Source organism: Escherichia sp. WS1118 (assembly GCF_046487695.1).
Lineage (GTDB): Bacteria > Pseudomonadota > Gammaproteobacteria > Enterobacterales > Enterobacteriaceae > Escherichia > Escherichia coli.
Map to the genome: position 1 here is coordinate 1 of NZ_JBJQIZ010000001.1, position 111950 is coordinate 111950.

Consider the following 111950-nt stretch of genomic DNA (forward strand, 5'->3'; position numbering starts at 1 on the left):
GCTAATCCCATCTGGGCACATCCGATGGCAAGAGGCCCGAAGGTCCCCCTCTTTGGTCTTGCGACGTTATGCGGTATTAGCTACCGTTTCCAGTAGTTATCCCCCTCCATCAGGCAGTTTCCCAGACATTACTCACCCGTCCGCCACTCGTCAGCAAAGCAGCAAGCTGCTTCCTGTTACCGTTCGACTTGCATGTGTTAGGCCTGCCGCCAGCGTTCAATCTGAGCCATGATCAAACTCTTCAATTTAAAAGTTTGATGCTCAAAGAATTAAACTTCGTAATGAATTACGTGTTCACTCCTGAGACTTGGTATTCATTTTTCGTCTTGCGACGTTAAGAATCCGTATCTTCGAGTGCCCACACAGATTGTCTGATAAATTGTTAAAGAGCAGTGCCGCTTCGCTTTTTCTCAACGGCGCGGGGTGTGCATAATACGCTTTCCCGCTACAGAGTCAAGCATTTATTTTGCTTTCCCTGCCGAAGTTCTCAGGAGAACCCCGCTGACCCGGCGGCGTGTTTGCCGTTGTTCCGTGTCAGTGGTGGCGCATTATAGGGAGTTATTCCGGCCTGACAAGCAAAAAATATAAAAACTTTATTGTTCGCTCATTTTCCAGGCAAAACATCTTTAATATAGTCTTTTCCGTCTAACTTATAGACAAAAACGAGCCCCGAAGGCTCGTTTTATCATTACTGGACGGCGACGATCCGGTCTTCATTAACTTCCAGGCGAATAACTTTACCCGGAACCAATTCACCAGACAGTATTTGCTGTGCCAGCGGGTTTTCGATCTGCTGCTGGATAGCACGCTTCAGAGGACGTGCACCATAGACCGGATCGTAACCGTTCTCGCTCAGCAGTTTCAGCGCCTCGTCAGAAATGTGGATTTCATAACCACGTTCTTCCAGACGTTTGTACAGACGTTTCAACTGAATCTGCGCAATCGACGCAATGTGTTGTTCACCCAGCGGATGGAAGACGACGACTTCATCGATACGGTTAATGAATTCCGGACGGAAGTTATGGCTTACCACACCGAGCACCAGCTCTTTCATGTGCGCATAATCCAGTTCACCAAAACGTTCCTGAATCAGATCGGAACCGAGGTTAGAGGTCATAATGACGACCGTATTACGGAAGTCGACCGTTCTCCCCTGCCCGTCAGTCAGACGCCCATCATCCAGTACCTGCAACAGAATGTTGAAGACATCCGGATGCGCTTTTTCCACTTCATCCAGCAGGATGACGGAATACGGACGACGACGCACCGCTTCGGTCAGATAGCCACCTTCTTCATAACCAACATATCCCGGAGGCGCACCAACCAGACGAGACACCGAGTGTTTCTCCATAAACTCGGACATATCGATACGGACCATCGCCTCGTCGCTATCAAACATAAAGTTCGCCAGCGCCTTACAAAGCTCTGTTTTCCCCACACCCGTTGGGCCGAGGAACAGGAATGAACCAATCGGGCGATTTGGATCCGCCAGCCCCGCACGGCTACGACGAATAGCGTTAGATACCGCATCAACCGCTTCGTTCTGACCAATAACGCGATGGTGCAGTTCTTGCTCCATACGCAGCAGTTTTTCGCGCTCGCTTTCCATCATGCGAGAAACCGGAATTCCCGTCCAACGCGCCAGCACTTCAGCAATTTCGGCATCGGTCACTTTATTACGCAACAGACGCATAGTTTTGCCTTCGAGCTGCGTTGCGGCTTCCAGTTGCTTTTCCAGTTCCGGGATTTTGCCGTATTGCAGTTCAGACATCCGCGCCAGGTCACCCACACGGCGAGCCTGTTCAATAGCGATTTTCGCCTGTTCCAGTTCCGCTTTAATGGTCTGCGTACCAGAAAGCGAGGCTTTCTCTGCTTTCCACTCTTCTTCTAACTCGGAGTACTGACGTTCTTTGTCGCTCAGTTCTTCGTTGAGCATATCCAGGCGTTTTTTACTGGCTTCATCAGACTCTTTCATTAACGCCTGTTGTTCCAGTTTGAGCTGGATGATACGACGATCGAGTCGGTCGAGTTCTTCTGGTTTTGAGTCAATCTGCATACGAATGCTGGATGCTGCTTCATCGATCAGGTCGATGGCTTTATCCGGCAGCTGACGGTCAGCAATGTAGCGATGAGACAACGTCGCTGCTGCAACAATTGCCGGGTCAGTAATTTGCACATGGTGGTGCAGCTCGTAACGTTCTTTCAGGCCACGCAGAATAGCAATGGTATCTTCAACAGAAGGCTCGGCAACAAACACTTTCTGGAAACGACGTTCCAGCGCAGCATCTTTTTCGATGTACTGGCGATATTCGTCAAGCGTCGTGGCACCTACGCAGTGCAATTCACCACGCGCCAGTGCAGGTTTCAGCATGTTTCCGGCGTCCATTGCGCCATCGGCTTTACCCGCGCCGACCATGGTATGTAATTCGTCGATAAACAGGATGACGTTGCCTTCCTGTTTAGCAAGATCGTTAAGTACGCCTTTTAAACGTTCTTCAAACTCACCGCGATATTTCGCCCCAGCCACCAGCGCGCCCATATCCAGCGCCAGTACGCGGCGACCTTTCAACCCTTCGGGCACTTCGCCGTTGATAATACGCTGCGCCAGACCTTCAACGATGGCAGTTTTACCGACGCCGGGTTCACCAATCAATACCGGGTTATTTTTAGTACGACGTTGCAGCACCTGAATGGTACGGCGAATTTCTTCATCACGACCAATCACCGGATCGAGTTTGCCTTGTTCGGCTCGTTCGGTAAGGTCGATGGTATATTTTTTCAAAGCCTGACGTTGGTCTTCAGCACCTTGATCGTTCACGCTTTCACCTCCACGCATTTGTTCAATCGCTTGAGTAATGTTGGCGGTGGTCGCCCCTGCTGCTTTCAGGATGTCGGCCAGCGTGCCGCGAGACTCAAGTGCCGCCAGAACGAACAGTTCTGACGAGATAAAGTTATCACCACGTTTTTGCGCCAGCTTGTCGCAAAGATTAAGAACGCGCACCAGATCCTGTGATGGCTGGACATCACCACCAGTACCTTCAACCTGCGGTAAACGATTTAATGCCTGATTGATATCTGTGCGCAACTGGCCAGCATTTATGCCAGCGGATGTTAATAAAGGACTAACCGAACCCCCTTCCTGATTCAGCAGGGCGCTCATTAAATGAAGTGGTTCGATGAATTGGTTGTCGTGCCCGAGTGCAAGTGATTGGGCATCGGCAAGAGCAAGCTGGAATTTATTAGTAAGACGATCCAGACGCATAACTCCTCCCATAACGGATCAAAGTTGCTACTGGAGATTAAATGAGGTCATCCCTCAATTATTCAAGGTTATTGACCAGATTAATGTGAAAAGAAAATCACGCGTACCGGATCGTCTTGATTCTTTAGGTTATATCAGCCAAATGAAACTTGCCATACGACCGGTGGTCTTGTCGCGACGATAAGAGAAGAAAGTCTCATTTTCCGTATATGTACAACGGCCGCCGCCGAAAATTTGTTCAACGCCAACGCTCGCCAGACGCTGTCGGGCAAGGAGATAAATATCCGCCAGATACTTATCACCATGCTGAATGAAAGCTGTACTCGCTTTGGCGTCTACTGCCATAAACGCCTCGCGAACCTCCGCCCCCACTTCAAACGCGCGTGGACCAATTGCCGGCCCTAACCAGGCGAGAATATTTTCCGGATTATCAGCAAAACAAGAAACCGTCTCTTCCAGCACGCCAGAACACAGCCCGCGCCAGCCTGCATGAGCGGCGGCAACTTCCGTTCCCGTACGATTGCAAAACAGCACAGGGAGGCAGTCAGCCGTCATCACTGCGCAAACCGTGCCGGGCGTATTGCTATAAGAGGCATCAGCTCGTTTTGAGGCATAAGGTTCGCCAGTAAGCTTAAGCACATCTTTGCCGTGTACCTGCTCAAGCCAGACCGGTTTTGAAGGCAAATTGCCCGCAGCAAAAAGTCGCTTGCGATTCTCTTCAACGTGATCCGGGTTATCACCACAATGAGCGCCAAGGTTGAGAGAGTCGTAAGGCGGCAAGCTCACGCCGCCGATACGGGTAGAGCTACAGGCCGCAACACCTTTTGGCAGCGGCCACTGCGGGACAATCAGCTTACTCATAACCAGTCCCCTTCATCCTTATGCTCTTCGAAATCGGCGCGCATCTCCTCAATCAGCTCCACCATATCTTGTGGAATAGGCGCATGCCATTCCATTTCGATACCGGAGATCGGGTGATAAAGACGCAGCATGGTTGCATGAAGCGCCTGGCGGTCAAACTTACGCAGCGTGGAGATAAACGCTTCCGAAGCACCTTTTGGCGGACGCGGACGGCCACCATAAACCGGATCGCCCACCAGCGGATGAGTGATATGGGCCATATGCACGCGGATCTGGTGCGTACGTCCAGTTTCCAGACGCAACCGCAGACGCGTGTGCACACGGAAGTGTTCCATGATGCGATAGTGAGTGACCGCCGGTTTACCCATCGGATGCACCGCCATGTGAGTACGTTTGGTCGGGTGGCGGCTGATTGGTTCATCTACTGTACCGCCAGCGGTCATATGACCAATTGCCACCGCTTCATACTCACGAGTAATTTCACGCCGTTGCAAAGATTCGACTAAACGCGTCTGAGCCGGAACGGTTTTTGCCACAACCATCAGGCCGGTGGTGTCTTTATCCAGACGATGGACGATGCCCGCACGCGGTACATCGGCAATGGGCGGATAGTAATGAAGCAACGCATTCAGTACCGTACCATCCGGGTTACCCGCGCCAGGATGTACCACCAGGTCGCGTGGTTTATTAATGACGATGATATCTTCATCTTCATAGACGATATCCAGCGGGATATCCTGCGGTTCAAAACGCGCTTCTTCTTCAATCTCAGCGTTGATGGCCACCTGCTCGCCACCCAATACTTTTTCTTTCGGCTTATCACACACTTTGCCGTTAACCAGCACGCGCTGGTCGAGGATCCATTCTTTTATTCGCGAACGTGAATAATCCGGGAACATTTCGGCCAAAGCCTGATCTAAGCGTTGACCGAGTTGGTTTTCGGACACCGTTGCAGTGAGCTGTACTCGTTGTGCCATATATACTGCTTCTTCGTTTATCGTTGGGGTTTTACGGCTTTGCCGTTTAATATAGTGTGCTATTGTAGCTGGTCTTAACCGGGAGCAGGAACAGAGAATCTCCCGTATTACATTTTGAGGAAAGTCAAAACGTCATGACGCGCATGAAATATCTGGTGGCAGCCGCCACACTAAGCCTGTTTTTGGCGGGTTGCTCGGGGTCAAAGGAAGAAGTACCTGATAATCCGCCAAATGAAATTTACGCGACTGCACAACAAAAGCTGCAGGACGGTAACTGGAGACAGGCAATAACGCAACTGGAAGCGTTAGATAATCGCTATCCGTTTGGTCCGTATTCGCAGCAGGTGCAGCTGGATCTCATCTACGCCTACTATAAAAACGCCGATTTGCCGTTAGCACAGGCTGCCATCGATCGTTTTATTCGCCTTAACCCGACCCATCCGAATATCGATTATGTCATGTACATGCGTGGCCTGACCAATATGGCGCTGGATGACAGTGCGCTGCAAGGGTTCTTTGGCGTTGACCGTAGCGATCGCGATCCTCAACATGCACGAGCTGCGTTTAGTGACTTTTCCAAACTGGTGCGCGGCTATCCGAACAGTCAGTACACCACCGATGCCACCAAACGTCTGGTATTCCTGAAAGATCGTCTGGCGAAATATGAATACTCCGTGGCCGAGTATTATACAGAACGTGGTGCATGGGTTGCTGTCGTTAACCGCGTAGAAGGCATGTTGCGCGACTATCCGGATACCCAGGCTACGCGTGATGCGCTGCCGCTGATGGAAAATGCATACCGTCAGATGCAGATGAATGCGCAAGCTGAAAAAGTAGCGAAAATCATCGCCGCAAACAGCAGCAATACATAACAGAAACCTGAAACACAAAACGGCGGCCTTGAGCTGCCGTTTTTTTATTCTGTTAGTTGTGAAACTGAAGCGATTTAGTCACTATCGATCTCATCAAATATGGCTCGCTTTGAGATATTCCTCAAGTAAAAAAACACCTCTTCCTGCGATTTCTCACAAAAAAGATTCGTTGACAAAAAGTGACAAAATTATGAGATTTCCATCACACATTTTGACATCAGGAACGTTATGCTGAATTCACCAAGACGGGAAGACAAGAGGTAAAATTTATGACAATGAACATTACCAGCAAACAAATGGAAATTACTCCGGCCATCCGCCAACATGTCGCAGACCGTCTCGCCAAACTGGAAAAATGGCAAACACATCTGATTAATCCACATATCATTCTGTCCAAAGAGCCACAAGGGTTTGTTGCTGACGCCACAATCAATACACCTAACGGCGTTCTGGTTGCCAGTGGTAAACATGAAGATATGTACACCGCAATTAACGAATTGATCAACAAGCTGGAACGGCAGCTCAATAAACTGCAGCACAAAGGCGAAGCACGTCGTGCCGCAACATCGGTGAAAGACGCCAACTTCGTCGAAGAAGTTGAAGAAGAGTAGTCCTTTATATTGAGTGTATCGCCAACGCGCCTTCGGGCGCGTTTTTTGTTGACAGCGTGAAAACAGTACGGGTACTGTACTAAAGTCACTTAAGGAAACAAACATGAAACACACACCGTTTTTCTTCGCATTCTTTTTTACCTTCCCCTGAATGGGAGGCGTTTCGTCGTGTGAAACAGAATGCGAAGACGAACAATAAGGCCTCCCAAATCGGGGGGCCTTTTTTATTGATAACAAAAAGGCAACACTATGACATCGGAAAACCCGTTACTGGCGCTGCGAGAGAAAATCAGCGCGCTGGATGAAAAATTATTAGCATTACTGGCAGAGCGACGCGAACTGGCCGTCGAGGTGGGAAAAGCCAAACTGCTCTCGCATCGCCCGGTACGTGATATTGATCGTGAACGCGATTTGCTGGAAAGATTAATTACGCTCGGTAAAGCGCACCATCTGGACGCCCATTACATTACTCGCCTGTTCCAGCTCATCATTGAAGATTCCGTATTAACTCAGCAGGCTTTGCTCCAGCAACATCTCAATAAAATTAATCCGCACTCAGCACGCATCGCTTTTCTCGGCCCCAAAGGTTCTTATTCCCATCTTGCGGCGCGCCAGTATGCTGCTCGTCACTTTGAGCAATTCATTGAAAGTGGCTGCGCCAAATTTGCCGATATTTTTAATCAGGTGGAAACCGGCCAGGCCGACTATGCCGTCGTACCGATTGAAAATACCAGCTCCGGTGCCATAAACGACGTTTACGATCTGCTGCAACATACCAGTTTGTCGATTGTTGGCGAGATGACGTTAACTATCGATCATTGTTTGTTGGTCTCCGGCACTACTGATTTATCCGCCATCAATACGGTCTACAGCCATCCGCAGCCATTCCAGCAATGCAGCAAATTCCTTAATCGTTATCCGCACTGGAAGATTGAATATACCGAAAGTACGTCTGCGGCAATGGAAAAGGTTGCACAGGCAAAATCACCGCATGTTGCTGCGTTGGGAAGCGAAGCTGGCGGCACTTTGTACGGTTTGCAGGTACTGGAGCGTATTGAAGCGAATCAGCGACAAAACTTCACCCGATTTGTGGTGTTGGCACGTAAAGCCATTAACGTTTCTGACCAGGTTCCGGCGAAAACGACGTTGTTAATGGCGACCGGACAACAAGCTGGTGCACTGGTTGAAGCGTTGCTGGTACTGCGCAACCACAGTCTGATTATGACCCGTCTGGAATCACGTCCGATTCACGGTAATCCGTGGGAAGAGATGTTTTATCTGGATATTCAGGCCAATCTTAAATCAGCGGAAATGCAAAAAGCATTGAAAGAGTTAGGGGAAATCACCCGTTCGATGAAGGTATTGGGCTGTTACCCAAGTGAGAACGTAGTGCCTGTTGATCCAACCTGATGAAAAAGTGCCGGATGATGTGAATCATCCGGCACTGGATTATTACTGGCGATTGTCATTCGCCTGACGCAATAACACGCGGCTTTCACTCTGAAAACGCTGTGCGTAATCGCCGAACCAGTGCTCCACCTTGCGGAAACTGTCAATAAACGCCTGCTTATCGCCCTGCTCCAGCAACTCAATCGCCTCGCCGAAACGCTTATAGTAACGTTTGATTAACGCCAGATTACGCTCTGACGACATAATAATGTCGGCATAAAGCTGCGGATCCTGAGCAAACAGTCGCCCAACCATCGCCAGTTCAAGGCGGTAAATCGGCGAAGAGAGCGCCAGAAGTTGCTCAAGCTGAACATTTTCTTCTGCCAGGTGCAGCCCATAAGCAAAAGTAGCAAAGTGGCGCAGAGCCTGAATAAACGCCATATTCTGATCGTGCTCGACAGCGCTAATACGATGCAGCCGAGCGCCCCAGACCTGAATTTGCTCCAGAAACCATTGGTATGCTTCCGGCTTACGTCCATCACACCAGACCACAACTTGCTTTGCCAGGCTACCGCTGTCCGGACCGAACATCGGGTGTAGCCCCAGCACCGGACCATCATGCGCCGCCAGCATGGCCTGTAATGGCCCATTTTTCACTGATGCCAGATCGACCAGAATACAATCTTTCGGTAAAGGCGGTAATTTGCCGATAACTTGCTCAGTAACGTGGATGGGCACACTAACAATCACCATTCCGGCATCGGAAACAATATCAGCCGCTCGATCCCAGTCATGTTGCTCCAGAATCCGCACCTGATAACCCGAGAGTGTCAGCATCTTCTCGAACAGACGTCCCATCTGACCGCCACCACCGACGATAACCACCGGGCGCAGTGACGGACAAAGCGTTTTAAATCCTTTGTCGTTTTCACTGGAGTAAGATTCACGCATCACCCGACGCAAAACATCCTCAATCAGATCTGGCGGTACACCCAGAGCTTCCGCCTCTGCACGACGCGAGGCCAACATAGATGCCTCGCGCTCCGGAACATAAATAGGCAGTCCAAAGCGGCTTTTCACCTCGCCCACTTCAGCAACCAGTTCCAGACGCTTCGCTAATAAATTCAGCAGCGCTTTATCGACTTCATCAATTTGATCGCGTAATGCGGTCAATTCAGCAACCATAATAAACCTCTTAAGCCACGCGAGCCGTCAGCTGCCCGTTCAGATCCTGATGAATTTCACGCAGCAAGGCATCGGTCATTTCCCAGCTAATGCAGGCATCGGTTACGGATACACCGTATTTCATTTCACTGCGCGGTTGCTCGGAAGACTGATTGCCCTCGTGGATATTACTTTCGATCATCAGACCAATAATTGAGCGATTGCCATCTTTGATTTGAGCAACCACGGATTCTGCCACCGCAGGCTGACGGCGATAATCTTTATTGGAATTACCGTGGCTGCAATCTACCATCAGAGACGGGCGCAGTCCCGCCTGTTCCATCTCTTTTTCACATTGCGCAACATCCGCAGGGCTATAGTTTGGCGCTTTACCACCGCGCAGGATCACATGCCCGTCCGGATTCCCCTGAGTTTGTAGCAACGCAACCTGCCCTGCCTGGTTAATGCCAACAAAACGGTGCGGCTGGGCGGCGGCACGCATAGCGTTAATTGCCGTTGCCAGACTGCCATCGGTGCCGTTTTTAAAACCAACCGGCATGGAAAGCCCGGAGGCCATTTCACGGTGAGTTTGCGATTCCGTTGTACGAGCACCAATTGCTGACCAGCTAAACAGATCGCCCAGGTATTGCGGGCTATTCGGATCTAACGCTTCCGTCGCCAGTGGCAGTCCCATATTCACCAGCTCAAGCAGCAATTTACGCGCGATCTGCAGCCCGGCTTCTACATCAAAAGAGCCATCCATATGGGGATCGTTAATTAACCCTTTCCAGCCGACAGTGGTACGGGGTTTTTCAAAATAGACGCGCATTACCAGATAGAGGCTATCGCTGACCTCTGCGGCAAGGGCTTTAAATCGACGAGCATATTCCAGAGCAGTTTCCGGATCATGAATGGAACAAGGACCACATACTACCAGCAGACGAGGATCGCGCCCGGCGATAATATCTGAAATGGTTTTACGCGAGTCAGCAATCTGGGCTTCTTGTTGCAGGCTTAATGGAAAAGCGGCCTTCAGTTGTTCCGGAGTCATTAAAACCTGTTCGTCGGTAATATGTACGTTATTCAGCGCGTCTTTCTGCATGATGGCGATCCTGTTTATGCTCGTTTGCGATAGTTGATCCTCAGCGAGGATGACGTAACGATAACACATAAAGTAAAGTTTTCAATCCATATTTCGTACATATTTCTTTACATAAGCAATTTATTCGCGCTTTTTTACCCTTGTCTCTGTATATATACATTTACACCACCTTTAAAAACAATCCGCTATGCTTTGAAAAAGGAGAAAGAAATGATGAAAAAATTTATCGCCCCCTTGTTGGCTTTACTGGTTAGCGGATGTCAGATTGATCCTTATACTCACGCGCCAACCTTGACCAGCACCGACTGGTATGATGTTGGTATGGAAGATGCGATATCGGGCAGCGCCATTAAAGATGACGATACATTTAGCGATTCACAGGCGGATCGCGGTCTATACCTTAAAGGATATGCCGAAGGACAAAAGAAAACTTGCCAGACCGATTTTACTTATGCCCGGGGACTTTCTGGTAAAAGCTTTCCTGCCAGCTGCAATAATGTTGAAAATGCCAGCCAACTGCATGAAGTATGGCGAAAAGGGGCTGATGAAAACGCCAGCACAATACGATTAAATTAATTACCCCCCAAATCAATTAAGCATGAGATTTTACTCATTATGTTTTATTTCTCACATTGATGACGACCGCATGAAAGGATGATATTTTAATGAGCATTCTGAAAAAATATCGATGCATTTCGAGCGAAGATGGTGAGGATCCCTGAATGCGTTTTTCTCACCGACTGTTCTTACTGCTGATTCTCCTGCTGACGGGAGCACCAATACTCGCTCAGGAACCTTCTGACGTTGCGAAAAACGTGCGTATGATGGTTTCCGGTATTGTCAGTTACACCCGCTGGCCTGGGCTATCAGGGCCACCAAAGTTATGTATCTTTTCATCTTCACGTTTTAGTACCGCCTTACAAGAAAATGCTGCTACATCTTTACCTTATCTGCCTGTCATCATTCATACTCAACAAGAGGCGATAATTTCAGGCTGCAATGGTTTTTATTTTGGCAACGAGTCACCGACATTCCAGATGGAATTAACCGAACAATATCCGTCAAAGGCGTTATTATTAATTGCCGAACAAAATACCGAGTGCATTATTGGTAGCGCCTTTTGTCTGATCATCCACAATAATGACGTCAGATTTGCCGTAAACCTGGATGCCTTATCGCGTAGCGGTGTAAAGGTCAACCCGGATGTCTTAATGCTCGCACGGAAGAAAAATGATGGATAACGATAATTCTCTTCATAAGCGCCCCACGTTTAAAAGAGCATTACGCAACATCAGCATGACCAGCATATTTATCACTATGACGCTGATCTGGCTGCTGCTTTCCGTGACGTCAGTGCTAACCCTGAAACAATACGCGCAAAAAAACCTGGCACTGACAGCAGCAACAATGACTTACAGTCTGGAAGCAGCTGTCGTTTTTGCCGATGGCCCTGCAGCAACTGAAACACTGGCAGCACTGGGCCAGCAAGGCCAATTTTCAACTGCAGAAGTGCGTGATAAGCAGCAAAATATTCTGGCATCCTGGCATTACACCCATAAGGAACCAGGCGATACTTTCAGCAATTTCATAAGCCACTGGCTCTTCCCTGCCCCCATCATTCAGCCGATTCGCCACAATGGTGAAACCATTGGCGAAGTACGCTTAACTGCTCGCGACAGTTCAATCAGCCATTTTATCTGGTTTTCGCTCGCTGTCCTGACCGGTTGTATTCTGCTGGCATCAAGCATCGCAATTACCCTCACCCGCCATTTGCACAATGGCCTGGTGGAAGCGCTGAAAAATATCACCGATGTCGTACATGATGTGCGTTCTAACCGCAATTTTTCCCGACGAGTTTCGGAAGAACGTATCGCTGAGTTTCACCGCTTCGCTCTCGACTTCAACAGTCTGCTGGATGAAATGGAAGAGTGGCAGCTTCGTTTACAGGCCAAAAATGCGCAGCTTCTACGTACCGCGCTACATGACCCATTAACCGGGCTGGCTAACCGCGCAGCGTTTCGTAGCGGCATCAACACGTTGATGAACAATTCCGATGCCCGAAAAACGTCGGCGTTACTATTTCTTGATGGCGATAATTTCAAATATATCAATGATACCTGGGGTCATGCGACGGGCGATAGAGTCTTGATTGAAATAGCAAAACGGTTAGCTGAATTTGGCGGGCTACGACATAAAGCATACCGCCTGGGCGGCGATGAATTCGCTATGGTGCTCTATGATGTACAGTCGGAATCTGAAGTGCAGCAGATATGCTCAGCACTGACACAAATTTTTAATCTCCCGTTTGATCTTCATAATGGCCATCAGACTACCATGACATTAAGCATTGGTTACGCGATGACTATTGAGCACGCCTCTGCGGAAAATTTACAAGAGCTTGCCGATCACAATATGTATCAGGCCAAACACCAGCGTGCCGAAAAGCTGGTGAGATAACAAGGATATATCGATATGATAAAGCACCTGCTAGCACCCCTGATTTTCACCTCGCTAATACTTACTGGCTGCCAGTCCCCTCAGGGAAAGTTTACTCCTGAGCAAGTCGCCGCTATGCAATCTTATGGATTTACTGAATCCGCCGGCGACTGGTCGCTGGGCTTATCAGATGCCATTCTGTTCGCAAAAAATGACTACAAATTGCTCCCGGAAAGCCAGCAACAAATCCAAACCATGGCAGCCAAATTGGCCTCGACAGGGCTAACACATGCCCGTATGGATGGACACACCGACAACTATGGTGAAGACAGTTACAACGAAGTCTTATCATTAAAACGGGCGAATGTCGTGGCCGATGCATGGGCTATGGGTGGACAAATTCCGCGCAGCAATCTCACCACACAGGGTTTAGGAAAAAAATATCCCATAGCCAGTAACAAGACCGCCCAGGGCCGCGCCGAGAACCGCCGCGTCGCAGTGGTGATTACTGCCCCTTAAAACACGAGCAAACAGACAAAAAAAGGGCCAGCCAATTGGCCAGCCCTTCTTAACAGGATGTCGCTTAAGCGAAATCTTAGTTAAGGCGCTCTTTGATACGAGCAGCCTTACCAGTACGCTCACGCAGGTAGTACAGTTTAGCTTTACGAACAGCACCACGACGTTTGACAGAAATGCTGTCAACTACCGGAGAGTGAGTCTGGAAGACACGCTCAACGCCTTCGCCGTTGGAAATTTTACGAACAGTGAATGCAGAGTGCAGACCGCGGTTACGAATAGCGATAACCACGCCCTCGAATGCCTGCAGACGTTTTTTGGAACCTTCAACAACCCATACTTTCACTTCCACGGTATCACCCGGACGGAAGGAAGGTACGTCCTGCTTCATCTGCTCTTGTTCAAGTTGCTTAATAATGTTGCTCATAATTTAATCTCTTATCCTGGGTAAACTGATATCTCGGGGGCTTACGCCATCCCATCATGTTTATGTTGCTGTTGTGCGTGTTCCGTTTTGAACTCCGCCAGCAACCTTGCTTGCTCTTCAGTCAGAGCCAGGTTTTCCAGAAGTTCAGGTCTTCTAAGCCAGGTACGGCCCAGCGACTGTTTCAAACGCCAGCGACGTATCTCGGCATGGTTACCCGACAGTAACACTGGCGGAACTTCCATCCCTTCTAACACCTCAGGCCGCGTATAGTGCGGGCAATCCAGCAATCCTTCAGCAAAGGAATCTTCCGTTGCCGAGGCTTCATGTCCCAGTACTCCCGGAATAAACCGGGAAACGGAGTCAATCAGCGTCATTGCTGGTAACTCACCACCACTGAGAACGTAATCGCCGATTGACCATTCTTCGTCAATTTCGGTTTGGATCACGCGCTCATCTATACCTTCGTAGCGACCACACACCAGAATCAATTTTTGATTCGTTGCCAGTTCGCTGACGCCCGCTTGATCAAGCTTGCGTCCCTGTGGTGACAGATAAATCACCTTTGCGCCTTCACCCGCCGCGGCTTTTGCTGCATGAATGGCGTCCCGCAAGGGTTGCACCATCATTAACATCCCCGGTCCGCCGCCGTAAGGACGATCGTCCACGGTACGGTGCCGGTCATGCGTGAAGTCGCGAGGACTCCAGCTCTGGATGCTCAGCAGGCCATTTTTAACTGCCCGGCCAGTTACCCCGTAATCGGTAATTGCGCGGAACATTTCAGGAAACAGGCTAATTATGCCAATCCACATAGCGCCGTCTTTTACCGTTTATCCGGTGGTTTAAAAACCAGGATCCCAATCTACTTCGATTGAACGTGTAGTGAGATCGACTTTCTTGATAACCTGCCCATCGAGGAACGGTACGAGACGTTCCTTGATACCAAACGCATCTTTCAGGTTTGCCTTAATGACGAGAACGTCATTAGATCCGGTTTCCATCATATCTACGACTTTACCGAGATCGTAGCCTTCAGTGGTTACTACCTGGCAGCCCATCAGGTCTTTCCAGTAGTAGTCCCCCTCTTCAAGCTGAGGCAACTGCGATGAATCCACGACAATTTCACAATTCGTCAGCAGGTTCGCCGCATCACGATCGTCAACGCCTTTCAGCTTGATGATCATGTCCTGATTGTGGTGCTTCCAGCTTTCCAGCTGGACTTGCTGCCACTGACCCGCCTTCTGGATAAACCAGGGCTGATAGTCAAAAATGCTTTCGGCGTCTTCGGTGGAAGAAAACACTCTGAGCCACCCACGAATACCGTAAGACGACCCCATTTTTCCCAAAACGATGGGATCAACAGGTGCTTGCGCGGTGAGTTGTTTGCTCATCATGACCACCGTGACAGATTAAGCTGCTTTGTTTACTTCTTTGATCAGCGCAGCAACGCGATCAGAAATAGTTGCGCCCTGGCCAACCCAGTGAGCGATGCGATCCAGATCCAGGCGAGTGCCTTCTTCTTTTTCGCTAGCGATTGGGTTGAAGAAACCAACGCGCTCGATGAAGCGACCGTTGCGTGCATTACGGCTGTCAGCGACAACAACCTGGTAGAACGGACGCTTTTTAGCGCCGTGACGTGCTAAACGAATAGTTACCATAACATCCTCTTGTGTGAATAAAACAACCGGACCCCATCGAGGAACGGAGTCCGGTGTCATATTAAAAGCCCGAAAATTTTACTGATTTCTGGAGAAAATGCAATCAGCAGTTAATAACTCTATCGCATAAGGTCATTTAGCGACCAGGAAATCCCGGCGGCATCATCCCTTTCATGCTTCTCATCATCTTCGCCATCCCGCCCTTTTTCATTTTCTTCATCATGCGCTGCATGTCGTCGAACTGTTTCAGAAGACGGTTAACGTCCTGCACCTGCATACCGCAACCGGCAGCGATACGACGCTTACGCGAACCTTTGATGATTTCTGGCTTAGCGCGCTCTTTCATCGTCATCGAGTTGATGATGGCTTCCATACGCACCAGCACTTTATCGTCCATCTGTGACTTGACGTTATCCGGGATCTGCCCCATGCCCGGCAACTTGCCCATCAGGCTAGCCATGCCGCCCATATTTTTCATCTGGCGCAGCTGCTCAAGAAAGTCGTTGAGATCGAAGCCGTCGCCTTTTTTCAGCTTGCTGGCTAATTTCTCTGCCTGCGCGCGGTCAACCTTGCTTTCGATATCTTCGATCAGTGACAGTACGTCGCCCATGCCGAGAATACGGGAGGCAATACGGTCCGGATGGAATGGCTCCAGCGCCTCGGTTTTCTCGCCAACACCGAGGAACTTGATCGGTTTGCCAGTGATGTGACGAATAGAGAGCGCCGCACCGCCGCGGGCATCGCCGTCCACTTTGGTCAACACTACACCGGTAAGCGGTAACGCTTCATTGAATGCTTTTGCCGTATTGGCCGCATCCTGACCGGTCATGGCATCGACCACAAACAGGGTTTCAACCGGATTAATCGACGCATGGACTTGTTTGATCTCGTCCATCATCGCTTCGTCAACGTGCAGACGACCGGCAGTATCCACCAGCAGCACGTCGTAGAATTTCAGTTTGGCTTCTTTCAGCGCCGCGTTAACGATATCTACCGGCTTCTGACCAACATCAGAAGGGAAGAAATCAACGCCCACCTGCTCTGCCAGCGTCTCAAGCTGTTTGATTGCCGCCGGGCGATAGACGTCGGCAGAAACCACCAGCACTTTCTTCTTGTGCTTCTCGCGCAGGAACTTACCGAGTTTACCAACGCTGGTTGTTTTACCGGCACCTTGCAGGCCCGCCATCAGCACGACCGCAGGCGGTTGCGCAGCCAGGTTCAGGGTCTGGTTCTCTTCGCCCATCGCCGCAACCAGTTCGTTACGGACAATTTTGACGAACTCCTGCCCCGGCGTCAGGCTCTTATTAACTTCATGACCAACCGCTTTCTCTTTTACGCGATTGATAAACTCACGCACTACCGGCAGAGCGACGTCCGCCTCCAGCAGCGCCATGCGCACTTCGCGCAGCGTATCTTTTACGTTGTCTTCAGTGAGGCGTCCACGGCCACTGATATTGCGCAGCGTGCGCGACAAACGATCGGTTAAATTATCAAACATTGTCTCTCGCCTGGGGTGGAAACGGTTGGCCGCAATCGCGACACATCATCAGTATTTTGCCGCAGTATAACATGAAGGCGTCTTTGTTGTTATGCAACGGTTGGAGCAGCGTTCACCTGACGCTATACTGCTTCTCTTTCTTATTGCTCAAACTGTCGACATTACTATGCCCGTTTTTGCTCTGCTCGCGCTTGTCGCCTACTCCGTCAGTCTTGCGCTGATTGTTCCCGGTCTGCTGCAAAAAAACGGCGGCTGGCGGCGCATGGCTATTATTTCTGCGGTCATCGCGCTGGTCTGCCACGCAATCGCTCTGGAAGCCCGCATCCTGCCCGACGGTGATAGCGGACAAAACCTCAGCCTGCTGAACGTTGGTTCATTGGTCAGTTTGATGATCTGTACGGTAATGACCATTGTGGCTTCTCGCAATCGTGGCTGGTTGTTGCTACCCATTGTCTATGCCTTTGCGCTTATCAACCTGGCGCTGGCGACCTTTATGCCCAATGAATACATCACCCATCTGGAAGCAACGCCGGGGATGCTGGTGCACATTGGCTTATCGCTTTTTTCCTATGCCACGCTAATTATCGCTGCCCTGTACGCGCTGCAACTGGCGTGGATTGATTACCAACTGAAGAACAAGAAGCTGGCGTTTAACCAGGAAATGCCTCCATTGATGAGTATCGAGCGTAAAATGTTCCATATCACGCAGATTGGCGTGGTGCTGCTAACGCTCACTCTTTGCACTGGCCTGTTCTACATGCACAACTTATTTAGCATGGAAAATATCGACAAGGCCGTGCTCTCTATCGTGGCGTGGTTTGTCTATATTGTGCTGCTGTGGGGACATTATCATGAAGGATGGCGCGGACGCCGCGTCGTCTGGTTTAACGTTGCGGGTGCAGTCATTCTGACACTGGCCTACTTCGGCAGCCGAATTTTTCAGCAGTTAATCAGCTAACCCCAGAAAAGGAGTTTCCCCTGGAACACATTTCTACTACTACGTTGATCATTATTCTGATCATCATGGTGGTCATTTCAGCCTATTTTTCCGGGTCCGAAACCGGAATGATGACTCTCAACCGCTATCGTCTTCGACATATGGCGAAACAGGGTAATCGCTCGGCCAAACGCGTCGAAAAATTGCTGCGTAAGCCAGACCGCCTGATAAGCCTGGTGTTAATCGGCAATAACCTGGTCAATATTCTTGCCTCCGCGCTCGGCACTATTGTTGGGATGCGTTTGTACGGCGATGCGGGCGTGGCAATTGCAACTGGTGTGCTGACTTTTGTCGTACTGGTTTTTGCTGAGGTATTGCCGAAAACCATTGCCGCGCTGTACCCGGAAAAAGTCGCTTATCCGAGTAGTTTTCTACTGGCTCCGCTGCAAATTTTGATGATGCCGCTGGTCTGGTTGCTGAATGCTATTACCCGCATGTTAATGCGCATGATGGGCATCAAAACCGATATCGTGGTTAGCGGCTCTTTAAGCAAAGAAGAGTTGCGTACCATCGTGCACGAATCACGCTCACAAATTTCCCGTCGCAATCAGGATATGCTGCTGTCGGTGCTCGATCTGGAAAAGATGACCGTCGATGACATCATGGTGCCGCGCAGTGAAATTATCGGTATTGATATCAACGATGACTGGAAATCGATTCTGCGCCAACTCTCCCACTCACCTCACGGGCGCATCGTGCTCTACCGTGATTCGCTGGACGACGCCATCAGTATGCTGCGTGTGCGTGAAGCCTGGCGACTCATGTCGGAGAAAAAAGAGTTCACCAAAGAAACCATGCTACGCGCCGCGGACGAGATCTATTTTGTCCCGGAGGGTACGCCGCTCAGCACACAGTTGGTGAAGTTTCAGCGCAACAAAAAGAAAGTCGGCCTGGTCGTCAACGAGTATGGAGACATTCAGGGACTGGTGACGGTCGAAGATATTCTCGAAGAGATTGTCGGCGATTTCACCACGTCGATGTCGCCAACACTTGCCGAAGAGGTCACGCCGCAAAACGACGGGTCGGTGATTATCGATGGCACCGCCAACGTGCGAGAAATTAACAAAGCCTTTAACTGGCATCTACCGGAAGATGATGCTCGTACTGTTAACGGCGTCATTCTGGAAGCGCTGGAGGAGATCCCGGTAGCAGGCACCCGCGTGCGTATAGGCGAGTACGATATCGATATTCTCGACGTACAGGACAATATGATTAAGCAGGTAAAAGTTTTTCCTGTAAAACCGCTGCGCGAGAGTGTGGCGGAGTAACGAAAACGGCCCGGCATTCGCATGCTGGGCCGTGATTTATTACGAAAGCAGAAATTAAGCTTTTGCTTTCGCTACAGTCACCATCGCCGCACGAATCGTACGACCGTTCAGCGTATAACCTTTCTGCATAATGCCCAGTACGTTACCTGGCGCAACGTCATCAGATTCCACCATTGCGATGGCCTGATGCACATTTGGGTCCAGTGGGACGTTGGTTTCGGCGATCACTTCAACGCCAAACTTACGCACAACATCCAGCATCGACTTCAGCGTCAGCTCAATACCTTCAACCATCGCGGACATATCCGGGTTAGCTTTATCAGCCACTTCCAGCGCACGATCCAGGCTATCAATCACCGGCAGCAATTCGTTGATGAATTTCTCCAGCGCGAATTTGTGGGCTTTTTCGATATCCAGTTCAGTACGACGACGCAGGTTTTCCATTTCGGCTTTTACGCGCAAAATGCCGTCACGTTCACGGGTCTGGGCTTCAGCCAGCTGAGCTTCGAGATTCGCAATTTTTTCATCGCGCGGATCCACCTGCTCAGCAGAAGCTTCTGGCTCAACTGCCTCAATCTCTTCGTGCTGATCCATGATAATTTCTTCCGGGGCTTGCCCCTCAGGCGTTTTCTGTTCTTTACTACTCATGAATTTCTCCGCGTTTTTTTCGCATTCATCTCGCTAACTTCGCTTATTATGGGGATCAGTTTCAGGGTTTCAAGGGAAGCACTCACATTGTCATCAATCTTCGCAACAAGGACCTCGGAAAAATGAATAATCATTTCAAGTGTATTGGCATTGTGGGACACCCACGGCACCCCACTGCACTGACAACACATGAAATGCTCTACCGCTGGCTGTGCACAAAAGGTTACGAGGTCATCGTTGAGCAACAAATCGCTCACGAACTGCAACTGAAGAATGTGAAAACTGGCACGCTCGCGGAGATTGGGCAACAGGCTGATCTCGCGGTTGTCGTTGGCGGCGACGGTAATATGCTGGGCGCGGCGCGCACGCTCGCCCGCTACGATATTAAAGTTATTGGAATCAACCGTGGCAACCTGGGTTTCCTGACTGACCTTGATCCCGATAACGCCCAGCAACAATTAGCCGATGTGCTGGAAGGCCACTACATCAGCGAGAAACGTTTTTTGCTGGAAGCGCAAGTCTGTCAGCAAGATTGCCAGAAACGCATCAGCACGGCGATTAACGAAGTGGTACTTCATCCTGGCAAAGTAGCGCATATGATTGAGTTCGAAGTGTATATCGACGAGATCTTTGCGTTTTCGCAGCGTTCCGATGGACTGATTATTTCGACGCCAACAGGCTCCACCGCATATTCCCTCTCTGCGGGCGGTCCTATTCTGACACCCTCTCTGGATGCGATTACCCTGGTGCCCATGTTCCCGCATACGTTGTCAGCACGACCACTGGTCATAAACAGCAGCAGCACGATCCGTCTGCGTTTTTCGCATCGCCGTAACGACCTGGAAATCAGTTGCGACAGCCAGATAGCACTTCCGATTCAGGAAGGTGAAGATGTCCTGATTCGTCGCTGTGATTACCATCTGAATCTGATTCATCCGAAAGATTACAGTTATTTCAATACATTAAGCACCAAGCTCGGCTGGTCAAAAAAATTATTCTAATTTTACGCCAGCCTCTTTACTGTATATAAAACCAGTTTATACTGTACACAATAACAGTAATGGTTTTTCATACAGGAAAACAACTATGTTGGCACAACTGACCATCAGCAACTTTGCTATCGTTCGTGAGCTTGAGATTGATTTTCATAGCGGCATGACCGTAATAACTGGCGAGACCGGCGCGGGTAAATCTATTGCAATAGATGCCCTCGGCCTTTGTCTCGGTGGTCGCGCTGAAGCCGACATGGTGCGTACCGGCGCTGCTCGTGCCGACCTGTGCGCCCGTTTTTCTCTGAAAGATACGCCAGCGGCCCTGCGTTGGCTGGAAGAAAACCAGCTTGAAGACGGGCATGAATGTTTGCTTCGTCGCGTAATCAGCAGCGATGGTCGCTCCCGTGGTTTCATCAACGGTACAGCTGTTCCTCTGTCACAACTGCGCGAACTGGGTCAGTTGCTGATTCAGATCCATGGTCAGCACGCTCATCAGTTACTCACCAAACCCGAGCACCAAAAATTCCTGCTTGATGGCTATGCCAATGAAACCTCTCAGGTCCAGGAAATGACCGCACGTTATCAGTTGTGGCATCAAAGCTGCCGTGACCTCGCGCATCATCAGCAGTTAAGTCAGGAACGCGCCGCCCGTGCGGAGCTGCTGCAATACCAATTAAAAGAACTTAACGAATTTAATCCGCAGCCTGGAGAGTTTGAGCAAATCGACGAAGAGTACAAACGTCTGGCGAACAGCGGTCAATTGCTGACCACCAGCCAGAATGCATTGGCATTAATGGCTGACGGTGAAGACGCAAATCTGCAAAGTCAACTTTACACGGCTAAACAACTGGTGAGCGAATTGATTGGCATGGACAGCAAACTGTCCGGCGTACTTGATATGCTGGAAGAGGCTACCATCCAGATTGCTGAAGCCAGTGATGAACTACGCCACTACTGCGATCGTCTGGATCTCGATCCCAACCGACTGTTTGAACTTGAACAGCGCATCTCAAAACAGATTTCGCTGGCACGTAAACATCACGTCAGCCCTGAGGCATTGCCACAGTATTACCAGTCGCTACTGGAAGAACAGCAGCAACTGGACGATCAGGCCGACTCACAAGAAACGCTCGCGCTGGCGGTAACGAAACATCATCAGCAGGCACTGGAAACGGCGCGCGCGTTACACCAGCAACGCCAGCATTATGCAAATGAGTTGGCACAGCTGATCACCGATAGTATGCATGCACTCTCTATGCCACATGGGCAGTTTACGATCGATGTTAAATTTGACGAGCATCACCTGGGCGCTGACGGCGCTGATCGTATTGAGTTTCGGGTAACCACCAACCCAGGTCAGCCAATGCAGCCTATTGCCAAAGTCGCATCCGGTGGTGAGTTGTCCCGCATCGCATTGGCAATCCAGGTCATTACCGCGCGTAAAATGGAAACCCCGGCACTGATTTTTGATGAAGTGGATGTAGGGATTAGCGGCCCAACAGCGGCAGTTGTCGGCAAACTGCTACGTCAACTTGGCGAATCAACTCAGGTGATGTGTGTTACCCACCTGCCACAAGTCGCGGGATGTGGTCATCAACACTATTTTGTCAGCAAAGAAACCGATGGTGCGATGACAGAAACGCATATGCAATCCCTGGATAAAAAAGCGCGGTTACAAGAGTTGGCGCGCCTGCTTGGTGGCAGTGAAGTCACACGTAACACACTGGCGAATGCGAAAGAACTGCTTGCGGCGTAAACTTTTTTCCTGCTTCACGGTCAGAGTAAACAGAAAAACGCCGTAAGACCGGAAAGCAAAAGGTTTTAAAGTGATGAAAGGTCTATTATCATCGGCATATTACAGATGAGCCACGTACTGCTCGGGCCCGAAAAGGAATCAAATCACTATGCGCTGTAAAACGCTGACTGCTGTAGCAGCAGTACTATTGATGTTGACCGCAGGCTGTTCCACTCTGGAGCGAGTGGTTTACCGTCCTGACATCAACCAGGGGAACTATCTGACCGCTAACGACGTATCCAAAATACGTGTTGGCATGACGCAACAACAAGTTGCGTACGCATTGGGTACACCGCTGATGTCCGATCCATTTGGTACAAATACCTGGTTCTATGTCTTCCGCCAGCAACCTGGTCATGAAGGTGTAACGCAGCAAACGCTGACGCTGACCTTTAACAGTAGCGGTGTGTTGACCAACATTGATAACAAACCTGCGCTGAGTGGTAACTAATAATAAAGTTGCTCTCAAAGACGTTAAAAAAGGTGCTCAATGAGCACCTTTTTTCTGTCTGTTATTTATTCGCTGATTTTTCTGCTCGTTGCCTGCGAAGCTCTTTCGGATCGGCAATGAGAGGACGATAAATCTCCACCCGATCGCCATCATGCACAATATCGCTGAGTTTTGCCGGACGGCTGTAAATGCCGACTTTGTTTTTAGTTAAATCGATATCGGTACGCAATTCCAGCAAACCACTGGCGCGAATAGCTTCTTCAACCGTCGCGCCCTCCTGCAACGTCACGCGCTGCAGGTACTGCTTCTCAGGTAGCGCATAAGCCACCTCAACGGCAATTTTACCTGGCACTGTAGACCTCTTTTGCACGAACAGTAAAAGCCTGCACCATATTAGCTGCCAGCTCTTTAAACACACGACCAAAGGCGAGTTCAATCAACTTATTGGTAAACTCAAAGTCGAGATGAAACTCAATACGGCACGCGTCCTGGCTCAACGGCGTAAACTTCCAACCGCCGATCAATTTCTTAAACGGTCCATCAACCAGACTCATGAGAATACTTTGATTACTGGTCAACTGGTTGCGGGTTGTAAACGTTTTGCTGATCCCAGCCTTAGACACATCTACCGCAGCAGTCATCTGCCCAGGAGTGGACTCCAGAATCCGACTTCCGGTACAACCCGGCAAAAACTGAGGATAAGACTGAACGTCATTCACTAACTGATACATTTGCTCCGCGCTGTAGGGCACCAGTGCGGTCCGACTAATCTGAGGCATAACAATTTCCATCAACAAAAATCCAACAAATAATATCATTTATCCTGCTGTAAAAAAAACGCTATCCCGGCGCTGGGTAACATCGGGTTCATGCTAAGATAGAGCCTTGTCCCCCGCAGGATTGATATGGGGTGTTTTCGATTTCAGATTACCGATGATTCACGACGCTTATGACGAAGAAAAAAGCACATAAACCTGGTTCAGCGACCATCGCGCTTAACAAGCGCGCCCGTCACGAATACTTTATCGAAGAAGAGTTCGAAGCGGGACTTGCCCTGCAAGGCTGGGAGGTTAAATCCCTGCGCGCAGGAAAAGCCAATATCAGCGACAGCTATGTCCTTCTGCGCGACGGAGAGGCATTTCTGTTTGGCGCTAACATCACGCCAATGGCTGTGGCCTCCACGCATGTGGTGTGCGATCCTACCCGTACCCGCAAGTTACTTCTCAACCAGCGCGAACTGGACTCATTGTACGGTCGCGTCAATCGAGAAGGCTATACCGTAGTGGCGCTCTCCCTGTACTGGAAAAATGCCTGGTGCAAAGTGAAAATCGGCGTCGCCAAAGGTAAGAAACAGCACGATAAACGTTCAGATATCAAAGAACGCGAATGGCAGGTGGATAAAGCGCGTATCATGAAAAATGCCCACCGTTAAACCTATATAAGCGATACTAATCAAATCCTCACCGCGCCTCCCTATCCGGTGGCGCGAATGAACATCTTATCGACTGTCAAATCTGACACAGATGTAGCCATCCCATTGCTTAATCGAAAAAAAATCATACTATGCAGGCGCTAATTCCAGGATGATAACGCCTTTTGGGCTAGTCATGCTGCTCATAAATCTGGTATACTTACCGTTACACATTGGGGCTGATTCTGGATTCGACGGGATTTGCGAAACCCAAGGTGCATGCCGAGGGGCGGTTGGCCTCGTAAAAAGCCGCAAAAAATAGTCGCAAACGACGAAAACTACGCTTTAGCAGCTTAATAACCTGCTTAGAGCCCTCTCTCCCTAGCCTCCGCTCTTAGGACGGGGATCAAGAGAGGTCAAACCCAAAAGAGATCGCGTGGAAGCCCTGCCTGGGGTTGAAGCGTTAAAACTTAATCAGGCTAGTTTGTTAGTGGCGTGTCCGTCCGCAGCTGGCAAGCGAATGTAAAGACTGACTAAGCATGTAGTACCGAGGATGTAGGAATTTCGGACGCGGGTTCAACTCCCGCCAGCTCCACCAATCATGATTGGACGGTGTAAGGACTACACCAACAAAAACAGGAAGTTATAAGTCTCAGCAGGACACCGACCAGACGGTGAGGAGACAAAAAAGGATACGCAACGGAGTCGCGACTCCCTATGACATTAAAGCCCGCTGATGCGGGCTTTTTTATTGGTCCTGACCCGCCCTGAATAGAATTCATCCAATTACAGTCCAGACATATACAGTATCCCTCAGCTCAGTATCAGCTTCTCGACAAATGGTCACTGTTATTTACCCGTTGCCAGAAAGAGAATAATTTGCCCCCATAGCCAGCCTTCCCGGAATCTGTATATTCATTAATATTGTTATCGATTCCATCAAGTAACATAGGTTGGATGCGATTGATCTTACTCACATTAGTCGACACGGAACTCAGTAAGTTGAACTCTGAAAAAGCAGTTTAAATAGCATTTAAACAAATGCCACCAGTTCGAAAAAGAGTATAAGCACACTTAATATATTGTTTTAATTATTCATTTCCTTTCAACCCAATTCTTATCCCTCACATTATTTGTTATTAATTTGTTGTTTTTGATCACAATAAGAAAACAATATGTAACTTTTATGCGCATTTTTCAGAAATGTAGATATTTTTAGATTATGGCTACGAAATGAGCATCGCCATGTCACCCTACATCTCATAAGAGGATCGCTTCTGATGAATGCACTGACCGCCGTACAAAATAACGCTGTCGATTCAGGCCAGGACTATAGCGGATTCACTCTCATCCCGTCGGCGCAATCCCCGCGTCTGCTGGAACTCACCTTCACCGAACAGACGACCAAACAGTTTCTCGAACAGGTTGCCGAATGGCCCGTACAGGCGCTGGAGTACAAATCTTTTCTGCGTTTTCGGGTAGGCAAAATTCTCGACGATCTGTGTGCGAATCAGCTGCAACCGCTGCTGTTGAAGACCCTGTTAAACCGCGCTGAAGGTGCGCTGTTGATCAATGCGGTGGGTATCGATGATGTCGCGCAGGCGGATGAGATGGTGAAGCTGGCGACGGCGGTGGCGCATCTGATTGGCCGTTCCAATTTTGACGCCATGAGCGGTCAGTATTACGCGCGTTTCGTGGTGAAAAATGTTGATAACTCAGACAGCTATCTTCGTCAGCCGCACCGCGTAATGGAGCTGCACAACGACGGCACTTACGTCGAAGAGATCACTGATTACGTGCTGATGATGAAAATCGACGAGCAAAACATGCAGGGCGGTAACTCGCTGCTGCTGCATCTCGATGACTGGGAACATCTGGACCTCTTTTTCCGCCATCCGCTGGCGCGCCGTCCGATGCGCTTTGCCGCGCCGCCGAGCAAAAACGTCAGCAAAGATGTCTTCCATCCGGTGTTCGATGTCGATCAGCAGGGCCGCCCGGTGATGCGCTATATCGACCAGTTTGTCCAGCCGAAAGACTTCGAAGAAGGCGTGTGGTTGAGCGAGCTTTCCGATGCCATTGAAACCAGTAAAGGCATTCTTTCTGTACCCGTTCCCGTTGGCAAATTCCTGTTGATTAACAACCTGTTCTGGCTGCACGGTCGCGACCGCTTTACTCCGCACCCGGATCTGCGCCGTGAACTGATGCGTCAGCGTGGCTATTTCGCTTACGCCACTCACCACTACCAGACGCATCAGTAAGCGCAAAGGAATTGAGCGGATGTATGATTTTGTGATTATTGGCGGCGGCATCATCGGCATGTCGACCGCCATGCAACTGATTGATGTTTATCCGGATGCCCGCATTGCGTTGCTGGAAAAAGAGTCCGGCCCGGCCTGTCACCAGACGGGCCACAACAGCGGCGTGATCCATGCCGGAGTCTATTACACGCCCGGCAGCCTGAAGGCGCAGTTTTGCCTGGCGGGGAACCGCGCCACTAAAGTCTTTTGCGATCAAAACGGCATTCGCTACGACAACTGCGGCAAGATGCTGGTCGCCACGTCTGAACTCGAAATGGAACGGATGCATGCGTTATGGAAACGCACGGCGGCGAACGGGATCGAGCGCGAGTGGTTAAACGCCGAGGAGCTGCGCGAGCGTGAACCGAATATCACCGGGCTTGGCGGCATTTTTGTGCCGTCCAGCGGCATTGTCAGCTACCGCGAAGTGACGGCGGCGATGGCGAAAATTTTCCAGGCCAGAGGTGGTGAGATTATTTATAACGCCGAAGTCAGCACCCTCAGTGAGCATAAAAACGGCGTGGTGATACGTACCCGTCAGGGCGGTGAATATGAAGCATCGACGCTGATTAGCTGTTCCGGGCTGATGGCTGACCGGCTGGTGAAAATGCTCGGCCTCGAACCGGGCTTTATTATCTGCCCGTTCCGTGGCGAGTATTTCCGCCTTGCGCCGGAGCATAACCAGATTGTTAACCACCTGATTTACCCCATTCCCGACCCGGCAATGCCGTTTTTGGGCGTGCATCTCACCCGCATGATCGACGGCAGTGTGACCGTCGGGCCAAACGCGGTGCTGGCTTTCAAACGCGAAGGCTATCGTAAGCGCGACTTCTCATTTAGCGACACGCTGGAAATTTTGGGCTCGTCGGGGATTCGCCGAGTGCTGCAAAACCATCTACGCTCAGGACTGGGCGAGATGAAAAACTCGCTGTGCAAAAGCGGCTATCTGCGGCTGGTGCAAAAGTATTGTCCCCGGCTTTCGTTAAGCGATCTCCAGCCCTGGCCCGCCGGTGTGCGGGCACAGGCGGTATCGCCGGACGGCAAACTGATTGACGATTTTCTGTTTGTCACCACCCCGCGCACGATCCACACCTGCAATGCGCCCTCCCCGGCAGCGACATCAGCAATTCCTATTGGTGCGCATATTGTCAGCAAGGTACAAACGCTGTTGGCAAGCCAGAGTAACCCCGGACGCACGCTGCGAGCGGCACGTAGTGTGGATGCCTTACACGCCGCATTTAATCAATAACCTTTGAAAACAGGATGTAGCGATGAAACTTAACGACAGTAACTTATTCCGCCAGCAGGCGTTGATTAACGGGGAATGGCTGGACGCCAACAATGGCGAGGTCATCGACGTCACCAATCCGGCGAACGGCGACAAGCTGGGTAGCGTGCCGAAAATGGGCGCTGATGAAACCCGCGCCGCTATCGACGCCGCCAACCGCGCCCTGCCCGCCTGGCGTGCGCTCACTGCCAAAGAACGCGCCAACATTCTGCGCAACTGGTTCAATTTAATGATGGAGCATCAGGACGATTTAGCGCGCCTGATGACCCTCGAACAGGGCAAACCATTGACTGAAGCGAAAGGCGAAATCAGCTACGCCGCTTCCTTTATTGAGTGGTTTGCTGAAGAAGGCAAACGTATTTATGGCGACACCATTCCCGGTCATCAGGCCGATAAACGCCTGATTGTTATCAAGCAGCCGATTGGCGTCACCGCGGCTATCACGCCGTGGAACTTCCCGGCGGCGATGATTACCCGTAAAGCAGGTCCGGCGCTGGCGGCAGGCTGCACGATGGTGCTGAAGCCCGCCAGTCAGACGCCGTTCTCTGCGCTGGCGCTGGCAGAACTGGCGATTCGCGCGGGCGTTCCGACTGGCGTGTTTAACGTGGTCACCGGTTCGGCGGGCGCGGTCGGTAACGAACTGACCAGCAACCCGCTGGTGCGCAAGCTGTCGTTTACCGGCTCGACCGAAATTGGCCGTCAGTTAATGGAACAGTGCGCGAAAGACATCAAAAAAGTGTCGCTGGAGCTGGGCGGCAACGCACCGTTTATTGTCTTTGACGATGCCGATCTCGATAAAGCCGTGGAAGGCGCGCTGGCCTCGAAATTCCGTAACGCCGGGCAAACCTGCGTCTGCGCCAACCGCCTGTATGTGCAGGACAGCGTGTATGACCGCTTTGCCGAAAAATTGCAGCAGGCGGTGAGCAAACTGCACATCGGCAACGGGCTGGAGAAAGGCGTCACCATCGGGCCGCTGATCGATGAAAAAGCGGTAGCAAAAGTGGAAGAGCATATTGCCGATGCGCTGGAGAAAGGCGCGCGCGTGGTTTGCGGCGGTAAAGCACATGAACGCGGCGGTAACTTCTTCCAGCCGACCATTCTGGTGGACGTTCCGGCTAACGCCAAAGTGTCGAAAGAAGAGACGTTTGGCCCCCTCGCCCCGCTGTTCCGTTTTAAAGATGAAGACGATGTGATTGCGCAAGCCAATGACACCGAATTTGGACTTGCATCCTATTTCTACGCCCGTGATTTAAGCCGCGTCTTCCGCGTGGGCGAAGCACTGGAGTACGGCATCATCGGCATCAACACCGGCATTATTTCCAATGAAGTGGCCCCGTTCGGCGGCATTAAAGCCTCGGGTCTGGGTCGTGAAGGTTCGAAGTATGGCATCGAAGATTACTTAGAAATCAAATATATGTGCATCGGTCTTTAACTGGAGAATGCGAATGAGCAGCAATAAAGAGTTAATGCAGCGCCGCAGTCAGGCGATTCCCCGTGGCATTGGGCAAATTCACCCGATTTTCGCTGACCGCGCGGAAAACTGCCGGGTGTGGGACGTTGAAGGCCGTGAGTATCTTGATTTCGCGGGCGGGATTGCGGTGCTCAATACCGGGCACCTGCATCCGAAAGTGGTTGCGGCGGTGGAAGCGCAGTTGAAAAAACTGTCGCACACCTGCTTCCAGGTGCTGGCTTACGAGCCGTATCTTGAACTGTGCGAGATTATGAATCAGAAGGTGCCGGGCGATTTTGCCAAGAAAACTCTGCTGGTTACGACCGGTTCCGAAGCGGTGGAAAATGCGGTGAAAATCGCCCGCGCCGCCACCAAACGTAGCGGGACCATCGCCTTTAGCGGTGCGTATCACGGGCGCACGCATTACACGCTGGCGCTGACCGGCAAGGTGAATCCGTACTCTGCGGGCATGGGGCTGATGCCGGGTCATGTTTATCGCGCGCTTTATCCTTGCCCGCTGCACGGCATAAGCGAGGATGACGCTATCGCCAGCATCCACCGGATCTTCAAAAATGACGCCGCGCCGGAAGATATCGCCGCCATCGTGATTGAGCCCGTTCAGGGCGAAGGCGGTTTCTACGCCGCGACGCCAGCCTTTATGCAGCGTTTACGCGCGCTGTGTGACGAGCATGGGATCATGCTGATTGCCGATGAAGTGCAGAGCGGCGCAGGGCGTACCGGCACGCTGTTTGCGATGGAGCAAATGGGCGTGGCGCCGGATCTCACCACCTTTGCGAAATCGATCGCAGGCGGTTTCCCGCTGGCGGGCGTCACCGGGCGCGCGGAAGTGATGGACGCCGTCGCACCGGGCGGACTGGGTGGCACCTATGCCGGTAACCCGATTGCCTGCGTAGCGGCGCTGGAAGTGTTGAAGGTGTTCGAGCAGGAAAATCTGCTGCAAAAAGCCAACGTTCTGGGGCAGAAGCTGAAAGACGGATTGCTGGCGATCGCCGAAAAACACCCGGAGATCGTCGACGTACGCGGGCTGGGGGCGATGATCGCCATCGAGCTGTTTGAAGATGGCGAACACAGCAAACCGGACGCAAAACTCACCGCCGAAATCGTGGCACGCGCCCGCGATAAGGGTCTGATTCTTCTATCCTGCGGCCCGTATTACAACGTGCTGCGCATCCTTGTACCGCTCACCATTGAAGACGCTCAGATCCGTCAGGGTCTGGAGATCATCAGCCAGTGTTTTGCTGAGGCGAAGCAGTAGCACCGCACCATGCCGGAGGCGACGCTGCGCGTCTTGTCCGGCCTACGAGAATCCAGGTCGGATAAGGCGTTTACGCCGCATCCGACAATCTGTACGTGAACAGGAATAAATCTATGTCGGCCGGATAAGGCGGAGCCGCTCTCCGGCAAAAAGAACCAATAACAATTAAATGCGTGACCCGACGCGGGAAATGTCGGGGCGCTCTCCCAAGTGACACACTTTCGAGAGGATTCAGGATGGGGCAATCATCGCAACCACATGAGTTAGGCGGCGGGCTGAAGTCACGCCACGTCACCATGTTGTCTATTGCCGGTGTTATCGGCGCAAGTCTGTTTGTCGGTTCCAGCGTCGCCATCGCCGAAGCGGGCCCGGCGGTATTACTGGCCTATCTGTTCGCCGGATTACTGGTGGTTATGATTATGCGGATGTTGGCGGAAATGGCGGTTGCCACGCCCGATACCGGTTCGTTTTCCACCTATGCCGATAAAGCCATTGGCCGCTGGGCGGGCTATACCATCGGCTGGTTGTACTGGTGGTTTTGGGTACTGGTTATCCCACTTGAAGCCAACATCGCCGCCATGATCCTGCACTCGTGGGTTCCAGGCATTCCCATCTGGTTATTTTCCCTCGTCATTACCCTCGCCTTAACCGGCAGTAATTTATTAAGCGTTAAAAACTACGGCGAATTTGAGTTCTGGCTGGCGCTGTGTAAAGTCATCGCTATCCTGGCCTTTATTTTCCTTGGTGCAGTCGCAATTAGCGGTTTTTACCCGTATGCCGACGTGAGCGGTATTTCAAGATTGTGGGATAGCGGCGGCTTTATGCCCAACGGCTTCGGTGCGGTATTAAGCGCGATGTTGATCACCATGTTCTCGTTTATGGGCGCAGAAATTGTCACCATTGCCGCCGCGGAATCCGACACGCCGGAAAAACATATTGTCCGCGCCACCAACTCGGTTATCTGGCGTATCTCTATTTTCTATTTGTGTTCTATTTTTGTCGTTGTGGCATTAATCCCGTGGAATATGCCAGGGCTGAAAGCCGTTGGTTCTTATCGCTCGGTTCTGGAATTGCTCAATATTCCTCATGCGAAATTAATCATGGACTGCGTGATATTACTTTCCGTAACCAGCTGCCTGAACTCGGCGCTGTATACCGCTTCCAGGATGCTCTACTCCTTAAGCCGTCGCGGTGATGCTCCCGCGGTAATGGGTAAAATCAACCGCAGTAAAACCCCGTACGTGGCGGTGTTACTCTCCACCGGCGCGGCATTCTTAACGGTGGTGGTGAACTATTACGCGCCTGCGAAGGTGTTTAAATTTCTGATCGACAGCTCCGGCGCTATCGCCCTGCTGGTTTATTTAGTCATCGCCGTTTCACAATTGCGGATGCGCAAAATTCTGCGAGCAGAAGGAAGCGAAATTCGCCTGCGGATGTGGCTTTATCCGTGGCTCACCTGGCTGGTAATCGGTTTTATTACCTTTGTGTTGGTAGTGATGCTATTCCGCCCGGCGCAACAGTTAGAAGTGCTCTCCACCGGCTTATTAGCGATTGGGATTATCTGTACCGTGCCAATTATGGCTCGCTGGAAAAAGCTGATAATGTGGCAAAAAACACCCATTCATAATACGCGCTGATAATGATCAGGAGTCACACCATGACCATTACCTCTCTGGATGGCTATCGCTGGCTGAAGAACGATATTATTCGCGGCAATTTTCAGCCGGATGAAAAATTACGGATGAGTTTGCTGACATCGCGTTATGCACTTGGCGTTGGGCCGTTGCGGGAAGCGCTTTCGCAACTGGTGGCAGAACGACTGGTCACGGTGGTGAATCAAAAAGGGTATCGGGTGGCGTCTATGTCAGAGCAGGAGCTGCTCGATATTTTCGATGCCCGTGCCAATATGGAAGCGATGCTGGTAAGCCTGGCGATTGCCCGCGGTAGTGATGAGTGGGAGGCAGACGTTCTTGCGAAGGCGCATCTGCTCAGTAAGCTTGAGGCCTGTGACGCCAGTGAGAAAATGCTTGATGAGTGGGATCTGCGTCATCAGGCGTTTCATACTGCAATTGTGACAGGCTGTGGTTCTCACTATTTGCTGCAAATGCGTGAACGGTTGTTTGATCTGGCGGCGCGCTATCGCTTCATCTGGCTGCGGCGAACGGTACTTTCCGTGGAAATGCTGGAAGATAAACACAACCAACATCAAATTTTAACCGAAGCTGTGCTGGCGCGGGATGCCGCGCGCGCCAGTGAGTTAATGCGCCAGCATTTGCTGACGCCGATTCCCATTATCCAGCAGGCGATGGCTGGCAATTAACTACTCTTCAGGAATACGCAACACTTGCCCCGGGTAAATTTTATCCAGGCTTTTTAGCATCGGTTTATTCGCTTCGAAGATTTTATTGTACAGATTAGCGTTACCGTAGACCTGTTTGGAAATGGCACTCAGAGTGTCGCCAGACTTAACGGTATAAAACTGGCTGGCAGTGGCTGGTATCGCCGTTTTCACCTGATCATCGACACTGGCAATACCGGAAATATTCCCCACCGCAACAAGGATTTTCTCCTTCGCCTCCTGACTTAAGCCGTCACCAGTGACCGTCGCTTTGCCGTCGGCAATTTGAATGTTCACTTTATCGGCATCAGGTATACCGGTTTTGTTCAGATGCTCCTGCACCTTCTTCGCCTGATCGTCTTTATCGTGCTGACCTGTAACCGCGTCCCAGAGTTTTTCTCCGGCATCTTTCACAAAATTGAACAGACCCATAGCTACCTCATTCGTTAACGGAAACACTCAGAAAGTGTAGCAGAGGAACGCGGCGCGTTAACGCCGCGGGGGTGAGCACAGGTTTAATCGCGGGTTTGCACCCAGAACGCGTGAATCAAACCGGGGATATAGCCAAGCAGTGTCAGCAGAATATTAATAATGAACGCCCAACCGAACCCTTTACCGAGCAGCACGCCGAGCGGCGGCAGAATAATGGTGATGACGATTCTCCAGAAACCCATATGTACTCCCTATAAGAAAATTACTCATTGTTTAAAAAGAGATTTTATCTCTTAAGCGTAGTAATTTTAGCGGAGCCTGCCAGTTTCAGCTTACGCATTTACTCTCATTTACGCGGCTGAGGCTGGTATATGTTGCATTTTTAGTTTAGAGTTTACTTAATTTAGAAAATACTTAAATATCTATGACTGAACTCGCACAATTACAGGCCAGTGCCGAACAGGCAGCGGCCTTATTGAAAGCAATGAGCCACCCTAAACGGTTGCTGATTCTGTGCATGCTTAGCGGTTCCCCCGGCACCAGTGCGGGAGAGCTGACGCGCATTACCGGACTAAGTGCCTCTGCAACATCACAGCATCTCGCTCGTATGCGGGACGAGGGGCTTATCGACAGCCAACGGGATGCCCAACGCATTCTATATTCCATTAAAAATGAGGCGGTAAATGCCATTATCGCCACCCTGAAAAATGTCTATTGTCCGTAAGGAGTCACTATGGCTTTGACAACCATTTCGCCGCATGATGCACAAGAATTAATCGCACGCGGCGCAAAGTTAATCGATATTCGTGATGCTGATGAATATCTTCGTGAACATATTCCTGAAGCAGATCTAGCTCCATTATCCGTACTGGAACAGTCAGGTCTTCCGCCTAAATTACGTCGCGAGCAAATTATATTCCACTGCCAGGCAGGTAAACGCACCAGTAATAACGCCGATAAATTAGCAGCGATTGCCGCCCCCGCAGAAATCTTTTTACTCGAAGATGGGATTGATGGCTGGAAAAAAGCAGGATTGCCAGTAGCGGTAAATAAATCCCAACCCTTGCCGTTAATGCGCCAGGTGCAGATCGCCGCGGGTGGTTTAATATTAATCGGCGTTGTACTGGGTTATACCGTAAATAGCGTTTTCTTCTTATTAAGCGGCTTTGTTGGTGCTGGGTTACTGTTTGCAGGAATTAGTGGTTTTTGTGGAATGGCAAGGTTGTTAGATAAGATGCCGTGGAACCAACGAGCTTGAGAAGCGACGCCGGACGCGCCATAGCAGCGACATCCGGCCTCAGTAATTAGATCAGGAAATCGTCGAGAGATTTACCTTCTGCCAGCGCCTGAGCGATTGGCTTCGGTGTACGGCCCTGACCGGTCCAGGTTTTAGTTTCACCGTTAACATCGATGAATTTATATTTCGCCGGACGCGGCTGGCGTTTTTTACCAGCGCGTGGTGCCGCAGCAGAGCTATTACCCAATAACTCTTCCGGGTTAATTCCGTCAGCTTTCATCAGCTCCAGCCAGGTGCTAATTTTTTCCTGGCGCTCTGCCAGTTCACGCTGCTGTTGTTCTTCTTCTTCACGTCTTTCTTTAGTGACAACCCTGAATTTTTCGAGCATTTCTTCAAGAACGTCAATGGAGAATTCGCGAGCCATCGCACGGAGGGTGCGAATGTTATTTAAACTTTGTAACATTACGGACATAATAAAGAAAACCTTTTAACCCAAAACAAAAAAGTATTTCGTCGCGTAGTGTAAGCGATCACTTATTATATTTCCACAAAATTTAATCTATTTACAGTCCTGCACGAGATTATTTCAGCTGTTATTTTCTGAAACTCTCAGAATAATTTCAAGATTATATATTAGCCATTTTGATGAGTAATTTCGGTTATTGGTGAACAGAGCGGCTCTCTCTGCTCGATAATTCCGCAAGCCTGACAAAACCAAAGTGAATAAAAATGCAATTTAACCGAATAAAAGAAAACATCTATCACTGGTGCTTTCTGCTGTCAATGTACATTATCTGGCATAAAAAATGCTGAAAATGACCCGGTCACTACATACACCGAATTCTCTACGCTTATAGCGTTACCTCACACCCAAACCTTCATGAGTGAAAACAAAGGTAAACACATATCCAATTGATTTAATTAAAAATAAATCATACCGGCATGTAAAAATCCACAATGTACAAAAAACGCGCCGTTACGGAATATTTTATCTACAAAAACAGATTAAATAAAAATTTTTCACTAATTGATTAGTCATAGCCAGCGATATACGCTATGCGAAAATGCAGATGGCAATGAGATCCGCTGCTTTCATCTCCATTAACATCCCATTACGCTTTTATTAAGGAGCATTAGCATGTTCTCACCGCAGTCACGCTTGCGTCATGCAGTTGCAGATACGTTCGCGATGGTTGTTTACTGTTCTGTCGTGAACATGTGTATTGAAGTTTTCCTCTCCGGAATGAGCTTCGAACAGTCTTTTTATTCCAGATTGGTAGCGATTCCGGTGAACATCTTAATTGCATGGCCATACGGTATGTACCGCGATCTGTTTATGCGCGCGGCACGCAAAGTTAGCCCGTCGGGCTGGATAAAAAATCTGGCGGATATCCTGGCTTATGTGACGTTCCAGTCACCGGTGTATGTGGCGATCTTGTTAGTGGTGGGCGCAGACTGGCATCAGATTATGGCGGCAGTCAGTTCAAACATCGTTGTTTCGATGTTGATGGGGGCGGTTTATGGCTACTTCCTCGATTATTGCCGCCGACTGTTTAAAGTCAGCCGTTACCAGCAGGTAAAAGCCTGACCCTTCTTTTCGCGACTGGCATCGCCAGTCGCGTCTTTAACTGGCTTCGCCAAATAAACCATTCAAATAACGTTCAAGCGCAACACGCGAACTAAAGCCATGCGGGATACCGTAATGCTCATGACGTTCACCCGCTAAATAGAGCGGAAATTGCTGGTAATGATCGCAAGTTTTAATATCGGAAGCGGGTTCAGCCAGTGTTGAACTACGTTCTTTTAATGTTGGATGAATCACCAGGGCGGTACGTCCCATTCGCGCTTCGCGATTAACATAGACATAATTTTCCCCACGGCGGTAACCATACGCTTTCTGGGTTACCACATCGACAGTAAAACCGACTTTTTCAAGTACGCGCGCCACCTCGTCTGGTCGTAAATACATATTTGATCCTCGTTATTATCAACCGCGGGCCTACCTTACCTGATTGCGCATTCACAACGCTTTCAGAAAAGTCCATAAAGCCGCGATGAACCTCAGTTAAGAAAATTATGGTCTACACTGAAAATTACATCGAATTCTAATGGGGGATCATATGTTTAACCGACCGAACCGCAACGACGTTGATGATGGCGTGCAGGATATCCAGAATGATGTCAATCAATTAGCTGACAGTCTCGAATCTGTATTGAAGTCCTGGGGCAGCGACGCCAAAGGGGAAGCCGAAGCCGCTCGTAGTAAAGCGCAGGCTCTACTGAAAGAAACCAGGGCGCGAATGCATGGTCGTACTCGCGTCCAGCAAGCCGCGCGCGATGCCGTTGGCTGCGCGGATTCTTTTGTTCGTGAAAGACCCTGGTGTAGTGTGGGTACAGCGGCAGCGGTGGGTATTTTTATCGGCGCACTGTTAAGCATGCGCAAATCGTAGTGCACAAATGATAATAAATACGCGTCTTTGACCCCGAAGCCTGGCTTCGGGGTTTTTTAGCTTAAGGCTTTACGTAATTGTTGTGCTACCTGTCGCGCCATACCTTCGTTAACGATATTAGTAAACGAAAGCAGTAATCCACCTTCCCCACTTGAACGGATACGCCAGTCGCTAAGTGCCTGCACCGCAAGGCCTGCAGCATTGGCTTTACGCGCATGGGCAATATCATCGCCTATCATTCTGATCACCATCTGGATACCACCTTTCTGCGGCACAACCTGAAATCCTTGCTGCGTCAACGCTTGCTCAATCCATTGCCGACGTTGAGCATAATGCTGACGCATTTTCTTCAGATGCCGCCAGAAATGCCCCTCGCGAAGAAAGTCTGCCAGTGTGTTCTGCCATAGAACAGGTACCGCACATGGAGCCAGTGACGCCTGGTGGCGGAATTGTGCAATTTGCTTCACCGGCACCACCAGCCACGCACAGCGCAATGCAGGAAATAGCGCTTTGCTGAATGTTCCGGCATAAATTACCCGCTGCGGTGCGTCGAGACTTTTTAACGCCGGTAACGGCTTACCGTGATAGCGAAACTCACTGTCATAATCATCTTCAATAATCCATGCCTGACTACGATCTGCCCATTCCAGTATCTGATGCCTGCGCGCTAAAGAGAGCGCCACACCCAGCGGACTTTGGTGTGCTGGTGTTATCAGGGCAAAACGCGCATCAGGATAATTTTGTATTCCGCTTGTGATATCCAGTCCATTGTCATCAACCGGCACAGGCAAAATTTCCACATCATGGCGAGTGACAATCGGGCGAATCAGTGGAAAGCCGGGATCTTCTATCCACATCCCGTTTCCCGGTTTCGCCAGCGCGTGCAGAATTAAAGCTATTGAGGCCGCATAACCGTGAGTGATAAAGACCTGCTCTGGCTGACAATCAATCCCACGTGAAACGCGTAAGTAATCAACTATTGCCTCGCGCAACGCCGCCTCACCGCAGACATCGCCTAACGCCAAATCAAAGCGCGTCTGGGTACGAAGGCGACGCCCCATCACCCGCGCCCACAGCTCTCGCGGAAAGAGATCGAGTGCGGGTAATCCCATTTGAAATGGCAACGGTTGCTGACTTTCACCGGCAAAAGCTACAACTTGTACAGTAGATTGTTGCGGATATATCCGCTCACTGACAAATGTGCCAGCCTGTCCCCGCCTGATCAGCCATCCTTGCGCCACCAGCTCAGCATACGCATTTTCGACAGTGGATCGAGACACCCCCAGCTCCTGCGACCAGGTACGACTTGAAGGCAGCCTTGCGCCGGGTTTCAGTTCCCCTTGCTCAATAGCCGTTTTTAACTGACGGGCGATATCCTGATAGCGCGGCATATGGTCTTCTTTTTTAGGTAATTTATGGCTCTCTTTAGCAGTCCATTATAGTGCTACATTGCGGGCGTTAATAAGAGGAGAAACTGTATGACTACATTACGTCAGCCTTACTACGAACTTAGCCCGGCAGTGTATAACGCACTAGTGCAGGCCAAAACGGCACTGGAAAATAGCACGCTGGATACCACGTTGATGGAGTTAGTTTATTTGCGCGTCTCGCAAATCAACGGCTGCGCATTTTGTCTGGAGATGCACAGCAAAGCATTGCGCAAATCCGGCGTGCCACAGCACAAACTGGACGCCCTGGCAGGTTGGCGCGTAAGCCATCATTTTGATGAACGCGAGCGGGCGGCGCTGGCATGGGCGGAATCGGTAACCGAAATTGCCAGAACCCATGCGGAAGACGAGGTTTATCAGCCTTTGCTTGAGCATTTCAGCGCAGCAGAGATCAGCGACTTAACGTTTGCCATCGGGCTGATGAATTGTTTTAACCGTCTGGCCGTTTCCATGCGGATGTAACTTCTTGATGCCGGGTATTTGCCCGGCAAAAAAACACAAAATCCCCTACCCCGTTGAGCCATTCATCGGTGGCGTAATCAATCTAAAATTCCCATATCTTGTGTGGTTGAATCTTTTTTCAACTACATCTAGTATCTCTGTATCAACAGAGAGACAACCCGACGCGTATCATCGCGCCGTATCTTCATTTTAAACGGAAATACGAATCATGCGCATTACTATTTACACTCGTAACGATTGCGTTCAGTGCCACGCCACCAAACGGGCGATGGAAAACCGGGGCTTTGATTTTGAAATGATTAATGTCGATCGCGTTCCTGAAGCGGCAGAAGCGCTGCGTGCTCAGGGCTTTCGTCAGTTGCCGGTTGTGATTGCAGGCGATCTTAGCTGGTCTGGTTTCCGCCCGGACATGATCAATCGTCTGCATCCAGCGCCACACGCGGCCAGTGCATGAGCCAGCTCGTCTACTTTTCCAGCAGCTCCGAAAATACGCAGCGTTTTATCGAACGTTTAGGGCTGCCCGCGGTGCGCATCCCGCTCAATGAGCGGGAACGGATTCAGGTAGACGAGCCTTACATCCTGATCGTGCCCTCTTACGGCGGCGGCGGTACGGCTGGCGCGGTGCCACGACAGGTCATTCGCTTTTTAAACGACGAGCATAACCGGGCGTTGCTGCGCGGCGTTATTGCTTCGGGTAATCGCAACTTTGGTGAGGCATATGGCCGCGCCGGAGATGTGATTGCCCGGAAATGCGGCGTGCCGTGGCTGTACCGCTTTGAACTCATGGGTACGCAAAGCGATATCGAAAACGTTCGTAAAGGAGTAACCGAATTTTGGCAACGACAACCGCAGAACGCCTGACGCAGGAAACGATGGATTATCACGCTCTGAATGCGATGCTTAACCTTTACGATAGCGCAGGTCGCATTCAGTTCGATAAAGATCGCCAGGCAGTAGACGCCTTTATGACGACGCATGTGCGTCCGAACAGTGTGGCCTTCAGTAGCCAGCAGCAGCGCCTGAACTGGCTGGTTAACGAAGGTTACTATGATGAAAGTGTCCTTAATCGCTACTCTCGCGATTTTGTCATTACGCTGTTTGCCCACGCGCACGCCAGCGGTTTTCGTTTCCAGACATTCCTAGGAGCATGGAAGTTTTACACCAGCTATACGTTGAAGACATTCGACGGTAAGCGTTATCTGGAAGATTTTGCCGATCGCGTCACGATGGTGGCGCTGACGCTGGCACAAGGCGATGAAACACTGGCGACGCAGCTCACTGATGAGATGCTGTCAGGACGCTTTCAGCCAGCCACGCCAACATTCCTCAACTGCGGTAAGCAGCAGCGCGGCGAACTGGTTTCCTGTTTTCTGCTGCGTATTGAAGACAATATGGAGTCGATTGGCCGGGCAGTAAATTCCGCACTACAACTGTCGAAACGCGGCGGCGGCGTAGCATTTTTGCTGTCTAATCTGCGGGAAGCGGGCGCGCCAATTAAACGTATTGAAAATCAATCTTCTGGCGTGATTCCGGTGATGAAAATGCTGGAAGACGCATTTTCCTATGCCAACCAACTCGGCGCGCGTCAGGGGGCTGGGGCAGTCTATTTACATGCTCATCATCCCGATATTCTGCGTTTTCTCGATACAAAACGGGAAAATGCCGACGAAAAAATCCGCATTAAAACACTGTCGCTGGGCGTGGTGATCCCGGATATCACTTTCCATCTGGCAAAAGAGAATGCGCAGATGGCGCTGTTTTCGCCCTATGACGTAGAGCGAGTTTATGGCAAGCCATTTGCCGATGTCGCCATCAGTGAACACTATGACGAACTGGTTGCCGATGAACGCATTCGCAAAAAATACCTCAACGCCCGTGATTTCTTCCAGCGACTGGCAGAGATCCAGTTTGAGTCTGGCTATCCGTACATCATGTATGAAGACACGGTTAACCGTGCTAACCCTATCGCCGGACGCATAAATATGAGCAATCTCTGCTCAGAAATTTTGCAGGTTAACAGCGCCTCAGAGTATGACGAGAATCTCGACTATGCCCGTACAGGCCATGATATTTCCTGCAATTTAGGTTCGTTGAATATTGCCCACACCATGGATTCCCCCGACTTTGCCCGCACGGTAGAGACTGCCGTACGCGGTTTAACGGCGGTGTCAGATATGAGTCATATCCGCAGCGTGCCGTCCATCGAAGCCGGAAATGCCGCCTCACACGCCATCGGTCTGGGGCAGATGAATTTACACGGTTATCTGGCGCGAGAAGGCATCGCTTATGGGTCGCCGGAAGCACTGGATTTCACCAATCTCTATTTCTATACCATCACCTGGCACGCACTGCGTACCTCGATGTTGCTGGCGCGCGAACGCGGTGAAACCTTCGACGGGTTCAAACAGTCACGCTATGCCAGTGGTGAATATTTCAGCCAATATCTGCAAGGTAACTGGCAGCCGAAAACAGCGAAAGTTGGCGAACTGTTTGCCCGTAGCTGTATTACGTTACCTACCCGTGAGATGTGGGCGCAGCTGCGCGACGACGTGATGCGCTATGGCATATACAACCAGAATCTCCAGGCGGTGCCGCCAACTGGTTCTATCTCTTATATCAACCATGCCACGTCGAGTATTCATCCGATTGTGGCGAAAGTAGAGATACGCAAAGAGGGCAAAACAGGACGCGTTTACTACCCTGCCCCGTTTATGACTAACGAAAATCTGGCGCTGTATCAGAACGCTTACGAAATCGGCGCAGAAAAGATCATCGACACCTACGCGGAAGCGACTCGCCATGTCGATCAGGGGCTGTCGCTGACGCTGTTTTTCCCCGATACCGCCACCACTCGCGATATCAACAAAGCGCAGATTTACGCCTGGCGCAAGGGTATCAAAACGCTCTATTACATTCGCCTGCGTCAGATGGCGCTGGAAGGCACTGAAATTGAAGGCTGCGTCTCCTGTGCACTTTAAGGAATATCTATGAAACTCTCACGTATCAGCGCCATCAACTGGAATAAGATATCTGACGATAAAGATCTGGAGGTGTGGAATCGCCTGACCAGCAATTTCTGGCTACCAGAAAAGGTGCCACTGTCGAACGATATTCCTGCATGGCAGACATTAAGTGTCGTAGAACAACAACTGACGATGCGCGTTTTTACTGGCCTGACGCTGCTCGACACGCTGCAAAATGTTATCGGCGCGCCTTCGCTGATGCCCGATGCGCTCACGCCCCATGAAGAGGCGGTATTAACGAATATCAGCTTTATGGAAGCGGTTCATGCCCGCTCTTACAGTTCGATTTTCTCGACGCTGTGCCAGACCAAAGATGTCGATGCCGCCTACGCCTGGAGTGAAGAAAACGCACCGTTGCAGCGAAAAGCTCAGATTATTCAGCAACATTATCGCGGGGATGATCCGCTGAAAAAGAAAATCGCCAGTGTGTTTCTTGAATCTTTTTTGTTCTATTCCGGTTTCTGGCTGCCGATGTATTTTTCCAGCCGCGGAAAGCTAACCAATACCGCAGACCTGATCCGTCTGATTATCCGGGATGAAGCAGTCCACGGTTATTACATCGGCTATAAATATCAGAAAAACATGGAAAAGATCTCCCAGGCACAACGTGAAGAGTTGAAGAGTTTCGCCTTCGATTTGCTACTGGAACTTTATGACAACGAGTTGCAATATACCGATGAGCTGTACGCCGAAACCCCGTGGTCTGACGATGTAAAAGCGTTTCTCTGTTACAACGCCAATAAGGCGTTGATGAATCTGGGCTACGAACCGCTATTTCCCGCAGAAATGGCGGAAGTGAATCCGGCAATCCTCGCCGCGCTTTCGCCGAATGCCGATGAAAATCACGATTTCTTTTCCGGTTCAGGCTCTTCATATGTGATGGGAAAAGCGGTCGAAACAGAAGATGAAGACTGGAATTTCTGAGGGTGTTATTTTTCAAAAATATCACTACCCGCAGCAGGGAAATAATTCCCGCCAAATAGCTTTTTATCACGCAAATATTTTGTGGTGATCTACACTGACACTCTGTTGCATTATTCGCCTGAAACCACAATATTCAGGCGTTTTTTCGCTATCTTTGACAAAAAATATCAACTTTTCTCGATTTGCTCTCAGCCCTTATATCATGGGAAATTCCGGCGATTTGCTCACATCAATATTCATGCCACATTTGCCATCAGGGGTTGCCTCAGATTCTCAGTATGTTAGGGTAGAAAAAAGTGACTATTTCCATTGGGTAATTTATCGACATAAACAAATAACAGGAATCTTTCTATTGCATGGCAATTAAATTAGAAATTAAAAATCTTTATAAAATATTTGGTGAGCATCCACAGCGAGCTTTCAAATATATCGAACAAGGACTTTCAAAAGAACAAATTCTGGAAAAAACTGGGCTATCGCTTGGCGTTAAAGACGCCAGTCTGGCCATTGAAGAAGGCGAGATATTTGTCATCATGGGATTATCCGGTTCGGGTAAATCCACAATGGTACGCCTTCTCAATCGCCTGATTGAACCCACCCGCGGGCAAGTGCTGATTGATGGTGTGGATATTGCCAAAATATCCGACGCCGAACTCCGTGAGGTGCGCAGAAAAAAGATTGCGATGGTCTTCCAGTCCTTTGCCTTAATGCCGCATATGACCGTGCTGGACAATACTGCGTTCGGTATGGAACTGGCCGGAATTAATGCCGAAGAACGCCGGGAAAAGGCCCTTGATGCACTGCGTCAGGTCGGGCTGGAAAATTATGCCCACAGCTACCCGGATGAACTCTCTGGCGGGATGCGTCAACGAGTGGGATTAGCCCGCGCGTTAGCGATTAATCCGGATATATTATTAATGGACGAAGCCTTCTCGGCGCTCGATCCATTAATTCGCACCGAGATGCAGGATGAGCTGGTAAAATTACAGGCGAAACATCAGCGCACCATTGTCTTTATTTCCCACGATCTCGATGAAGCTATGCGTATTGGTGACCGAATTGCCATTATGCAAAATGGTGAAGTGGTGCAGGTTGGTACACCGGATGAAATTCTTAATAATCCGGCGAATGATTATGTCCGAACCTTCTTCCGTGGCGTCGATATTAGCCAGGTGTTCAGTGCGAAAGATATTGCCCGTCGTACACCGAACGGCTTAATTCGTAAAACCCCCGGCTTCGGCCCGCGTTCGGCACTGAAATTATTGCAGGATGAAGATCGCGAATATGGCTACGTCATCGAACGCGGTAATAAGTTTGTCGGCGCTGTGTCTATCGATTCGCTTAAAGCCGCGTTAACGCAGCAGCAAGGTCTTGATGCGGCGCTGATTGATGCGCCGTTAGCGGTCGATGCACAAACGCCTCTTAGCGAGTTGCTCTCTCATGTCGGACAGGCCCCCTGTGCAGTGCCCGTGGTCGACGAGGACCAACAGTATGTCGGCATCATTTCGAAAGGAATGCTGCTGCGCGCTTTAGATCGTGAGGGGGTAAATAATGGCTGATCAAAATAATCCGTGGGATACCACGCCAGCGGCGGACAGTGCTGCACAATCCGCAGACGCCTGGGGTACACCGGCGACTGCACCGACCGACGGCGGTGGCGCTGACTGGCTGACCAGTACGCCTGCGCCAAACGTCGAGCATTTTAATATTCTCGATCCGTTCCATAAAACGCTGATCCCGCTCGACAGTTGGGTCACTGAAGGGATCGACTGGGTCGTTACCCATTTTCGTCCCGTCTTTCAGGGCGTGCGCGTTCCGGTTGATTACATCCTCAACGGTTTCCAGCAATTGCTGCTGGGTATGCCCGCGCCGGTGGCGATTATCGTTTTCGCTCTCATCGCCTGGCAGATTTCCGGGGTCGGAATGGGCGTGGCGACGCTGGTTTCGCTGATTGCCATCGGCGCAATCGGTGCCTGGTCACAGGCAATGGTTACCCTGGCGCTGGTGTTAACAGCCCTGCTGTTCTGTATCGTCATAGGTTTGCCGTTGGGGATCTGGCTGGCGAGAAGTCCGCGAGCGGCGAAAATTATTCGTCCACTGCTTGATGCCATGCAGACCACGCCCGCGTTTGTTTATCTGGTGCCAATCGTCATGCTGTTTGGTATCGGCAACGTGCCGGGCGTGGTGGTGACGATCATCTTTGCGCTGCCGCCGATTATCCGTCTGACGATTCTGGGAATTAACCAGGTTCCGGCGGATCTGATTGAAGCCTCGCGCTCATTCGGTGCCAGCCCGCGCCAGATGCTGTTCAAAGTTCAGTTACCGCTGGCGATGCCAACCATTATGGCGGGCGTTAACCAGACGCTGATGCTGGCCCTTTCTATGGTGGTCATCGCCTCGATGATTGCCGTCGGCGGGCTGGGTCAGATGGTACTTCGCGGTATCGGTCGTCTGGATATGGGGCTTGCCACCGTTGGCGGCGTCGGGATTGTGATCCTCGCCATTATCCTCGACCGCCTGACGCAGGCCGTTGGGCGCGACTCACGCAGTCGCGGCAATCGTCGCTGGTACACCACTGGCCCTGTCGGTCTGCTGACCCGCCCATTCATTAAGTAACTCTGCACTTGCCCGGTGACGCCGGGCATATCACCCTGCCAAAAAAAGGAATAACAATGCGACATAGCGTACTTTTTGCGACAGCGTTTGCCACGCTTATCTCTACACAAACTTTTGCTGCCGACCTGCCGGGCAAAGGCATTACTGTTAATCCAGTTCAAAGCACCATCACCGAAGAAACCTTCCAGACACTGCTGGTCAGTCGTGCGCTGGAGAAATTAGGTTATACCGTCAATAAACCCAGCGAAGTGGATTACAACGTTGGCTACACCTCACTTGCTTCCGGCGATGCAACCTTCACCGCAGTGAACTGGACGCCACTGCATGACAACATGTACGAAGCTGCCGGTGGCGATAAGAAATTTTATCGTGAAGGAGTATTTGTTAACGGCGCGGCACAGGGTTACCTGATCGATAAGAAAACTGCCGACCAGTATAAAATTACCAACATCGCGCAACTTAAAGATCCGAAGATCGCCAAACTGTTCGATACCAACGGCGACGGTAAAGCGGATTTAACCGGCTGTAACCCAGGCTGGGGCTGCGAAGGTGCGATCAACCACCAGCTTGCCGCGTATGGACTGACCAATACCGTGACGCATAATCAGGGGAACTACGCAGCGATGATGGCTGACACCATCAGTCGTTACAAAGAGGGTAAGCCGGTGTTTTACTACACCTGGACGCCGTACTGGGTGAGTAACGAACTGAAACCGGGGAAAGATGTGGTCTGGTTGCAGGTGCCGTTCTCCGCACTGCCGGGCGATAAAAATGCCGATACCAAACTGCCGAATGGCGCGAATTACGGCTTCCCGGTCAGTACCATGCATATCGTTGCCAACAAAGCCTGGGCCGAGAAAAACCCGGCAGCAGCGAAACTGTTTGCCATTATGCAGTTACCAGTGGCTGATATTAACGCCCAGAACGCCATCATGCATGACGGCAAAGCCTCAGAAGACGATATTCAGGGCCACGTTGATGGTTGGATCAAAGCCCACCAGCAGCAGTTCGATGGCTGGGTGAATGAAGCGCTGGCAGCGCAGAAGTAATTTTTATTCGGGCGGATAAGGCGTTTTTGCCTCATCCGCCGCTCTGTACACAATGCCTGATGCGACGCTGGCGCGTCTTATCATACCTACAAACCACACCGCACATTTCAACAATCTATCTTTCATCCCATATTCATCAACATCCGCTATTATTGATTTCCAGCTTAATCATCACCTGATGAACAAAAATAATGACTAAACCTAATCATGAGCTTAGCCCGGCGCTGATCGTGCTGATGTCTATCGCCACCGGTCTGGCGGTAGCCAGTAACTATTACGCCCAGCCATTGCTCGACACCATCGCGCGTAACTTTTCCCTTTCCGCCAGTTCGGCAGGCTTTATTGTTACCGCCGCGCAGTTGGGCTATGCCGCAGGTCTGCTGTTTCTTGTTCCCCTCGGTGATATGTTTGAACGCCGCCGCCTGATTGTCTCGATGACCTTACTGGCAGCAGGCGGCATGTTAATCACTGCCAGCAGTCAGTCGCTGGCGATGATGATCCTCGGTACAGCATTAACCGGTTTATTTTCAGTCGTGGCACAAATTCTGGTTCCACTGGCAGCGACGCTGGCTTCACCGGACAAACGCGGCAAAGTGGTTGGCACCATTATGAGCGGTCTGCTATTGGGGATCTTACTCGCACGGACCGTTGCCGGATTGCTGGCGAATCTCGGCGGCTGGCGCACCGTCTTTTGGGTTGCTTCGATGTTAATGGCACTGATGGCGCTGGCATTATGGCGTGGTCTGCCACAAATGAAATCAGAAACCCACCTCAACTACCCACAGTTGTTGGGTTCCGTTTTCAGCATGTTTATCAGCAATAAGATCCTGCGCACCCGCGCGTTGCTGGGCTGCCTGACCTTTGCCAACTTCAGCATTCTCTGGACCTCAATGGCCTTTTTGCTTGCCGCTCCACCTTTTAACTACAGCGATGGTGTAATTGGTCTGTTTGGGCTTGCGGGAGCTGCCGGAGCGTTGGGCGCTCGTCCGGCGGGCGGTTTTGCCGATAAGGGCAAATCGCACCACACCACAACTTTCGGTCTGCTGCTGCTGTTACTTTCATGGCTGGCAATCTGGTTTGGTCACACTTCCGTACTGGCGCTGATTATCGGCATCCTGGTGCTGGACCTCACCGTGCAGGGCGTGCATATCACTAACCAGACGGTAATTTATCGAATACACCCTGATGCGCGTAATCGCCTGACCGCAGGTTACATGACCAGCTACTTTATTGGCGGTGCCGCTGGTTCGCTAATTTCAGCCTCAGCCTGGCAACATGGCGGTTGGGCTGGAGTGTGTCTGGCTGGCGCGACGATTGCCCTGGTTAACTTACTGGTCTGGTGGCGAGGTTTTCATCGTCAGGAAGCCGCAAATTAAGCAATCAGCAACCGTTTTCGTGGCTTTACACTTATAAGGGTGTTAAGAAGCCCATCAGTCTGATAAGGTTAAGATATTCATTCAGTCTATTTATAATATTAACAATCGTTAAGCGTACACTCTATGGAAAGCCCTACTCCACAGCCTGCTCCTGGTTCGGCGACCTTCATGGAAGGATGCAAAGACAGTTTACCGATTGTTATTAGTTATATTCCGGTGGCCTTTGCGTTCGGTCTGAATGCGACCCGTCTGGGATTCTCTCCTCTCGAAAGCGTTTTTTTCTCCTGCATCATTTATGCAGGCGCGAGCCAGTTCGTCATTACCGCGATGCTGGCAGCCGGGAGTAGTTTGTGGGTTGCTGCACTGACCGTCATGGCAATGGATGTTCGCCATGTTTTGTATGGCCCGTCACTGCGTAGCCGTATTATTCAGCGTCTGCAAAAATCGAAAACCGCCCTGTGGGCGTTTGGCCTGACGGATGAGGTTTTTGCCGCCGCAACCGCAAAACTGGTACGCAATAATCGCCGCTGGAGCGAAAACTGGATGATCGGCATTGCCTTCAGTTCATGGTCATCGTGGGTATTTGGTACGGTAATAGGGGCATTCTCCGGCAGCGGCTTGCTGCAAGGTTATCCCGCCGTTGAAGCAGCATTAGGTTTTATGCTTCCGGCACTCTTTATGAGTTTCCTGCTCGCCTCTTTCCAGCGCAAACAATCTCTTTGCGTTACCGCAGCGTTAGTTGGTGCCCTTGCAGGCGTAACGCTATTTTCTATTCCCGTCGCCATTCTGGCAGGCATTGTCTGTGGCTGCCTCACTGCGTTAATCCAGGCATTCTGGCAAGGAGCGCCCGATGAGCTATGAGGTTCTGCTGCTTGGGTTACTGGTTGGCGCGGCGAATTATTGCTTCCGCTATCTGCCGCTGCGCCTGCGTGTGGGTAATGCCCGCCCAACCAAACGTGGCGCGGTAGGTATTTTGCTCGACACCATTGGCATCGCCTCGATATGCGCTCTGCTGGTTGTCTCTACCGCACCAGAAGTGATGCACGATACACGCCGTTTCGTGCCCACACTGGTCGGCTTCGCGGTACTGGGTGCCAGTTTCTATAAAACACGCAGCATTATCATCCCAACACTGCTTAGTGCGCTGGCCTATGGGCTAGCCTGGAAAGTGATGGCGATTATATAACCCACAAGAATCATTTTTCTAAAACAATACATTTACTTTATTTGTCACTGTCGTTACTATATCGGCTGAAATTAATGAGGTCATACCCAAATGGATAGTTCGTTTACGCCCATTGAACAAATGCTAAAATTTCGCGCCAGCCGCCACGAAGATTTTCCTTATCAGGAGATCCTTCTGACCCGTCTTTGCATGCATATGCAAAGCAAGCTGCTGGAAAACCGCAATAAAATGCTGAAGGCTCAGGGGATTAACGAGACGTTGTTTATGGCGTTGATTACGCTGGAGTCTCAGGAAAACCACAGTATTCAGCCTTCTGAATTGAGTTGTGCTCTTGGATCATCCCGTACCAACGCGACGCGTATTGCCGATGAACTGGAAAAACGCGGTTGGATCGAACGTCGTGAAAGCGATAACGATCGCCGCTGCCTGCATCTGCAATTAACGGAAAAAGGTCACGAGTTTTTGCACGAGGTTCTACCGCCGCAGCATAACTGCCTGCATCAACTCTGGTCCGCGCTCAGCACAACAGAAAAAGACCAGCTCGAGCAAATCACCCGCAAATTGCTCTCCCGTCTCGACCAGATGGAACAGGACGGTGTGGTTCTCGAAGCGATGAGCTAACGCGTCATCTCGCTCAAAAATCCAGATTTATAAAAGAAAAAATAACCGGCCAGCATCGCAACATGCTGGCCTTTTTGGCAAGCAGGTCGGCTCAGCCGATGAGTTAAGAAGATCGTGGAGAACAATATGAGCGCAAATGCGGAGACTCAAACCCCGCAGCAACCGGTAAAGAAGAGCGGCAAACGTAAGCGTCTGCTCCTCCTTCTCACCTTGCTCTTTATAATTATTGCCGTAGCGATAGGGATTTATTGGTTTTTGGTACTGCGTCATTTCGAAGAAACCGATGACGCATACGTGGCAGGGAATCAGATTCAAATTATGTCTCAGGTGTCTGGCAGCGTGACGAAAGTCTGGGCCGATAACACCGATTTTGTAAAAGAAGGCGACGTGCTGGTCACTCTCGACCCGACAGATGCTCGCCAGGCATTTGAAAAAGCCAAAACTGCACTGGCTTCCAGCGTTCGCCAAACCCACCAGCTGATGATTAACAGCAAACAGTTGCAGGCGAATATTGAGGTGCAAAAAATCGCCCTCGCGAAAGCACAAAGCGACTACAACCGCCGTGTGCCGCTGGGCAATGCCAACCTGATTGGTCGCGAAGAGCTGCAACACGCCCGCGACGCCGTCACCAGTGCCCAGGCGCAACTGGACGTCGCTATTCAACAATACAATGCCAATCAGGCGATGATTCTGGGGACGAAACTGGAAGATCAGCCTGCCGTACAACAGGCTGCCACCGAAGTACGTAACGCCTGGCTGGCGCTGGAGCGTACCCGTATTGTCAGTCCGATGACCGGTTATGTCTCCCGCCGCGCGGTACAGCCTGGGGCGCAAATTAGCCCAACGACGCCGCTGATGGCGGTCGTTCCAGCCACCAATATGTGGGTGGATGCCAACTTTAAAGAGACGCAGATTGCCAATATGCGTATCGGTCAGCCGGTCACCATCACCACCGATATTTACGGCGATGATGTGAAATACACCGGTAAAGTGGTTGGTCTGGATATGGGCACAGGTAGCGCGTTCTCACTGCTTCCGGCGCAAAACGCCACCGGTAACTGGATCAAAGTCGTTCAGCGTCTGCCTGTGCGTATTGAACTGGACCAGAAACAGCTGGAGCAATACCCGCTGCGTATCGGTTTATCCACGCTGGTGAGTGTCAATACCACTAACCGTGACGGTCAGGTACTGGCAAATAAAGTACGTTCCACACCGGTCGCGGTAAGCACCGCGCGTGAAATCAGCCTGGCACCTGTCAATAAACTGATCGACGATATCGTAAAAGCTAACGCTGGCTAATCCAGAGGTGCGTGTGATGCAACAGCAAAAACCGCTGGAAGGCGCACAACTGGTCATTATGACGATTGCGCTGTCACTGGCGACATTCATGCAGGTGCTGGACTCCACCATTGCTAACGTGGCGATCCCCACTATCGCCGGGAATCTGGGCTCATCACTCAGTCAGGGAACGTGGGTGATCACTTCTTTCGGGGTGGCGAATGCCATCTCGATCCCGCTTACCGGCTGGCTGGCAAAGCGCGTCGGGGAAGTGAAATTGTTCCTCTGGTCAACCATCGCCTTTGCTATTGCGTCGTGGGCGTGTGGTGTCTCCAGCAGCCTGAATATGCTGATCTTCTTCCGCGTGATTCAGGGGATTGTCGCCGGGCCGCTGATCCCGCTTTCGCAAAGTCTATTGCTGAATAACTACCCGCCAGCCAAACGCTCGATCGCGCTGGCGTTGTGGTCGATGACGGTGATTGTTGCGCCAATTTGCGGCCCGATCCTCGGCGGTTATATCAGTGATAATTACCACTGGGGCTGGATATTCTTCATCAACGTGCCGATTGGCGTGGCGGTGGTGTTGATGACACTGCAAACTCTGCGCGGACGTGAAACCCGCACCGAACGGCGGCGGATTGATGCCGTGGGGCTGGCACTGCTGGTTATTGGTATCGGCAGCCTGCAGATTATGCTCGACCGCGGTAAAGAGCTGGACTGGTTCTCATCACAGGAAATTATCATCCTCACCGTGGTGGCGGTGGTGGCTATCTGCTTCCTGATTGTCTGGGAGCTGACCGACGATAACCCGATAGTCGATCTGTCGTTGTTTAAGTCGCGCAACTTCACCATCGGCTGCTTGTGTATCAGCCTCGCGTATATGCTCTACTTCGGCGCGATTGTTCTGCTGCCGCAGTTGTTGCAGGAGGTCTACGGTTACACGGCGACGTGGGCAGGGCTGGCCTCTGCGCCGGTAGGGATTATTCCGGTGATCCTGTCGCCGATTATCGGCCGCTTTGCGCATAAACTGGATATGCGCCGACTGGTAACCTTCAGCTTTATTATGTATGCCGTCTGCTTCTACTGGCGTGCCTATACCTTTGAACCGGGTATGGATTTTGGCGCGTCGGCCTGGCCACAGTTTATCCAGGGTTTTGCGGTGGCCTGCTTCTTTATGCCGCTGACCACCATTACGCTGTCCGGTTTGCCACCGGAACGACTGGCGGCGGCATCGAGCCTCTCCAACTTTACGCGAACGCTGGCGGGGTCTATCGGCACGTCGATAACCACGACCATGTGGACCAACCGCGAGTCGCTGCACCATGCACAGTTGACTGAGTCGGTAAACCCGTTCAACCCGAATGCTCAGGCGATGTACAGTCAACTGGAAGGGCTTGGTATGACGCAACAGCAGGCATCAGGCTGGATTGCCCAGCAGATAACCAATCAGGGGCTGATTATTTCTGCCAATGAGATCTTCTGGATGTCAGCCGGGATATTCCTCGTCCTGCTGGGGCTGGTGTGGTTTGCTAAACCGCCATTTGGCGCAGGTGGCGGCGGAGGTGGTGCGCACTAAGGTTGCCAAAGGGAGCTGCGGCTCCCTTTTTATTTGCTCATTCTGCAAACGGTTGTTTTATACACTCATTCGGTGTATCTTTTCGCCGCCCCAAACTCTTCCATTCACCATTAGCCGGTTCTGAGCATTCGCTCAGGTTGTTAATTCTCTTTTTCCTTCGCCCTCGCTTTCGCGGGTGATACTCACATTTTTCTTTTAACCCCAAAACTCGCACCCTCGCGGGCGTACATTTATTACACACAAAATAATGGATTATTATGAATACCCAACGTAAATACGGGAGAACCTGGCATTACCCCTTCTCTCCAGGCACCACCAGCGATGACCGCATTAACACCGATTACTGGCAGGATTTACAGACCATCACGCAATTGGTGCACACAGAAAAACTCGATGGCGAAAATAACTGCCTTAACCGCTACGGCGTGTTTGCCCGCTCCCATGCCACGCCTACGCAGTCGGCATGGACCTATAAAATTCGCCAACGCTGGCAACTGCTGAAAAACGATCTCGGCGACCTGGAGTTGTTTGGTGAAAATCTCTACGCCGTTCATTCCATTGAATACCGCGCGCTGGAACAGGACTTTTACCTGTTTGCCGTTCGCTGCCAGGATATGTGGCTGAGCTGGGAAGAGGTGCAGTTTTACGCCGCTCTGTTTGATTTCCCCTGCGTTCCCGAAATCTCCGGCCCGCAGTCGGGGAATGATGAAAAAAGCTGGCAACGTGATTTTCTGGCGCTGACCAATGCGCGCGGCACATTCGATCCCTGGGATACGCAAACCTGTCAACCCTGTACGCTGGAAGGCATTGTCAGCCGAAATCATGATGCGTTTTCTGTCGCTGACTTTTCGCATAACGTCTTCAAGTATGTGCGCAAAAATCATGTCGAAACCACTGTGCACTGGAAACGCCACTGGCAACGGGCGCGGATGGCCCATGAGTTCGTTTATGGAGAACAGTCATGATTTGGCAACTTACCGACGATAAACGCTGGTCGGCGCTACGTCAGCGTTTTAGCTGGGTTGAGGAGATGCATCACACGCCACAAGACCCTGAGCATCATGGTGAAGGCGACGTCGGCGTACATACCGAAATGGTGCTTAACGCCCTTATTACTCTGCCAGAATTCCAGCAACTCCCCGCTCAACAGCAGGAAGTTTTATGGGCGGCGGCGTTATTGCATGATGTTGAAAAGCGCAGCACTACCGTGCAGGAAAACGGACGTATTCAGTCTCCTGGTCATGCTCGTCGGGGCGAACTGACGGCCCGACAAATTTTATGGCGCGATATCCCAACGCCGTTCGTGCTGCGCGAGCAAATTGTTGCACTGGTGCGTCTGCATGGGTTACCGCTATGGTTACTGGAACGCCCGGAACCGGAGCGTTTGTTGCTCACGGCTGCAATGCGCATCGACACGCGTCTGCTCGCTTTGCTTGCTCGTGCCGATCTGCTTGGTCGCCAAAGCCCGGATCAGCAATCAATGCTGGAACGCATCGATCTGTTCGAGCTGTTTTGCCATGAGCAACAATGCTGGGGAAAAATGCGCCCGTTCGTTTCTGATTCCGCACGCTGGCATTACCTGACCCATGAGCAAAGTTCTCCTGATTTTGTTCCCTGGGAGGCTGAACCTTTTGAGGTCATTTTGCTGTGTGGCTTACCGGGTATGGGCAAAGATCGCTATATCAATGAACAGTGCCAGGGAATGGACGTTATCAGCCTTGATGATATGCGGCGGCGAATCAATGCCAGTCCGGACGACAAAACCGCCACCGGGCGTATTGTGCAACAGGCAAAAGAAGAGGCGCGCGTTTTTTTACGCCAGAAAAAGCCGTTCATCTGGAATGCAACGAACATTACCCGCCAGCTACGCAGCCAGCTCATCAGTCTGTTTACGGCTTACGGCGCACGAGTAAAAATCGTTTATCTGGAAGTGCCATGGGCGCAATGGAAGCAGCAAAATGCCAGACGCGAGTATGCAGTTCCTGAAGCGGTCATGATGCGGATGGCCTCAAGGCTGGAAGTTCCTCAACTTGATGAAGCACATAGCGTGGAGTATCGGGTGATTGAAAGGTAAAAAAACCGGGCGGTGGTGTCACCTGCCCGGCTTCTTTTGTTCCACTGACTAAATGTGCAGTTCCTGCAACTTCTCTTTCGGCAGCGCCAGTTCTTCGTTGCTGTTGATGCGCACGTCACGTTCCAGAATGTTACGCGCAATATCCTGCGCTTCCTGCAACGAGTGCATCTGGTAAGTGCCACACTGGTAGACGTTCAGTTCCGGGATCTGATTCTGATCCTGCACTTTCAGCACGTCTTCCATTGCCGCTTTCCAGGCATCAGCGACACGCTGCTCATCTGGCGTACCAATCAGACTCATATAAAAACCGGTGCGGCAGCCCATTGGCGAGATATCGATAATCTCTACGCCATTACCGTTAAGATGGTTACGCATAAAACCAGCAAACAGGTGCTCCAGGGTATGGATCCCTCTTTCTGGCATCACTTCTTTGTTCGGCACGCAGAAGCGCAGATCGAACACGGTGATTGCGTCGCCATGCGGGGTGTTCATTGTTTTTGCCACCCGAACTGCAGGCGCTTCCATCCGGGTATGATCGACTGTGAAGCTATCTAACAACGGCATTTAGCCACCTCCGGTAATTTTTTTAAAAATTTTCTGAACTCTTTGTTCCCAGGCGAGTCTGAGTATATGAAAGACGCGCATTTGTTATCATCATCCCTGAATTCAGAGATGAAATTTTGGCCACTCACGAGTGGCCTTTTTCTTTTCTGTCAGGCGTGCTTTTCCAGCCACACCGCAAACGGTTCGGTATCAGCGGCTTCCATTTCCTGCTGACGGCGTTCAGACGCCTCGCGCTCGGCGACAAAATCCTCTTCGCGCAGAATTTCCAGCGGCTCTTCACGCAGCAGATTACGGTACGCTTCAGCAAACGCTTTGCCTGTTCCGCCAATACCAGTATCAATCATAGACCTTAAGATACGGGCAGAGAAAGTCAGATCAGGATTATCGAAGCAGGCGACCAGTTCATCACACACTTTCTGATACGCTTCGCCGCCGTTAATGCTATCCAGCGTTTGCGCGACGCGTTTCAGATCGCGGAACAGATCTTTACCCACCTGCGGTAACGGGAACTGCGCAGTTTCGCAGCCGATACCCAGCGTCAGGCCCGGTTTGCGACCTTCGAGGATCACCCGGTTCCAGTTAACGCGTGTACAGGCAAGTTCGCTACTGCTCATTTCCGGTGCATCAGCCAGCGCACACCAGACCATAAACAGGTCGAGGAATCGCACCTGTTGTTCATCTACACCAATCGGCGAGAACGGGTTGATGTCCAGCGAGCGGACTTCAATATATTCAATGCCGCCACGTAACAGCGCATCAGAAGGCGACTCGCCGCTGCGGGTAACGCGTTTTGGACGAATCGGCGCGTACAGTTCGTTTTCAATCTGCAGCACGTTGCTGTTGATTTGCAGCCGCTTACCGTCTTTCTCAATACCAATCTTCGCGTACTCTTCCGATGGCGTTTTGATTGCCTGTTTAAGGCCCGCCACGTACTCGTAGAGATCATTGAAGGTGATACCAAGATTGCTTTGCGATTTATTGGTATAGCCAAGATCGCTCAAACGAAGAGAGGTCGCATACGGCAGGTAATACATACCGCACTCGGTTTTCTCAAACGGCAGCGACGTTGGTTTTCCTTGCAAGAAAGAAGAACAAATCGCTGGAGACGCACCAAACAGATAAGGAATGACCCAACCGAAACGATAGTAATTGCGGATAACGCGGAAATAGCCCGCAGAAATTTTCTCTTTGGCATCAGCGCCCGAGATATCACCGCACTTCGCTTGCCAGAATGCCATTGGCAAAGAGAAATTATAGTGCACGCCGGAAATGGTTTGCATCAGCGCGCCGTAGCGATTTTTCAGCCCTTCACGGTACAGCGTTTTAAAGCGACCGGTGTTAGAAGTGCCGTACTGTGCCAGTTCGATGTCCTGACCTTCTGCGATGTAGCATGGCATACTTAACGGCCACATCCTCTCATCGCCCATAATGCGCGCCGTATAGCGATGCAGATCGCGCATAAAGGTCAGCATATGTTCAATATCACCATCCACTGGTGTAATAAATTCCAGCAATGCTTCCGCAAAATCGGTAGTAATCCATTTATGGGTCAGTGCAGAACCTAATGCTTCAGGATGACCTGTTGTTGCCAGTGTGCCATCAGCATTAACACGCAAAGTTTCGCGCTCCAGCCCACGCTGTATCCCCTTTAACGCCTGAGGATGTTTTTCCAGCCAGGCCAGCGCCTGTGATACGTCCGGGATCAAATTGACCTCCCGCCTGTCAAAATCGTTTTAATTAGCATAACTGTAATGGTGACCATATGTGCAGGCCTACAATTAGTGCCACCACATCATGCCCTGAACGGTAGCTGCTGCAACTGCAACATAGCGTAACGCTTTACCAAGGCACAAAAAAAAGATTACCGGTCCCCACGAGATGCGCATCCATCCCGCTAACAGACACAGTAAATCGCCAACCACGGGCATCCAGCTTAATAATAGCGTGACTGCACCATAGCGTTTCAGCCAGCCGGTAGCTTTCTCTTGCCAGCGCGATGTTTTACGCAATGGAAAGAAACGCCCAAGGATAACGTTAGTTAACCCTCCAAGGCTATTACCCATTGTTGCTGTTAAAACTAAAACCCAGGGATGACTCACTCCGGAAAGCAACATTGCCACCAGCACGACTTCGGAGTTGCCGGGTAATAGTGTAGCGCTGAGAAAACTACTGGCAAACAACGAGAAAAGCGATAACACTTCACTCACAGCAAGCGAACATCCACGGCGTCCATGCCTGCTGCACGGGCCGCCTGAATACCGAAATCGGCATCTTCAAAGACCACACACTGCGTCGGTTGCACGCCCATACGCTGCGCGCACAACAAAAATGTGTCTGGCGCGGGTTTATGGTGTTTGACGTGATCGGCAGCGACGACGGCGTCAAAATAACGGCGTAATCCCATGTGTGCCAGCAATGCCTCAGCGATGGCGCTTTCACTCCCCGTTCCTACAGCCATTGGGCGACGACCATGCCAGCTTTTCACCACTTCAACAAGAGGAAGCGGCTCGACACTATCCAGCAGCATACTTCTTACTGCTTCTGTTTTTTCACGCGCTAACGCATGCGGGTCGAGATCGGCCTGATTCAGCTCAATAATCGCCTGAGCAATACGCCAGGTGGGCGAGCCATTAAGCGCAATCATCGCCTGAACATCGTACTGAAGACCGTAGTGCCCTAATACTTCGCGCCACGCTTTACGGTGCGTAGGCTCGGTATCCAGGATGGTGCCATCCATATCAAAAATTAAACCTGCATAACGCTCGTACATGGTCTTCTCGCAAGTAGAAAAATATGACGCTACTTTAGCGTAATTGCTTGATTTTGTCGCTGATGGAGAAGGAGAAGAAAATTCAGGAAATGGATAAAGTAGTTATTTAGAAATGAGATATTTTTGAAGGAAATTTTTTGGAGAATATGGTGCATCCGGGAGGATGACTCACTGGCGTTCGCCCTTCGGGCCGCTGCTGGCGCAACGTTATCCTCCCTGGTGCCTGCGGTTAATACCGCTACCTCTTCGATACCTTCATTGCTGAAGGTTACGGAGAATATGGTGCATCCGGGAGGATTCGAACCTCCGACCGCTCGGTTCGTAGCCGAGTACTCTATCCAGCTGAGCTACGGATGCATCGGGAAAATTTATTTTACTGCTGATATTGATATCGCTACTAAAGCCATATCAAGTAAGAGATGGTGCATCCGGGAGGATTCGAACCTCCGACCGCTCGGTTCGTAGCCGAGTACTCTATCCAGCTGAGCTACGGATGCATCGGGAAATTTATTTTACTGCTGATATTGATACCGCCACTAAAGCCATATCAAGTAAGAGATGGTGCATCCGGGAGGATTCGAACCTCCGACCGCTCGGTTCGTAGCCGAGTACTCTATCCAGCTGAGCTACGGATGCATCGGGAAACTTACTTTACTGCAGATTTTTTGATACCGCCACTAAAGCCGTATCAAGTAAGAGATGGTGCATCCGGGAGGATTCGAACCTCCGACCGCTCGGTTCGTAGCCGAGTACTCTATCCAGCTGAGCTACGGATGCAAATGGCGGTGAGGCGGGGATTCGAACCCCGGATGCAGCTTTTGACCGCATACTCCCTTAGCAGGGGAGCGCCTTCAGCCTCTCGGCCACCTCACCACACGCCTCTTACGAGTGCTTCGAAGAACTTGTTTATCGCTCATCGTCGCTGCGTGGCGCACATATTACTTTCTGAGACTTATAAGTCAAACAATTTTTCCCACACTTTTATCGTTTGCACACTTCACGCTCAATTAGTCTGTAAAAACGTCAAAAAGAGTGTTTTATCAACAGAAAAACGGAGGTCTGACAGATAGCAGTAATGCAAAAAAATGGAGACTTAAGTTGAATGAACGGGAATAAAGCGAAAAGACAATGGAGTGAAAGAGAAATTTTGAGGGTGCGTCTCACCGATAAAGATGAGACGCGGAAAGATTAGTAACTGGACTGCTGGGATTTTTCAGCCTGGATACGCTGGTAGATCTCTTCACGGTGAACAGAAACTTCCTTCGGGGCATTTACGCCAATACGTACCTGGTTGCCCTTTACCCCTAAAACTGTCACGGTGACCTCATCCCCAATCATGAGGGTCTCACCAACTCGACGAGTCAGAATCAGCATTCTTTGCTCCTTGAAAGATTAAAAGAGTCGGGTCTCTCTGTATCCCGGCATTATCCATCATATAACGCCAAAAAGTAAGCAATGACAAACACATTACATCTAAGCAGTCATGGCATTACATTCTGTTAAACCTAAGTTTAGCCGATATACACAACTTCAACCTGACTTTATCGTTGTCGATAGCGTTAATGCGAATGCCGTGAAGCGAGTCCACGGCATTGCCTGACGCTTATATTATTGCAATTTCGCGCTGACCCAGCCTTTCACACTGGCTAACGCTGCAGGTAAGGCCGCAGCATCCGTACCACCGGCTTGCGCCATGTCAGGACGTCCACCACCCTTGCCGCCCACCTGCTGAGCGACCATACCAATCAGTTCCCCTGCTTTCACACGATCTGTGACGTCCTTAGATACGCCTGCAATCAGAGAAACCTTACCTTCGGCTACCGTTGCCAGCACGATAATTGTCGACCCCAGCTGATTTTTTAAATCGTCAACCATGGTACGCAACATTTTCGGCTCAACACCGCTAAGCTCGCTAACCAACAGCTTAACACCATTAACATCAATTGCCTTACTGGAAAGATTTGCGCTCTCCTGTGCGGCAGCTTGTTCTTTAAGCTGTTGTAACTCTTTTTCCAGCTGACGCGTACGTTCCAGTACTGAACGCACTTTATCAGCCAGATTATTGCTATCGCCTTTCAGCAGATGCGCGACTTCGCTTAAGCGATCACTGTCTGCATGAACGGTGGCGATAGCGCCTTCTCCGGTTACCGCTTCGATACGACGAACGCCTGCAGCAGTACCCGATTCAGAGATGATGCGGAACAGACCAATATCACCAGTGCGGCTGGCGTGAGTACCGCCACACAGCTCGGTGGAGAAATCGCCCATGCTCAGCACGCGTACGCGCTCATCATACTTCTCGCCAAACAGCGCCATCGCACCTTTCGCTTTCGCCGCTTCGAGATCCATGATGTTGGTTTCGATCGGCAAGTTACGGCGAATCTGTGCGTTCACCAGGTCTTCGACCGCACGAATCTCTTCTGGTTTCATCGCTTCGTTGTGTGAGAAGTCGAAGCGCAGCACTTTGTCGTTAACCAGTGAACCTTTCTGCGATACATGAGTACCCAGAACCTGGCGCAGCGCAGCGTGCATCAGGTGCGTTGCGGAGTGATTCAGACGAATACGGGCGCGACGAGCCTCATCAACATCAGCCTGCACAGCGTCGCCCACTTTCAGAGAACCCGCAGCAAGTTTACCGATGTGGCCAATCGCCTGGCCGTATTTCTGCGTATCTTCCACCGCGAAGGAGAAGTTAGCGCCTTTCAGTTCGCCTTTATCACCAACCTGACCGCCGGATTCCGCATAGAATGGCGTTTGATCCAGCACGACCACAGCTTCCTGGCCTGCATTGATGGCATCAACCGCTTTACCATCAACAAACAGCGCGGTCACTTTGCCGTTCAGTTCCAGATGGTCATAGCCTTTAAATTCAGATGCACTGTCAACACGGATCATTGCGTTGTAATCGGCACCAAAGCCGCTGGCTTCGCGCGCACGACGACGCTGCTCTTCCATTGCTGCTTCAAAACCAGCTTCGTCAACTTTGATGTTGCGCTCACGACAAACATCAGCCGTCAGGTCAACCGGGAAGCCGTAGGTGTCGTACAGGCGGAAAGCAGTTTCACCATCCAGCGTATCACCAGAAAGTTTTGCCAGCTCTTCATCCAGCAGCGCCAGACCGCGCTCCAGAGTACGGGCAAACTGCTCTTCTTCAGTCTTCAGCACCTGCTCAACCTGCGCCTGCTGGCGTTTCAGGTCTTCACCCGCAGAGCCCATAACGTCGATCAGCGGACCAACCAGTTTGTAGAAGAAGGTTTCTTTCGCGCCGAGCATATTGCCGTGACGCACTGCGCGACGAATGATACGACGCAGTACATAACCACGGTTTTCGTTGGACGGCATTACGCCATCCGCGATCAGGAACGCACAAGAACGAATGTGGTCAGCGATTACGCGCAGCGATTTATTGCTCAGATCGGTTGCGCCAGTGACTTTCGCTACCGCCTGGATCAGCGTGCGGAACAGGTCGATGTCATAGTTAGAGTTAACGTGTTGCAGCACCGCAGCAATACGCTCCAGACCCATACCAGTATCTACAGACGGTTTCGGCAGCGGTTCCATCGTGCCATCGGCCTGGCGGTTGAACTGCATGAAGACGATGTTCCAGATCTCAATGTAGCGGTCGCCGTCTTCTTCCGGACTTCCCGGAGGGCCGCCCCAAATGTGGTCGCCGTGATCGTAGAAGATTTCGGTGCACGGGCCGCACGGACCAGTGTCACCCATCTGCCAGAAGTTGTCAGATGCGTATGGCGCACCTTTGTTATCGCCGATGCGAATAATACGTTCGCGCGGGATCCCTACTTCTTTTTCCCAGATTTCGTAGGCTTCGTCGTCGCTTTCATAGACGGTAACCCACAGACGCTCTTTCGGCAGGGCAAACCATTTTTCGCTGGTCAGCAGTTCCCATGCAAACTGAATGGCATCGTGTTTGAAATAGTCGCCGAAGCTGAAGTTGCCCAGCATTTCGAAGAAGGTATGATGACGCGCGGTGTAACCGACGTTTTCCAGGTCGTTGTGTTTACCACCCGCACGCACGCAGCGTTGGGAAGTGGTAGCGCGGGAATAATTACGCTTGTCGAGCCCAAGGAACACATCCTTGAACTGGTTCATCCCGGCGTTGGTAAACAACAAAGTTGGGTCGTTATGGGGTACCAGGGAGCTGCTGGCAACTACCTGATGTCCCTTACTATGGAAAAAGTCGAGAAACGCCTGACGGATCTCAGCGGTGCTCTTGCTCATAATTATCCTGAAATCAAGCTAACGAAATATCGCTACCAGCCGTTGCGTGTCGTTAACCGCCCGGCTGGTAACTGAAAAGTGGGAATAAGATAAGTTTTCTTGACTGGGAAGTAAAATCCCGTATGCGTTCAGTCGGCAAAATTTCGCCAAATATCCTGGATATCTTCCATCAGATAGCCACGATAGAGCAGAAAACGCTGGATCTTAACTTTTTCTGAAAAGACAGTTGGCAAAGGTTCGCCATATTTTCGCGTCGCCTGATCGCGCGCCAGTGCGCACCAGTCGATGTCACATTCACGCATCGCTTTTTCTGTCGCTTCGCGGGAAATACCTTTCTGATTCAGTTCCTGACGAATACGCGCAGGTCCATAACCTTTGCGGCTACGGCTGGCGATAAAGCGCGCAACAAATCGGCTGTCATCAAGATAGCCATGTTCATGGCACCAGGCAATAACGCGCTCGTAATCTTCTGCCGTGGCATCAATCTCTTCCGGGCCATTTTTGCCCATAATCGGTGCCGCGAGTTTACGTCGCAGTTCTTGCTCACTGTGATCGCGCACCGCCAGAATGCGTACCGCACGATCCAACAGGCGAGCATATGCCGGGCGACGGGATGTTGATTCTGTCATGGCATATCCTTACAACTTAAAAAAGCAAAAGGGCCGCAGATGCGACCCTTGTGTATCAAACAAGACGATTAAAAATCTTCGTTAGTTTCTGCTACGCCTTCGCTGTCATCTACAGAGAAATCCGGCGTTGAGTTCGGGTTGCTCAGCAGCAACTCACGTACTTTCTTCTCGATCTCTTTCGCGGTTTCCGGGTTATCTTTCAGCCAGGCAGTCGCATTCGCTTTACCCTGACCGATCTTCTCACCTTTGTAGCTGTACCACGCGCCTGCTTTCTCGATAAGCTTCTCTTTCACGCCTAGGTCAACCAGCTCGCCGTAGAAGTTGATACCTTCGCCGTAGAGGATCTGGAATTCAGCCTGTTTAAACGGCGCAGCGATTTTGTTCTTCACCACTTTCACGCGGGTTTCGCTACCCACCACGTTTTCGCCCTCTTTCACCGCGCCGATACGACGGATGTCGAGACGAACAGAGGCGTAGAATTTCAGCGCGTTACCACCGGTAGTGGTTTCCGGGTTACCGAACATCACACCAATTTTCATACGGATCTGGTTGATGAAGATCAGCAGCGTGTTGGACTGCTTCAGGTTACCCGCCAGCTTACGCATCGCCTGGCTCATCATACGTGCCGCAAGGCCCATGTGAGAGTCGCCGATTTCGCCTTCGATTTCCGCTTTCGGCGTCAGTGCCGCCACGGAGTCAACGACGATAACGTCTACTGCGCCAGAACGTGCCAGGGCATCACAGATTTCCAGTGCCTGCTCGCCGGTATCCGGCTGGGAGCACAGCAGGTTGTCAATATCGACGCCCAGTTTACGTGCGTAGATTGGGTCCAGCGCGTGTTCAGCATCGATAAACGCACAGGTTTTACCTTCGCGCTGCGCTGCGGCGATCACCTGCAACGTCAGCGTGGTTTTACCGGAAGATTCTGGTCCGTAGATTTCGACGATACGGCCCATCGGCAGACCACCTGCCCCAAGCGCGATATCCAGTGAAAGCGAACCGGTAGAGATGGTTTCCACATCCATGGAACGGTCTTCACCCAGGCGCATGATGGAGCCTTTACCAAATTGTTTCTCAATCTGGCCCAGTGCTGCCGCCAACGCTTTCTGTTTGTTTTCGTCGATAGCCATTTTTACTCCTGTCATGCCGGGTAATACCGGATAGTCAATATGTTCTGTTGAAGCAATTATACTGTATGCTCATACAGTATCAAGTGTTTTGTAGAAATTGTTGCCACAAGGTCTGCAATGCATACGCAGTAGCCTGACGACGCACCGCATCACGGTCACCGCTGAAGCATTCCCGCCGGGTAATGCCTTCACCACGGGCAGTGGCAAAAGCAAACCAGACGGTGCCGACAGGCTTCTCTTCACTGCCGCCATCCGGCCCGGCGATACCACTAATAGACACGGCGTAATCAGCACGAGCCGCTTTCAGTGCGCCTATCGCCATTTCCACCACGACAGGTTCGCTCACCGCGCCATGCTGCGCCAGCGTCTCTTCGCGTACACCGATCATTTGCGCTTTTGCTTCGTTACTGTAGGTGACAAATCCGCGTTCAAACCAGGCGGAACTGCCGGCAATATCGGTAATCACTTTCGCTACCCAACCGCCGGTACAAGACTCAGCAGTTGTTACGGTTGCGCCACGGGCTTTCAGCGCCTGCCCAACCTGTTCGCTTAACTGCATCAGTTCACTGTCAGTCATCACAACCTCTGTCAGTCAAAAATTTATGCCGGACAAGATAACACTTTCGTCAGGAAGATGGTGTTGGCGTTGCAATTTTACGAGGAGGATTCAGAAAAAAGCTGATTAGCCAGAGGGAAGCTCACGCCCCCCTCTTGCAAATAGTTACTGCACGCGCGCCAGCGCCACGGCTTGTCCTAACTGCCAGACCGCCATTGCGTAATGGGTGCTGTGGTTATAACGGGTAATGGTGTAGAAGTTCGGCAGACCGTACCAGTACTGGTAGCCGGTGCCAACATCCAGACGCAGCAGGCTGGCTTGTTGATGGTTGCCCAGCGGCTGCTGTGGCGTTAAACCTGCCGCGGCAAGCTGCGAAATGCTGTACCTGGTTTTGAAGCCATTTGGCAAGCCTGGCGCCTGACCGTTTGCCATTACCGCGACCTGATCGCCTTTCACCCAGCCGTGCGCTTTGAAATAATTCGCCACGCTACCGATCGCATCAACCGGATCCCACAGGTTGATATGCCCGTCGCCGCTGAAATCTACCGCATATTGTTTGTAAGACGACGGCATAAACTGACCGTAGCCCATCGCCCCGGCAAAGGAACCTTTCAGATTGAGCGGATCGTCCTGCTCGTCGCGCGCCATCAGCAGGAAGGTTTCCAGCTCGCCAGAAAAATACTCCGCGCGGCGTGGGTAGTTAAATGACAGCGTTGCCAGCGCATCGAGGATGCGAGTTTTCCCCATCACGCGCCCCCAGCGGGTTTCAACGCCGATAATCCCGACGATAATTTCCGGCGGTACACCATACACCTGCCACGCGCGATTCAACGCATCTTCATACTGATTCCAGAAAACCACACCGTTCTGCACGTTGTCCGGCGTAATAAATTTTTTGCGATAACGCAGCCATGCGCCGTTCGGACCTGATGGCGGTTTCACCGATGTGGTTGGTGCCTGGTTATCCATCAGCCGCAGTACCGAATCCAGACGTTTCGCCTGGGAGAGAATTTCCTGCAACTGCTGACGATCGAAACCGTGTTTGTTCACCATTTTGTCGATGAACTGCTGGGCATTCGGGTTATTGGCGAAGTCACCGCCCATCTGCATCACATTGTGCTGCGGCTCAAGCAGGAAGCCGCCAGACGGCGTTCCGGTGGTCGTTTCAGTCTCAGTAGGTTTTGGCTTGCTGCTACAGGCGGCAAGCAACATAAAAAGGGGAAGCAATGTTACATAACGACGCTTGAACATGAGGGGTCCATTTAACAGATTCAACCAGGGGCAAGTATGGTAAAGCATCCCGCCCCGCACAAGGAAGCGGTAGTCACTGCCCGATACGGACTTTACATAACTCAACTCATTCTCCTCACTACCCTCTTTATATAAACTTTCAAAATAAAATATTTATCTTTCATTTTGCGATCAAAATAACACTTTTAAATCTTTCAATCTGATTAGATTAGATTGCCGTTTGGTAATAAAACAATAAATCCTGAAGGAGAGAACAATGATAGAAACCATTACTCATGGCGCAGAGTGGTTCATCGGGCTGTTCCAGAAAGGCGGAGAAGTGTTTACCGGGATGGTAACCGGCATTCTTCCGCTGTTAATTAGCCTGCTGGTTATCATGAACGCATTGATTAATTTTATCGGTCAGCATCGTATTGAACGATTTGCTCAACGTTGCGCCGGTAACCCTGTTTCCCGTTATCTGCTGCTACCGTGCATTGGTACGTTTGTCTTTTGTAACCCGATGACCTTAAGTCTTGGTCGCTTTATGCCGGAAAAGTACAAACCCAGCTATTACGCGGCGGCCTCTTATAGCTGCCACTCAATGAATGGCCTCTTCCCCCATATCAACCCTGGCGAACTGTTTGTTTATCTCGGCATTGCCAGCGGTCTGACAACACTGAATCTGCCACTTGGCCCACTGGCGGTGAGCTATCTGCTGGTTGGTCTGGTCACCAACTTCTTCCGCGGCTGGGTAACCGATCTGACCACCGCCATTTTCGAGAAAAAGATGGGCATTCAACTTGAACAAAAAGTTCGTCTGGCAGGAGCAACATCATGACACGCATTCGGATCGAAAAAGGAACGGGTGGCTGGGGCGGCCCGCTTGAGCTGGAAGCCACGCCGGGCAAAAAAATCGTCTATATCACCGCCGGTACCCGGCCTGCGATTGTTGACAAACTGGCACAGCTTACTGGCTGGCAAGCTATCGACGGATTTAAAGAAGGTGAACCCGCGGAGGCGGAAATTGGTGTCGCGGTAATCGACTGTGGCGGCACATTACGCTGCGGCATCTATCCGAAACGGCGTATTCCCACCATTAATATCCACTCGACGGGCAAGTCCGGCCCGCTGGCGCAGTACATTGTGGAAGATATTTATGTCTCTGGCGTAAAAGAAGAAAACATCACTGTAGTGAGTGAGGCGACACCACAACCCTCTTCCGTGGGCCGTGACTATGACACCAGCAAGAAAATCACCGAACAAAGCGATGGTTTACTGGCGAAGGTGGGAATGGGTATGGGTTCCGCCGTTGCCGTGTTGTTTCAATCTGGTCGTGACACCATCGACACTGTATTAAAAACCATTCTGCCGTTTATGGCGTTCGTCTCGGCGCTTATCGGAATCATTATGGCTTCTGGCCTTGGTGACTGGATTGCCCACGGTCTTGCTCCGCTGGCGAGCCATCCACTGGGTCTGGTCATGCTGGCGCTCATCTGCTCCTTCCCGCTGCTTTCACCTTTCCTCGGCCCAGGCGCAGTTATCGCACAGGTTATCGGCGTATTGATTGGCGTGCAGATTGGTCTCGGCAATATTCCGCCGCATCTGGCTTTACCTGCACTGTTTGCCATCAACGCGCAGGCGGCCTGCGACTTCATCCCGGTCGGTTTGTCGCTGGCGGAAGCTCGTCAGGACACGGTTCGCGTCGGTGTCCCTTCTGTTCTGGTGAGCCGCTTTTTAACCGGCGCGCCAACTGTACTGATCGCCTGGTTTGTCTCCGGTTTTATCTATCAATAGAGGCTGAAACATGACCGTTATTTATCAGACCACCATCACCCGTATTGGCGCGAGTGCCACTGACGCCCTCAGCGACCAGATGCTCATCACCTTTCGTGAAGGCGCGCCTGCGGATCTCGAAGAGTATTGCTTCATTCATTGCCACGGCGAGTTGAAAGGTGCACTCCATCCCGGTTTGCAATTTTCTCTCGGGCGGCATCGCTATCCGGTGACCGCCGTTGGCAGCGTGGCGGAAGACAACCTTCGCGAACTGGGTCATGTCACCCTGCGCTTCGATGGTTTAAGCGAAGCGGAATTTCCGGGCACTGTCCATGTGGCAGGCCCTGTACCCGACGATATCGCGCCGGGATCGGTTTTGAAGTTTGAATCTGTTAAGGAGTAAAAAATGAATCAGGTTGCCGTTGTCATCGGTGGTGGGCAAACCTTAGGCGCGTTCCTGTGCCACGGTCTGGCTGCCGAGGGGTATCGCGTGGCGGTTGTCGATATTCAGAGCGACAAAGCCGCAAATGTGGCACAAGAAATTAACGCCGAATATGGTGAAGGAACAGCGTACGGTTTTGGTGCTGACGCCACCAGCGAGCAAAGCGTTCTGGCGCTTTCTCGTGGGGTAGATGAAATCTTTGGTCGCGTGGATTTGCTGGTCTACAGCGCCGGAATAGCAAAAGCAGCCTTTATCAGCGACTTCCAGCTCGGCGATTTTGACCGTTCGCTACAGGTGAATCTGGTGGGTTATTTCCTGTGTGCCCGTGAATTTTCGCGTTTGATGATCCGCGACGGGATTCAGGGTCGCATTATTCAGATCAACTCGAAATCCGGCAAAGTGGGCAGCAAACACAACTCTGGCTACAGCGCCGCGAAATTTGGTGGCGTCGGGCTGACTCAATCACTGGCGCTGGATCTGGCGGAGTACGGCATTACGGTGCATTCGCTGATGCTCGGTAACCTGCTGAAATCGCCTATGTTCCAGTCGCTATTGCCACAATACGCGACCAAGCTGGGTATCAAACCGGAGCAAGTCGAGCAGTATTACATCGATAAAGTACCGCTCAAACGCGGCTGCGATTATCAGGATGTGCTGAATATGCTGCTGTTCTACGCCAGTCCTAAGGCGTCGTACTGCACTGGTCAGTCGATCAATGTCACCGGCGGTCAGGTGATGTTCTGATCAACAGCGGAGATCTTTTAAGGATCTCCGCGCGACTAATAGAATGCCTGATGCGCTACGCTTATCAGGCCTACAGGACTTCCGCCACTACATTACGGAGAAGTTATGGTATCCGCACTCATCACCGTCGCCGTTATCGCCTGGTGTGCGCAACTGGCCTTAGGCGGTTGGCAAATTTCTCGTTTTAACCGTGCCTTCGACACGCTATGCCAGCAAGGGAGGGTTGGCGTGGGCCGTTCCAGCGGGCGCTTTAAACCGCGGGTCGTGGTCGCTATTGCGCTGGACGATCAGCAGCGCATCGTCGACACCTTGTTTATGAAAGGACTGACCGTCTTCGCCCGACCGCAAAAAATTCCCGCAATTACCGGCATGCATGTGGGTGATTTACAGCCTGATGTGATCTTTCCCCATGATCCACTATCACAGAATGCTCTATCATTGGCGCTTAAACTGAAACGTGGATAATTTCGTTGTGAATGTTACTTGCTTGCGAAGTTATCATTTTGAAACCTAAATCAGGTAATCACGCCCATGAAACCTCGTCAGCGTCAGGCCGCCATTCTGGAGTATCTACAAAAGCAGGGTAAATGCTCGGTTGAAGAATTGGCGCAATACTTTGACACCACAGGCACAACCATTCGCAAAGATCTGGTCATTCTGGAACATGCCGGAACCGTCATTCGTACTTATGGCGGCGTGGTGTTGAACAAAGAGGAATCCGATCCGCCTATCGATCATAAAACGCTTATCAACACCCACAAAAAAGAGCTGATTGCAGAAGCTGCCGTTGGTTTTATTCATGATGGCGACTCAATAATTCTTGATGCTGGCAGTACCGTGTTGCAGATGGTGCCTCTGCTATCGCGCTTTAATAACATCACGGTGATGACCAACAGCCTGCACATCGTCAATGCGCTATCCGAACTGGATAACGAACAAACTATCCTGATGCCAGGCGGAACATTTCGCAAAAAATCGGCCTCATTTCACGGGCAACTGGCAGAGAATGCCTTCGAGCATTTCACCTTCGATAAATTGTTTATGGGCACCGACGGCATCGATCTCAATGCGGGCGTAACCACCTTTAACGAGGTCTATACCGTCAGTAAGGCGATGTGTAATGCCGCGCGCGAAGTGATTTTGATGGCTGACTCATCGAAGTTTGGTCGTAAAAGCCCCAACGTGGTTTGTAGTCTTGAAAGCGTCGATAAGCTGATTACCGACGCAGGTATCGATCCAGCGTTTCGTCAGGCGCTGGAAGAAAAAGGGATCGACGTGATCATAACCGGAGAGAGCAATGAGTGAAGCACTACTGAACGCGGGACGTCAGACGTTAATGCTGGAGTTGCAGGAAGCAAGCCATTTACCGGAACGTCTGGGCGATGATTTCGTTCGCGCCGCCAATATCATCCTGCACTGCGAAGGCAAAGTGGTGGTTTCGGGAATTGGCAAATCGGGCCACATTGGTAAGAAAATCGCCGCAACGCTTGCCAGCACCGGCACACCGGCTTTTTTTGTCCATCCGGCAGAAGCACTGCACGGCGATCTGGGGATGATTGAAAGCCGCGATGTGATGCTGTTTATCTCTTATTCCGGTGGCGCGAAGGAACTGGATCTCATTATTCCGCGTCTGGAAGACAAATCTATCGCGCTGCTGGCAATGACCGGAAAACCGACGTCACCGCTGGGCCTGGCGGCGAAAGCGGTGCTGGATATCTCCGTAGAGCGCGAAGCCTGCCCGATGCACCTTGCGCCGACCTCCAGCACCGTGAATACCCTGATGATGGGCGACGCGCTGGCGATGGCGGTCATGCAGGCGCGCGGATTTAATGAAGAAGATTTTGCCCGCTCCCACCCAGCCGGGGCACTGGGCGCTCGCTTGCTGAACAAAGTGCATCATCTTATGCGTCGTGACGATGCCATCCCGCAGGTGGCGTTAACCGCCAGCGTGATGGACGCGATGCTGGAACTTAGCCGCACCGGTTTAGGTCTGGTGGCAGTGTGCGATGATCAACGACTGGTGAAAGGCGTCTTTACCGACGGTGATTTACGTCGCTGGCTGGTTGGCGGCGGCGCACTCACCACGCCAGTCAATGAAGCGATGACGGTCGGCGGCACCACGTTGCAATCGCAAAGCCGTGCCATCGACGCCAAAGAAATCCTGATGAAACGCAAAATCACCGCCGCACCGGTAGTGGATGAAAACGGCAAACTCACCGGCGCAATTAACCTGCAGGATTTCTATCAGGCCGGGATTATTTAATCCTTCAGCCCCAGACGTTTCGCCAGCCTATGCAGGTTGGCGACGTCGGTTTCCAGCATCCGCGCACAGGCGGCCCAGTTGTGATGATTTTGCGCCAGTGCCTGACGAATGGTTTCACGCTGGAACGCTTCTGTCGCTTCACGCAGGTTTTGCTTAACAACGGGCACCGCCGCCACTTCTGGCGGCGGCAACGTCACCTCAGGAAAAGCAAAATGTTGCGCCTCAAGAATCACTTCATCGCCGCTGCGGGTTGCTCTCGCCAGCACTACCGCCCGATGAATAGCATGTTCCAGTTCACGAACGTTCCCCGGAAAATTGTAGTGTTGCAGTAAATTTCGCGCTCCGGCACTTAATACCACTCGGGAGAGCCCCAGCCGCAAACGACACTGCTCGCAGAAATACCCCGCCAGCAGAATGACATCATCGCCCCGCTCACGCAGCGGCGGCACTGAAAGTGGAAACACGCTCAGGCGGTGGAACAAGTCAGCGCGAAATCGCCCTGCCAGTACCTCTTCGCGTAAGTCACGGTTAGTCGCCGCCAGCACGCGCACATCGACCCGCAAACTGCGGTCATCGCCAACGCGTTGAATATCGCCATACTGCAACACCCTCAGCAGCTTGGCCTGCAATGCCAACGACAACTCGCCGATCTCATCGAGAAACAGCGTGCCGTTATCCGCCATTTCAAACTTCCCGCTGCGGTTACTGATAGCACCAGTAAACGCCCCTTTCACATGCCCGAACAACTCACTTTCCGCCACACTTTCCGGCAGTGCGGCACAGTTGAGATAGACCAGCGGATTCACCGCCCGTGGCGAGGCTTCATGAATCGCTTTCGCCACCAGCTCCTTACCGGTTCCCGTCTCACCGCTAATTAAAACGTTGAGATCGGATGCCGCCACAATCTCAATCTCTTTTTTCAATTGCGTCATGCCTGGCGACAGACCGATCATCTGCGTCTGTTTCACCGCTTCAAACGGCGCGGCTTCGCCTGGCAGCATATTCTGGCTTTCCAGTTGTTCAATCAGTAACGCATTGCTTAACGCTCCCGCCGCCAGCGCAGCAATCAGGCGTAACTCTTCGTCGCTGAAAACATCGAACTGATCGGGCTGCATCCCGTCGAGCGTCAAGGCACCGATCAGGTTTTGCCCGGCAAACAACGGCAAACCAACGCAGGCGTGAACCTTCAGACTCTCCTGCCCTGGAATCAAACCGTCATAAGGATCGGGCAATTCGCTGTCTGCGGGAAAGCGCACCACATCACCCGCGCGGGCAATCGCTTCCAGCCGTGGATGCCCTTCCAGCGCAAAGCGTCTACCGAGTACATCCTTCGCCAGCCCGTCGATGGCAAGCGGAATAAACTGCCGCGAGTCGTAACGTAGCAACGCAGACGCATCGCACTCCAGCACCTGACGCAGCGTGGTGATCAGGCGTTGAAAACGATCCTGATGACCAATCCCACGCTGCAATTCGATGGCGATATTCGCCAGCACATCAACGGAAAAACTCATCTTTGCCTCACTGTCAATTTGACTATAGATATTGTCATATCGACCATTTGATTGATAGTCATTTTGACTACTCATTAATGAGCATAATTTTATTTATAGAGTAAAAACAATTAGATAAAAAACTGGCACGCAATCTGCAATCAGCAAGACATCTTTTTAGAACACGCTGAATAAATTGAGGTTGCTATGTCTATTGTGGTGAAAAATAACATTCATTGGGTTGGTCAACGTGACTGGGAAGTGCGTGATTTTCACGGTACAGAATATAAAACGCTGCGCGGCAGCAGCTACAACAGCTACCTCATCCGCGAAGAAAAAAACGTGCTGATCGACACCGTCGACCATAAATTCAGCCGCGAATTTGTGCAGAACCTGCGTAATGAAATCGATCTGGCAGATATCGATTACATCGTAATTAACCATGCTGAAGAGGACCACGCCGGGGCGCTGACCGAACTGATGGCGCAAATTCCCGATACGCCGATCTACTGTACAGCCAACGCTATCGACTCGATAAATGGTCATCACCATCATCCGGAGTGGAATTTTAATGTGGTGAAAACTGGCGACACGCTGGATATCGGCAACGGCAAACAGCTCATTTTTGTCGAAACGCCAATGCTGCACTGGCCGGACAGCATGATGACTTACCTGACAGGCGACGCGGTGCTGTTCAGTAACGATGCTTTCGGTCAGCACTACTGCGACGAGCATCTGTTCAACGATGAAGTGGATCAGACTGAGCTTTTCGAGCAGTGCCAGCGTTACTACGCCAATATCCTGACGCCGTTCAGCCGCCTGGTAACGCCGAAAATTACCGAGATCCTGGGCTTTAACTTGCCAGTCGATATGATAGCGACCTCTCACGGCGTGGTATGGCGCGATAACCCGACGCAAATTGTCGAGCTGTACCTGAAATGGGCGGCGGATTATCAGGAAGACAGAATCACCATTTTCTACGACACCATGTCGAATAACACCCGCATGATGGCTGACGCTATCGCCCAAGGGATTGCGGAAACCGACCCACGCGTGGCGGTGAAAATTTTCAACGTCGCCCGAAGCGATAAAAACGAAATCCTGACCAATGTCTTCCGCTCAAAAGGCGTACTGGTCGGCACTTCTACGATGAATAATGTGATGATGCCGAAAATCGCCGGGCTGGTGGAGGAGATGACCGGATTACGCTTCCGTAACAAACGCGCCAGCGCTTTCGGCTCTCACGGCTGGAGCGGCGGTGCGGTGGATCGTCTTTCCACGCGCCTGCAGGATGCGGGTTTCGAAATGTCGCTTAGCCTGAAAGCCAAATGGCGACCAGACCAGGACGCTCTGGAGTTATGTCGTGAACACGGTCGCGAAATCGCCCGTCAGTGGGCGCTCGCGCCGCTGCCGCAGAGCACGGTGAATACGGTGGTTAAAGAAGAAACCTCTGCCGCCACGACGGCTGACCTCGGCCCACGGATGCAATGCAGCGTCTGCCAGTGGATTTACGATCCGGCAAAAGGCGAGCCAATGCAGGACGTTGCGCCAGGAACGCCGTGGAGTGAAGTCCCGGATAACTTCCTGTGCCCGGAATGCTCTCTCGGCAAAGACGTCTTTGACGAACTGGCATCGGAGGCAAAATGAGCAACGGCATTGTGATCATTGGTTCGGGCTTCGCCGCCCGCCAACTGGTGAAAAATATTCGCAAACAGGACGCCAGTATTCCATTAACCCTGATTGCCGCCGACAGCATGGATGAGTACAACAAACCTGACCTCAGCCATGTTATCAGTCAGGGGCAACGTGCCGACGACCTTACCCGCCAGACGGCAGGTGAATTTGCCGAGCAGTTTAATCTGCGCCTGTTTCCGCACACCTGGGTAACGGATATCGATGCCGAAGCCCATGTGGTGAAAAGTCAGAATAATCAGTGGCAATACGACAAGTTAGTGCTGGCAACCGGTGCCAGCGCCTTTGTCCCGCCAGTGCCCGGGCGTGAGTTAATGCTGACGTTAAATAGTCAGCAAGAGTATCGCGCCTGTGAAACGCAACTGCGGGATGCCCGACGCGTGTTGATTGTCGGCGGTGGTTTGATTGGTAGTGAACTGGCGATGGATTTTTGTCGGGCAGGCAAAGCGGTCACGCTAATCGACAACGCTGCCAGTATTCTGGCGTCGTTAATGCCAACGGAAGTCAGCAGCCGCTTGCAGCATCGGTTGACGGAGATGGGCGTTCATCTGCTGTTGAAATCTCAGTTGCAGGGACTAGAAAAAACAGATTCTGGCATTCTGGCAACGCTGGACCGCCAGCGCTGCATCGAAGTGGATGCGGTAATTGCCGCCACCGGACTGCGCCCGGAAACCGCCCTGGCACGACGCGCCGGGCTGACGATTAATCGCGGCGTTTGCGTCGATAGTTATCTGCAAACCAGTAATGCCGATATTTATGCGCTGGGCGATTGCGCGGAAATTAACGGTCAGGTATTGCCGTTCCTCCAGCCGATTCAACTTAGCGCGATGGTGCTGGCAAAAAATCTTCTCGGCAATAACACGCCGCTGAAACTCCCGGCGATGCTGGTGAAAATCAAAACGCCGGAATTACCGCTGCATCTGGCAGGCGAAACCCAGCGTCAGGATTTACGCTGGCAAATTAATACCGAACGCCAGGGAATGGTGGCACGCGGCGTTGACGATGCTGACCAGCTTCGCGCCTTTGTGGTCAGTGAGGATCGGATGAAAGAGGCATTTGGATTGTTGAAAACGTTGTCGATGTAGGCGAGCTACAGTGCCCCAAATGTCGGATGCGGCGCTGACGCGTCTTATCCGACCTACAGGGAACACATGTGTTGATCACATAATACGTTTATGTCGCATCCTGCACTGTCCCAAAATGTCGGATGCGACGCTGGCGCGTCTTATCCGACCTGCGGGGATGAATATGTAGGCCGGATAAGGCGTTTACGCCGCATCCGGCAATGGTGTCCAAATGCAGCACGTTTTATCCGTTCTGGACTTCCCCTGCCAACCAACGCGCCGCAACAATAACCCCCTGCCCCAGAGACAACCCGCCATCGCCCGCAGGTAAACTCTGTGGAAAGAGCAATGTGAAATCAGCGAGATAATGCGCCAGACGTGCACGCAGCAAACGGTTATGAATAACTCCGCCGCTAAATACCAGCGTAGTGATACCCCGCATCGTGGCCTGCTCACGCATCAACGCGGCAAAACCCTGCGCCAGCGCATCATGAAACGCCCACGCGCGTTGATTAACCGGAGCCTGCCAGCTCAGCCACTGCTGCCAGAAAGTGGCGAGATCCAGTTGATTGTCCACCAGCGGCATCGTCACCGGATGCGTCACTCTGTGGCACGGAGCTGCGAGTGCCTCCAGAGCACAAGCCGCTTCACCTTCATAACTTAACGTGGCTGGCGCACAGCCCAGCGCCGCCGCTACGGCATCGAACAAACGTCCACACGACGATGCCAGCGGCGCGTTAATTCCACGCTCAATAGCCCGCGCCAGCACGCTCCAGTTTTGCTGTTGCACACTTGCCGTTTCAGAGTAATTCTGCCACTCCGGCACAAAGCGCAGGCACTGCGCCAGCAGGTTTCGCCACGGCTGCTTCGCAGCCAAATCGCCCCCCGGAAGCGCCACCGCGGGCAAGCCGCCCAGGTGCTGGCATTCACGATAGTTCACCCGCAGGCACTCGCCCCCCCATAAAGCGCCGTTCTCCCCCATACCAATACCGTCGAGCGTCAACGCAATGACATCTCCGCCATCCAGAGGCCAGAGGTGTTCTGCCAGACACGCCGCTGCGTGGGCATGATGATGCAGTACCGTTTGCGTCGGCAGATTCATTTCGCGCGCCCACTGGCTGGAGACATAGCCCGGATGCGCGTCATGCACAACGTATTGCGGAGTGAAATCGTAGATGTTTTGCATCAGGCGTAACGCTTCGCGCCACTGCATCTGGATGCCATCGTCACTTAAATCGCCCAGATGCTGACTCAACACCGCTTGTTCGCCGCGCACCAGGCTGAAGGTGTTTTTCAGATCCGCACCGAGACACAGCACAGGCGGAACATTTTTAAAGCCCGGAGGCAAAGCCAGCGCATCCGGCACATACCCCCGCGAACGGCGCAGCATTTCGCCGCTTTCGCGCACCACCGAATCATCCATCCGCTGCACGATGTCGCGGTTATGTATCAAGAATCCGTCGGCAATGCCCTGCAAATCCGCCAGCGCCTGTTCGTTGCTGATAGCCGGTGGTTTACCGCTCAGGTTGCCGGAGGTCATCACCAGCGGGCATTGCAGTTCCTGTAACAGCAAATGCTGGAGCGGGTTCGCAGGCAACATTACCCCGACTTCGTTAAGGCCAGGGGCGATATCATCACAAAGCTCAGGTACATATTTTTTATCCACCAGCACAATCGGCGCGGCGGGCGTGGTAAGCAACTGGCGCGCAGCGTCTGGTAAACCGTCAGCCACTGGCAACATGACCGCCAGCGGTTTCGCCGGGCGATGTTTGCGCGCCCGAAGTATCGCCACCGCGTTACTGTTACGTGCATCGCAGGCAAGATGAAATCCGCCAATTCCTTTGATGGCGACAATGTTGCCCATTTTTAACTGTGCGATAGCTGCCTGTAATGCCGCCTCTTGTTCTGCATGTTCACCATGACTTACCCATTCAAGATGGGGGCCACACTCCGGGCAGGCCACCGGCTGGGCGTGGAAGCGACGATCGAGCGGGTCACAGTACTCTTTGTCACAAGCCGGACACAGCGGAAACGCCGCCATCACGGTAAACGGGCGGTCGTAAGGCATGGCGCGAATAATGGTGAAACGCGGGCCACAGTGGGTACAGTTGATAAACGGATAACGCCAGCGTCGTTCGCCTGGGGTATTCATTTCGGCAAGGCAAGCAGGGCAAGTGGCGGCATCGGGAACAATTTGCGTATTCATGACGCCACCCGCGCTCTGGCGGATGGTGAACTCAGTGGGCAGTTGTGACCAGATAAACGGCTCACGCTCGACGCTATCAATACGCGCCAGTGGCGGGCAGTGCTGATGCAATTGAACAAGAAACGTTTCCGGATCTTCCAGCAGCCGGACTTCTACGCCATCGCCGTCATTACAGACATCGCCGTGAAGATTTAATTGCTGTGCCAGTTGCCAGACAAACGGACGAAAACCGACGCCCTGCACTTTGCCACGAATACGCAGTTGGACACCGCAAGATGTGTTTTTTGCCATTGAGTTATTCCCGCCATCATGAATTGCGTAACCCGCCCTGCCGGACACGACAGCGTCGCATCCGGCAGTCACAGGTCGGCGATACCGCCCGCTTCGTATTCTACGAATATTTCCGGGAATTCCTTTGATACCAGAACAGTTCTGTAAGATTTTTAGAACATCAGCGCCGTGCGGCGGCGTTTTTCTGCGCTCAGTTGTTCAAGTTTATTACGATCGACACAAATCAGCGCATGGGTCGGGCAAGCCGCCATACACGCCGGGCCGTCTTCACGATGGTTGCACAGGTCGCATTTATTGGCTTCGGCTTTGTCAGCCCGTACATTCAGCCCTGCGCCGCTGTTGCGAATCACCGGACGCACCACCACTTCCATCGCACCATACGGGCAAGCCACAACGCAGGTTTTGCAACCAATACAACGTTCCTGCATGACATGAACAAACCCTTTATCACGGCTGATAGCACCATTCGGGCAGACGTTAGCGCACGGTGCATCTTCACACTGACGGCAAACTGTCGCCGTGGAAATGTTCACACCTTTAATGACATGGATACGCGGTAAAAATGTTTCCGGGGTCAGCGATGCACAGTCCTGATTTTCCTGATGAGAAACCACGCACGCTACTTCACAGGTACGGCAACCAATACATTTACTCGCGTCAGCAATGATGAAACGGTTCATCAAATTCTCCAGCAATGACAGTTAATGCGCCGATACATTCACAAATCATGCCAGTTTTTAATTTACTGTTATTTAAGGAAATTAAATTCTGTACTACAGGAAAAACGATGTCATCGACACTAGTGACGATGACATGTGATGACAGTATTTATCGTTGCCAGTCCACATCTGGGTACTTTTTTCCGACAAGTCGTTCTGGTGGTATAAAAAAGTAATTGCCAGTAACGGGGAGGATTTAAGGGAAGCAACCGTGCCGGATACGGCGTGAACAATGACCACTTTGTCAGCTATCCATATGATTGTATTTTGAGGTTCATCGCAGATTAGCGATGAACCTTTATTAAATAATACAATTCCGACTGAAATAACAGGTAAGGATACAAAATGGGTTCATGGGGAATGGAGGCTCTCGAAAGCGACGAAGGGCTGGATTTGATTAATTGGGTAGAGGAACAACTGCAAGATGATTCGACCTTTGATGCCGAGTCAATTGTTCAACGCTTAAGCCAGCATGAAGATTTGTTCGGATTTCAGGGAGATGAAGAATTTCTCTACGATAATAATGTTATCGGTCTCGTCGAACTTATCATTCAAAAAGCAGCCGGGGAAAAAATCACATCGAGTAAACAAATTGATCAACTCGACAGTTATCGGCTCACGTCGATTTTCAGCAAAAAACTCCAGGGCCGTTTACAAACAATCGACGACACACATGAGTGGATAATGCTTTTTGAGGGGCGAGCACGCGAAAAGGCAAAAGCATATCTGATTGAGATTACTGATAAATTAAGAGTAGTAAAGACAACAGCCTGAATGACAAACAAGGGCGCGCAAAATTAAGAATCTGCGCCCTTTCAAAGCCCGACAGGCGTAGCGCATCAGGCGATTTAGCGTCTGCCATCAGTCAAAGAAACCATTCCGGCTTAACGCCAAATCGGGCTGAAAGTGCCTTAATGTGGGGTATCGTCAAGGATCGTTGTCCAGACAAGATCTGGCTGACCAGGGATTTAGAGCCGATTTCGTTCTTCAAATCTGCATAGGTCAGATTATGTTGATCAATCAGCGTGCGAAGTAACGCCACACCAACAGGCATTGCCGCAACGGCTTTGTCGAACTCTGCAAACTTTTCGTTGTTGTTTTCATATTCTGCAATGCGGCTCGCCAGAAAGTCGATAAGTGGATTGGTGTCATCTTCTTCAATCAAATATTCGACCAGTTCCAGTGCTTCACGATAATCATCTTCTGAGTCACTGCCTCCCAGAAAGGGGACTGCATTGACCAGTTCTCTTGTTGCTTTAACAGCGCGTGCAGCATTAGCAGTCATTCTTTGTTCTCTCTGTAGTAACGTGTCAGTTTGTCATACTCTGCGTGATTCGTGATGTGCTTCACAAAGAACCGCTTATTAACAAAGTTTATGTAGGCAATAACCCTAAGATTGTTCCCGCCGACATCCAGAACGTACCATTTGTTGCGATATTTAAAATTGTCGAGGTTGGGAAAAGCCGTTCGCATTTCTTCTGGCGTAGAAAAATCCGTTTCCTTAATAACCCGATACAATGAGTGTAGAGCCAGAGCGTCGTTAGGATATTTGCGCGCACACTCTTCAAATGGCGCTTTAGAAATGATGTGCATTTTTAAGTTTTAACTTCCTTATAGTAAGTAAACAGCCACATCTGCGAGTTCTATCCTTATATGTTCGGAACACTATAGCTTATCAAATCCAAGTTCACAATATGTAAACACTTGCGCACGATATAATTACTACAAAAATCCTCATAGCCACTCTGCAAAAAGTCAGTTCTGATTCACCCCATCAAGCACATCACCCTTTATTAAACAACGCTGTGTCAGCGCCAGATCTTTCGTTTGCGGGTTACGTCCGGCGACAGGTTTAATGACGAGTTTACGGTTGGAGGTATAGGTAAAACGCGTGAGTGCGGGGTAGCTTAACTTGCCAAACCAGCCGTGAACGCGCTGCCATTTGGCCTCTTTTACCTGATACAAACTGGTTATCCAGTAACCGGAATCAAACTGCATATCCAGCAATTGCGTGTGACCATTGCCTTGTAAATCAAGCAAATCATCAACGCCAGTTTCGTTTGCGGTGTAAAAACCATCGACCTGGAAAACACACGGGCGACCTTGCTGATTAAAGGTCATCAGGATCAAAAACGAGGAAGGCGCCAGCCCGTTTCCCGAAACACCTCGCCAGATAACCAAATCCTGAATGCCATTACGATCGAGGTCAGCACGGTAAAATTGCGCATTACCCGCCATATTTTGCAGCACACCCACAGGCACAAACCAGGATTTACCGGCACGGTCCTTAGCGGTTAATCGCCAGTAATCCTCTTCATTTGGCATCTTCTCAAGCGTTACGCCTGCAATGCCCACTTTTCTAAAATGCCAGGTTTGCTCGGCATCATAAGGCAGGGTTAAGAGAGGTTTCAGCGCCCGCTTTTGCGCGTATTCGCTGTCACTCATCGGTAGATATTCGGTAAAGCTGGTAGCCTGCGCAGGCAGCACTAAGCTCAATAAAAAAGCGCACATCCCTGTCCTGATGTTCAATTCCCTGAATTCCTTACTGAAAAACTACTCTTCTTCCGCCGCTAACTGCGCGAAGCCGCCATTTCCTTCCCAGCCTTCCAGCCGCTGATACACCGTTTCCACCGCATCTTTAATCTGCTGAGTCATCGGGTAGTAAAAGCCGACGATATCCGGCTGGATGCCGAGAAAAATCACTTCGCCAATATCTTCTTTCAACTGGTCGATAAGATAGTTCAGCGGCATGTTATGGGTAGTCATCATAAACATCTCGGCGATGTCAGCCGGGTCGATGATGCGGATCTCGCCAGGGTTTAGCCCCATATCCGTGGCGTCGACAATCAGCAGTCGTGTCGGGCGCAGTTCACGGATAGCGACGATGTCGTTTTCCGGTGCGCTACCGCCGTCAATCACCACCCAGTTACCTTTCGGCGCGGCGGCGCACTTTTCCGCCAGCAGCGGACCTGCGCCATCATCGCCCATCATGCTATTGCCAACACAGAGTAAAACGTCAGTCACGCAATCTCCTCACCATCAAATAGATGGCGTTTTCCTGATGAATATCATGCAGCATACTTAACAGCATTGTACTCCATTCCTTCTGCTGCGAAGTTTGCGCTGCCCGGGCTTTATCGAATGCGTTGGCCAGCATCGGCACATGGTTAATGTCGATGACGATCTCACCATATTTCGGCACGCCTTCCATTTTGCGGCGGGCTTCGCTACCCGCCTCCAGAGTGGCAATCCATGCCAGATATTCATCCCACGGACAGGTGAGCGCCGCTTCCAGGCAATCGATAACCCCAAGGTGGTGACCAATCGCCAGGCTGTAATAGACCACCTGCTGCGCCTCGGCGGGCGTGGCATCGTTCTCATCAATAAATTTACGGCTCAGTTGACTGAACACCACCTTTTCACTCATCGGATACGCGCCTCTTCAACAACATGATTCAGATGGCTGACAATCTCGTTCAGACGCGGATCGTTTTCCGCTTCCAGCCAGCGTGCAACCTGCTCTTCGCCCTGCCCTAACTGTGTCAGGAAGTCATCGGCAATCTGACGACCGTAACGATAACCCGCCAGGCGGCGTGCTTCGCGATCCACTTTCACGCGCAGCGGCTGCACCATATCGCCATGCAGAATTTCTGCCGGTTGTTCATCCTGCTCACCCGGCCCACGGGCGTGAATTTTCTGCTCCAGCAGGCCGAGCGCCATTGCAAAGCCGTATAGCGTGGCGGCAGGCGTTGGCGGGCAGCCAGGGATATAAACATCCACTGGGACGATTTTATCCGTACCGCCCCACACGCAGTAGAGATCGTGGAAGATCCCGCCGCTGTTACCGCAGGCACCGTAGGAGATACAGATTTTCGGGTCCGGCGCGGACTGCCACGCACGCAGCGCAGGGGATCGCATTGCACGGGTGACCGCGCCGGTAAACAGTAAAATATCCGCATGACGCGGTGAAGGAACGACTTTAATGCCGAAGCGTTCTGCATCGAACAGCGGCGACAAAGTGGCGAAAATTTCGATTTCGCAGCCGTTGCAGCCGCCGCAGTCCACGCGGTAAACGTAGGCAGAACGTTTGATTTTTTTCAGTAACGACGCCTTCATACTGGCGATGGATTCATCCACCGTCATCGGGACCGGAATGCCGTTGGCGTCACGGGGGCCTAATAAATTGCTCATCAGATGGCCTCTTTCATATGGCGAGTCAGTTCAATACGGTCGGACGGCACCAGGCATTTCTGGCGCTTACATTCCGGGCAAGTCTCAAAGCTTTCGCGGTGGTTTTCCGCGCGGCTGTCGCCATTGTGCTTAAGCAGCGCAATGGCGTAGTCGATCTCTTTCTGGACGGCGAAAGGACGATTGCAGACGCGGCAGTTGCACAGCGCGAAGCGGGACTGTTGCAGGAAGTCTTCTTTCTTCCACACCGCCAGTTCGTACTCTTGCGACAGTTTGATCGCCGCCGTCGGGCAAACTTCTTCGCAGCGTCCACAGAAGATGCAGCGCCCGAGATTGAACTCCCACGCCAGCTCTCCTGTGGCGAGGTCAGTTTCAACCGTTAAGGCGTTTGACGGGCAGGCATTGACGCAGGCCGCACAGCCTATGCACTGCTGCGGGTTCTGCTCTGGCTTACCACGGAAGTTTTTATCAACCGCAATAGGCTCCAGCGGATAAGCCGAGGTCGCCGTGCCGGTTTTGATAACTTTTTTGATAAAGGTAAACATGGCGACTCCTTATTTCAGCGGCGAGTTTTTACGCTCAATGCTGTAGCGCTCGAGTTCTTTGTACGGCACCACTTTGCTCTTCTTCTTACGTACATCGACCACGGTCATGCGGTCGGTACAGGAGTAGCAAGGGTCCAGGCTACCGATAATCAGCGGCGCATCGGAAACGGTGTTGCCGCGCAGCATATAACGCAGGGTCGGCCAGTTCGCGTAGGTCGCGGCACGGCAGCGCCAGCGGTACAGCTTCTGGTTGTCGCCGGTCATGCTCCAGTGGATATCATCGCCGCGCGGCGCTTCGGCAAAGCCCAGCGCGAAACGGTGCGGAATGTAGGTAAAGCCTTCCACCATCAGCGGGCCACCCGGCAGGTTATCCAGACCGTAGTCGATCATGTTCAGCGCGGTATAGACTTCGTTGATACGCACTTTCAGACGGGAAATCACGTCGCAGCCCTGCTCGCTGTGGACTTCCATTGGCAGCAGGCCGTAACCAACAAACGGGTGATCGGCACGGGTATCGCGGGCGTGACCGCTGGCGCGGACCATCGGGCCAACGTTACTGAAGTCGCGGGCAATTTCCGGGTCCAGACGACCAATGCCGACGGTGCGCTGTTCCATGTTCGGTGTGCTCAGCAGCACATCCACCAGCTCCTGCACTTCACGACGCATCTGTTGTGCCAGCTGGCGGGTCTGGATCATGTCGTCTTTCAGCAGATCGCGACGAATCCCGCCGATCAGGTTCAGGCCGTAGGTTTTACGCGCACCGGTAAGGATTTCTGCCATTTTCATGGAGGTTTCACGCACGCGGAAGAACTGCATAAAGCCGGAGTCGAAGCCGGTAAAGTGACAGGCCAGGCCGAGGTTGAGCAGATGCGAGTGCAGGCGTTCTACCTCCAGCAGAATGGCGCGGATCATCTGCGCGCGTTCTGGCACCTGAATACCCATCGCGTTTTCCACCGACGTGGTGTAAGCGGTGCTGTGGGCGAAGCCGCAGATCCCGCAAACACGGTCAGAGAGGAAGGTCACTTCGTTATAACCCATGCGGGTTTCCGCCAGTTTTTCCATGCCGCGATGGACATAGAACAGGCGGTAGTCGGCGTCGATAATGTTTTCGCCATCGACGAACAGACGGAAGTGACCCGGTTCGTCAGAAGTGACGTGCAGCGGACCAATCGGCACGACGTTATTTTTCTTATCACCCAGTTCGTTGATGAACTCGTAGGTTTCAGCATCGGTGGTCGGTGCCGGACGCTGACGATAATCCATGCTGTCTTTACGCAGAGGATAAAGTTCATCCGGCCAGTCATCCGGCAGCACCAGACGGCGTTCATCCGGCAGACCAACCGGAATCAAACCGTACATATCGCGCACTTCACGCTCGCCCCATACTGCCGCCGGAACGCGCGGCGTTACGGACGGATATTCCGGTTTGTTGGCGTCAACTTCAACGCGCACGGTTATCCAGCATTTGGTGCCCTTCTCCATCGACAGCACGTAATAAACGGCGTAATGACCATTCAGTTTGCGTTCGTCGTTACCAAACAGCACCGACAGCCAGCCACCCTGCTTGTAGTAGAGAAACTCCACTACTTCCGGCAGATAGTTCACCTTTACGGTCACGGTCAGCTGATCTTTGGTCTGCCAGGCGTGGTCCAGCACGACGCCCGGAAATGCCTCATTCAGCGCGGCGAGATAATGTTGACCTAATTTTTCTTCAGACATGCTCAAACTCTCTTTAATCACGCCGCCAGCAAGGAGACGAACGCTAAAAATGCAAAGCCAAACCCAGCCCAGGTAATGCGCGGAGTAATATCAAGACGCAGACGGGCCATGCTGTTTTCGAACAGCGCGATAACCAGGACGCCGACCACCAGTTTGACGATGGCAATCACCAGCGCCAGCAGCAGCCCACCGACGGTGAAGGTTTCCATTTGTCCCCACGGAATAAACACCCCGACGAACATCTGCAACACCACCAGCTGTTTCAGACTGATGCCCCATTTCATGACGCCAAAACCGCTGCCGCTGTACTCAGAGAGCGGACCTTCCTGCAACTCCTGCTCGGCTTCCGCCAGGTCGAACGGCAGTTTGCCCATTTCGATAAAGGTGGCGAACGCACAGGCACAAAGCGCCAGCACCAGCGGGATGCTCTGGCTCAGCGGCCAGTGATAAACGGTGTCGGTGATGTTGCTGATGTTGGTGGAACCGGCAACCTGTGCGGCAACCCACAGACCAAGCAGCAGCATCGGTTCGACCAGCACGCCAAGCATCGCTTCACGACTCGCGCCGATAGCGGTAAACGGGCTACCGGTATCCAGACCAGAAATGGCAAAGAAGAAACGCGCGATGGCAAAGAGATACAGTAAGGTGATCAAATCACCCAGTTGCGGCAGCGGAGAACCGACGGTCACCACCGGCAGCGCAGTAGCGATAGTCAGCATGACGCCCACCATCACATACGGCGTCAGGCGGAACACCCAGCCGGAGGCATCCGGGCCAACGCTCTGGCGGCCCAGCAGTTTGATAATGTCGCGATACTCCTGCAACACGCCCGGCCCGCGACGGTTATGCAAGCGGGCGCGCGCCACGCGGGTTATACCGGAGAGCAGCGGCGCAACGGCAAATAACACCAGCGCCTGAATTAACGGATATAAAACACTCATTCTCAGGCTCCTCGTGAAACAATAATCACCACCAGTACCGCCAGTTCAACCAGCGCCATCCGGCGGAACAGCAACGCACTCCCCTCGCACTGCCAGCCCGGCACCAGCGACACCGGATTCAGCCATTTGCGTAGTTTCAGCACCGGCGCAAACGCCTGTTTCACCGGCATGGCAAAACCGTGAGCGGTAATCACCATTGATTTTTCGTGATCGTAGCCGCACACCCAGGCCGCGCCGCGGGAACGCGACGGCAAACGATCGCCTTTGCAAATCGCCATAATGATGAATGGCAGCAGCGGGCAGGCAATCAGCAGCAACGTGATCATTGGTTGAGAAACGGTGGTGTTAGCAGGCTCCAGCGGCAGAGGTACAGCAGCAGAGAGCATCGGCAGCAGCCACGGCGCAGCAACACCGCCAATTACACAGCAAATCGCCAGTGCCACTACGCTTACGCTCATCAGGAGCGGCGCACAGGTGGCGTTTTCGGCTTCTTTGGTACGCGGCGCGCCGAGGAAAGTAACGCCATAAACTTTCGCCATACACATCACCGCCAGCGCACCGGTAATTGCCAGCCCCACGGCGAGCAGCGGCCCGAACAGACGGGCAACAAACGCGCCACTATTGCTCAGTTTGAAGAAGGATTGATAGATAACCCATTCCCCGGCAAAACCGTTCAGCGGCGGCAGCGCAGCCATTGCCATCAGCCCGACTAACATGGCGATGGAGATAACCGGCATTTTCTTGCCAATACCACCGAGTTTTTCGATATCGCGATGACCGGTACGGAACCAGACGCTCCCCGCACCAAGGAACAGTACGCTCTTGAACAGGCTATGGTTAAGCAGATGGTACAGACCACCAACCAGACCAAGGGCAATCAGCGCCGGTTGTTCGAGCGCGATACCCGTTACGCCAGCGCCCAGCCCCAGCAGGATGATGCCGATATTTTCCAGGGTGTGGTAAGCCAGCAGACGTTGGATATTATGTTCCATCAACGCATACAGACCGCCGACGAATGCGGTGATCATACCGAGCACCAGCAGCGCGATCCCCCACCACAGCGGTGCATTACCGCCCAGTAGTGACAGAGTTAAAATGCCCAGCAGGCCAATTTTCATGACTACCGTGGAAAACAGCGCGGCAGCTGGCGCAGAGGCGTTGGCATGTGCCTGTGGCACCCAGCCGTGCAGCGGAATAATCCCGGCCAGCAGGCCAAAGCCAATCACACCGAGCAGCCAGATATCGGAACCGAGCGGCAGCTGTTGCATACGCATATCCAGCAGGCGCAGATCCAGCGTGCCGTAACGCTGCCACAGCAGCCAGCAGGCAATCGCCAGCAGCAGAGTGCCAAGACGCCCCAGCGCAAACCACAGTTTGCCCTCTTTGCTGTTGCTGGTGAGGAACACCGCACACAGGGCCATAATTTCAGCCATTACCACGAACATGCCGAGGTTGCTGGCGATGACGGCACAGACGGCGGCAGCCATCAACATATTGATCTGCAAGCCGTTGCATTTCACCTGCGCGTGGCGATGCCAGTCAATGTTGTAGAGGCTGACAAACAGACCGCACAGACCGAGCGTAATCAGCCAAATCGCGTTAAGCGGAGAGATTTGCACATCGTAGCTTACCAGCGACAGCGCACCGCTCACGCCAACCGCGCCAGTCAGCACAGTGAAGCCCGCGGCTGCCGTATACAGGCTACCCACCGCGCCGCCAATTCCGGCTATCCAGCCACTTAGCGCTTTTTGAAAAGAAAAGAGAAATGCCAGAACAGCGGCGGCGACAAACCACGCCACGCCGCTATTGATCAGGGAAATTGCGTTCATTTAGCCTCTCCACTTTGAGCCTGCTGAAACAAGGTGAGATCGCCAAAGTCCGTGTTAAAAGTCAGCTCACGCTTACGTTTGCTGACGCGGGCGATATCGGTGTTATCCACCAGATGCAGGGCTTTAGTCGGGCACATCCGCACGCAGGCCGGACCTTGTTCATCAAAGCTACAAAGGTCACATTTGACGGCGATCGCGCGAATACCTGGCACCCAGTCAAGCAATGTGCTGACACGCGCCGGAGCAGGCGGTGCCGGTGGCGCTTTCGGGGTATTGGCGTTTGCCGGAATATCCAGCGGACGGCTGCCGGAAAATTCAATTGCGCCAAACGGGCAGGCGATACCACACAGTTTGCAGCTTACGCACAGACTTTCATTCAACTGCACAGCACCATCAACACGAGTGATGGCGTTAACCGGGCAGACCACCGCGCAGGGTGCATCTTCACAGTGATGACAGAGCTGCGGCGCAGATTCTTTTTCATTTAGCATCACTCGCAGGCGCGGCATTGATTGCAGGCCGTGCTGGCGATGCGTCTCTGAACAGGCAGCCTCACAAGTGTGGCAGCCGATACAGAGCGTGGAGTCAGCAATTACAAAACGATTCACCAGGCATTCCTCAGGTGATTGTCATTTTTGACGAAAACATGCCGATGAAATGTCATTTTCGACACTCATCGACACGCCCATCCCCAAACAGGCGTAACGCCTGCAAAACGGGCAAAGCCTCAGCTCATGCTACCGGGCTTTGTCCCTTTACCAGTTGGCTTAAATTCACCGGCACATTGTTTTCAATGGCGGTATATAAGCTGTCGTAAACGCCAGCGATTTTTTCGAGATAGTGTTCCAGAACTTGTTCGCGATCGCGGATGTTGACCTTGCCATCAATCATGCCGTCAATGCTCAACTGCGCCTGCGCAATCCGCTGTTTGTCTTCGCCATCTTTTGTTTCGACGTAATACTCGATGGTGTGGCTGTTAAAGCCATCCGCCAGGGTGACGTAAATGCGAAAATGTTCAAAAAGGACGAAACAGAGTTCTTTGTCCGGCGCGCAGCTCATGGCGTGATGCAGGCGCGCTTTCGATAACGTGATCCCCTGAACCAGCGAATTGCAGTAGATGTGCCACTGGTCCTGTAGGCGACGATGCCGCTGTGCGATGTAATCGGCTTTCTCGCTTATTTCCCAAATAGTCATTGTCAGGTTACCCGTTTAACAGAGATGCCAGCTTTAAGCATTTTCTGTGCCAACTTTTAATTCATTGTTATTAAAGCGATTTCCAAGCTAAAGATGAATTTCGTCGCCGTGTCGACGTGTCATTTCGACATCATCGACATTATTCACCGCAGGGATAATCAACACTGGCACAATTATTGCTTGTAGCTGGCAATAGTTAATGGGAGGCGATATGCACGAAATAACCCTCTGCCAACGGGCACTGGAATTGATCGAACAGCAGGCCGCAAAACACGGCGCAAAACGCGTAACTGGGGTCTGGCTCAAAATTGGCGCATTTTCTTGTGTCGAAACCAGCTCTCTTGCCTTTTGTTTTGATCTGGTTTGCCGCGGCAGCGTGGCGGAAGGTTGTAAACTGCACCTCGAAGAACAAGAGGCCGAATGCTGGTGTGAAACATGCCAACAGTATGTGACGCTACTGACCCAGCGCGTCCGCCGCTGTCCACTGTGTCATGGTGACATGCTACAGATTGTGGCAGACGACGGTTTACAGATTCGGCGGATAGAAATAGACCAGGAGTGAGCGATGTGTACAACATGCGGTTGCGGTGAAGGCAACCTCTATATTGAGGGTGATGAACATAACCCTCATTCCGCGTTTCGTAGCGCGCCATTTGCCCCGGCGGCACGCCCGAAGATGAAAATCACCGGCATTAAAGCGCCTGAATTTACCCCCAGCCAGACTGAAGAAGGCGACCTGCATTACGGTCATGGCGAAGCGGGCACTCACGCGCCGGGCATGAGCCAGCGTCGGATGCTGGAAGTCGAAATTGACGTGCTGGACAAAAATAACCGTCTGGCTGAACGCAACCGCGCGCACTTTGCTGCCCGCAAGCAACTGGTGCTCAACCTGGTTTCCAGCCCTGGTTCCGGTAAAACCACCCTGCTGACGGAAACCTTAATGCGCCTGAAAGACAGCGTTCCGTGCGCAGTTATTGAAGGCGACCAGCAAACCGTGAACGATGCCGCGCGCATTCGTGCTACCGGCACGCCAGCGATTCAGGTGAACACCGGTAAAGGCTGCCATCTTGACGCACAGATGATTGCCGACGCCGCGCCGCGCCTGCCACTGGACGATAACGGTATTCTGTTTATCGAAAACGTCGGCAACCTCGTGTGCCCGGCCAGCTTCGATCTCGGTGAAAAACACAAAGTGGCGGTGCTTTCCGTTACCGAAGGTGAAGACAAACCGCTGAAATATCCGCATATGTTTGCCGCCGCCTCGCTGATGCTGCTCAACAAAGTTGACCTGCTGCCGTATCTCAACTTTGACGTTGAGAAGTGCATCGCCTGCGCCCGTGAAGTCAATCCAGAAATTGAAATCATCCTTATTTCCGCCACCAGCGGCGAAGGGATGGACCAGTGGCTGAACTGGCTGGAGACACAGCGATGTGCATAGGCGTTCCCGGCCAGATACGCACCATTGACGGCAACCAGGCGAAAGTCGACGTCTGCGGCATTCAGCGCGATGTCGATTTAACGTTAGTCGGCAGCTGCGATGAAAACGGTCAGCCACGCGTGGGCCAGTGGGTACTGGTTCACGTTGGCTTTGCCATGAGCGTAATTAATGAAGCCGAAGCACGCGACACTCTCGACGCCTTACAAAACATGTTTGACGTTGAGCCAGATGTCGGCGCGCTGTTGTATGGCGAGGAAAAATAATGCGTTTTGTTGATGAATATCGCGCGCCGGAACAGGTGATGCAGTTAATTGAGCATCTGCGCGAACGTGCTTCACATCTCTCTTACACCGCCGAACGCCCTCTGCGGATTATGGAAGTGTGTGGCGGTCATACCCACGCCATTTTTAAATTCGGCCTCGACCAGTTGCTACCGGAAAACGTTGAGTTTATCCACGGTCCGGGTTGCCCTGTGTGCGTACTGCCAATGGGTAGAATCGACACCTGCGTGGAGATTGCCAGCCATCCGGAAGTCATCTTCTGTACCTTTGGCGATGCCATGCGCGTACCAGGGAAACAGGGGTCGCTGTTGCAGGCAAAAGCACGCGGTGCCGATGTGCGCATCGTTTACTCGCCAATGGATGCGTTGAAACTGGCGCAGGAGAATCCAACCCGTAAAGTGGTATTCTTCGGCTTAGGTTTTGAAACCACCATGCCGACCACCGCCATCACTCTGCAACAGGCGAAAGCCCGCGATGTGCAGAATTTTTACTTCTTCTGCCAGCACATTACGCTTATCCCGACGCTGCGCAGTTTGCTGGAACAGCCAGATAACGGTATCGACGCGTTCCTCGCGCCGGGCCACGTCAGTATGGTTATCGGCACTGATGCCTATAATTTTATCGCCAGCGATTTTCATCGTCCGCTGGTGGTCGCTGGTTTCGAACCCCTTGATCTACTTCAAGGCGTGGTGATGCTGGTGGAGCAGAAAATAGCGGCCCACAGCAAGGTAGAGAATCAGTATCGTCGGGTGGTACCGGATGCCGGTAACCTGCTGGCGCAACGGGCAATTGCTGATGTGTTCTGTGTCAACGGCGACAGTGAATGGCGCGGCTTAGGCGTGATTGAATCTTCTGGCGTGCACCTGACGCCGGATTATCAACGATTCGATGCCGAAGCACATTTCCGCCCGGCACCGCAGCAGGTCTGCGATGACCCGCGTGCGCGTTGTGGCGAAGTCTTGACGGGCAAATGTAAGCCGCATCAATGCCCGCTGTTTGGTAACACCTGTAATCCTCAAACCGCGTTTGGTGCGCTGATGGTTTCCTCCGAAGGAGCGTGCGCCGCGTGGTATCAGTATCGTCAGCAGGAGAGTGAAGCGTGAATAATATCCAACTCGCCCACGGTAGCGGCGGCCAGGCGATGCAGCAATTAATCAACAGCCTGTTTATGGAAGCCTTTGCCAACCCGTGGCTGGCAGAGCAGGAAGATCAGGCCCGTCTTGATTTGGCACAGCTGGTAGCGGAAGGCGACCGTCTGGCGTTCTCAACCGACAGTTACGTCATTGACCCGCTGTTCTTTCCTGGCGGTAATATCGGCAAGCTGGCGATTTGCGGCACCGCCAATGACGTTGCGGTCAGTGGCGCAATTCCGCGCTATCTCTCCTGTGGCTTTATCCTCGAAGAAGGATTGCCGATGGAGACACTGAAAGCCGTAGTGACCAGCATGGCAGAAACCGCCCGCGCGGCAGGCATTGCCATCGTTACTGGCGATACCAAAGTGGTACAGCGCGGCGCGGCAGATAAACTGTTTATCAACACCGCTGGCATGGGCGCAATTCCGGCGAATATTCACTGGGGCGCACAGACGCTAACCGCAGGCGATGTATTGCTGGTTAGCGGTACACTCGGCGACCATGGGGCGACTATCCTTAACCTGCGTGAGCAACTAGGGCTGGATGGAGAACTGGTCAGCGACTGCGCGGTGCTGACGCCGCTTATTCAGACGCTGCGTGACATTCCCGGCGTGAAAGCGCTGCGTGATGCCACCCGTGGTGGTGTAAACGCGGTGGTTCATGAGTTCGCGGCAGCCTGCGGTTGTGGTATTGAACTTTCAGAAGCGGCACTGCCGGTTAAACCTGCTGTGCGCGGCGTTTGCGAACTGCTGGGACTGGACGCCCTTAACTTTGCCAACGAAGGCAAACTGGTGATCGCCGTTGAACGCAACGCAGCAGAGCAAGTGCTGGCGGCGTTACATTCCCATCCATTGGGAAAAGATGCGGCGCTGATTGGCGAAGTAGTAGAACGTAAAGGTGTTCGTCTTGCCGGTCTGTATGGCGTGAAACGAACCCTCGATCTACCGCACGCCGAACCGCTTCCGCGTATATGCTAATAAAATTCTAAATCTCCTATAGTTAGTCAATGACCTTTTGCACCGCTTTGCGGTGCTTTCCTGGAAGAACAAAATGTCATATACACCGATGAGTGATCTCGGACAGCAAGGGTTGTTCGACATCACTCGGACACTATTGCAGCAGCCCGATCTGGCCTCGCTGTGTGAGGCTCTTTCGCAACTGGTAAAGCGTTCTGCGCTCGCCGACAACGCGGCGATTGTGTTGTGGCAAGCGCAGACTCAACGTGCGTCTTATTACGCATCGCGTGAAAAAGACACCCCCATTAAATATGAAGACGAAACTGTTCTGGCACACGGTCCGGTACGCAGCATTTTGTCGCGCCCTGATACGCTGCATTGCAGTTACGAAGAATTTTGTGAAACCTGGCCGCAGCTGGCCACAGGTGGGCTATACCCCAAATTTGGTCACTATTGCCTGATGCCACTGGCGGCGGAAGGGCATATTTTTGGTGGCTGTGAATTTATTCGTTATGACGATCGCCCCTGGAGCGAAAAAGAGTTCAATCGTCTGCAAACATTTACGCAGATCGTTTCTGTCGTCACCGAACAAATCCAGAGCCGCGTCGTTAACAATGTCGACTATGAGTTGTTATGCCGGGAACGCGATAACTTCCGCATCCTGGTCGCCATCACTAACGCGGTGCTTTCCCGCCTGGATATGGACGAACTGGTCAGCGAAGTCGCCAAAGAAATCCATTACTATTTCGACATTGACGATATCAGCATCGTCTTACGCAGCCACCGTAAAAACAAACTCAACATCTACTCCACTCACTATCTTGATAAACAGCATCCCGCTCACGAACAGAGCGAAGTCGATGAAGCCGGAACCCTCACCGAACGCGTCTTCAAAAGTAAAGAGATGCTGTTGATTAATCTCCACGAGCGGGACGATTTAGCCCCCTATGAACGCATGTTGTTCAACACCTGGGGCAACCAGATTCAAACCTTGTGCCTGTTACCGCTGATGTCTGGCGACACTATGCTGGGCGTGCTGAAACTGGCGCAATGCGAAGAGAAAGTCTTTACCACTACCAATCTGAATTTACTGCGCCAGATTGCCGAACGTGTGGCAATCGCTGTCGATAACGCCCTCGCCTATCAGGAAATTCATCGTCTGAAAGAACGGCTGGTTGATGAAAACCTCGCCCTGACCGAGCAGCTCAACAATGTTGATAGTGAATTTGGCGAGATTATTGGCCGCAGCGAAGCCATGTACAGCGTACTTAAACAAGTGGAAATGGTGGCGCAAAGTGACAGTACCGTTCTGATCCTCGGTGAAACTGGTACAGGTAAAGAGCTGATTGCCCGCGCGATCCATAATCTCAGTGGGCGTAATAATCGCCGCATGGTCAAAATGAACTGCGCGGCGATGCCTGCCGGATTGCTGGAAAGCGATCTATTTGGTCATGAGCGTGGGGCTTTTACCGGTGCCAGCGCTCAGCGCATTGGTCGTTTTGAACTGGCGGATAAAAGCTCACTATTCCTCGATGAAGTGGGCGATATGCCGCTGGAGTTACAGCCGAAGTTGCTGCGTGTATTACAGGAACAGGAGTTTGAACGTCTCGGCAGCAACAAAATCATTCAGACGGACGTACGTTTAATTGCCGCGACTAACCGCGATCTGAAAAAAATGGTCGCCGACCGAGAGTTCCGTAGCGATCTCTATTACCGCCTGAACGTATTCCCGATCCACCTGCCGCCACTACGCGAGCGTCCGGAAGATATTCCGCTGCTGGCGAAAGCCTTTACCTTCAAAATTGCCCGTCGTCTGGGGCGCAATATCGACAGCATTCCTGCCGAGACGCTGCGCATCCTGAGCAACATGGAATGGCCGGGCAACGTGCGTGAGCTGGAAAACGTCATCGAGCGCGCGGTATTGCTAACACGCGGCAACGTGCTGCAGCTGTCATTGCCAGATATTGCTTTACCAGAACCTGAAACGCCGCCTGCCGCAACGGTTGTCGCCCAGGAGGGCGAAGATGAATATCAGTTGATTGTTCGCGTGCTGAAAGAAACAAACGGCGTGGTTGCCGGGCCTAAAGGCGCTGCGCAACGTCTGGGGCTGAAACGCACGACTCTGCTGTCACGGATGAAGCGACTGGGAATTGATAAATCGGCATTGATTTAACAGATGTGGTTATACTCGATCAACATTCAATGAAAGGAGGCAGTATGGCAGTTTCAGCAAGAAATCAATTAACCGGAACAGTTAGCGCAGTAGCAATGGGCGCGGTGAATGATGAAGTAGAACTGACGCTGGCAGGTGGTGCAAAGCTGGTGGCAATTGTGACTCACAGCAGCCAGCAAGCGCTGGGTCTGGCGAAAGGGAAAGAAGCGATTGCCCTGATTAAAGCCCCGTGGGTCACGCTGGCAACGGAAGACTGTGGACTGAAATTCTCTGCTCGCAACCAGTTTGCTGGCAGCGTGTCGACAATCACCGAAGGCGCAGTGAACGCCACTGTCCATATCAAAACGGATGCGGGTTTTGAAATTGTGGCAGTGGTAACAAATGAAAGTCAGGATGAAATGAAACTCACCACTGGCTCGCGCGTTATTGCATTGATCAAAGCATCAGCCATCCTGATTGCCACCAAAGCGTAAGCGCCGTATTTGCCGGAGAGTATGGCTCTCCGGCAGATTTATTTCTTTGGACGATATTTTTCTGGCAACTCCGGCACCGGACGCTTGTCATCGATGAGATGACGCACGGTTAAGATCGGATGACGCCACAGCATTCTCGGCCCAACCCAACGCATAATCTGTTTCATCTCTTCACGCTTTGCAGGCTGGTAACAGTGCACCGGACACTGCTTACAGGCTGGTTTCTCTTCGCCGAACACACATTTATCCAGCCGCTTTTGCGCGTAAGCAAACAACGCCTCGTAATGCTCCGGCTCTGCTGACGCCTGCGGGCATTTCGCTTGATAAAGATCGATCATTTTTTTAATCGTCAGTTTTTCACGAGAGATACGCTTGCCGGACATGCTGCCTCCATACTCTTAAGGTGCATTTATATTACAACTTAATTTTAAAGGGGACTATGTCTCTGAAGGAGGAGGTTTCTTCAACCGACGAATTTGGCGATCTTGTTTCATCGTCATCACGCAAAAGCTGCAAAGCAGCATTTTTCGCGGAACCGACATCAAGAACTCACCTTTCGCGTCTTCCCCTGAAATGATTAACTCCGGTATCATGTGCGCCTTATGTGATTACAACGAAAATAAAAACCATCACACTACATTTAACATCAGGGAGCCGGACTTAACCCCATGAGTACAATAGAAAATTTCGACGCCCATACGCCCATGATGCAGCAGTATCTCAAGCTGAAAGCCCAGCATCCCGAGATCCTGCTGTTTTACCGGATGGGCGACTTTTATGAACTGTTTTATGACGACGCAAAACGGGCATCGCAACTGCTGGATATTTCACTGACCAAACGCGGTGCTTCAGCGGGAGAGCCAATCCCGATGGCGGGGATTCCCTACCATGCGGTGGAAAACTACCTCGCCAAACTGGTGAATCAGGGCGAATCCGTCGCTATTTGTGAACAGATTGGCGATCCGGCGACCAGCAAAGGGCCGGTTGAGCGCAAAGTTGTCCGTATCGTTACGCCGGGCACCATCAGCGATGAAGCGCTGTTGCAGGAACGTCAGGACAACCTGCTGGCGGCTATCTGGCAGGACAGTAAAGGTTTCGGCTACGCAACGCTGGATATCAGTTCCGGTCGTTTTCGCCTGAGCGAACCGGCAGACCGCGAAACGATGGCGGCAGAACTGCAACGTACGAATCCAGCGGAATTACTGTATGCGGAAGATTTCGCCGAGATGTCGCTGATTGAAGGTCGCCGCGGCCTGCGTCGTCGCCCGCTGTGGGAGTTTGAAATCGACACCGCTCGCCAGCAATTGAACCTGCAATTTGGCACCCGAGATCTGGTCGGTTTTGGTGTGGAGAACGCACCACGCGGACTTTGTGCTGCCGGTTGTCTGTTGCAGTATGCGAAAGATACCCAACGCACGACCCTGCCGCATATTCGTTCTATCACTATGGAACGTCAGCAGGACAGCATCATTATGGATGCCGCGACGCGTCGTAACCTGGAAATTACTCAGAACCTGGCCGGCGGTGCGGAAAATACGCTGGCTTCAGTGCTCGACTGCACTGTAACGCCGATGGGCAGCCGTATGCTGAAACGCTGGCTGCATATGCCAGTGCGCGATACCCGCGTGTTGCTTGAGCGCCAGCAAACTATTGGCGCATTGCAGGATTTCACCGCTGAGCTACAGCCGGTACTGCGTCAGGTCGGCGACCTGGAACGTATTCTGGCGCGTCTGGCGTTGCGTACCGCTCGCCCACGCGATCTGGCCCGTATGCGTCACGCTTTCCAGCAACTGCCAGAGTTGCGTGCGCAGTTAGAAAATGTCGATAGTGCACCGGTACAAGCGCTGCGTGAGAAGATGGGCGAGTTTGCCGAGCTGCGCGATCTGCTGGAGCGAGCAATCATCGACACACCACCGGTGCTGGTACGCGACGGTGGTGTTATTGCGACTGGTTATAACGAAGAACTGGATGAATGGCGCGCGCTGGCTGACGGCGCGACCGATTATCTGGAGCGTCTGGAAGTCCGCGAGCGTGAACGTACCGGCCTGGACACGCTGAAAGTTGGCTTTAATGCGGTGCACGGCTACTACATTCAAATCAGCCGTGGGCAAAGCCATCTGGCACCAATCAACTACATGCGTCGCCAGACGCTGAAAAACGCCGAGCGCTACATCATTCCAGAGCTAAAAGAGTACGAAGATAAAGTTCTCACCTCAAAAGGCAAAGCGCTGGCACTGGAAAAACAGCTTTATGAAGAGCTGTTCGACCTGTTGCTGCCGCATCTGGAAGCGTTGCAACAGAGCGCGAGCGCGCTGGCAGAACTTGATGTGCTGGTTAACCTGGCGGAGCGGGCCTATACCCTGAACTACACCTGCCCGACCTTTATTGATAAACCTGGCATTCGTATTACCGAAGGTCGCCATCCAGTGGTTGAACAGGTACTGAACGAACCGTTTATCGCTAACCCGCTAAACCTGTCGCCACAGCGCCGCATGTTGATCATCACCGGTCCGAACATGGGGGGTAAAAGTACCTATATGCGCCAGACCGCGTTGATTGCGCTGATGGCGTATATCGGCAGTTACGTCCCGGCGCAAAAGGTCGAGATTGGGCCGATCGATCGCATCTTTACCCGCGTAGGTGCCGCGGATGATCTGGCTTCCGGACGTTCAACCTTTATGGTGGAGATGACCGAAACCGCTAATATTCTGCATAACGCCACCGAATACAGTCTGGTGTTGATGGACGAGATTGGGCGCGGAACGTCCACTTACGATGGCCTGTCGCTGGCATGGGCGTGTGCGGAAAATCTGGCAAATAAGATCAAAGCGTTGACGCTGTTTGCTACCCACTATTTCGAGCTGACCCAGTTACCGGAGAAAATGGAAGGCGTCGCCAACGTGCATCTCGATGCACTGGAGCACGGCGACACCATTGCCTTTATGCATAGCGTGCAGGATGGCGCAGCGAGCAAAAGCTACGGCCTGGCGGTTGCAGCTCTGGCGGGTGTGCCAAAAGAGGTTATTAAGCGCGCACGGCAAAAACTGCGTGAGCTGGAAAGCATTTCGCCGAACGCCGCTGCTACGCAAGTGGATGGTACACAAATGTCTTTGCTGTCCGTACCGGAAGAAACTTCGCCTGCGGTCGAGGCACTGGAAAACCTCGACCCGGATTCACTGACTCCGCGTCAGGCGCTGGAATGGATTTATCGCTTGAAGAGTCTGGTGTAATAATAATTCCCGATAGTCTTTTGCTATCGGGAATATTAACAACAACTGACGAATCAAATAAAAATACCCTGTATAATAGGAAAGCTTATTTTACAGGGTAAAACCATGCCATCTACACGCTACCAAAAAATCAACGCCCATCACTATCGCCATATATGGACCGTTGGTGATATTCATGGTGACTATCAATTATTACAATCCCGCTTACATCAACTCTCTTTTTGCCCTGAAACCGACTTACTTATTTCGGTAGGCGATAACATCGATCGTGGGCCCGAGAGTCTTAACGTGCTGCGCCTGTTAAACCAGCCCTGGTTTATCTCCGTCAAAGGCAACCACGAAGCGATGGCGCTTGATGCATTCGAAACTGGCGATGGAAATATGTGGCTTGCCAGCGGTGGTGACTGGTTTTTCGATTTAAATGATTCAGAGCAACAAGAGGCAATAGATCTGTTGCTGAAATTCCATCACCTTCCACATATTATTGAAATCACTAACGACACCATAAAATATGTCATCGCACATGCAGATTATCCGGGGAAGGAGTATCAGTTTGGCAAAGAAATAGCGGAGAGCGAATTACTCTGGCCTGTTGATCGTGTGCAGAAATCACTTAATAGCGAATTACAAAAAATAAACGGTGCCGACTTCTTTATATTTGGTCATATGATGTTTGATAACATTCAGACGTTCGCTAACCAGATTTATATAGATACCGGATCGCCGAAAAGCGGGCGGCTGTCATTTTATAAAATAAAGTAGTCTCATGCTTCTTCTGTGAAGCATGAGTAACCCGGCGTTATTGCAGGTCATTATTCATTTTTCGCTACCAGCAAAGAGAGATCCAGCTTCGCCAGCGCGCGGCTGGCACTCTCCGGCAGACCATCGTCAGTAATGATCTGATCAAACTCGCTTAATGGTAACGCCAGCCATGTCGCCACCTGTCCATATTTCGTCGCATCACAGACCAAAACTCGCTGGCGGCTGGCACTGGCAATCGCCCGTTTCACCGTGACTTTATCTTCTGCTGGCGTAGAGATCCCCCGCACACTCCATGACGATGCAGAAATAAAAGCCTGATCAATCATCAGGCTACGCAGCATGGTCGCAGCGGCTTCCCCAACACAGGAACGGTTTTCCCGACACACTGCGCCGCCAGTGTGAATAATTGTGCAATTACTGTTGTCGAGCAAGTAGTCCGCAATAACGAAGTCGTTAGTAACCACTGTGAGTGGCTCCATGTGAATCAGATGCTGTGCAATCGCTAACGTGGTCGTTCCCGCATCCAGATAGATACAACGTCCCGGCTGAACAAGACTTGCCGCCAGCTTGCCAATAGCCGCTTTTTGCGTCATTGCCAGCGCAGTTTTTACCTGATGAGAAGGTTCATGCGCCACCCGTCCCGGAGACTGGACGCCCCCGGACACCAGCACAACGGCTCCCTGCTGCTCCAGTTTTTGTAAATCCCGACGAATGGTCATATGTGACACATTCATTCTGTCCGTTAGTTCAGCAATACTAACAATGCCTTTTTCAGCTACCATCTCAAGGATGATTTGGCGACGCTCTACGGGTATCAACTTTTGCTCCTTCCTTTGTCCTGCTGACATTCTACGCTATTTGCCTGCGAAACGTGTGCGGCGCAACTAACGCTTAGTTCACATAAAATAACACACAATGTTAATTTTTGTGAATCAGCTCACCATATCGTTATCTTTCCGCGCTTATATTCACAACATCAAACAAAATATCACTTAAATTAACAAGGAGAGCAGATGAAAACGGGATCGGAGTTTCATGTCGGTATCGTTGGCTTAGGGTCAATGGGAATGGGAGCAGCACTGTCATGTGTCCGCGCAGGTCTTTCTACCTGGGGCGCAGACCTGAACAGCAATGCCTGCGCTACGTTGAAAGAGGCTGGTGCTTGCGGGGTTTCTGATAACGCCGCGACGTTTGCCGAAAAACTGGACGCTCTGCTGGTGCTGGTGGTCAATGCGACCCAGGTTAAACAGGTGCTGTTTGGTGAAAAAGGCGTTGCACAACATCTGAAACCCGGTACGGCAGTAATGGTTTCTTCCACTATCGCCAGTGCTGATGCGCAAGAAATTGCTACCGCTCTGGCTGGATTCGGTCTGGAAATGCTGGATGCGCCGGTTTCTGGTGGTGCGGTAAAAGCCGCTAACGGTGAAATGACTGTCATGGCCTCCGGTAGCGATATTGCCTTTGAACGACTGGCACCCGTGCTGGAAGCCGTTGCCGGAAAAGTTTATCGCATCGGTTCAGAACCGGGACTGGGTTCGACCGTAAAAATTATCCACCAGTTGTTAGCGGGCGTACATATTGCTGCCGGCGCCGAAGCGATGGCGCTTGCAGCCCGTGCGGGGATCCCGCTGGATGTGATGTATGACGTCGTGACCAATGCCGCCGGAAATTCATGGATGTTCGAAAACCGGATGCGTCATGTGGTGGATGGCGATTACACCCCGCATTCAGCCGTCGATATTTTTGTTAAGGATCTTGGTCTGGTTGCCGATACCGCCAAAGCCCTGCACTTCCCGCTGCCATTGGCCTCAACAGCATTGAATATGTTCACCAGCGCCAGTAACGCGGGTTACGGGAAAGAAGACGATAGCGCAGTTATCAAGATTTTCTCTGGCATCACTCTACCGGGAGCGAAATCATGATCAAGATTGGCGTTATCGCCGATGATTTTACCGGCGCGACGGATATCGCCAGTTTTCTGGTGGAAAACGGTCTACCAACGGTACAAATTAACGGTGTTCCAACAGGTAAAATGCCGGAAGCAATCGACGCACTGGTGATCAGCCTGAAAACGCGCTCCTGTCCGGTGGTTGAAGCCACACAGCAATCGCTGGCGGCTCTGAGCTGGTTGCAACAGCAAGGTTGCAAACAGATCTATTTCAAATACTGCTCTACTTTCGACAGTACGGCGAAAGGGAATATCGGCCCGGTTACCGATGCATTAATGGATGCTCTCGACACGCCGTTTACGGTCTTCTCTCCGGCCCTGCCGGTCAACGGACGTACGGTTTATCAGGGGTATTTGTTCGTAATGAATCAACTGCTGGCCGAATCCGGGATGCGCCATCACCCGGTAAATCCCATGACCGACAGCTATCTTCCCCGTCTGGTTGAATCGCAATCCACAGGGCGCTGCGGCGTCGTTTCAGCACATGTTTTCGAACAAGGTGTGAAAGCCGTTCGTCAGGAGCTGGCTCGCTTACAGCAAGAGGGCTATCGCTACGCGGTGCTTGATGCGCTGACCGAACACCATCTGGAAATTCAGGGGGAAGCCTTGCGCGATGCCCCACTGGTAACGGGCGGTTCTGGTCTGGCGATTGGCCTTGCCCGGCAGTGGGCGCAAGAAAACGGTAACCAGGCTCGCAAAGCAGGGCATCCGCTCGCTGGGCGCGGCGTAGTGCTCTCCGGTTCATGCTCTCAAATGACCAACCGCCAGGTAGCACATTACCGTCAAATTGCACCAGCCCGTGAAGTTGATGTGGCACGCTGCCTCTCAATTGAAACTCTGGCCGCTTATGCACACGAACTGGCAGAGTGGGTTCTGGGCCAGGAAAGTGTACTTGCTCCACTGGTTTTTGCCACCGCAAGCACTGACGCATTGGCAGCAATTCAACAGCAATACGGTGCACAAAAAGCCAGTCAGGCAGTAGAAACACTGTTTTCTCAACTAGCGGCGCGGTTAGCAGCGGAAGGCGTGACACGCTTTATTGTCGCAGGCGGTGAGACCTCCGGCGTAGTCACACAGAGCCTGGGAATAAAAGGGTTTCATATTGGCCCAACCATTTCCCCTGGCGTGCCGTGGGTAAACGCACTGGATAAGCCTGTCTCACTCGCCCTTAAATCTGGCAACTTCGGTGATGAAGCCTTTTTTTCACGAGCCCAAAGAGAGTTTTTATCATGAGCGATTTCGCAAAAGTAGAGCAGTCTTTGCGAGAGGAGATGACGCGGATTGCCAGTTCATTCTTTCAGCGCGGCTATGCAACCGGTTCGGCTGGCAATCTGTCGCTGCTTTTACCTGACGGGAATTTACTGGCGACACCGACAGGTTCATGCCTGGGCAATCTCGATCCGCAGCGGCTTTCCAAAGTCGCCGCGGATGGCGAATGGTTAAGTGGTGACAAACCCTCGAAAGAGGTGCTCTTTCATCTGGCGCTGTATCGCAACAATCCGCGCTGTAAAGCGGTGGTGCATTTGCACAGCACATGGTCGACGGCGCTTTCCTGCCTGCAAGGGCTGGACAGCAGCAACGTTATTCGTCCGTTCACACCATACGTGGTGATGCGGATGGGAAATATCCCGCTGGTGCCTTATTACCGACCGGGCGATAAACGCATCGCACAGGATCTGGCGGAACTGGCAGCAGACAATCAGGCTTTTTTACTGGCAAATCATGGCCCAGTGGTTTGCGGTGAAAGCCTGCAAGAAGCCGCCAACAATATGGAAGAGCTGGAGGAAACGGCAAAGCTGATTTTTATTCTCGGTGACCGCCCGATCCGTTATCTGACCGCAGGTGAAATTGCGGAATTAAGGAGTTAATGCAATGCCTCGTTTTGCAGCTAATTTATCCATGATGTTCACCGAAGTGCCTTTTATTGAACGCTTCGCCGCAGCGCGAAAAGCCGGGTTCGATGCTGTGGAGTTTCTGTTTCCCTATGACTACTCCCCCCAGCAAATCCAGCAGCAACTGGTGCAAAACCATCTGACACTGGCGCTGTTCAATACCGCTCCCGGAGATATTAATGCGGGAGAATGGGGATTATCCGCCCTTCCCGGACGTGAGCACGAAGCACGCGCAGACATCGACCTGGCACTGGAATATGCATTGGCGCTCAATTGTGAACAAGTCCATGTGATGGCAGGCGTCGTGCCCGCTGGCGAAGATGCTGAACGGTACCGGGCAGTATTTATTGATAATCTCCGCTACGCTGCCGACCGCTTTGCGCCACACGGCAAGCGAATATTGGTTGAAGCACTCAGCCCCGGCGTTAAGCCTCATTATCTCTTCTCCAGCCAGTATCAGGCACTGGCTATTGTTGAAGAGGTTGCGCGAGATAACGTATTTATTCAACTGGATACTTTCCATGCGCAAAAAGTAGATGGCAACCTGACACATTTAATCCGCGACTACGCCGGGAAATATGCGCACGTACAAATTGCCGGACTACCTGATCGACATGAACCGGACGATGGAGAAATCAACTATCCGTGGCTGTTCCGCCTGTTCGATGAAGTGGGATATCAGGGCTGGATCGGTTGTGAATACAAACCTCGTGGCCTCACCGAAAAAGGGCTTGGCTGGTTTGACGCCTGGCGCTAATTCGCTCAATCCCTAATTACAACGTACCCATACATCCCCCCATCTACGGATGGGGTAGGTTAACTATAACTTTCAGACAGGGTTTCCCATGTCCACAATTACATTGTTATGCATTGCGTTAGCTGGCGTAATCATGCTGTTGCTACTGGTCATCAAGGCAAAGGTACAACCATTCGTTGCTCTGCTCCTCGTCAGCCTGTTAGTCGCACTTGCGGCGGGTATACCGGCGGGCGAAGTGGGTAAAGTGATGATCGCCGGGATGGGCGGTGTGCTTGGTTCCGTCACTATTATTATTGGTCTGGGCGCTATGCTGGGGCGTATGATCGAACACTCTGGTGGTGCAGAGTCACTGGCTAATTATTTCAGTCGCAAGCTAGGTGACAAACGAACTATCGCTGCGCTGACTCTGGCAGCGTTCTTCCTCGGTATTCCCGTCTTCTTTGATGTCGGCTTTATTATTCTTGCGCCAATCATTTACGGTTTTGCCAAGGTTGCCAAAATATCACCACTCAAATTTGGCCTGCCTGTCGCTGGGATCATGCTCACTGTTCACGTGGCGGTACCGCCGCATCCAGGCCCTGTCGCCGCAGCGGGGTTACTCCACGCAGACATCGGCTGGCTAACCATCATCGGTATTGCGATTTCTATTCCCGTAGGGATTGTTGGCTACTTTGCAGCGAAAATAATCAATAAGCGCCAATATGCGATGTCGGTCGAGGTACTGGAACAGATGCAACTGGCTCCGGCCAGTGAGGAAGGCGCGACAAAATTAAGCGATAAAATAAATCCACCGGGCGTCGCGCTGGTCACCTCGCTAATTGTTATTCCTATCGCGATTATCATGGCGGGTACGGTTTCTGCAACACTGATGCCGCCTTCGCATCCCCTGCTTGGTACGCTACAGTTGATCGGCTCCCCAATGGTAGCTCTAATGATTGCGCTGGTGCTGGCATTCTGGTTATTGGCTTTACGTCGCGGCTGGAGCTTACAACACACCAGCGACATTATGGGCTCTGCCCTTCCCACTGCGGCGGTAGTGATTTTGGTTACTGGTGCTGGAGGGGTATTTGGCAAAGTGCTGGTGGAATCGGGCGTCGGTAAAGCCCTTGCCAACATGTTACAAATGATTGACCTGCCTCTGTTACCAGCCGCATTTATTATTTCACTGGCGCTGCGTGCATCGCAGGGGTCAGCAACCGTAGCAATCCTGACAACCGGCGGGTTACTCTCAGAAGCGGTGATGGGATTAAATCCGATTCAGTGCGTATTGGTGACGCTGGCAGCCTGCTTTGGTGGGCTTGGCGCGTCACATATTAATGACTCAGGGTTCTGGATTGTGACCAAATATCTGGGGTTGTCGGTAGCAGACGGTCTGAAAACCTGGACAGTGTTAACGACCATTCTCGGTTTTACCGGATTCTTAATTACCTGGTGCGTATGGCTCGTCATCTAATAATCCAGATAAGATATGATGTATCGTTTAAGTGCCTGATAAGGGTGTAATGTATGCCAATATTAACCTCGGTAATATCTCGCTACCGAGGTTAATTTTCACTTTGCAATATAATTACAGTCTCTTGCAAGTTGATTTTATCTTAGTAATAAGAACCGACCAATCTTATTGCCATTTCGATATTAGCAGGCATAGATGCGTCGTAGCCATACATATGGCCATATTTCGGACGTAATACTTCAGTTACTTTCTTAATAATTGCTTCGCGCTGGGCTCGCGCAAAATCAGCATGATTATTTGCCGTTTTATTCATAAATTTACCAAAACTTTCTTCTTTTCTGACTTTAATTGTCGTATCCCGAAGATCATTAAGAAACTGGCGTTGAAATTTAAAATCATCGTGTGAACCAATATTACCATGCCCGCCAATAAAATATTTCCAGTCAAGCATTTCAACCTGACGCAAATTACTGTCATGGTAAACCAACGTATCCGATACGGCGAAGCCCATCATCGGCAGTTGGTCAGGATTCAGGAGATCCGGGCTGTGAGCTACTTTTTCCTGTTTTAGCAACCATACAGAATGGTCGTCGGTATGTCCTGCTTTAACAAATCGGTGTAATTCAATGGTCTGCTTTTCAAATTTAAACTGGTCATCTTTTTTACTTAAAACCTGAGTGGCGACGGGTAAGCGACTGTTCATAAATTGCATTTTTTCAGCAGTGGCTTTACTGGCAATAATACGCAGATTCACGCCTTCTTTCTTCGCCTCATCGTTCCAAAATGGACTATCGCCAATGTGATCCACATGGTAATGAGAATAAACCAGCGCTGTTACGGGTAATGGAGTCACATCACGAATTGCCTGTAATAAATATTTACCGCGACCCTCCGGAGCATCAAACAGCAAAACCCCTTTGTCTCCGACATAAAACGTAGTGGAATAAAAATAGCGTTGAACATAATAAGTTCTCTCGCCAATTTTTTGTAAAATATAAGGCTGAGACATATTTCTTTCAAAAAGGTTATTGAGTTTATCGCTTGGCGATATTATTTTTTCCGCTGAAGGTTCAACATAACTTGCATTAACTGTAGACGAATTTGCAGTCGAAATTTCCGTTTGAGCAAAAACACTACCAGATATAAGAGAAGAGGCTAGAATTGTATATTTTTTAATGCCTTGCATACGTAGTCCTTTATTAATGTGTTGTTGATTTATAGCATCTCTGAACAGACTGTTATTTTAGATATTACTACGTTACGAGATTCATTTTTCTTCGAATATTATGTTTGTCTCATTCAAAAAATATGTTCATCATTTGATGGTTTAAATAATATCTGCAAGGCATAATACTCCACATCTTTAAAACCTGCCTCAAAAAATCATTCATTAGTAAAAAGGATATTTATATGCAAAACATAGCTGTGGTTTATTATTCAGGATATGGTCACACTAAACTGGTTGCTGAAAAAGTGGCACAAGGCGCCCATGCAGATTTAATTTCGATTGATAACGAAGGAAATATCACTGAGCAGGAGTGGGAAAAACTGGACGCAGCCGATGCCATTATCTTCGGTGCTCCCACCTATATGGGCGGTGCGCCATGGCAATTCAAGAAATTTGCTGATGCCAGTTCCAAAGCGTGGTTTACACGTAAATGGCAGGATAAAGTCTTCGGGGGTTTCACCAACAGCGCCAGCCTGAATGGCGATAAACAAGTTACGCTGATCTATCTGCAAACGCTGGCTTCACAGCATGGCGGTCTGTGGGTGAGTTTAGGTCAGGCTCCTGCCAATGTGCTTGCGTCAACCAGGGAAGATGTAAACAATCTGGGCGGTTCAGTCGGTTTGCTGGTGCAATCTCCAGCCGATGCGGGTGCAGACCAAATCCCTACGGGCGATCTGGATACAGCCGTGAAATATGGTGAACGCGTGGCGACAATTACTGCGCGCTTAAAATGATGATTGCCGAATGTGACGCTGACGCGTCTATCCGGTCTTCTACATCTAAAAAGTGCCGTCCCCTGGTCAGTCAGATAAAGTTTTAACGCTGTATCCGATAACAGTTCAACATGTACCAAAAGAAAAAAAGCCAGCCTCGCTTGAGACTGGCCTTTCTGACAGATGCTTACTTACTCGCGGAACAGCGCTTCGATATTCAGCCCCTGCGTTTGCAGGATTTCGCGCAAACGGCGCAGGCCTTCAACCTGAATCTGGCGAACACGTTCACGGGTGAGGCCAATTTCACGACCTACATCTTCCAGTGTTGCCGCTTCGTACCCCAGCAAACCGAATCGACGTGCCAGTACTTCACGCTGTTTGGCGTTCAGCTCGAACAGCCATTTGACGATGCTCTGCTTCATATCGTCATCTTGCGTGGTATCTTCCGGACCATTCTCTTTTTCATCGGCCAGGATGTCCAGCAACGCTTTTTCGGAATCACCACCCAGCGGGGTGTCTACCGAGGTAATGCGCTCGTTAAGACGAAGCATACGGCTGACGTCATCAACTGGCTTATCCAGTTGCTCTGCGATCTCTTCCGCACTTGGTTCGTGGTCCAGCTTATGGGACAACTCACGTGCGGTTCGCAGGTAAACGTTCAGCTCCTTTACGATGTGAATCGGCAAACGAATAGTACGGGTTTGGTTCATAATCGCCCGTTCGATCGTCTGGCGAATCCACCAGGTTGCGTATGTTGAGAAGCGGAAACCACGTTCCGGGTCAAACTTCTCTACCGCGCGGATCAGCCCCAGGTTGCCCTCTTCGATCAGGTCCAGCAACGCCAGACCACGATTGCCATAACGGCGGGCAATTTTTACCACCAGACGCAAGTTACTCTCGATCATCCGGCGGCGAGAGGCGACATCTCCACGCAGTGCGCGACGCGCAAAATAAACTTCTTCTTCGGCCGTTAACAGTGGTGAATAACCAATCTCACCAAGGTAAAGCTGAGTCGCGTCCAACACACGCTGTGTGGCTCCCTGCGATAACAGTTCCTCTTCGGCCAAATCGTTATCACTGGGTTCCTCTTCTACTAAGGCCTTTTCGTCAAAAACCTCAACTCCGTTCTCATCAAATTCCGCATCTTCATTTAAATCATGAACTTTCAGCGTATTCTGACTCATAAGGTGGCTCCTACCCGTGATCCCTTGACGGAACATTCAAGCAAAAGCCTGGTTCCGCCGATTTATCGCTGCGGCAAATAACGCAGCGGGTTTACGGATTTCCCCTTGTAACGAATTTCAAAATGCAAGCGTGTTGAACTGGTTCCGGTGCTACCCATGGTTGCTATTTTTTGCCCCGCCTTCACTTCTTGTTGTTCCCGGACCAGCATTGTGTCGTTATGGGCGTAGGCACTCAGGTAATCATCATTATGTTTGATGATAATCAGATTACCGTAGCCGCGCAGCGCGTTACCGGCATAAACAACGCGGCCATCTGCGGTCGCGATAATTGCCTGTCCTTTGCTGCCTGCGATATCAATCCCCTTGTTGCCCCCCTCAGAAGCGCCAAAGGTTTCGATCACTTTGCCCTCAGTCGGCCAGCGCCAGGTGGAGATAGGCGTACTGGTTGATGTACTGCTGACAGTCGGCTCGGTTGTGCTTGCTGTTGGTACCGTTACAGGCGCTGTGACCGTGGTCGCAGTTGGCTTGTTGTTCGGCAACATTTTGTTAGCACTCTGTTCACCCGAAGACTCAGAATACGTAATTGTCGGTTGCGACGCAACAGCAACGGTGGAATTTTGTGCAGGCTTGATCACAACTCCTTGCTCTGCTGCGTCGGCCTGGGTAATGGCATTTCCGCCTGTGATTGGCGTACCGGAAGCATTACCCACCTGTAAGGTCTGACCGACGTTCAGCGCGTATGGTGCCTGAATATTGTTGCGCTGAGCAAGGTCACGGAAATCGTTGCCAGTAATCCAGGCGATATAGAAAAGCGTGTCGCCTTTTTTCACGGTGTATGTACTGCCGCTATAACTGCCTTTCGGAATGTTCCCATACTGACGGTTGTAGACGATTCGTCCGTTTTCCATCTGTACCGGCTGCTGAGCTACTGGCTGCACAGGCTGGATTTGCGGTTGTTGAGTAGCCTGAATTTGTGGCTGCTGTACCGGCTGAATTTGCGGTTGCTGCGCTGTAGACGTCGTCCCCATTTTCGGCGGCGGCGTAATCAACATACCAGAATTGGTATTTGCGGGCGCATTGCCATTAACGGAGCTGACCGGTGCCGGTGGATTTGAAGTGTCAGAACAGCCTGCCAGCCATAGCGAAACCAGTGACAATGCCGCAATGCGGCGAACGGTGAATTTTGGGCTTCCCGCGCTCATTTATCCCCCAGGAAAAATTGGTTAATAACCAGTGACATAATTACCGTGCAAGGCACCATACTGAACACTGGAAAAGATGTTCACGATACGCTGACTTGCGGCAAAATAACCAGGAAAAATCCAGGTATTTCCTCACGTTTTAAGCCAGCTCACCCTTCACTAAAGGGACAAAGCGCACGGCCTCCACGGTATCGATAATAAATTCGCCTCCCCGACGACGCACCCGTTTCAAATACTGGTGCTCCTCCCCTACGGGTAAGACGAGAATCCCGCCTTCGTCCAGCTGCGTCATTAGCGCAGTTGGAATTTCAGGCGGCGCCGCCGTAACAATGATAGCGTCAAACGGCGCGCGTGCCTGCCAACCTTGCCATCCATCGCCATGACGGGTTGAAACATTATGTAAATCAAGATTTTTCAGGCGGCGACGCGCCTGCCACTGCAAGCCTTTAATCCGTTCAACCGAGCAAACATGTTGGACAAGATGCGCCAGGATTGCAGTTTGATATCCCGAACCAGTGCCAATTTCCAGCACCCGCGACTGCGGCGTCAGCTCGAGTAATTCGGTCATTCGCGCCACCATATACGGCTGCGAAATTGTCTGCCCCTGACCTATCGGCAAGGCGATATTGTCCCAGGCTTTTTGTTCAAACGCTTCATCAACGAATTTTTCACGCGGCACGGCGGCAAGTGCATTCAGCACCAGCTCATCCTGAATACCTTGCGCACGTAATTGATCCAGAAGTGCTTGTACGCGTCTGCTTACCATTGCGTGCCAACTCCCACGCTGTTTAACCAGTCTGAAACCACATCTTGCGCGCTATGCGCAGTTAAATCCACATGCAGCGGCGTGATGGAAACATAGCCCTCATCTACCGCAGCAAAATCGGTCCCCGGACCGGCATCACATTTACCGCCCGGCGGGCCAATCCAGTACAGCGTATTGCCGCGCGGATCTTGCTGCGGGATCACCTGATCTGCCGGATGTCGTGTACCGCAGCGCGTCACGCGAATACCTTTGATTTGATCCAATGGTAAATCCGGAACGTTAATATTAAGAATACGCCCGGTGCGCAGCGGCTCTTTACACAGTGCGCGCAAAATTGAGCAGGTTACCGCCGCGGCAGTGTCGTAATGTTTATGCCCGTCAAGCGAGACGGCAAGCGCCGGAAAACCTAAATGACGGCCTTCCATCGCGGCCGCTACCGTACCGGAATAAATAACATCATCCCCCAGATTCGGCCCGGCGTTAATTCCGGACACAACAATGTCCGGGCGCGGGCGCATCAGAGCATTTACGCCAAGATAGACGCAATCGGTCGGGGTTCCCATTTGCACAGCAATATCACCATTTTCAAAGGTAAACGTGCGCAGGGAGGATTCCAGTGTCAGAGAATTAGAAGCGCCGCTGCGGTTACGATCGGGGGCGACCACCTGAACGTCAGCAAACTCACGCAAGGCTTTCGCCAGCGTTTGTATACCGGGTGCATGTACCCCGTCATCATTACTCAGCAATATGCGCATAATCACCTGTTGTGTTGATAAGTTCCCTGACAACGCTGGTTGCAAAACTTCCCGCCGGAAGCCAGAAACGGATTTCTACGGTGACGTCATCCCACCAGTTCCAGCTTAATTGTTGCGGATACAGCAGCATCGCTCTGCGCGCGGCTTCAACTTTTTCGCGCACCAGTAAGGTTTGTAATTCAGTTTCTTCGGCGACAGCTGCTTGTTCGAATGCCAGCGCTTCACGCTGAGTTCCCCACTCGCCACTGCCCGGCAATGCGGCGGTTATCATCAGCACTTTATCGTTGACGCGACGCTGTAATTCCGCCAGTTCTTCGGTGGTTGCGACAAACCAGCTACCACGTCCGGCTAATTGTAGCGCATCGCCGTCAACAACTTGATTAACGTCTGCTTTTTTGAGGCGCTCAGCAACAATCTGATTAAACAACGCACTGCGGGCTGCCGACAACCAAAAACTACGTTTATTGCGATCGCGCACCGGAGTATTGGTTTGCGCCCAGCGCAGCGCACCCTGCAAGTTGCTACCGCCAATCCCAAAACGTTGGGCACCGAAGTAGTTCGGTACACCTTTTACGCAAATATCGATCAGACGTTGTTCAACGTCATCGCGATTGCTCACTTCGCGTAGTACCAGGGTAAAGGCGTTACCTTT

116 protein-coding genes, 5 tRNA genes, 1 rRNA gene, 1 other RNA gene and 1 other annotated feature (1 of these 124 running past the window's edge) are annotated in these 111950 nt (G+C 51.6%); of the genes, 66 read left to right on the plus strand and 57 right to left on the minus strand.

Going from position 1 to position 111950, the window contains the following annotated elements; genetic code table 11:
• The 4 genes from ACJHYO_RS00005 to rluD form a co-directional block, all read right to left on the minus strand.
• A 16S ribosomal RNA gene (locus ACJHYO_RS00005) occupies positions 1-248 on the minus strand; the annotation flags it as partial.
• 440 nt (positions 249-688) lie between these two features.
• Complete coding sequence (clpB, locus tag ACJHYO_RS00010) at positions 689-3262, minus strand: ATP-dependent chaperone ClpB (protein ID WP_001235102.1); 2574 nt, start codon at positions 3260-3262, stop codon at positions 689-691.
• Between the two features lie 129 nt (positions 3263-3391).
• Complete coding sequence (gene yfiH, locus ACJHYO_RS00015; protein ID WP_000040147.1) at positions 3392-4123, minus strand: purine nucleoside phosphorylase YfiH; 732 nt, start codon at positions 4121-4123, stop codon at positions 3392-3394.
• A complete protein-coding gene (rluD, locus tag ACJHYO_RS00020) occupies positions 4120-5100 on the minus strand; it encodes a 23S rRNA pseudouridine(1911/1915/1917) synthase RluD (RefSeq protein WP_042341814.1) in 981 nt (326 codons plus the stop codon). Before rluD ends, yfiH begins: the two co-directional genes overlap by 4 nt.
• Positions 5101-5234: 134 nt before the next feature.
• Between rluD and bamD the strand changes: the two genes are divergently transcribed.
• The 4 genes from bamD (at position 5235) to pheA (ending at position 7993) form a co-directional block, all read left to right on the plus strand.
• Positions 5235-5972, plus strand: coding sequence for an outer membrane protein assembly factor BamD (gene bamD / locus ACJHYO_RS00025; RefSeq protein WP_000197686.1), 738 nt, complete (start codon positions 5235-5237; stop codon positions 5970-5972).
• A 269-nt stretch (positions 5973-6241) separates the two neighbouring features.
• A complete protein-coding gene (raiA, locus tag ACJHYO_RS00030) occupies positions 6242-6583 on the plus strand; it encodes a ribosome-associated translation inhibitor RaiA (protein WP_000178456.1) in 342 nt (113 codons plus the stop codon).
• A gap of 102 nt (positions 6584-6685) precedes the next feature.
• Positions 6686-6811: a sequence feature (Phe leader region), on the plus strand.
• Positions 6687-6734: a pheA operon leader peptide PheL gene (gene pheL, locus ACJHYO_RS00035; RefSeq protein ID WP_001386991.1), complete on the plus strand. Its 48-nt coding sequence runs from the start codon at positions 6687-6689 to the stop codon at positions 6732-6734. It overlaps the preceding feature by 48 nt.
• A gap of 21 nt (positions 6812-6832) precedes the next feature.
• Complete coding sequence (pheA, locus tag ACJHYO_RS00040) at positions 6833-7993, plus strand: bifunctional chorismate mutase/prephenate dehydratase (RefSeq protein WP_410232389.1); 1161 nt, start codon at positions 6833-6835, stop codon at positions 7991-7993.
• A 42-nt stretch (positions 7994-8035) separates the two neighbouring features.
• On the opposite strand, the gene tyrA is transcribed toward pheA, so the two are convergent.
• Positions 8036-9157 carry a bifunctional chorismate mutase/prephenate dehydrogenase gene (gene tyrA / locus ACJHYO_RS00045; protein WP_000225230.1) on the minus strand — a complete coding sequence of 374 codons (1122 nt, stop codon included), beginning with the start codon at positions 9155-9157 and terminating at the stop codon, positions 8036-8038.
• 10 nt (positions 9158-9167) lie between these two features.
• Positions 9168-10238: a 3-deoxy-7-phosphoheptulonate synthase AroF gene (gene aroF, locus ACJHYO_RS00050; RefSeq protein WP_001168045.1), complete on the minus strand. Its 1071-nt coding sequence runs from the start codon at positions 10236-10238 to the stop codon at positions 9168-9170.
• Positions 10239-10448: 210 nt separating this feature from the next.
• On the opposite strand from aroF, the gene ACJHYO_RS00055 reads away from it, so the two are divergent.
• The 4 genes from ACJHYO_RS00055 (at position 10449) to ACJHYO_RS00070 (ending at position 13193) form a co-directional block, all read left to right on the plus strand.
• On the plus strand, positions 10449-10814 hold the full coding sequence (locus ACJHYO_RS00055) for a DUF2799 domain-containing protein (protein WP_024188615.1): 366 nt from the start codon (positions 10449-10451) through the stop codon (positions 10812-10814).
• A 146-nt stretch (positions 10815-10960) separates the two neighbouring features.
• Positions 10961-11479, plus strand: a complete 519-nt coding sequence (locus ACJHYO_RS00060) for a YfiR family protein (protein WP_001212400.1) — start codon at positions 10961-10963, stop codon at positions 11477-11479.
• Positions 11469-12695: a diguanylate cyclase DgcN gene (gene dgcN / locus ACJHYO_RS00065; RefSeq protein WP_410232390.1), complete on the plus strand. Its 1227-nt coding sequence runs from the start codon at positions 11469-11471 to the stop codon at positions 12693-12695. The genes ACJHYO_RS00060 and dgcN overlap by 11 nt, the downstream gene beginning before the upstream one ends.
• A 15-nt stretch (positions 12696-12710) precedes the next feature.
• A complete protein-coding gene (locus tag ACJHYO_RS00070; protein WP_000589792.1) occupies positions 12711-13193 on the plus strand; it encodes an OmpA family protein in 483 nt (160 codons plus the stop codon).
• A 76-nt stretch (positions 13194-13269) separates the two neighbouring features.
• Here ACJHYO_RS00070 and rplS read toward each other — a convergent pair whose 3' ends face one another.
• The 5 genes from rplS to ffh form a co-directional block, all read right to left on the minus strand.
• The gene (gene rplS, locus ACJHYO_RS00075; protein ID WP_000065253.1) at positions 13270-13617 is read right to left on the minus strand and encodes a 50S ribosomal protein L19; all 348 of its coding nucleotides are present in this window, start codon (positions 13615-13617) and stop codon (positions 13270-13272) included.
• 41 nt (positions 13618-13658) lie between these two features.
• The gene (trmD, locus tag ACJHYO_RS00080; protein ID WP_000264777.1) at positions 13659-14426 is read right to left on the minus strand and encodes a tRNA (guanosine(37)-N1)-methyltransferase TrmD; all 768 of its coding nucleotides are present in this window, start codon (positions 14424-14426) and stop codon (positions 13659-13661) included.
• Positions 14427-14456: 30 nt separating this feature from the next.
• On the minus strand, positions 14457-15005 hold the full coding sequence (gene rimM, locus ACJHYO_RS00085) for a ribosome maturation factor RimM (protein WP_000043335.1): 549 nt from the start codon (positions 15003-15005) through the stop codon (positions 14457-14459).
• 18 nt (positions 15006-15023) lie between these two features.
• Positions 15024-15272, minus strand: a complete 249-nt coding sequence (gene rpsP / locus ACJHYO_RS00090; RefSeq protein ID WP_000256450.1) for a 30S ribosomal protein S16 — start codon at positions 15270-15272, stop codon at positions 15024-15026.
• 136 nt (positions 15273-15408) lie between these two features.
• On the minus strand, positions 15409-16770 hold the full coding sequence (gene ffh, locus ACJHYO_RS00095) for a signal recognition particle protein (protein WP_000460035.1): 1362 nt from the start codon (positions 16768-16770) through the stop codon (positions 15409-15411).
• Between the two features lie 166 nt (positions 16771-16936).
• Between ffh and ACJHYO_RS00100 the strand changes: the two genes are divergently transcribed.
• Both ACJHYO_RS00100 and ACJHYO_RS00105 read left to right on the plus strand, forming a co-directional pair.
• Positions 16937-17728 (plus strand): inner membrane protein YpjD, encoded by a 792-nt coding sequence (locus ACJHYO_RS00100; protein ID WP_001314062.1) that lies wholly within the window; start codon positions 16937-16939, stop codon positions 17726-17728.
• Between the two features lie 20 nt (positions 17729-17748).
• Positions 17749-19035, plus strand: coding sequence for an HlyC/CorC family transporter (locus ACJHYO_RS00105; RefSeq protein ID WP_010723175.1), 1287 nt, complete (start codon positions 17749-17751; stop codon positions 19033-19035).
• A 54-nt stretch (positions 19036-19089) separates the two neighbouring features.
• Here the strand turns inward: ACJHYO_RS00105 and grpE are convergent, their stop codons facing one another.
• On the minus strand, positions 19090-19683 hold the full coding sequence (gene grpE / locus ACJHYO_RS00110) for a nucleotide exchange factor GrpE (RefSeq protein ID WP_001296310.1): 594 nt from the start codon (positions 19681-19683) through the stop codon (positions 19090-19092).
• Between the two features lie 122 nt (positions 19684-19805).
• Here grpE and nadK point away from each other — a divergent pair, with 122 nt between their 5' ends.
• From nadK to bamE, 3 genes are all read left to right on the plus strand, one after another.
• A complete protein-coding gene (gene nadK, locus ACJHYO_RS00115) occupies positions 19806-20684 on the plus strand; it encodes an NAD(+) kinase (protein ID WP_001059176.1) in 879 nt (292 codons plus the stop codon).
• Positions 20685-20769: 85 nt separating this feature from the next.
• Entirely contained in the window at positions 20770-22431 is a 1662-nt protein-coding gene (gene recN / locus ACJHYO_RS00120; RefSeq protein ID WP_000880941.1) for a DNA repair protein RecN, read from the plus strand.
• Between the two features lie 148 nt (positions 22432-22579).
• Positions 22580-22921 (plus strand): outer membrane protein assembly factor BamE, encoded by a 342-nt coding sequence (gene bamE / locus ACJHYO_RS00125; RefSeq protein WP_001203447.1) that lies wholly within the window; start codon positions 22580-22582, stop codon positions 22919-22921.
• Positions 22922-22982: 61 nt separating this feature from the next.
• On the opposite strand, the gene ACJHYO_RS00130 is transcribed toward bamE, so the two are convergent.
• Both ACJHYO_RS00130 and ratA read right to left on the minus strand, forming a co-directional pair.
• Positions 22983-23273 (minus strand): RnfH family protein, encoded by a 291-nt coding sequence (locus ACJHYO_RS00130; protein ID WP_001117834.1) that lies wholly within the window; start codon positions 23271-23273, stop codon positions 22983-22985.
• The gene (ratA, locus tag ACJHYO_RS00135) at positions 23263-23700 is read right to left on the minus strand and encodes a type II toxin-antitoxin system toxin RatA (protein WP_001339419.1); all 438 of its coding nucleotides are present in this window, start codon (positions 23698-23700) and stop codon (positions 23263-23265) included. The genes ACJHYO_RS00130 and ratA overlap by 11 nt, the downstream gene beginning before the upstream one ends.
• 170 nt (positions 23701-23870) lie before the next feature.
• On the opposite strand from ratA, the gene smpB reads away from it, so the two are divergent.
• The 8 genes from smpB to csiR all read left to right on the plus strand — a co-directional run bounded on the left by smpB (position 23871) and on the right by csiR (position 32963).
• Entirely contained in the window at positions 23871-24353 is a 483-nt protein-coding gene (gene smpB / locus ACJHYO_RS00140; protein WP_000162574.1) for an SsrA-binding protein SmpB, read from the plus strand.
• A gap of 214 nt (positions 24354-24567) precedes the next feature.
• Positions 24568-24930: a transfer-messenger RNA gene (gene ssrA, locus ACJHYO_RS00145) on the plus strand.
• Positions 24931-25612: 682 nt separating this feature from the next.
• Positions 25613-26590 (plus strand): glutarate dioxygenase GlaH, encoded by a 978-nt coding sequence (gene glaH, locus ACJHYO_RS00150; protein WP_053294482.1) that lies wholly within the window; start codon positions 25613-25615, stop codon positions 26588-26590.
• 19 nt (positions 26591-26609) lie between these two features.
• Positions 26610-27878, plus strand: coding sequence for an L-2-hydroxyglutarate oxidase (gene lhgO / locus ACJHYO_RS00155; RefSeq protein WP_094258975.1), 1269 nt, complete (start codon positions 26610-26612; stop codon positions 27876-27878).
• A 22-nt stretch (positions 27879-27900) separates the two neighbouring features.
• A complete protein-coding gene (gabD, locus tag ACJHYO_RS00160) occupies positions 27901-29349 on the plus strand; it encodes an NADP-dependent succinate-semialdehyde dehydrogenase (RefSeq protein ID WP_000772874.1) in 1449 nt (482 codons plus the stop codon).
• 13 nt (positions 29350-29362) lie between these two features.
• A complete protein-coding gene (gene gabT / locus ACJHYO_RS00165) occupies positions 29363-30643 on the plus strand; it encodes a 4-aminobutyrate--2-oxoglutarate transaminase (RefSeq protein ID WP_085455494.1) in 1281 nt (426 codons plus the stop codon).
• Positions 30644-30879: 236 nt separating this feature from the next.
• On the plus strand, positions 30880-32280 hold the full coding sequence (gene gabP, locus ACJHYO_RS00170) for a GABA permease (protein ID WP_001298180.1): 1401 nt from the start codon (positions 30880-30882) through the stop codon (positions 32278-32280).
• A gap of 20 nt (positions 32281-32300) precedes the next feature.
• A complete protein-coding gene (gene csiR, locus ACJHYO_RS00175) occupies positions 32301-32963 on the plus strand; it encodes a DNA-binding transcriptional regulator CsiR (RefSeq protein WP_024009259.1) in 663 nt (220 codons plus the stop codon).
• Here the strand turns inward: csiR and kbp are convergent, their stop codons facing one another.
• Together kbp and ACJHYO_RS00185 are read right to left on the minus strand one after the other, a co-directional pair.
• Entirely contained in the window at positions 32964-33413 is a 450-nt protein-coding gene (kbp, locus tag ACJHYO_RS00180) for a potassium binding protein Kbp (RefSeq protein ID WP_000522411.1), read from the minus strand.
• Positions 33414-33496: 83 nt separating this feature from the next.
• Complete coding sequence (locus ACJHYO_RS00185) at positions 33497-33655, minus strand: YqaE/Pmp3 family membrane protein (RefSeq protein WP_000508177.1); 159 nt, start codon at positions 33653-33655, stop codon at positions 33497-33499.
• Between the two features lie 182 nt (positions 33656-33837).
• On the opposite strand from ACJHYO_RS00185, the gene ACJHYO_RS00190 reads away from it, so the two are divergent.
• Positions 33838-34137: an ArsR/SmtB family transcription factor gene (locus ACJHYO_RS00190; protein WP_000137280.1), complete on the plus strand. Its 300-nt coding sequence runs from the start codon at positions 33838-33840 to the stop codon at positions 34135-34137.
• Between the two features lie 9 nt (positions 34138-34146).
• Positions 34147-34671, plus strand: coding sequence for a thiosulfate sulfurtransferase YgaP (gene ygaP / locus ACJHYO_RS00195; RefSeq protein ID WP_001229462.1), 525 nt, complete (start codon positions 34147-34149; stop codon positions 34669-34671).
• Positions 34672-34717: 46 nt separating this feature from the next.
• On the opposite strand, the gene stpA is transcribed toward ygaP, so the two are convergent.
• Positions 34718-35122, minus strand: coding sequence for a DNA-binding protein StpA (gene stpA, locus ACJHYO_RS00200; RefSeq protein ID WP_000115381.1), 405 nt, complete (start codon positions 35120-35122; stop codon positions 34718-34720).
• A 666-nt stretch (positions 35123-35788) separates the two neighbouring features.
• On the opposite strand from stpA, the gene alaE reads away from it, so the two are divergent.
• Positions 35789-36238, plus strand: a complete 450-nt coding sequence (alaE, locus tag ACJHYO_RS00205) for an L-alanine exporter AlaE (protein WP_000492656.1) — start codon at positions 35789-35791, stop codon at positions 36236-36238.
• Positions 36239-36274: 36 nt separating this feature from the next.
• On the opposite strand, the gene ACJHYO_RS00210 is transcribed toward alaE, so the two are convergent.
• Positions 36275-36619 carry a DUF2002 family protein gene (locus ACJHYO_RS00210; protein ID WP_000281320.1) on the minus strand — a complete coding sequence of 115 codons (345 nt, stop codon included), beginning with the start codon at positions 36617-36619 and terminating at the stop codon, positions 36275-36277.
• 151 nt (positions 36620-36770) lie between these two features.
• On the opposite strand from ACJHYO_RS00210, the gene ACJHYO_RS00215 reads away from it, so the two are divergent.
• A complete protein-coding gene (locus ACJHYO_RS00215; RefSeq protein WP_001295174.1) occupies positions 36771-37100 on the plus strand; it encodes a DUF883 domain-containing protein in 330 nt (109 codons plus the stop codon).
• 56 nt (positions 37101-37156) lie between these two features.
• Here the strand turns inward: ACJHYO_RS00215 and ACJHYO_RS00220 are convergent, their stop codons facing one another.
• Positions 37157-38491 carry a PLP-dependent aminotransferase family protein gene (locus ACJHYO_RS00220; RefSeq protein WP_001138429.1) on the minus strand — a complete coding sequence of 445 codons (1335 nt, stop codon included), beginning with the start codon at positions 38489-38491 and terminating at the stop codon, positions 37157-37159.
• Between the two features lie 87 nt (positions 38492-38578).
• On the opposite strand from ACJHYO_RS00220, the gene ACJHYO_RS00225 reads away from it, so the two are divergent.
• The 16 genes from ACJHYO_RS00225 (at position 38579) to ACJHYO_RS00300 (ending at position 54733) form a co-directional block, all read left to right on the plus strand.
• On the plus strand, positions 38579-39010 hold the full coding sequence (locus ACJHYO_RS00225) for a carboxymuconolactone decarboxylase family protein (protein ID WP_000209797.1): 432 nt from the start codon (positions 38579-38581) through the stop codon (positions 39008-39010).
• Between the two features lie 208 nt (positions 39011-39218).
• Positions 39219-39464 carry a glutaredoxin-like protein NrdH gene (gene nrdH / locus ACJHYO_RS00230; protein WP_001223227.1) on the plus strand — a complete coding sequence of 82 codons (246 nt, stop codon included), beginning with the start codon at positions 39219-39221 and terminating at the stop codon, positions 39462-39464.
• Positions 39461-39871, plus strand: coding sequence for a class Ib ribonucleoside-diphosphate reductase assembly flavoprotein NrdI (nrdI, locus tag ACJHYO_RS00235; protein WP_000080947.1), 411 nt, complete (start codon positions 39461-39463; stop codon positions 39869-39871). Before nrdH ends, nrdI begins: the two co-directional genes overlap by 4 nt.
• The gene (gene nrdE, locus ACJHYO_RS00240) at positions 39844-41988 is read left to right on the plus strand and encodes a class 1b ribonucleoside-diphosphate reductase subunit alpha (RefSeq protein ID WP_085455495.1); all 2145 of its coding nucleotides are present in this window, start codon (positions 39844-39846) and stop codon (positions 41986-41988) included. The genes nrdI and nrdE overlap by 28 nt, the downstream gene beginning before the upstream one ends.
• Positions 41989-41997: 9 nt before the next feature.
• Complete coding sequence (nrdF, locus tag ACJHYO_RS00245) at positions 41998-42957, plus strand: class 1b ribonucleoside-diphosphate reductase subunit beta (protein ID WP_044705936.1); 960 nt, start codon at positions 41998-42000, stop codon at positions 42955-42957.
• A gap of 356 nt (positions 42958-43313) precedes the next feature.
• Positions 43314-44516: a glycine betaine/L-proline ABC transporter ATP-binding protein ProV gene (gene proV / locus ACJHYO_RS00250; RefSeq protein ID WP_000985490.1), complete on the plus strand. Its 1203-nt coding sequence runs from the start codon at positions 43314-43316 to the stop codon at positions 44514-44516.
• On the plus strand, positions 44509-45573 hold the full coding sequence (gene proW / locus ACJHYO_RS00255; RefSeq protein WP_000774978.1) for a glycine betaine/L-proline ABC transporter permease ProW: 1065 nt from the start codon (positions 44509-44511) through the stop codon (positions 45571-45573). The genes proV and proW overlap by 8 nt, the downstream gene beginning before the upstream one ends.
• Before the next feature lie 56 nt (positions 45574-45629).
• The gene (proX, locus tag ACJHYO_RS00260) at positions 45630-46622 is read left to right on the plus strand and encodes a glycine betaine/L-proline ABC transporter substrate-binding protein ProX (RefSeq protein WP_001216530.1); all 993 of its coding nucleotides are present in this window, start codon (positions 45630-45632) and stop codon (positions 46620-46622) included.
• Positions 46623-46813: 191 nt separating this feature from the next.
• Positions 46814-47998: an MFS transporter gene (locus ACJHYO_RS00265; protein WP_000165690.1), complete on the plus strand. Its 1185-nt coding sequence runs from the start codon at positions 46814-46816 to the stop codon at positions 47996-47998.
• A 123-nt stretch (positions 47999-48121) separates the two neighbouring features.
• The gene (gene ygaZ, locus ACJHYO_RS00270) at positions 48122-48859 is read left to right on the plus strand and encodes an L-valine exporter subunit YgaZ (RefSeq protein ID WP_000445658.1); all 738 of its coding nucleotides are present in this window, start codon (positions 48122-48124) and stop codon (positions 48857-48859) included.
• Positions 48849-49184 (plus strand): L-valine transporter subunit YgaH, encoded by a 336-nt coding sequence (ygaH, locus tag ACJHYO_RS00275; RefSeq protein WP_000119749.1) that lies wholly within the window; start codon positions 48849-48851, stop codon positions 49182-49184. The genes ygaZ and ygaH overlap by 11 nt, the downstream gene beginning before the upstream one ends.
• A 90-nt stretch (positions 49185-49274) precedes the next feature.
• Positions 49275-49805 carry a multidrug efflux transporter EmrAB transcriptional repressor EmrR gene (gene emrR, locus ACJHYO_RS00280; RefSeq protein WP_085455496.1) on the plus strand — a complete coding sequence of 177 codons (531 nt, stop codon included), beginning with the start codon at positions 49275-49277 and terminating at the stop codon, positions 49803-49805.
• 126 nt (positions 49806-49931) lie between these two features.
• Positions 49932-51104 carry a multidrug efflux MFS transporter periplasmic adaptor subunit EmrA gene (gene emrA / locus ACJHYO_RS00285; protein WP_001295175.1) on the plus strand — a complete coding sequence of 391 codons (1173 nt, stop codon included), beginning with the start codon at positions 49932-49934 and terminating at the stop codon, positions 51102-51104.
• A 16-nt stretch (positions 51105-51120) separates the two neighbouring features.
• Positions 51121-52659, plus strand: coding sequence for a multidrug efflux MFS transporter permease subunit EmrB (emrB, locus tag ACJHYO_RS00290; RefSeq protein WP_001296316.1), 1539 nt, complete (start codon positions 51121-51123; stop codon positions 52657-52659).
• Positions 52660-52916: 257 nt separating this feature from the next.
• Positions 52917-53624, plus strand: a complete 708-nt coding sequence (locus ACJHYO_RS00295) for an RNA ligase family protein (RefSeq protein ID WP_049595383.1) — start codon at positions 52917-52919, stop codon at positions 53622-53624.
• Positions 53621-54733, plus strand: coding sequence for an ATP-binding protein (locus tag ACJHYO_RS00300; RefSeq protein ID WP_000638133.1), 1113 nt, complete (start codon positions 53621-53623; stop codon positions 54731-54733). The genes ACJHYO_RS00295 and ACJHYO_RS00300 overlap by 4 nt, the downstream gene beginning before the upstream one ends.
• Positions 54734-54781: 48 nt before the next feature.
• Here the strand turns inward: ACJHYO_RS00300 and luxS are convergent, their stop codons facing one another.
• From luxS to mltB, 15 genes are all read right to left on the minus strand, one after another.
• A complete protein-coding gene (gene luxS / locus ACJHYO_RS00305) occupies positions 54782-55297 on the minus strand; it encodes an S-ribosylhomocysteine lyase (protein WP_001130208.1) in 516 nt (171 codons plus the stop codon).
• A gap of 149 nt (positions 55298-55446) precedes the next feature.
• Positions 55447-57003: a glutamate--cysteine ligase gene (gshA, locus tag ACJHYO_RS00310; protein ID WP_085455497.1), complete on the minus strand. Its 1557-nt coding sequence runs from the start codon at positions 57001-57003 to the stop codon at positions 55447-55449.
• 72 nt (positions 57004-57075) lie between these two features.
• On the minus strand, positions 57076-57504 hold the full coding sequence (locus ACJHYO_RS00315; protein WP_000005714.1) for a YqaA family protein: 429 nt from the start codon (positions 57502-57504) through the stop codon (positions 57076-57078).
• On the minus strand, positions 57501-58067 hold the full coding sequence (gene yqaB / locus ACJHYO_RS00320) for a fructose-1-phosphate/6-phosphogluconate phosphatase (protein WP_410232391.1): 567 nt from the start codon (positions 58065-58067) through the stop codon (positions 57501-57503). Before yqaB ends, ACJHYO_RS00315 begins: the two co-directional genes overlap by 4 nt.
• Positions 58068-58347: 280 nt before the next feature.
• Positions 58348-58424 (minus strand) — tRNA-Arg (locus tag ACJHYO_RS00325).
• A 63-nt stretch (positions 58425-58487) separates the two neighbouring features.
• Positions 58488-58564 (minus strand) — tRNA-Arg (locus ACJHYO_RS00330).
• Between the two features lie 62 nt (positions 58565-58626).
• A tRNA-Arg gene (locus tag ACJHYO_RS00335) sits at positions 58627-58703 on the minus strand.
• 64 nt (positions 58704-58767) lie between these two features.
• Positions 58768-58844, minus strand: a tRNA-Arg gene (locus tag ACJHYO_RS00340).
• 3 nt (positions 58845-58847) lie between these two features.
• A tRNA-Ser gene (locus tag ACJHYO_RS00345) sits at positions 58848-58940 on the minus strand.
• A gap of 315 nt (positions 58941-59255) precedes the next feature.
• Positions 59256-59441 (minus strand): carbon storage regulator CsrA, encoded by a 186-nt coding sequence (gene csrA / locus ACJHYO_RS00350; protein ID WP_000906486.1) that lies wholly within the window; start codon positions 59439-59441, stop codon positions 59256-59258.
• Between the two features lie 234 nt (positions 59442-59675).
• A complete protein-coding gene (gene alaS / locus ACJHYO_RS00355) occupies positions 59676-62306 on the minus strand; it encodes an alanine--tRNA ligase (RefSeq protein ID WP_000047170.1) in 2631 nt (876 codons plus the stop codon).
• A gap of 128 nt (positions 62307-62434) precedes the next feature.
• Positions 62435-62935: a recombination regulator RecX gene (gene recX, locus ACJHYO_RS00360; protein ID WP_000140506.1), complete on the minus strand. Its 501-nt coding sequence runs from the start codon at positions 62933-62935 to the stop codon at positions 62435-62437.
• 68 nt (positions 62936-63003) lie between these two features.
• The gene (gene recA / locus ACJHYO_RS00365; RefSeq protein WP_000963143.1) at positions 63004-64065 is read right to left on the minus strand and encodes a recombinase RecA; all 1062 of its coding nucleotides are present in this window, start codon (positions 64063-64065) and stop codon (positions 63004-63006) included.
• 79 nt (positions 64066-64144) lie between these two features.
• Complete coding sequence (gene pncC, locus ACJHYO_RS00370; RefSeq protein ID WP_000132231.1) at positions 64145-64642, minus strand: nicotinamide-nucleotide amidase; 498 nt, start codon at positions 64640-64642, stop codon at positions 64145-64147.
• A 144-nt stretch (positions 64643-64786) separates the two neighbouring features.
• Complete coding sequence (gene mltB / locus ACJHYO_RS00375) at positions 64787-65872, minus strand: lytic murein transglycosylase B (protein WP_001305264.1); 1086 nt, start codon at positions 65870-65872, stop codon at positions 64787-64789.
• Positions 65873-66128: 256 nt separating this feature from the next.
• Here mltB and srlA point away from each other — a divergent pair, with 256 nt between their 5' ends.
• From srlA to gutQ, 7 genes are all read left to right on the plus strand, one after another.
• Positions 66129-66692, plus strand: coding sequence for a PTS glucitol/sorbitol transporter subunit IIC (gene srlA, locus ACJHYO_RS00380; protein ID WP_000573324.1), 564 nt, complete (start codon positions 66129-66131; stop codon positions 66690-66692).
• The gene (srlE, locus tag ACJHYO_RS00385; protein WP_000196937.1) at positions 66689-67648 is read left to right on the plus strand and encodes a PTS glucitol/sorbitol transporter subunit IIB; all 960 of its coding nucleotides are present in this window, start codon (positions 66689-66691) and stop codon (positions 67646-67648) included. Before srlA ends, srlE begins: the two co-directional genes overlap by 4 nt.
• Before the next feature lie 10 nt (positions 67649-67658).
• Positions 67659-68030, plus strand: a complete 372-nt coding sequence (gene srlB / locus ACJHYO_RS00390; RefSeq protein ID WP_000216207.1) for a PTS glucitol/sorbitol transporter subunit IIA — start codon at positions 67659-67661, stop codon at positions 68028-68030.
• 3 nt (positions 68031-68033) lie between these two features.
• Positions 68034-68813 (plus strand): sorbitol-6-phosphate dehydrogenase, encoded by a 780-nt coding sequence (srlD, locus tag ACJHYO_RS00395; RefSeq protein WP_001077354.1) that lies wholly within the window; start codon positions 68034-68036, stop codon positions 68811-68813.
• 105 nt (positions 68814-68918) lie between these two features.
• Entirely contained in the window at positions 68919-69278 is a 360-nt protein-coding gene (gene gutM / locus ACJHYO_RS00400) for a transcriptional regulator GutM (protein ID WP_000252912.1), read from the plus strand.
• A gap of 66 nt (positions 69279-69344) precedes the next feature.
• Positions 69345-70118: a glucitol operon DNA-binding transcriptional repressor SrlR gene (srlR, locus tag ACJHYO_RS00405; RefSeq protein WP_000804544.1), complete on the plus strand. Its 774-nt coding sequence runs from the start codon at positions 69345-69347 to the stop codon at positions 70116-70118.
• Positions 70111-71076 (plus strand): arabinose-5-phosphate isomerase GutQ, encoded by a 966-nt coding sequence (gutQ, locus tag ACJHYO_RS00410; protein WP_001287404.1) that lies wholly within the window; start codon positions 70111-70113, stop codon positions 71074-71076. The genes srlR and gutQ overlap by 8 nt, the downstream gene beginning before the upstream one ends.
• On the opposite strand, the gene norR is transcribed toward gutQ, so the two are convergent.
• Positions 71073-72587, minus strand: coding sequence for a nitric oxide reductase transcriptional regulator NorR (norR, locus tag ACJHYO_RS00415; RefSeq protein WP_000010762.1), 1515 nt, complete (start codon positions 72585-72587; stop codon positions 71073-71075). The genes gutQ and norR overlap by 4 nt on opposite strands.
• Positions 72588-72773: 186 nt before the next feature.
• Here norR and norV point away from each other — a divergent pair, with 186 nt between their 5' ends.
• On the plus strand, positions 72774-74213 hold the full coding sequence (norV, locus tag ACJHYO_RS00420) for an anaerobic nitric oxide reductase flavorubredoxin (RefSeq protein ID WP_000029616.1): 1440 nt from the start codon (positions 72774-72776) through the stop codon (positions 74211-74213).
• Positions 74210-75343, plus strand: a complete 1134-nt coding sequence (norW, locus tag ACJHYO_RS00425; protein WP_000064718.1) for an NADH:flavorubredoxin reductase NorW — start codon at positions 74210-74212, stop codon at positions 75341-75343. The genes norV and norW overlap by 4 nt, the downstream gene beginning before the upstream one ends.
• Positions 75344-75566: 223 nt before the next feature.
• Here norW and hypF read toward each other — a convergent pair whose 3' ends face one another.
• Together hypF and hydN are read right to left on the minus strand one after the other, a co-directional pair.
• On the minus strand, positions 75567-77819 hold the full coding sequence (gene hypF / locus ACJHYO_RS00430; RefSeq protein WP_085455499.1) for a carbamoyltransferase HypF: 2253 nt from the start codon (positions 77817-77819) through the stop codon (positions 75567-75569).
• A gap of 152 nt (positions 77820-77971) precedes the next feature.
• The gene (gene hydN, locus ACJHYO_RS00435; RefSeq protein ID WP_001078777.1) at positions 77972-78499 is read right to left on the minus strand and encodes an electron transport protein HydN; all 528 of its coding nucleotides are present in this window, start codon (positions 78497-78499) and stop codon (positions 77972-77974) included.
• 384 nt (positions 78500-78883) lie between these two features.
• Between hydN and ACJHYO_RS00440 the strand changes: the two genes are divergently transcribed.
• Positions 78884-79312, plus strand: a complete 429-nt coding sequence (locus ACJHYO_RS00440; protein ID WP_000536064.1) for a hypothetical protein — start codon at positions 78884-78886, stop codon at positions 79310-79312.
• Between the two features lie 91 nt (positions 79313-79403).
• Here ACJHYO_RS00440 and ACJHYO_RS00445 read toward each other — a convergent pair whose 3' ends face one another.
• The 12 genes from ACJHYO_RS00445 to hycA form a co-directional block, all read right to left on the minus strand.
• Positions 79404-79823 (minus strand): type II toxin-antitoxin system HigA family antitoxin, encoded by a 420-nt coding sequence (locus ACJHYO_RS00445; protein WP_000126293.1) that lies wholly within the window; start codon positions 79821-79823, stop codon positions 79404-79406.
• Positions 79820-80131 (minus strand): type II toxin-antitoxin system HigB family toxin, encoded by a 312-nt coding sequence (locus tag ACJHYO_RS00450; protein ID WP_000547555.1) that lies wholly within the window; start codon positions 80129-80131, stop codon positions 79820-79822. The genes ACJHYO_RS00445 and ACJHYO_RS00450 overlap by 4 nt, the downstream gene beginning before the upstream one ends.
• Positions 80132-80293: 162 nt before the next feature.
• Positions 80294-81049 (minus strand): hypothetical protein, encoded by a 756-nt coding sequence (locus ACJHYO_RS00455; RefSeq protein ID WP_001305268.1) that lies wholly within the window; start codon positions 81047-81049, stop codon positions 80294-80296.
• A 42-nt stretch (positions 81050-81091) separates the two neighbouring features.
• Entirely contained in the window at positions 81092-81562 is a 471-nt protein-coding gene (hycI, locus tag ACJHYO_RS00460) for a hydrogenase maturation peptidase HycI (RefSeq protein ID WP_000132956.1), read from the minus strand.
• Positions 81555-81965 carry a formate hydrogenlyase assembly protein HycH gene (gene hycH, locus ACJHYO_RS00465; RefSeq protein ID WP_001291918.1) on the minus strand — a complete coding sequence of 137 codons (411 nt, stop codon included), beginning with the start codon at positions 81963-81965 and terminating at the stop codon, positions 81555-81557. The genes hycI and hycH overlap by 8 nt, the downstream gene beginning before the upstream one ends.
• Complete coding sequence (hycG, locus tag ACJHYO_RS00470) at positions 81962-82729, minus strand: formate hydrogenlyase subunit HycG (RefSeq protein WP_000067399.1); 768 nt, start codon at positions 82727-82729, stop codon at positions 81962-81964. The genes hycH and hycG overlap by 4 nt, the downstream gene beginning before the upstream one ends.
• Positions 82729-83271 (minus strand): formate hydrogenlyase subunit HycF, encoded by a 543-nt coding sequence (gene hycF / locus ACJHYO_RS00475; protein WP_085455500.1) that lies wholly within the window; start codon positions 83269-83271, stop codon positions 82729-82731. The genes hycG and hycF overlap by 1 nt, the downstream gene beginning before the upstream one ends.
• 9 nt (positions 83272-83280) lie before the next feature.
• Entirely contained in the window at positions 83281-84990 is a 1710-nt protein-coding gene (hycE, locus tag ACJHYO_RS00480; RefSeq protein ID WP_001288122.1) for a formate hydrogenlyase subunit HycE, read from the minus strand.
• A gap of 17 nt (positions 84991-85007) precedes the next feature.
• Positions 85008-85931, minus strand: coding sequence for a formate hydrogenlyase subunit HycD (hycD, locus tag ACJHYO_RS00485; protein WP_000115226.1), 924 nt, complete (start codon positions 85929-85931; stop codon positions 85008-85010).
• A 2-nt stretch (positions 85932-85933) separates the two neighbouring features.
• Positions 85934-87760, minus strand: coding sequence for a formate hydrogenlyase subunit 3 (hycC, locus tag ACJHYO_RS00490; RefSeq protein WP_016233496.1), 1827 nt, complete (start codon positions 87758-87760; stop codon positions 85934-85936).
• Positions 87757-88368, minus strand: coding sequence for a formate hydrogenlyase subunit HycB (gene hycB / locus ACJHYO_RS00495; protein WP_001079186.1), 612 nt, complete (start codon positions 88366-88368; stop codon positions 87757-87759). Before hycB ends, hycC begins: the two co-directional genes overlap by 4 nt.
• Before the next feature lie 124 nt (positions 88369-88492).
• Positions 88493-88954, minus strand: coding sequence for a formate hydrogenlyase regulator HycA (hycA, locus tag ACJHYO_RS00500; protein ID WP_000158058.1), 462 nt, complete (start codon positions 88952-88954; stop codon positions 88493-88495).
• 211 nt (positions 88955-89165) lie between these two features.
• Between hycA and hypA the strand changes: the two genes are divergently transcribed.
• The 7 genes from hypA to ACJHYO_RS00535 all read left to right on the plus strand — a co-directional run bounded on the left by hypA (position 89166) and on the right by ACJHYO_RS00535 (position 95408).
• On the plus strand, positions 89166-89516 hold the full coding sequence (gene hypA, locus ACJHYO_RS00505) for a hydrogenase maturation nickel metallochaperone HypA (RefSeq protein ID WP_001442018.1): 351 nt from the start codon (positions 89166-89168) through the stop codon (positions 89514-89516).
• A gap of 3 nt (positions 89517-89519) precedes the next feature.
• Positions 89520-90392 carry a hydrogenase nickel incorporation protein HypB gene (gene hypB / locus ACJHYO_RS00510; RefSeq protein ID WP_000337654.1) on the plus strand — a complete coding sequence of 291 codons (873 nt, stop codon included), beginning with the start codon at positions 89520-89522 and terminating at the stop codon, positions 90390-90392.
• On the plus strand, positions 90383-90655 hold the full coding sequence (hypC, locus tag ACJHYO_RS00515) for a hydrogenase 3 maturation protein HypC (RefSeq protein ID WP_000334881.1): 273 nt from the start codon (positions 90383-90385) through the stop codon (positions 90653-90655). The genes hypB and hypC overlap by 10 nt, the downstream gene beginning before the upstream one ends.
• Entirely contained in the window at positions 90655-91776 is a 1122-nt protein-coding gene (gene hypD / locus ACJHYO_RS00520; RefSeq protein WP_001527574.1) for a hydrogenase formation protein HypD, read from the plus strand. Before hypC ends, hypD begins: the two co-directional genes overlap by 1 nt.
• Positions 91773-92783: a hydrogenase maturation carbamoyl dehydratase HypE gene (hypE, locus tag ACJHYO_RS00525; RefSeq protein WP_001059916.1), complete on the plus strand. Its 1011-nt coding sequence runs from the start codon at positions 91773-91775 to the stop codon at positions 92781-92783. The genes hypD and hypE overlap by 4 nt, the downstream gene beginning before the upstream one ends.
• Positions 92784-92856: 73 nt before the next feature.
• Complete coding sequence (gene flhA, locus ACJHYO_RS00530; RefSeq protein ID WP_000122674.1) at positions 92857-94935, plus strand: formate hydrogenlyase transcriptional activator FlhA; 2079 nt, start codon at positions 92857-92859, stop codon at positions 94933-94935.
• A gap of 44 nt (positions 94936-94979) precedes the next feature.
• Complete coding sequence (locus tag ACJHYO_RS00535) at positions 94980-95408, plus strand: molybdopterin-binding protein (protein ID WP_000301062.1); 429 nt, start codon at positions 94980-94982, stop codon at positions 95406-95408.
• Between the two features lie 38 nt (positions 95409-95446).
• Here the strand turns inward: ACJHYO_RS00535 and ACJHYO_RS00540 are convergent, their stop codons facing one another.
• Positions 95447-95791, minus strand: a complete 345-nt coding sequence (locus ACJHYO_RS00540; protein WP_000015486.1) for a nitrous oxide-stimulated promoter family protein — start codon at positions 95789-95791, stop codon at positions 95447-95449.
• A gap of 285 nt (positions 95792-96076) precedes the next feature.
• Between ACJHYO_RS00540 and mutS the strand changes: the two genes are divergently transcribed.
• The gene (gene mutS / locus ACJHYO_RS00545) at positions 96077-98638 is read left to right on the plus strand and encodes a DNA mismatch repair protein MutS (RefSeq protein WP_000103864.1); all 2562 of its coding nucleotides are present in this window, start codon (positions 96077-96079) and stop codon (positions 98636-98638) included.
• Positions 98639-98743: 105 nt separating this feature from the next.
• A complete protein-coding gene (gene pphB, locus ACJHYO_RS00550) occupies positions 98744-99400 on the plus strand; it encodes a protein-serine/threonine phosphatase (RefSeq protein ID WP_001141304.1) in 657 nt (218 codons plus the stop codon).
• Between the two features lie 50 nt (positions 99401-99450).
• Here the strand turns inward: pphB and ygbI are convergent, their stop codons facing one another.
• Positions 99451-100218, minus strand: a complete 768-nt coding sequence (gene ygbI, locus ACJHYO_RS00555; protein WP_001296319.1) for a DNA-binding transcriptional repressor YgbI — start codon at positions 100216-100218, stop codon at positions 99451-99453.
• Positions 100219-100413: 195 nt separating this feature from the next.
• Here ygbI and ltnD point away from each other — a divergent pair, with 195 nt between their 5' ends.
• The 5 genes from ltnD (at position 100414) to ACJHYO_RS00580 (ending at position 105450) form a co-directional block, all read left to right on the plus strand.
• On the plus strand, positions 100414-101322 hold the full coding sequence (gene ltnD, locus ACJHYO_RS00560) for an L-threonate dehydrogenase (protein ID WP_000847998.1): 909 nt from the start codon (positions 100414-100416) through the stop codon (positions 101320-101322).
• Positions 101319-102581: a 3-oxo-tetronate kinase gene (gene otnK / locus ACJHYO_RS00565; protein WP_021543033.1), complete on the plus strand. Its 1263-nt coding sequence runs from the start codon at positions 101319-101321 to the stop codon at positions 102579-102581. Before ltnD ends, otnK begins: the two co-directional genes overlap by 4 nt.
• Positions 102578-103216 carry an aldolase gene (locus ACJHYO_RS00570; protein WP_001278992.1) on the plus strand — a complete coding sequence of 213 codons (639 nt, stop codon included), beginning with the start codon at positions 102578-102580 and terminating at the stop codon, positions 103214-103216. The genes otnK and ACJHYO_RS00570 overlap by 4 nt, the downstream gene beginning before the upstream one ends.
• Before the next feature lie 4 nt (positions 103217-103220).
• A complete protein-coding gene (locus ACJHYO_RS00575; protein ID WP_001136912.1) occupies positions 103221-103997 on the plus strand; it encodes an HPr family phosphocarrier protein in 777 nt (258 codons plus the stop codon).
• A gap of 88 nt (positions 103998-104085) precedes the next feature.
• On the plus strand, positions 104086-105450 hold the full coding sequence (locus ACJHYO_RS00580) for a GntP family transporter (protein WP_000104433.1): 1365 nt from the start codon (positions 104086-104088) through the stop codon (positions 105448-105450).
• A gap of 142 nt (positions 105451-105592) precedes the next feature.
• On the opposite strand, the gene ACJHYO_RS00585 is transcribed toward ACJHYO_RS00580, so the two are convergent.
• Positions 105593-106636: an MBL fold metallo-hydrolase gene (locus tag ACJHYO_RS00585; RefSeq protein WP_001161584.1), complete on the minus strand. Its 1044-nt coding sequence runs from the start codon at positions 106634-106636 to the stop codon at positions 105593-105595.
• Between the two features lie 224 nt (positions 106637-106860).
• Between ACJHYO_RS00585 and ACJHYO_RS00590 the strand changes: the two genes are divergently transcribed.
• Entirely contained in the window at positions 106861-107412 is a 552-nt protein-coding gene (locus tag ACJHYO_RS00590; RefSeq protein WP_001179442.1) for a flavodoxin family protein, read from the plus strand.
• 170 nt (positions 107413-107582) lie between these two features.
• On the opposite strand, the gene rpoS is transcribed toward ACJHYO_RS00590, so the two are convergent.
• The 5 genes from rpoS to truD all read right to left on the minus strand — a co-directional run.
• The gene (gene rpoS / locus ACJHYO_RS00595) at positions 107583-108575 is read right to left on the minus strand and encodes an RNA polymerase sigma factor RpoS (RefSeq protein ID WP_000081550.1); all 993 of its coding nucleotides are present in this window, start codon (positions 108573-108575) and stop codon (positions 107583-107585) included.
• A 62-nt stretch (positions 108576-108637) separates the two neighbouring features.
• A complete protein-coding gene (nlpD, locus tag ACJHYO_RS00600; RefSeq protein ID WP_306174120.1) occupies positions 108638-109732 on the minus strand; it encodes a murein hydrolase activator NlpD in 1095 nt (364 codons plus the stop codon).
• A 184-nt stretch (positions 109733-109916) separates the two neighbouring features.
• The gene (gene pcm, locus ACJHYO_RS00605; RefSeq protein ID WP_000254701.1) at positions 109917-110543 is read right to left on the minus strand and encodes a protein-L-isoaspartate O-methyltransferase; all 627 of its coding nucleotides are present in this window, start codon (positions 110541-110543) and stop codon (positions 109917-109919) included.
• A complete protein-coding gene (gene surE / locus ACJHYO_RS00610) occupies positions 110537-111298 on the minus strand; it encodes a 5'/3'-nucleotidase SurE (RefSeq protein ID WP_001295182.1) in 762 nt (253 codons plus the stop codon). Before surE ends, pcm begins: the two co-directional genes overlap by 7 nt.
• On the minus strand, positions 111279-111950 hold the 3' portion of the coding sequence (gene truD / locus ACJHYO_RS00615) for a tRNA pseudouridine(13) synthase TruD (protein WP_000568931.1). Its footprint extends 378 nt past the window's final position; only the last 672 of its 1050 coding nucleotides appear in the window; the start codon falls outside the window, past its right edge — the gene reads right to left on this strand; the stop codon is at positions 111279-111281. The genes surE and truD overlap by 20 nt, the downstream gene beginning before the upstream one ends.

Excerpts from the sequence above, each read along its gene's own strand:
- clpB (WP_001235102.1), bottom strand. The coding sequence starts at position 3,262 with ATGCGTCTGGATCGTCTTACTAATAAATTCCAGCTTGCTCTTGCCGAT.
- yfiH (WP_000040147.1), bottom strand. The coding sequence starts at position 4,123 with ATGAGTAAGCTGATTGTCCCGCAGTGGCCGCTGCCAAAAGGTGTTGCG.
- rluD (WP_042341814.1), bottom strand. The coding sequence starts at position 5,100 with ATGGCACAACGAGTACAGCTCACTGCAACGGTGTCCGAAAACCAACTC.
- bamD (WP_000197686.1), top strand. The coding sequence starts at position 5,235 with ATGACGCGCATGAAATATCTGGTGGCAGCCGCCACACTAAGCCTGTTT.
- raiA (WP_000178456.1), top strand. The coding sequence starts at position 6,242 with ATGACAATGAACATTACCAGCAAACAAATGGAAATTACTCCGGCCATC.
- pheA (WP_410232389.1), top strand. The coding sequence starts at position 6,833 with ATGACATCGGAAAACCCGTTACTGGCGCTGCGAGAGAAAATCAGCGCG.
- tyrA (WP_000225230.1), bottom strand. The coding sequence starts at position 9,157 with ATGGTTGCTGAATTGACCGCATTACGCGATCAAATTGATGAAGTCGAT.
- aroF (WP_001168045.1), bottom strand. The coding sequence starts at position 10,238 with ATGCAGAAAGACGCGCTGAATAACGTACATATTACCGACGAACAGGTT.
- ACJHYO_RS00055 (WP_024188615.1), top strand. The coding sequence starts at position 10,449 with ATGATGAAAAAATTTATCGCCCCCTTGTTGGCTTTACTGGTTAGCGGA.
- ACJHYO_RS00060 (WP_001212400.1), top strand. The coding sequence starts at position 10,961 with ATGCGTTTTTCTCACCGACTGTTCTTACTGCTGATTCTCCTGCTGACG.
- dgcN (WP_410232390.1), top strand. The coding sequence starts at position 11,469 with ATGATGGATAACGATAATTCTCTTCATAAGCGCCCCACGTTTAAAAGA.
- ACJHYO_RS00070 (WP_000589792.1), top strand. The coding sequence starts at position 12,711 with ATGATAAAGCACCTGCTAGCACCCCTGATTTTCACCTCGCTAATACTT.
- rplS (WP_000065253.1), bottom strand. The coding sequence starts at position 13,617 with ATGAGCAACATTATTAAGCAACTTGAACAAGAGCAGATGAAGCAGGAC.
- trmD (WP_000264777.1), bottom strand. The coding sequence starts at position 14,426 with ATGTGGATTGGCATAATTAGCCTGTTTCCTGAAATGTTCCGCGCAATT.
- rimM (WP_000043335.1), bottom strand. The coding sequence starts at position 15,005 with ATGAGCAAACAACTCACCGCGCAAGCACCTGTTGATCCCATCGTTTTG.
- rpsP (WP_000256450.1), bottom strand. The coding sequence starts at position 15,272 with ATGGTAACTATTCGTTTAGCACGTCACGGCGCTAAAAAGCGTCCGTTC.
- ffh (WP_000460035.1), bottom strand. The coding sequence starts at position 16,770 with ATGTTTGATAATTTAACCGATCGTTTGTCGCGCACGCTGCGCAATATC.
- ACJHYO_RS00100 (WP_001314062.1), top strand. The coding sequence starts at position 16,937 with ATGCCCGTTTTTGCTCTGCTCGCGCTTGTCGCCTACTCCGTCAGTCTT.
- grpE (WP_001296310.1), bottom strand. The coding sequence starts at position 19,683 with ATGAGTAGTAAAGAACAGAAAACGCCTGAGGGGCAAGCCCCGGAAGAA.
- nadK (WP_001059176.1), top strand. The coding sequence starts at position 19,806 with ATGAATAATCATTTCAAGTGTATTGGCATTGTGGGACACCCACGGCAC.
- recN (WP_000880941.1), top strand. The coding sequence starts at position 20,770 with ATGTTGGCACAACTGACCATCAGCAACTTTGCTATCGTTCGTGAGCTT.
- bamE (WP_001203447.1), top strand. The coding sequence starts at position 22,580 with ATGCGCTGTAAAACGCTGACTGCTGTAGCAGCAGTACTATTGATGTTG.
- ratA (WP_001339419.1), bottom strand. The coding sequence starts at position 23,700 with ATGCCTCAGATTAGTCGGACCGCACTGGTGCCCTACAGCGCGGAGCAA.
- smpB (WP_000162574.1), top strand. The coding sequence starts at position 23,871 with ATGACGAAGAAAAAAGCACATAAACCTGGTTCAGCGACCATCGCGCTT.
- glaH (WP_053294482.1), top strand. The coding sequence starts at position 25,613 with ATGAATGCACTGACCGCCGTACAAAATAACGCTGTCGATTCAGGCCAG.
- lhgO (WP_094258975.1), top strand. The coding sequence starts at position 26,610 with ATGTATGATTTTGTGATTATTGGCGGCGGCATCATCGGCATGTCGACC.
- gabD (WP_000772874.1), top strand. The coding sequence starts at position 27,901 with ATGAAACTTAACGACAGTAACTTATTCCGCCAGCAGGCGTTGATTAAC.
- gabT (WP_085455494.1), top strand. The coding sequence starts at position 29,363 with ATGAGCAGCAATAAAGAGTTAATGCAGCGCCGCAGTCAGGCGATTCCC.
- gabP (WP_001298180.1), top strand. The coding sequence starts at position 30,880 with ATGGGGCAATCATCGCAACCACATGAGTTAGGCGGCGGGCTGAAGTCA.
- csiR (WP_024009259.1), top strand. The coding sequence starts at position 32,301 with ATGACCATTACCTCTCTGGATGGCTATCGCTGGCTGAAGAACGATATT.
- kbp (WP_000522411.1), bottom strand. The coding sequence starts at position 33,413 with ATGGGTCTGTTCAATTTTGTGAAAGATGCCGGAGAAAAACTCTGGGAC.
- ACJHYO_RS00185 (WP_000508177.1), bottom strand. The coding sequence starts at position 33,655 with ATGGGTTTCTGGAGAATCGTCATCACCATTATTCTGCCGCCGCTCGGC.
- ACJHYO_RS00190 (WP_000137280.1), top strand. The coding sequence starts at position 33,838 with ATGACTGAACTCGCACAATTACAGGCCAGTGCCGAACAGGCAGCGGCC.
- ygaP (WP_001229462.1), top strand. The coding sequence starts at position 34,147 with ATGGCTTTGACAACCATTTCGCCGCATGATGCACAAGAATTAATCGCA.
- stpA (WP_000115381.1), bottom strand. The coding sequence starts at position 35,122 with ATGTCCGTAATGTTACAAAGTTTAAATAACATTCGCACCCTCCGTGCG.
- alaE (WP_000492656.1), top strand. The coding sequence starts at position 35,789 with ATGTTCTCACCGCAGTCACGCTTGCGTCATGCAGTTGCAGATACGTTC.
- ACJHYO_RS00210 (WP_000281320.1), bottom strand. The coding sequence starts at position 36,619 with ATGTATTTACGACCAGACGAGGTGGCGCGCGTACTTGAAAAAGTCGGT.
- ACJHYO_RS00215 (WP_001295174.1), top strand. The coding sequence starts at position 36,771 with ATGTTTAACCGACCGAACCGCAACGACGTTGATGATGGCGTGCAGGAT.
- ACJHYO_RS00220 (WP_001138429.1), bottom strand. The coding sequence starts at position 38,491 with ATGCCGCGCTATCAGGATATCGCCCGTCAGTTAAAAACGGCTATTGAG.
- ACJHYO_RS00225 (WP_000209797.1), top strand. The coding sequence starts at position 38,579 with ATGACTACATTACGTCAGCCTTACTACGAACTTAGCCCGGCAGTGTAT.
- nrdH (WP_001223227.1), top strand. The coding sequence starts at position 39,219 with ATGCGCATTACTATTTACACTCGTAACGATTGCGTTCAGTGCCACGCC.
- nrdI (WP_000080947.1), top strand. The coding sequence starts at position 39,461 with ATGAGCCAGCTCGTCTACTTTTCCAGCAGCTCCGAAAATACGCAGCGT.
- nrdF (WP_044705936.1), top strand. The coding sequence starts at position 41,998 with ATGAAACTCTCACGTATCAGCGCCATCAACTGGAATAAGATATCTGAC.
- proV (WP_000985490.1), top strand. The coding sequence starts at position 43,314 with ATGGCAATTAAATTAGAAATTAAAAATCTTTATAAAATATTTGGTGAG.
- proW (WP_000774978.1), top strand. The coding sequence starts at position 44,509 with ATGGCTGATCAAAATAATCCGTGGGATACCACGCCAGCGGCGGACAGT.
- proX (WP_001216530.1), top strand. The coding sequence starts at position 45,630 with ATGCGACATAGCGTACTTTTTGCGACAGCGTTTGCCACGCTTATCTCT.
- ACJHYO_RS00265 (WP_000165690.1), top strand. The coding sequence starts at position 46,814 with ATGACTAAACCTAATCATGAGCTTAGCCCGGCGCTGATCGTGCTGATG.
- ygaZ (WP_000445658.1), top strand. The coding sequence starts at position 48,122 with ATGGAAAGCCCTACTCCACAGCCTGCTCCTGGTTCGGCGACCTTCATG.
- ygaH (WP_000119749.1), top strand. The coding sequence starts at position 48,849 with ATGAGCTATGAGGTTCTGCTGCTTGGGTTACTGGTTGGCGCGGCGAAT.
- emrR (WP_085455496.1), top strand. The coding sequence starts at position 49,275 with ATGGATAGTTCGTTTACGCCCATTGAACAAATGCTAAAATTTCGCGCC.
- emrA (WP_001295175.1), top strand. The coding sequence starts at position 49,932 with ATGAGCGCAAATGCGGAGACTCAAACCCCGCAGCAACCGGTAAAGAAG.
- emrB (WP_001296316.1), top strand. The coding sequence starts at position 51,121 with ATGCAACAGCAAAAACCGCTGGAAGGCGCACAACTGGTCATTATGACG.
- ACJHYO_RS00295 (WP_049595383.1), top strand. The coding sequence starts at position 52,917 with ATGAATACCCAACGTAAATACGGGAGAACCTGGCATTACCCCTTCTCT.
- ACJHYO_RS00300 (WP_000638133.1), top strand. The coding sequence starts at position 53,621 with ATGATTTGGCAACTTACCGACGATAAACGCTGGTCGGCGCTACGTCAG.
- luxS (WP_001130208.1), bottom strand. The coding sequence starts at position 55,297 with ATGCCGTTGTTAGATAGCTTCACAGTCGATCATACCCGGATGGAAGCG.
- yqaB (WP_410232391.1), bottom strand. The coding sequence starts at position 58,067 with ATGTACGAGCGTTATGCAGGTTTAATTTTTGATATGGATGGCACCATC.
- csrA (WP_000906486.1), bottom strand. The coding sequence starts at position 59,441 with ATGCTGATTCTGACTCGTCGAGTTGGTGAGACCCTCATGATTGGGGAT.
- alaS (WP_000047170.1), bottom strand. The coding sequence starts at position 62,306 with ATGAGCAAGAGCACCGCTGAGATCCGTCAGGCGTTTCTCGACTTTTTC.
- recX (WP_000140506.1), bottom strand. The coding sequence starts at position 62,935 with ATGACAGAATCAACATCCCGTCGCCCGGCATATGCTCGCCTGTTGGAT.
- recA (WP_000963143.1), bottom strand. The coding sequence starts at position 64,065 with ATGGCTATCGACGAAAACAAACAGAAAGCGTTGGCGGCAGCACTGGGC.
- pncC (WP_000132231.1), bottom strand. The coding sequence starts at position 64,642 with ATGACTGACAGTGAACTGATGCAGTTAAGCGAACAGGTTGGGCAGGCG.
- mltB (WP_001305264.1), bottom strand. The coding sequence starts at position 65,872 with ATGTTCAAGCGTCGTTATGTAACATTGCTTCCCCTTTTTATGTTGCTT.
- srlA (WP_000573324.1), top strand. The coding sequence starts at position 66,129 with ATGATAGAAACCATTACTCATGGCGCAGAGTGGTTCATCGGGCTGTTC.
- srlE (WP_000196937.1), top strand. The coding sequence starts at position 66,689 with ATGACACGCATTCGGATCGAAAAAGGAACGGGTGGCTGGGGCGGCCCG.
- srlB (WP_000216207.1), top strand. The coding sequence starts at position 67,659 with ATGACCGTTATTTATCAGACCACCATCACCCGTATTGGCGCGAGTGCC.
- srlD (WP_001077354.1), top strand. The coding sequence starts at position 68,034 with ATGAATCAGGTTGCCGTTGTCATCGGTGGTGGGCAAACCTTAGGCGCG.
- gutM (WP_000252912.1), top strand. The coding sequence starts at position 68,919 with ATGGTATCCGCACTCATCACCGTCGCCGTTATCGCCTGGTGTGCGCAA.
- srlR (WP_000804544.1), top strand. The coding sequence starts at position 69,345 with ATGAAACCTCGTCAGCGTCAGGCCGCCATTCTGGAGTATCTACAAAAG.
- gutQ (WP_001287404.1), top strand. The coding sequence starts at position 70,111 with ATGAGTGAAGCACTACTGAACGCGGGACGTCAGACGTTAATGCTGGAG.
- norR (WP_000010762.1), bottom strand. The coding sequence starts at position 72,587 with ATGAGTTTTTCCGTTGATGTGCTGGCGAATATCGCCATCGAATTGCAG.
- norV (WP_000029616.1), top strand. The coding sequence starts at position 72,774 with ATGTCTATTGTGGTGAAAAATAACATTCATTGGGTTGGTCAACGTGAC.
- norW (WP_000064718.1), top strand. The coding sequence starts at position 74,210 with ATGAGCAACGGCATTGTGATCATTGGTTCGGGCTTCGCCGCCCGCCAA.
- hypF (WP_085455499.1), bottom strand. The coding sequence starts at position 77,819 with ATGGCAAAAAACACATCTTGCGGTGTCCAACTGCGTATTCGTGGCAAA.
- hydN (WP_001078777.1), bottom strand. The coding sequence starts at position 78,499 with ATGAACCGTTTCATCATTGCTGACGCGAGTAAATGTATTGGTTGCCGT.
- ACJHYO_RS00440 (WP_000536064.1), top strand. The coding sequence starts at position 78,884 with ATGGGTTCATGGGGAATGGAGGCTCTCGAAAGCGACGAAGGGCTGGAT.
- ACJHYO_RS00445 (WP_000126293.1), bottom strand. The coding sequence starts at position 79,823 with ATGACTGCTAATGCTGCACGCGCTGTTAAAGCAACAAGAGAACTGGTC.
- ACJHYO_RS00450 (WP_000547555.1), bottom strand. The coding sequence starts at position 80,131 with ATGCACATCATTTCTAAAGCGCCATTTGAAGAGTGTGCGCGCAAATAT.
- ACJHYO_RS00455 (WP_001305268.1), bottom strand. The coding sequence starts at position 81,049 with ATGTGCGCTTTTTTATTGAGCTTAGTGCTGCCTGCGCAGGCTACCAGC.
- hycH (WP_001291918.1), bottom strand. The coding sequence starts at position 81,965 with ATGAGTGAAAAGGTGGTGTTCAGTCAACTGAGCCGTAAATTTATTGAT.
- hycG (WP_000067399.1), bottom strand. The coding sequence starts at position 82,729 with ATGAGCAATTTATTAGGCCCCCGTGACGCCAACGGCATTCCGGTCCCG.
- hycF (WP_085455500.1), bottom strand. The coding sequence starts at position 83,271 with ATGTTTACCTTTATCAAAAAAGTTATCAAAACCGGCACGGCGACCTCG.
- hycE (WP_001288122.1), bottom strand. The coding sequence starts at position 84,990 with ATGTCTGAAGAAAAATTAGGTCAACATTATCTCGCCGCGCTGAATGAG.
- hycD (WP_000115226.1), bottom strand. The coding sequence starts at position 85,931 with ATGAGTGTTTTATATCCGTTAATTCAGGCGCTGGTGTTATTTGCCGTT.
- hycC (WP_016233496.1), bottom strand. The coding sequence starts at position 87,760 with ATGAACGCAATTTCCCTGATCAATAGCGGCGTGGCGTGGTTTGTCGCC.
- hycA (WP_000158058.1), bottom strand. The coding sequence starts at position 88,954 with ATGACTATTTGGGAAATAAGCGAGAAAGCCGATTACATCGCACAGCGG.
- hypA (WP_001442018.1), top strand. The coding sequence starts at position 89,166 with ATGCACGAAATAACCCTCTGCCAACGGGCACTGGAATTGATCGAACAG.
- hypB (WP_000337654.1), top strand. The coding sequence starts at position 89,520 with ATGTGTACAACATGCGGTTGCGGTGAAGGCAACCTCTATATTGAGGGT.
- hypC (WP_000334881.1), top strand. The coding sequence starts at position 90,383 with ATGTGCATAGGCGTTCCCGGCCAGATACGCACCATTGACGGCAACCAG.
- hypD (WP_001527574.1), top strand. The coding sequence starts at position 90,655 with ATGCGTTTTGTTGATGAATATCGCGCGCCGGAACAGGTGATGCAGTTA.
- flhA (WP_000122674.1), top strand. The coding sequence starts at position 92,857 with ATGTCATATACACCGATGAGTGATCTCGGACAGCAAGGGTTGTTCGAC.
- ACJHYO_RS00535 (WP_000301062.1), top strand. The coding sequence starts at position 94,980 with ATGGCAGTTTCAGCAAGAAATCAATTAACCGGAACAGTTAGCGCAGTA.
- ACJHYO_RS00540 (WP_000015486.1), bottom strand. The coding sequence starts at position 95,791 with ATGTCCGGCAAGCGTATCTCTCGTGAAAAACTGACGATTAAAAAAATG.
- mutS (WP_000103864.1), top strand. The coding sequence starts at position 96,077 with ATGAGTACAATAGAAAATTTCGACGCCCATACGCCCATGATGCAGCAG.
- pphB (WP_001141304.1), top strand. The coding sequence starts at position 98,744 with ATGCCATCTACACGCTACCAAAAAATCAACGCCCATCACTATCGCCAT.
- ltnD (WP_000847998.1), top strand. The coding sequence starts at position 100,414 with ATGAAAACGGGATCGGAGTTTCATGTCGGTATCGTTGGCTTAGGGTCA.
- otnK (WP_021543033.1), top strand. The coding sequence starts at position 101,319 with ATGATCAAGATTGGCGTTATCGCCGATGATTTTACCGGCGCGACGGAT.
- ACJHYO_RS00570 (WP_001278992.1), top strand. The coding sequence starts at position 102,578 with ATGAGCGATTTCGCAAAAGTAGAGCAGTCTTTGCGAGAGGAGATGACG.
- ACJHYO_RS00575 (WP_001136912.1), top strand. The coding sequence starts at position 103,221 with ATGCCTCGTTTTGCAGCTAATTTATCCATGATGTTCACCGAAGTGCCT.
- ACJHYO_RS00580 (WP_000104433.1), top strand. The coding sequence starts at position 104,086 with ATGTCCACAATTACATTGTTATGCATTGCGTTAGCTGGCGTAATCATG.
- ACJHYO_RS00585 (WP_001161584.1), bottom strand. The coding sequence starts at position 106,636 with ATGCAAGGCATTAAAAAATATACAATTCTAGCCTCTTCTCTTATATCT.
- ACJHYO_RS00590 (WP_001179442.1), top strand. The coding sequence starts at position 106,861 with ATGCAAAACATAGCTGTGGTTTATTATTCAGGATATGGTCACACTAAA.
- rpoS (WP_000081550.1), bottom strand. The coding sequence starts at position 108,575 with ATGAGTCAGAATACGCTGAAAGTTCATGATTTAAATGAAGATGCGGAA.
- pcm (WP_000254701.1), bottom strand. The coding sequence starts at position 110,543 with ATGGTAAGCAGACGCGTACAAGCACTTCTGGATCAATTACGTGCGCAA.
- surE (WP_001295182.1), bottom strand. The coding sequence starts at position 111,298 with ATGCGCATATTGCTGAGTAATGATGACGGGGTACATGCACCCGGTATA.